This is a genomic window from Candidatus Limousia pullorum (assembly GCF_057405065.1).
Genome location: NZ_CM171614.1, coordinates 2,588,226 through 2,697,695, shown reverse-complemented (window position 1 = coordinate 2,697,695; position 109,470 = coordinate 2,588,226). Strand labels below are relative to the sequence as shown.

Here is a 109,470-nt window from a genome sequence, read left to right as displayed (position 1 = left end):
CTCTCTCGGTTGGGCTTGCTCTTATTTTTAATTTTTGACATGTAAAGGTTTATATTAGAATTTAACACCCACACAAGTATTGAGATACATTTTTCTTAGTCTTTGGAATGGCTCATCCTCAGTTGACTTTGTTTTATTTATTTCTGAAACCTGATTTTTAAATTTTAATCTTACAGCCATGGTTAATTTTTTACCACGGCTGATTTTTTTATACAAATAAAAATATATTGTAAAAAATAGTTGAAATTATGAGTTTATGATGTTAAAGTATATATGTAAATATTTGTACATATTGTGTATAATAAAAAGGAGGTCGTAAAAATGTTGTCGGCAGTTGATTTGTATTTATTTGGTGCTATTGGTATTGTTTTTGGGGGTGTTATCGCTTTTCTCCTCAAGGCTATACCGCTTAAAATCCTCTTTTGGAGTGTATTTTATGTTTACATAATAGTTGTTTTGGGATTGACGCTTTTTCCTATTCCTTATCAGGGCGCAGAGCTCTTTGATTCGGTTCCAAATAACTTTATCCCATTTAGAACGATTATATCCACGTTGCAGATGGGTTTGACAGTTACAGCTTTTATTCAGATTGCAGGAAACATTCTTATTGCTGCTCCTTATGGTGTTGTTCTCGATTTGAAAATGAGAAAAAGCAATAAAATCTGGCTTTTCCTGCTTCCTTTGCTTTTCCCGTTGGTTATAGAGTTATTGCAGCTCATAATCGGCTTGGTAATCGGTTATAATTACCGCTCAGTTGATATTGACGACTTTATACTGAATGCTTTGGGCGGTTATCTCGGTATTCTTTTTAGCAAACTTTTCTTTAAAAATTACGGTGATAAAATTTATAACAGATTATTTTCCAGATGATAAACATAAAACCACAGGCTTTGGAGCTTGTGGTTTTTTCTGCTGTAAAGATTAAGATTGTTCTATAAGATAATTATTTATTGTATCAAGAAAAATTTCGCCGTATTGGGCAAGCTTGGTTTTTCCTACTCCGGACACTGTGAGGAATTCTTCTGATGTCATAGGAAGTTTTTTACACATATCAGTAAGGGTGGCGTCGGAAAATATAATATAAGCCGGAACATTTTTTTCCATAGCCAATTTTCTGCGAAGCTGTTTAAGTTCGTCCAGCAAATCATTGTCAATAACTGCATTGATATCAGCAGCTTTAACCGCCGGTTTTGGCTCTTTCTTTTGTTCCTTAGGGATTTTCATTGACAGTGGTGATTTACCCTTTAAAACACCGTAACTTGTGGCAGAGACCTTTAAAACCGGATATTCGCCGCCTTCTGAGAATATAAAGCCTATTTGCTCTAAATGCTCTATAATGTCTCTTATTCGTTTTTCAGAAGAGTCCTTCATTATGCCGTAGGTGGATTGATTGTCAAGCTTGAATCTCAACAGTCTTTCGTTTTTACTGCCACGCAAAACATCACATATCATCTTTTTGCCGTAACGCTGTCCTGTTTTTATTATGCAGGACAGTATTTTTTGTGTATCAACCGTTATGTCGAGGGTTTCAAATTGAGTGAGGCAGTTGGAGCATTTTCCGCAGTAGTTCTCCGCTTTGTCACCGAAATATTTTAAAATAAACTTTCTTAAACAATCGTTTGTGGTGCAGTATAAGGTCATTTGTTTTAATCGTTCAAAGTCCTTTTCACGAACCATGTATTGTTCTTCTTCAGTAAGCTCGGGGTTATCCTCGGATTTCTCTATTAAAAATCGGTTGGTGAATACGTCTTGGGGACTGTACAATAAAATACAGTCGGCTTGAGAGCCGTCACGGCCAGCACGTCCGGCTTCCTGATAGTAGCTTTCAATATTTTTCGGCATGTTGTAGTGGATTACATAGGAAACATTTGATTTGTCAATGCCCATTCCAAAGGCGTTTGTGGCAACCATAATTTGTTTACGGTCAAAAACAAAATCCTCCTGATTTTCCTTTCTCTCATTTTCTGAAAGTCCGGCGTGATATCTTGTGGCGGAAAAACTGTTTTGATTTATCAGCTCACAAACCTCCTCAACAGCTTTTCTTGTTGAGCAATACACAATACCTGATTTTTCTGAGCGCTCTTTTATAAGGTCAATAAGTGTTGTGTCCTTATTTTTGGGTTTCATTACAGAGAAAAATAAATTGCTTCTGTTAAAACCTGTTGTAACAACAAGAGGCTTGTTGAGCTTTAGTATTTTTAAAATATCCTCTTTAACCTCTTTGGTAGCGGTTGCGGTAAAAGCGCCGATAACAGGGCGGCAAGGAAGTGATTCTATAAACTCCACTATCTTTAGATAGCTTGGTCTGAAATCCTGTCCCCATTGAGAAACGCAGTGGGCTTCGTCCACAGCAACCATGGAAATTTTTATCTTATCGCACAGCTCTGTAAACTCCGGAACCACAAGTCTTTCCGGTGCAACATATATTATTTTATATTTTCCGGATGCGGCATTTTCTAAAACACGGAAATACTGGGATTGATTTAAAGAGCTGTTTATGTATGCGGCAGAAATGCCGGATTGAACAAGTGATGTAACCTGGTCTTTCATCAGTGATATAAGGGGCGAAATAACCAAGGTGACGCCGTCAAAAACAAGAGCAGGTATCTGATAGCAGATTGACTTTCCCGCACCCGTGGGCATGATACACAAAGCGTCTTTGCCGGATAAAAGACAATCAACAATTTTTTCCTGCCCCTGACGAAATTCGCTGTGTCCAAAATATTCCTTTAAAACTGCCAGTTTTTCATTCATATAATTCACCTTGTTTATTTCTTTATCTTTGTTTCATAATAACATGGAGGAAAATATATTTCAATCATTTTAATACTTCAAATGGTGGATAAGGATTGACAGGAAAATATGTTGTAGTATAATTAAATTGACAGAATTTATAAAGGAGGTGTTTTTATGGAAACAGTAATTGATTGTATTAAATCAAGAAGAAGTATCAGATGTTTCAAACCTGACATGATTTCAAAGGATATTATTGAAAAGATTGTTGTTGCCGGTAAATTCGCCGCCACAGGAATGAACAGACAATCACCTATAATCATTGCTGTTACAAACAAAGAGGTACGTGACAAACTTTCAAAGCTTAATGCAGAGATTATGGGAAAAGATATCGACCCGTTCTATGGCGCACCTGTTGTTCTTATAGTTTTGGCGGATAAAAATGCTCCCACACATATTTATGACGGAAGTCTTGTAATGGGAAACCTTATGCTTGCCGCTCATGAGCTGGGAGTTGGAAGCTGCTGGATTCACAGAGCAAAGGAAGAATTTGAAAGACCTGAGGGTTTGGAAATACTTAAATCTCTCGGAATAGAGGGAGAGTATGAGGGCATAGGTCATTGCGTGCTGGGATATGTAGACGGAGAATACCCAAAGGCTGCTCCAAGAAAAAGTAATTGGATTTATTTTATTGATTGATAAAAAGACACCGGATTTCTATTGAAGTCCGGTGTTGAATTTTGTATTATAGAGATTATTTCAAACGTGTCAAATACTGGCAGTATACATAAATGTTTTGGATTTTTTTAGCTTCTGCGCCCTCTTCGGTTTTTATAATAGGCTGGGTTTCCGATGGTGTTATGTAGAGCTTAAACACAATGGCGTCCTGACCCGGTCTTATGTTTCTTATGCGCTTTTTGGTGAAATCTCTTTTGGAAACTTTGAGATAGTCGAATATTACCGTTTCAATAGCTGCATCTGTAAAACACTGTAAAATATCTTTTTCGTCGTGCATGTCGATAATTGCACGGGCTGCGTCAAATGTAAGATTTTCACATTTGTATTCACCGTCATTTAATGCTGTCATCATACTGCTGTTGTCCAAAAGCAGCAAAGGTTTGTCAAAAGTATTAGCCATTGTTTTGCCTCCTTAATGTTAATTTTTTATATTAAAAATATTTCCTGACTTTATAATATGAAATTATAATAACATAATAATTCAGAAAAAGCAACAATTGATAAAAAATTAACAGCTTTTTTAAATTTTGTGAATATTTTAACAGACTTACTTGCAAAAAAAGAAAAAGCGGGCTGCCAGTGGTGACAGCCCGCCGTTTAGATTTCCGGATTATTTAACTAATCCGTTATTTTTAGCAGCATCCGCAGGAATTACCGCAGCCGCCGTTGTCTTTGCCGGCGTTGCCGCCGCCGCAGCACATGAGGATGATGATGAGAAGAATTACCCATGAGCAGTTGTCGTTGCCAAAACAGTTACACATTGTTGTTTTCCTCCTTTCTGTTTACACTACATACTATTGCAGGAGAGGCATTTTGGTTACGGATTTTTTAAAAAATTTTATTTTTATTATTTATCTGCATTTATGCACTTGTTTTAAGATAAGATATTATAATAAATTATTTGATTTATTTCGGTCAAAATGATATAATTGGAAATATTTTTAAGAGGTATATTGATTGAAAGGAACGGAGTTTATTTTTTATATGCGTATAGAAATGCTTATGGGAGTTGCAACTTCTGCAACACAGATTGAGGGAGGAGACAAAAATAACACATGGTACAGATTTTCCAAAACGGGAAAATGTGTTGACGGAACAAACTGTCTGCGTGCGGCAGATCACTACAATCGTTATAGGGAAGATATAGACCTTATGGCTTCATTGGGCGTTGAGATTTATAGAATGAGCCTTGAATGGAGCAGAATAGAACCTCAAAAAGGCGTTTTTAATAAAGAGGCAATAGACCACTACCGTGACGAGCTTGAATATTTTATAGAGAAGGGAATAAAGCCCCTTGTAACACTTCATCATTTTTCAGACCCCATATGGTTTGCGGACATGGGAGGATTTGAAAAGAAAAAGAATGTAAAATATTTTTTGGAGTATGTGGAAAAGGTAATTGAATCTTTCGGAGATATAGTAAGCGAATTTGTGACCATAAACGAACCCAATGTATATATCCTAAACGGATATATGTTAGCCTACTGGCCGCCGTTAAGGGGAAACTATATAGCGGGATTCCGTGTGTGCAAGAATATGGCGAGATGTCATATAGAGGCTTATAAGCTTATTCATAAAATGAGAGAAGAAATGGGATATAAGGATACAAAGGTTTCCTTTGCAAATCATATGGTTTACTTTGTGCCTAAAAATGAGAAAAATCCTATTCATAGATTTTGCACAGCCTTTTATGAATATCTTTTCCATACAATGATAAACAACAGCTTTTATGAGGGAAAAACACCTCTTTTTATGGGAAAAAGGCTGGAAAGCGGAAAGTATTACGATTTTATCGGTATAAATTATTACACAAGGCGAGCAATAGGATATTTTACATCCAATGAATACAAGGGAGAAAGCAAAAGCGATTTAAACTGGGATATTTATCCGGAGGGTATAAGACTTATAACAGAGGACTTGTATAAAAAGTTTAAGAAAGAGGTTTATATAACCGAAAACGGAGTTTGTGATAAGAACGATATTTTGAGAGAAAAATATATAAAAGACCATATAAGGGAGTTGGTGTACGAGGGTTCTCCGGTCACAAGATATTACCACTGGTCTTTTTTGGATAATTTCGAGTGGAGAGAGGGAGAACACGCAAGGTTCGGAATTGTTCATGTGAACTATGAAACTCAAAAGAGAACCGTAAGAAAAAGCGCAGAGTTTTACAAAAGGCTCATAAAAGAAAAATCAACAGAACTTTTAGAATAAACAAAAATCAGAGTGACTATGAACAGGTCACTCTGATTTTTTTGGAATCTATAGGGATACTAAATATTAGGTATTAACAAATTAAATTTTATAAAGAAGTTCTGAGTAGGATGGGAACGGCCAGTATTTCTTCGGCATAAAGTGTTCCGCCTTGTCTGCGCTTTCTCTGAGAGCTTCCATGTGCTCGAGCACTGTGTTTGCAAAGAACTGTGAAAGCTTTTGGATGTCGCTTTCCTTTTTAGCAAGCTGTAAATCCTCTTCAAGCTGGTTTACAAGAGATGTCATGTTCTCAACACAGGCTGAAAGCTCCTTAACAGTTGAAATCTCTGTAGAAACAGGAATATCAGGGGAAAGGCTGCGCTTGTTTGCGGCTGTCTTTGAAAGAAAATCAACATATTCCAAAACAGCGGGAATAATTTCTTTCCTTGTCATTTCGTCCATTGTCAAAGCTTCGATGGTGATTTTCTTTTGATAGAGTTCGGAAAGAATCTCGTATCTGGAAATCATTTCGCCCTTGGTGAAAATCTTGTGCTTTGTGAAAAGGTCGATGTTCTTCTGAGAAATAAAGGTTGGGAGAGCGTCGGCTGTTGTTCTGAGATTCAGCAGACCTCTGCGCTGTGCTTCTTCAACCCATTCCTGAGAATAGTTGTTGCCGTTGAAGATAATTCTCTTGTGGTCCTTCAAAACTTCCTTGATAATGTCGTGAAGAACTGCGTTAAAGTCCTCAGCACCTTCAAGTTTGTCTGCAAAGCCTGCAAGCTCTTCTGCAACGATTGTGTTAAGCACAATGTTTGGTCCGGCGATTGAGTCGCCTGAACCCAGCATACGGAACTCAAACTTGTTACCGGTAAATGCAAAAGGTGAGGTTCTGTTTCTGTCTGTTGTGTCTTTTGGGAAACGTGGGAGAATATGAACTCCTACTTTCATTTCAACCTTGTCTTTTCCGTTGTATTCGCAATCGTTTTCAATGGACTTGAGAACGTCGGAAAGCTCGTCACCCAAAAACATTGATACAATAGCAGGAGGAGCTTCGTTTGCACCCAAACGGTGGTCGTTTCCGGCGCTTGCAACAGAAACTCTCAGCAAATCCTGATACTCGTCAACCGCCTTGATAACAGCTGCAAGGAAAAGGAGGAACTGTGCGTTTTCAGCAGGTGAATCGCCTGGCTCCAAAAGGTTTACGCCGGTGTTTGTGGACAAGGACCAGTTGTTGTGCTTACCGCTTCCGTTGATGCCCTCAAATGGCTTTTCGTGGAGGAGACATACAAGACCGTGTTTCTGTGCAACCTTTTTGATAATCTCCATGGTCAGCTGGTTTTGGTCGGTTGCCACGTTTGTATTGGTGAAGATTGGAGCAAGCTCGTGCTGTGCAGGTGCAACCTCGTTGTGCTCGGTTTTTGCAAATACGCCAAGCTTCCACAGCTCAATGTCCAAATCTTTCATAAATGCTTTTATTCTCGGCTTGATTGTTCCGAAATAGTGGTCCTCAAGCTCTTGTCCCTTTGGAGGACGCTCTCCGAAAAGAGTTCTGCCGCAGAGCATAAGATCTTCACGCTGTGCGTAATAATCCTTGTCGATGAGGAAATATTCCTGCTCAGGGCCGACAGTTGTGATAACACGTGTGGCTTCTGTGTTGCCGAAAAGTCTTAAAATTCTCAATGCCTGCTTATTGATAACTTCCATTGAACGGAGAAGAGGGGTCTTTTTGTCCAAAGCTTCGCCGCCGTAAGAACAGAATACAGTTGGGATACACAGTGTATTGTCTTTTATAAATGCATATGCAGATGGGTCCCATGCAGTGTAGCCTCTTGCTTCAAAGGTGGCACGAAGTCCGCCTGACGGGAAAGAGGAGGCGTCAGGTTCGCCTTTTACAAGCTCCTTGCCGCTGAACTCCATAATTACAGATGTGGGAGTTTCAGGTGTGATAAAGCTGTCGTGCTTTTCTGCGGTGTAGCCTGTCATCGGCTGGAACCAGTGGGTAAAATGTGTTGCACCCTTTTCCACTGCCCAGTCTTTCATTGCGTTGGCAACTACGTTTGCGATTGTTCTGTCAAGGCTCTTTCCAAGTTCCATAGTCTTTTTCAAAGCCTTGTATGTTTCTTTCGGAAGTCTTTCTTTCATCACTTTATCGTTGAAAACCATGCTTCCGAAAAGTTCCGGAATATAGTTGCTTTTATTTTCTGCGGGAACATTATTCATGGAAAATTCCTCCTGTTTGTATTGTTGTGGTTGATGAGAATAAATTTATATTAAAGCAATACTGCGCCTGCTTTTTCTGCCGCAGCCTTGGTATCGTCGTCCCAGATTGAAACCTGAACTTCGCCGATGTGGGCTTTTTCCAACAGTAGCATACACAATCTTGACTGTCCTATACCTCCGCCGATGGTGAGAGGCAATGTTTTATCCAAAACCATTTTCTGGAAAGGGAGTTCTCTTCTGTCGTCACAGCCGGCTTTTGCAAGCTGTTCGTCCATTGACTTGCTGTCAACTCTGATACCCATGCTGGAAACCTCAAAGGCGCAGTCCAAAACCTCGTTGTAGAAGAAAATATCTCCGTTTAACTTCCAGTCGTCATAGTCAGGAGCTCTTCCGTCGTGCTTTTCTCCTGATTTGAGCTTGTCGCCGATTTCCATAATGAAAGCGGTCTTGTGCTCTTTTACATAGAGGTTTTCTCTTTCTCTCGGTGTTTTGTCAGGGTACATGTCTTCAAGCTCCTGAGTGGTAACAAAGCTTATGTCACGTGAGAAAGAAGCTGTAAGAACCGGGAACATTTTGTGAAGCTCATCGGCTGTGTCGCAGATAGCACCTACAATTTTTTCAACTGTTGATTTCAAATATTCTCTGTCACGTCTGCCGTCCGGGATAATTGCTTCCCAGTCCCACTGGTCAACGTAAACTGAATGGAGGTTATCCATTTCCTCGTCACGTCTTATGGCGTTCATATCTGTGTACAAACCGGAGCCCTGTGCAAATCCATATTTATAAAGAGCGTATCTCTTCCATTTTGCCAGGGAATGAACAACTGCGGCGTCTTTTCCGGTTTCTTTAATATCGAATACTACAGGTCTTTCAACACCGTTTAAGTCATCGTTGAGTCCGGTTTCAGGTTCTACAAACAAAGGAGCGGAAACTCTTGTAAGATTCAAAGCGTTTTTTAGTTTGGATGAAAATATATCTTTTACCGCCTCTATAGCCTTTTGAGTTTCAAAAACGCTAAGATGCTCTTTTGTACTGTAACTTGTTGGGAATGTTGTTTTACTCATAAAAATCAGCCTTTCGGATTTTTTAGTAAACGGCGCTGTAAGTGATTATTGACGTTGCCTTACGCTTTAAAGCTTTAAAAAAGAAAAAGACGCCACAGAAATCCTGTGGCGCCTTTGCCGATTACGTGAGCAATTATAATACATCTTTTTCTCTTTGTCAATAGGGGAAATGCAAGTTTTTTATTTTACGTTTCAGTTTGTTTCAAAAAAACAAAAAAATATCCGAAATATAACCTATATAGGGGAAAAATAATGAATTGAATGAAAGTTATTGACAAGCTTCCTGCATGGTGGTATAATTTGAAAAACGGACAAAGGCGTCTGCGATATTGTTAATTTTCTGAAGCCACAGTTTTCAATTGTTTTCAGAGAATTGCATCGCAGACGCTTTTTTTACGGGTTTTTTTAGGAAAAAGGAATATCTATGGCTTTATAAAGCAAATAATTACAGCAGAGCTTTTAATTTTTTATGCTAAGTAAAGCCGGAAATCTATGGGGGAATTAGAAATGAAAAAAGAAAAAATCTATCTGGTACTTGAAAACGGAGAATATTTTGCAGGCGACAGCTTCGGCGGCGATTTTGAAACCGTTTACGGCGAGGTTGTTTTCAACACTTCAATAACCGGTTATCTGGAGAGCATAACAGACCCAAGCTACTGCGGTCAGATTCTTGTTCAGACATTTCCGCTTATAGGAAACTACGGTGTTATCCCGGAGGATTTTGAAAGCGAGAAACCTTGGCTTTCCGGCTATATCGTAAGAGATTGGTGTGAAACTCCGTCAAACTACAGAAGCACTCAGCGCCTTGATGAATACTTTAAAAAGGAAAACATCCCTGCAATGAGCGGAATAGATACAAGAAGACTTACAAGAATTATCAGAAACAACGGTGTTATGAACGGAATGCTCACAAAGAAAGCGCCTCCTTACAGCAATGAAGAGCTTGAAAAAATCAAGGAGTACACCTGCGCAGGAGTTGTAAACAGAGTTACACGCAAAGAGGCCAAGGTTTATGAAAGTGAAAATCCTAAATATAACGTGGTTCTCTGGGACTTCGGAACAAAGGAAAATATTATCAGATGTCTTACACAGCGTGGCTGTAATGTGACTGTTGTTCCGGCTGATACAAAGGCTGAGGAAATCAAGAGTCTTAATCCTGACGGCATAATGCTTTCAAACGGCCCGGGAGACCCACAGGAAAATAAGGGCGTAATTGAAGAGCTTAAAAAGGTTTGCGAATATAAAATCCCGATTTTCGGAATTTGTCTCGGTCATCAGCTTTTGGCTCTTTCACAGGGAGCAGAAACCGAGAAGCTCAAATACGGTCACAGAGGAGCAAACCAGCCGGTTAAGGATTTAAGCTGCGGAAGAGTTTATATTTCTGCTCAGAACCACGGCTACGCTGTTGTTGACAGCAGTTTGCCGGAGCACGGAAAGCTCAGCTTTATAAATATGAACGACGGCTCCTGTGAGGGTGTAAAATATACAAAGTTCCCTGCATTTTCCGTTCAGTTCCATCCTGAAGCATGTGCAGGTCCGCTTGATACAATGTGGCTTTTCGATGATTTTATCAAGCTTATTGAAGAAAATAAATAATTAGCTTCATCATAACATAAGGTTATAAAGGGGAGAAAAGAATGTCCGGAAAAATTATTGAGTTTACAAAAATGCACGGATGCGGCAATGATTACATCTATATAGATTGTTTTAAACAGGAAATAAATAATCCCGAGGAATTGAGCATAAATCTGTCCCGCCAGCATTTTTCCATAGGCGGCGATGGGGTAATACTTATATGTCCCTCCGATAAAGCCGACGCAAAGATGAGAATTTTCAACCTTGACGGAAGCGAGGGCAAAATGTGCGGCAACGGTATCCGCTGTGTAGGAAAATATCTCTATGATAATTCAATGACAAAGGGAGATACCGTAGAGGTTGACACATTAAGCGGAGTAAAAACATTGAAAATTTATCCGGATGATAAGGGCAAAGCTCAGTTTATCACAGTAGATATGGGAAAGGCCTCTTATCTCAATAAAGATATCCCTGTAAACCTTGAGGGAGAAACAACAATAAATAAACCTGTTGATATCTGCGGAAAAACCGAGAATATAACCTGCGTATCCATGGGAAATCCCCATTGTGTGGTTTTCTGTGACAATACGGATATTATAGATATTGAAAAAGAGGGAAAGAGATTTGAAAAAAATCCCATATTTCCGGAAGGCGTCAACACTGAGTTTATAACTGTTGAAGATGAAAAAACTCTGAGAATGAGAGTATGGGAGAGAGGAAGCGGAGAAACTCTCGCCTGCGGAACGGGAGCCTGCGCTTCTGTTGCGGCTGCTGTTGCCTGCGGCTATTGTCCGAAAAATGAGGACATCACCGTAAAGCTTAGGGGCGGAGAGCTTAAAATAAAATACACAGAGGACACAGTGTATATGACCGGTCCTGCTGTCACTGCATTCAAAGGAGAAGTTGAAATAGATGAGTAAGTATATTTTTGTAACCGGAGGAGTTGTATCCGGACTTGGAAAAGGAATAACAGCGGCGTCTTTAGGAAGACTCTTAAAGGCAAGAGGATTTAAGGTGGCGGCTCAGAAGCTTGACCCATATATAAACATAGACCCGGGCACAATGAGTCCTTACCAGCACGGAGAGGTTTATGTAACCGAGGACGGAGCGGAAACGGATTTGGACTTGGGACATTATGAAAGATTTATTGATGAAAACCTTAATAAATACTCAAACCTTACAACCGGCAAGGTATACTGGAATGTGCTTACAAAAGAGAGAAAAGGCGAGTATCTCGGCGAAACGGTACAGGTTATCCCCCATATAACCGATGAGATAAAAAGCTTTATCTATTCCGTAGGAGAAAAAACCGACGCAGATATTGTAATTACCGAAATAGGCGGTACAACCGGCGACATTGAATCCCAGCCATACCTTGAAGCCATAAGACAGGTATCAAACGAGCAGGGAAGAAGAAACTGCCTTTTCATTCATGTTACCCTTATCCCTTATCTTGAATTTTCCGGAGAACATAAGTCAAAGCCCACACAGCACTCTGTAAAGGAATTGCAGTCATTCGGAATTATGCCGGATATTATAGTTGCAAGATGCGACAGACCTTTGGAAAAATCTATTTTTGCAAAGATTGCTAAGTTCTGCAATGTTTCACCTGACTGCGTTATAGAGAACAGAACAGTCCCACTTCTTTATGAAGCACCTGTTATGCTCAAGGAACAGGGACTTGACAAAGTGGTATTGAGAGAGCTTTCTCTTGAGGATAAAAAGGATTTTGACTTTACCGAATGGGAAAACATGATTGCCTCAATCAAGCAGTGCGAAAAGTCTGTAAATATCGCTTTGGTTGGAAAATACGTAAAACTCCACGATTCCTACCTTTCAGTTTCCGAGGCTTTAAGCCACGCAGGCTGGGCAAACGGAACAAATGTAAATGTTATGTGGATTGACAGCGAAACCATAACAGATGAGAATGTGGGAAAGGTTCTTGAAGGATGCGACGGAATTATAATCCCAGGAGGCTTCGGAAGCCGTGGAATTGAGGGAATGATTTCGGCTGCAAAATATGCACTTAAAAATAATATTCCGTATTTCGGAATTTGCCTTGGTATGCAGATAGCGTCTATTGCCTTTGCAAGGGATATTTTAAAGCTTGAGGATGCAAACTCAAAGGAATTTGACGTAGAAAGCAAAAATAAGGTTATAGACCTTATGAACGACCAAAAATACCTTGAGGAAATGGGCGGCACAATGAGACTTGGAGCTTATCCATGCAAGGTTAAAAGAGAGTCAAAGCTCTATGAAATGTATCAGGAGCACAATGTTTCGGAGCGTCACCGTCACCGCTATGAGTTTAACAACGACTACAGAGAGGCTTTTGAGCAGAACGGAATTGTTTTCTCGGGAGTTTCACCTGATAACAGACTGGTGGAAGCTGTGGAATATTCAAAGAATAATTTTTTTGTGGGAGTTCAGTATCATCCTGAATTTAAGAGCCGCCCAAACAAGCCGCACCCGGTATTTAAAGGCTTTATAAAGGCTGCAATGATATACAACTATGAGAGCGGGAGGGAATGTAAGTGAGAATAAATGAAAACTATAAAAATCTGAAAGAGAGCTATCTATTTTCTGAAATAGCCGCAAGGGTGGAAAAGTTTAAAAGTGAAAATCCACATAAAAAAATAATCAGAATGGGTATAGGCGACGTTACATTGCCATTGCCTCAGGTTGTTGTGGAAGCAGGAAAGAAAGCCTTTGAAGAACAGGCGTTTTCCGAAACTTTCCACGGATACGGCCCGGAACAGGGTTACGACTTTTTAAGAGAAGCAATAAGAGATTATTATAAAACCTTCGGCGTTTCTCTCCATATGGACGAGATTTTTGTAAGCGACGGAGCCAAAAGCGACGTTGGAAATGTCCTTGACCTTTTTGATAAGGACAATACAGTGCTTATTCCAAATCCCGTTTATCCCGTTTATTTTGACACAAACGTAATGAACGGCAGAAAGATTATTTTTGCCGAGGGAAATAAAGAAAATAATTTCCTGCCAATGCCATCAGATGAGGTAAAGGCTGATATAATTTATCTTTGCTCACCCAATAACCCCACCGGCGCTGTATACACAAAGGAACAGCTTGAAGCTTGGGTAAAATATGCCCTTAAAAACGGAAGCATAATTCTTTTTGACAGCGCATACGAAGCATTTATTCAGGATGAAAAGCTTCCCAGAAGTATTTTCAGTATTGAGGGTGCTGAAAAATGTGCAATAGAGTTTTGCTCACTTTCAAAAACAGCGGGCTTTACCGGTGTAAGATGCGGATATACTGTTGTGCCGGAGGCTTTGGAGTTTGAGGATATGAGCATTAGAAAAATGTGGCTGAGACGACAAACCACAAAGTTTAACGGTGTTTCCTATCCAGTACAGAGAGCCGCACAGGCGGTGTTCTCAAAAGAGGGAATAGAGCAGTGCAGAAAGAACATCGCTTACTATATGGAAAATGCAAAAATTATCACAGCCACAATGGATAAATTGAATATCTCATATGTAGGAGGAGAAAACTCTCCATATGTGTGGCTTAAATGTCCCGGCGGCATGACCTCGTGGGAATTTTTTGATAAGCTTTTAAGTGAAGCCGCAGTTGTGGGAACACCTGGAAGCGGTTTCGGAACAGCGGGAGAAGGTTATTTCAGGCTTACAGCTTTTTCCTCAAAGGAAGCTGCAAAAGAGGCAATGGAAAGGCTTGAAAAAATATTTTAACTTTGAAAAAAACGTTTTCATAATCTTACATTTAAAGGTCAGCTAAAGCAAAAGAGTTGTCGATTTATAAAAAATTATGAAAAGTAAATGTAAAAAGGGTCTAAGTTGATAAATAAATAGTGAAGTATGCGAAAATATCAGAAATAGATCAAAAGGTAATTGCGCTTAAATTGAATTTGTGATATGATAAAGTAGCATGAAAAGCTGTATTTGCTTTCTTGATTTGTGAACTGGAGGATTGTATTATGGGAACAGCTGAATTGCGTAATATTGCAAAGCAGATTCGTTATTATACTACTGACGAAATTGCAACTCTCGGCGTAGGTCATATCGGCGGAAGTCTTTCTATTGCTGATGTGCTTGCGGTACTCTATTTTAAAGAAATGAATGTTGATCCTAAAAATCCGAATATGGAAAACCGTGACAGACTTGTTGTATCCAAGGGACACGCAGGTCCTGCAGTTTATGCTACTTTGGCATTGAAGGGTTATTTCCCAATGGAAGAGCTCAAGACACTTAACGTTGAGGGCACAAATCTTCCAAGCCATTGCGACAGAACTTTGACTCCTGGAGTTGACATGACAGCAGGTTCTTTGGGACAGGGCATCTCCGCTGCAGTTGGCATGGCTAAAGCATGTAAGATTTTTGAAAACGGAGCAAGGGTATTCTGTATTATCGGTGACGGCGAAAGCCAGGAAGGTCAGGTATGGGAGGCATGTATGTCTGCCGTACAGCTGAAGCTTGACAATCTCGTTGTATTCATGGACTACAACAAGATGCAGATTGACGGAACTACAGATGAGATTATGTCTGTAGAGAATCCTGCTGAGCGTTTCAGAGCTTTCGGATTTAATGTATATGATATTGACGGACATGACATAGATGCTATTATCGCTTCTATCGACGGTGCAAAGCAGGTTAAGGACAAGCCTACAATGATTGTTCTTAACACAGTAAAGGGCAAGGGAGTTTCCTTTGTTGAACAGGCTCTTGTTGACTGCCACAGCATGAACTTTACAGCAGAGCAAAAAGCAGCTGCTTTGGAAGAGTTGAAATAAGGAGGTAGTTAGTGATGGCAAGTAAAGAAATTCGTGGAATTTTCGCTGAAATTCTCGCAGAAGAGATGGCAAAAGATAAAAGAATTGCCGTTATAGACGCTGACCTTGCAAAGTGCAACGGCACAATGGGACTTCGTAAGTTGTATCCGGACAGAGCTTTTGATGTTGGTATTGCAGAGCAGAACATGGCAGGTATTGCAGCCGGTATGGCAACCTGCGGCATGATTCCTTTCATCAGCTCATTTACTCCTTTTGCAACAAGAAGAATTTGTGACCAGATTGCGGTTTCAATCGCTCTTGCAAAGTGCAATGTTAAAATTGTTGGTTCTGACCCGGGAATTACAGCACAGCTCAACGGTGCAACACACATGAGCGTTGAGGATGTGGGCGTTGTAAGAAGTATTCCAAGCTTGGTTATCTACGAGCCGGTGGATGCAGAACAGTTCAGACAGGCTATGCCTCAGATTATAAATTATGACGGTCCTGTATACATCAGAATGTTCAGAAAGGCAATCGACGATGTATTTACAGCTCCTGATTATAAATTCGACCTCTTTAAGGCTGATGCAATCAAAGAGGGTAAGGACGTTACAATTTTCGCAACAGGTATAATGGTTCAGGAGACAATGAAGGCTTTGAAAACTCTTGAAGAGCTTGGCATTGATGCTGAAGTTATAAACATTCATACCATTAAGCCTATCGACAGAGAGGCTGTAATTGCTTCTGCAAAGAAAACAAGAGCTGTTGTTGTTGCTGAAAACCACAACATCATCGGCGGCCTTGGCTCAGCAGTAGCAGAGGTACTTGGCGAAGAGTGTCCTACAATCATGAAGAGAATCGGTATTAAGGACAGATTCGGTCAGGTTGGTAAGCTTCCATTCCTCCAGGAGGAATACGAGATGACAGATAAGCACATTGTTGAGGCTGTCAAGGAAGTTATTGCCAAGAAATAATTTAATGACTATCAAAATATAGACAAAAATAGTATATGCGACTTGTGCTATTTCGACAAAATTTTATCAATTTGTGATTATTGCTTGAAGTTTACCTGTATATATGGTAACATAGTGTCGTTGTCGTGATTTAACAAGTTGAATTGCGTTGAAGTTTTCAGAAAAGTAGCCATGCGCTTGCCGAAGGAGTAATGCTCTCAGGAATTTCCTTTTGGGAAATAGGACTGAAAACCGAGTAAACTCTGGAGAAACTCTTTTAAAAGAGTGCCGAAGGTGCAAGGAATTTTCCGAATCTCTCAGGCAAAAGGACAGAGGATGACATTACGTCACTTTGCTATTTATTTTTGTTTTCCAGAGCTTAACTCTTTTGAGTTAGGCTCTTTTTATTTTCATATATATAAATTTATATGATTACATTTATTTTTAGGAGTGGTTTTTTTGGACGCAGTCATGAATTATGTGAATGATGTGGTTAAGGTAATCAACTCATATCTTTGGGATTACGCCCTTATCTACATCTTGTGCGGTGCAGGTATTTTCTTTACCTTCAGATTGAAATTTATCCAGGTAAGAAAATTTAAAACAGGTGTTAAGAAGCTTTTCGGCAGCTTTTCACTGAACGGTAAAAAAGCCGGCAAAGACGGAATGAGCTCTTTCCAGGCACTTACAACCGCTATTGCGGCTCAGGTTGGTACAGGTAATATCGCAGGTGCGGCAACAGCAATACATGCCGGCGGCCCTGGCGCAATCTTTTGGATGTGGCTCAGCGCATTTTTCGGAATGGCAACAATCTACAGCGAGGCAACACTTGCTCAGAAGTTTAAGACAACACATTCAGACGGAGAGGTAACAGGCGGCCCTGTTTATTATATAAGAGCTGCTTTCCGTGGAAAGTTCGGAAAGTTCCTTGCAGGTTTCTTCTCAGTAGCAATTATTCTTGCCCTTGGATTTATGGGTAACATGGTTCAGTCAAACTCTATCGGAGCTTCCTTCCAGAATGCTTTCAGTATTCCTCCGATAGCTGTAGGTATTGCAGTTGCAATTCTTGCCGCTTTGATCTTTATCGGCGGTGCAAAGAGAATTGCATGGATTACTGAAAAGCTTGTTCCTATTATGGCTCTTTTCTATGTTGTTGGATGCCTCATTATTTTGGGAATGAACTTTTCATACTTGGGAGAGGCTTTCAAACAGATTTTTGTAGGCGCATTCAGCCCTCAAGCTGTAGGCGGCGGTGCTCTCGGAATTACAATCCAGATGGCAATGAGCAAAGGTGTTGCAAGAGGTCTTTTCTCCAACGAAGCCGGTATGGGTTCTACTCCTCATGCTCATGCTCTTGCAAAGGTTGACCATCCTGGCGACCAGGGAATAATCGCTATGCTGGGCGTATTTATCGATACATTCATTGTTCTCACAATGACAGCTTTGGTAATCATTTCAACAAGCGTTGCAAGCGGCGCATGGATGGAATTTGACGGTGCAGAGCTTGCGCAGGTTGCATTTAACAGCGCATTCGGTAGCTTTGGAAATATATTCATAGCTATATGTATGCTGTTCTTTGCATTCTCCACCATTATAGGATGGTATTTCTTCGGAGAGCAGAACGTAAAATATCTTTTCGGAAAGAAAGCTGTAAAGATTTACGGCGCAATAGTTGTTCTCTTTATCGTTCTTGGTTCAACACTTAAGGTTGACTTGGTTTGGAACATGTCCGATATGTTCAACGGACTTATGGTTCTTCCTAACATTATCGGTCTTCTTGCTCTCAGCGGCATTGTTGTTAAAATGGCTAAGGACTATGACGCAAAGCACAGACTTCCAAACAACGCCAAAAAGTGATAAAGGTGAAAAATTATGTACATAAACACCCTTAATGCTTATTTGAAAAACAGGTTCGGCAGAAAGATTTATAAGCTTACCTTAGACGGCGGAATGACTTGCCCAAACCGTGACGGAAAAGTAGGTTTCGGCGGATGTATATTCTGCGGGGGAAACGGTTCGGGAAGCTTTTGTCCAAGTGTTGATTTGAGCATAACAGCTCAGATAGAAGAGGGCAAAAAACTGCTGAAAAATAAGATTAAAGAGGGCGGATACATAGCATATTTTCAGTCGCATACGAATACGTATGCGGCTGTGCCTTATTTAAGGAAGATTTTTTACGAAGCGGTGAATCATCCGGATATTGTGGGAATTTCCATTGGTACAAGACCTGATTGTCTGGAAGACGATGTTTTAAAGCTTCTGGAAGAACTGGCAAAAATTAAGCCTTTGTGGGTTGAACTGGGACTTCAGACAATAAATGAAAACACTGCAAAGCTTATAAACAGATGCTATCCTTTAAAGGTTTACGACCAAGCAGTAAAAAATCTAAAAAGCATAGGCGCAGAAGTGGTCACTCATGTTATACTGGGACTTCCGGGAGAAAGCGAGGAACAAATGCTGGAAACAGTAGCCTACAGCTCCAAGGTAAGCGACGGAATAAAATTACAGCTTCTGCATGTTTTGAAAGATACAAAGCTTTATGAGATGTATCAAAAAGAGCCCTTTAAGATTTTTTCAATGGAAGAATATACGGAGCTTTTGTGCCGTTGTATTGAAATAATACCGAAAAATGTTGTTATACACAGAATGACCGGTGACGGCGACAAAAGGCTTTTGGTAGAGCCCATGTGGAGCGGAAATAAAAAGGTGGTTTTAAATTACATTAACAAAGTTTTTTCGGAAAAAGACATTGTACAGGGGAGCAAGGCTGAAGAAAATAATATGTGATTTATTGACAATAGTATAAGCTGTTGATATAATTATTTTAGATATAAATATCATTTAACTTAAAAGATATTAAAGGAGAATACCGATATGAAAAAGTTATTGAGCAAAACAGCGGCTCTTGTTTCATTTTTAACCGCCGTAGTTTTTTCCGGATGTTTTTCAGCTTTTGCAGACACAAATAACACTGTGGATTACCAAACAGGTCAAAATAATTCACTGGTGGTTATTTGTTCAGTTGTAATAGTAGTTGCGCTGTTGGCTATAATCGTTACACTTATTTTAAAGCGCAGAAAAAATAAATAATCAACATTGGAATTATTTTGAATGTTAAAAAGCAAGTGCCGCTTCATAAAGAAACGGCACTTTTCTTGATTTATAGGGTATTGCTTAGGATTCCTGGCTTTCTTCTTCACAGTCTTCAGTGAAGAAACCGGCGTCACTAAGAGAGTTTATAAGCTCGTTGAGCTTTGCAATTACTTCGCATACACCGGCACATTCTTTTTTCAGCGGAGCAACACATTTTGCCTGATTGCTTCCGGGAATTGTGAAGTCAAAAACAGCGGCGTCAGGTGTTCCTGAGTTTGTCGCGGTTGCAAAGGTTCCGGGCTGTGTTGTGGTTGTGGTTCCGGCAGAAAGTGTGGTACCCGGTGCACCCTGAGGAATAACAAAATTCAAAATTGCATTTTGCGGAGTTCCTACATTGGTAACGGAAGCCTGAGTTCCGGGAGCACCTGTAGTGGTGGTTCCAACTGTTATTGTAGCAGCTTTACCGGCAACGCCTTCCGGAATTGAGAAATTCAAAATAGCGTTTTGATCTGTTCCGGTGTTGACTACGGAAGCAAAAGAACCCGGTTCTGTAGTTATGGTTGCACCGATTTTAACAGTTGCCGGAGCACCGTCAGTTCCTGGTTCTCCCTGAGGTATAACAAAGTCCAGTATAGCATCGGAAGCTGTTCCGGAGTTTGTAACAGAGGCCTGGGTACCCGGCTGACCTGTGGTAGTTGTTCCAACAGTTACAGTTGCAGCCTTACCATCAGCACCGGCAGGACCTGTAGCACCAGTTGCGCCTGTAGCTCCTGTAGCACCAGTAGCACCTGCTTCACCCTGAGGGATAACAAAATTCAAAACGGCATTCTGAGCAGTGCCTGTATTAGTAACAGAAGCCTGAGTGCCCGGTTCCCCTGTGGTGGTAGTGCCAACGGTTACAGTTGCGGCCTGACCAGCGGGACCCGCAGGACCCTGAGGACCGGCAGGACCAGTGGCACCTGTAGCTCCTGTAGCACCAGTAGCACCTGTTTCACCCTGAGGGATAACAAAATTCAAAACGGCATTCAGAGCAGTGCCTGTATTAGTAACAGAAGCCTGAGTACCCGGCTCTCCTGTGGTGGTAGTGCCAACGGTTACAGTTGCGGCCTGACCAGCGGGACCCACAGGACCCTGAGGACCGGCAGGACCAGTGGCACCTGTAGCTCCTGTAGCACCAGTAGCACCTGTTTCACCCTGAGGGATAACAAAATTCAAAACGGCATTTTGTGCCGAACCTGTATTTGTAACGGAAGCCTGTGTTCCGGGAGCTCCTGTGGTAGTCGTTCCCACTGTAACAGTAGCGGCTTGACCTGTAGGACCCTGAGGACCGGGAGGTCCCTGAATTCCTTGAGGACCCTGAGGTCCCTGGGGACCTGTACAGCAGCAGTTACAGCAGCAATTATGGCATTTGCAGCAGCAGTCTTTCTCACAGCAATCATATTCGTGGGTGGCAAAAATTCCGCCCTGACAATTATCGTTGCAAGACAATATAACTCCTCCGTTTTCTGAAAATTAAAATTTATAAAAGACCTCGCCGCTCTTCTGCGGCGTCTGACCATGGCCTTATTACATATTATGCGGCTTTAATCATTTCGTGATTTAAACTAATTAACGAGCAAAAAGCTAATTTTGACAAATTTTTCCTGCAAAAGTCACAAAAGTGTAATACTTGTAACAGCCTAAAGCCTTGTATTGAAAAAAGCGTCATGTTATAATTAAAGTACTAAGGTGCGCAATGTAAAAAATGTGTAAAATTATAAGGAGGTAAATATGGCGTTATGCATGGGTTGTATGGCTGAAATAGGCAGAAACACTACTTGTCCATATTGTGGTTTTAAGACTACAGAGAAGCAGCGTTCGCCATTTTTGCCGTATTCTACAATTATAGGCGGCCGGTATTTGGTGGGAAGAGTAACCGAGATAAACGGTGAAAGTACGTCATATATCGGATATGACCGTGTACAAAATAAAACAATAATGATAAAGGAGTTTTTGCCGGCAGGCTTTTTTGTTCGCAAAAAGGGCGAAATCAGATTAGAGCCTGTTGCGGAAAAACAGGATAAATTTTTTAAACTTCTCAATGAGTTTAAAGAATACTTTATACAGTTGTCGGAATTTGCCGATTTAACCTGTATGCCAAGAATACATAATATATTTGAAGAAAACAATTCCTGCTACGTTATAGAAAATTATGAACCTCTTATTCCTTTGGAGGATTATTTGGACGAATGCGGAGGATATTTGGAGTGGGACAGGGCAAGACTTCTGTTTATGCCGCTGGTTACTCTTTTGGAAGCCTTTCATAGAAGAGGAATAGGACACTACGGAGTAGCGCCAAAGAATATTTATGTTACAAAGCATAACAAGCTTAAAATATACGGATTTGCAACAGAAAACGAGAGAAAAAGAGGAACACCTCTGCGTTCTCAGCTGTACACGGGTTTTTCAGCTCCGGAACAATACATAACCGGAGAGAACCTTACAATAGAAACAGATATTTATGGAATTACAGCTACTTTGTTTTATGTGCTTACGGGAACAGTACCGGAAAGCGCAAGCAAACGACTTGTAGACGGCAAGCTTTTGCTGGGTACAAATATTGTTAAAAGAATTCCGCCTCATGTTGTGGTTGCTTTGGCAAACGGCCTGCAAATCGGCAGAAGCAAAAGAACCTCAGATTTTGATACACTTAGAAATCAGGTTTCCGCATCTTCCGCAGTCAAGGCTATACAGGAAGAAATTTCAAGGACAACCACATTAAATAAGATTGAATACGGCGTTTCGGAAGCAAAGAAGAAAAACGGCAACGGAGTTGCCACAGTGCTTATTTCTTCAATTCTCACCACAATAGCACTGAGCGTAATTTTGTTTGTATTCTTTTTTGACGATATGATTTTGGGTACTCACAATAACGAGATATCCGTGTCCACAAAAAACACCGCTCTTATGGAGCAGCTTACTGTCACAGATTCTGCTGCGTCAACAGAGGCGGGAGAGGTCGCTTTGAGCAATTTTGTAGGACTTGATTATGAAAGTGCGTCGGACGAAGCGGAAAACACCGGAGTAATCCTGTATAAGTCCGCAGAGCCGGTATATAACGATGAAGTTCCTATGGGAAAAATAATTTCTCAATATCCTGTACAGGGTACTTTGGTTGACAGTAAATCGGGAAATGTAGCGGTTTACGTAGAGGTTAGCAGCGGTTCTCTTATGAGGGAGCTTCCCGATATTGAAAACCTCACCTTAGAAGAAGCGGCTCAGAAAGTTGCAGATGCAGGATTGCTGGCAGCAGCCAAAAGAGTTGAAGACAGCGAATATGAGTCCGGTACGGTTTTAGGTTATGACGGATATAAGTCAAAAGATAAAATCGAGGTTGGCTCTACAGTTACCATAATTGTTGCCCAATGATATGTTTTTTTACATAAAAATTACTTTTTCGCAAAGTTGTATGCTGATTTATTTACTTTAATTAAGATATGTGATATTATAAACATCAGAACGACTGTCTTTAAATTTTTTAGGGGTGATAAGAAATGAAATATTCACAGAAGCTTTTGTTTACTCCCGGTCCTTTGTCCACCACAATGTCTGTAAAAGAGGCAATGCTCGTGGATTTGGGAACAAGAGATATTGAATATCAGAATGTTACAAAGAGTGTAAGGGAAAAGCTCCTTAAAATAGCATTGGCAAGCAAAGAAGAATTTTCTGTTGTTTTGCTTCAGGGAAGCGGTACATATGCGGTTGAGTCTGTACTTAATTCATTTGTTTCAGCAAATGATAAGCTTCTTATTTTGGCAAACGGTGCTTACGGCGACAGAATGGCTCAGATTGCCACAATGTCCGGTCTTAATTTTGAGAAAAAAGATTACAGCATGATAAAAAGCCTTGACCTTGCAGAGGTTGAAAAGGCTGTTTCCGAAAGCGACGCTACAATAGTTTCTTTTGTGCACGATGAAACTACAGCGGGCGTTTTAAACGATATAAAGGGAATCTGCGATATTTGCAGAAAGTACAATAAGAAGATAATCTGCGACGCAATGAGCAGCTTCGGCGGTATTGAGATAAATCTCGACGAAGTTAAGCCTGATTTCCTTGTTACAAGCTCAAATAAGTGCATACAGGGTGTTCCGGGATTCGGTATAATCTACGGAAGAAGAGAAGCTTTTGAAGCCTGCAAGGGCAACTCAAAGTCTTTGGCTCTTGATTTGTACGACCAGTGGAAATACATGGAGGATACAGACGGCGGTTTCCGCTTTACATCTCCTACTCATGTGCTTTTGGCTTTTGACCAGGCTCTTGATGAGCTTGAAGCAGAGGGCGGAATACCTGCAAGAGCAAAGAGATACAGAGAAAATCAGAAGCTTATAGCTGAGAAGATGACAGAGCTTGGCTTTGAACTTCTTGTAGACCCAAATGAGCAGGCTCCTATGATTACAACACTGCTTGTTCCGGAGGGCTTGGACTTTGCAGATATGTATGAAAAACTCAAGGCAAAGGGATTTTTGCTTTACTCAGGAAAGCTTCCTAAGTACAATGCTTTCAGAATAGGAAATATAGGCGACCTGCATGCTCAGGATTTCATCGATTTGGCTCAGGCTGTTAAGGAATATCTTGAGGAGGCAAAGAAATGAGAGCAAGCTATTTTTGTAAAAAGCTCAGCGAGCTTGGAATAGATACAGTTTCAGGCGTGCCTGATTCACTTTTGAAGAATTTTTGTGAATATCTTGATAAATCTCAGAATGGTGAAACCGACGACGGTATAAAGTTTAAGCATTTTACCGCTGAAAACGAGGGCGGAGCCGCCGGCATATGCGCAGGCGCTTACCTTGCTACAGGCAGACCTGCATGTCTTTATATGCAGAACAGCGGAATAGGAAATGTTGTAAACCCTATTTGCTCACTGTTTCACCGTGATGTTTATGATATACCTCTGCTTATGCTGGTAGGCTGGAGAGGCGAGCCGGGTGTTAAGGACGAGCCTCAGCACGTTTTCCAGGGAAAAGCCACAATTAAGCTTTTAGAGGATATGGATATAGAAACCTTTGTTGTATCAAAGGATACCACAGACGAAGAGGTAAACGAACTTTTTGAAACACTGGGAAAACTCTTTAAGGACAACAGACAGTGCGCTGTAGTTGTAAAGAAGGGAACCTTTGTTGACGAGAAGTCAAGAGCAAAAACCAACGGCAGAGATTATGTGAGAGAAGAAGCAATAGGCGATATTTTGAAGCTTATCGGAGAAAACGACCCTGTATTCTCCACAACAGGAAAAATCTCCCGTGAGGTTTACGAGCAGAGCGACAAAATTTACGGAAACCACAGCAGATGCTTCCTGACAGTTGGCTCAATGGGTCATACCTCAATGATTGCTTTCGGATACAAGGCAAATCATCCGGAAAAGAGAGTTTTCTGCATTGACGGCGACGGTGCAGTGCTTATGCATATGGGCTCAATGGCATTTATTGCAGAGCAGCAGCCGGAAAACTTTGTCCATATAGTTATCAATAACAACGCCCATGAATCCGTCGGCGGTATGGATACAGCCGCAAAGCACGCTGATTTTGCAGCTATTGCAAAGGACTGCGGATATAAAAACGTTTACATTGCAGAGAATAAGGAAGAGCTTGAAAAGGCTTTTGCAGCAATCGAAAATAATACAGAACTTACCTTGATAGAGGTTCGTGTGGCTTTGGGCGCAAGGGATGACCTTGGCAGACCGAAGGAGACACCGAGAGAGAATAAGGCTGTATTTATGGGAAAAGTAAACGGCTGATTTGAATATAAGAGATTTTATAATAAAATGTTGAAATAAATGGCTGATGTATGCAGAAAGGAGAGCGGTCATGAGCGAAAATAAAGTGGTTTATACATGCTTTTCCACCGATGTTATCCATAAAGGACACATTAACATTGTCAACAAGGCAAAGGAACTGGGAAAAGTTATTATAGGCGTAATGTCCGACGAAGCTGCTGTTAAGTATGACAGATTTCCAACTATAAGCTTTGAAGAAAGACTTAATATGATTAAAAATATAGATGGTGTCAGCGAGGCAGTTCCACAGGAAACTGTAAGCTATAAGGACAACCTTCTTAAATATAAACCTGACTATGTGGTTCACGGAGACGAGTGGAAGTATAACTACATGGCTCCAATCCGCCAGGAGGTTATAGATGTTATATCCCAGTGGGGCGGCCGGCTTGTGGAAGTTCCATACACAAGGGATGACGAGGTTAGAAAAATAGACAGACAGACAATGGAGAAGCTCTCCATGTCCGAGTTCCGCAGAGGCAGACTGAGAAAGCTTTTAAAGCTCAGACCGGTTGTAAAGGCTATTGAGGTACACAGCGGTCTTACAGGACTTATTGCGGAAAAGACAGTTGTGGAGAACAACGGCGAGGTTGACCAGTTTGATGCAATGTGGATATCAAGCCTTTGCGACAGTACAGCAAAGGGTAAGCCTGATATTGAATTGGTTGATATGTCCTCAAGAATAAGAACCATTGAGGATGTTCTCGACGTTACTACAAAGCCAATTATCTTCGACGGAGATACAGGCGGAAAGACAGAGCACTTTGTTTATAACGTGAGAACCCTTGAAAGAATAGGCGTTTCCGCAGTTATTATCGAGGATAAAGTCGGACTTAAAAAGAATTCTCTTTTCGGAACAGAGGTTGAACAGACTCAGGACACAATAGAGAATTTCTGCAATAAAATCAAAGCAGGAAAGAATGCTCTTCTCACAGATGATTTCATGATTATCGCCAGAATTGAGAGCCTTATCCTTGAAAAGGGAATGGAAGACGCCCTCGAGCGTGCAAAGGCTTTTGTGGGAGCCGGCGCAGACGGTATTATGATTCATTCAAGAAGAAAAGAGCCAGACGAAATCTTTGAATTTGTTGATAAGTTCAGAGAGTTTGACAAAGAAACTCCGATTGTTGTAGTTCCAACATCCTTCAATACAGTAACAGAAGAGGAATTTGCAAAGCACGGTGTAAATATCGTTATCTATGCAAACCAGCTTACAAGAACAGCTTTCCCGGCAATGAAAAATGCCGCAGAGCTTATTTTGAAGAACCACAGAGCAAAGGAAGCGGACGATATCTGTATGCCGTTTAAGGATATAATCACACTTATCGACAGCATTTGATTTTTCTCACAGTAATTAGTAAAGCTATTAGACTGCCTCAGGTTGTCTAATAGCTTTTATTTTGGTTTTTCCGAATATTATATAGACGGCAAAAAACTTGACTGTAGCAAAGTTTTTGTGGTATTATAAAATATATGTGTAGAAGGGAATTTTTACCCTATATATCTGAAAATATGTGTCACAGAATGAAAGTGGAGGCGCAGAGTATGTCTAATTCCGCAATCGGTATCTTTGATTCAGGCTTGGGCGGTCTTACTGCCGTAAAACAGCTCAAAAAAGTAATGCCCAAAGAGAACATAGTGTATTTTGGCGACACGGGAAGAGTTCCTTATGGAAACAGAAGCCGTGATACAATAATAAAATATGCCAGACAGGATGCATCTTTTCTTTTGACCCATAATGTAAAGATTGTAATAGCAGCCTGCGGAACAGTGAGTTCTGTGGCGGAGTGTTTGAAAGAGGAGCTTCCGGTGCTTTATACCGGCGTTGTAAGACCTACGGCATTTGCGGCGGTTGCAGCTACCAAATGTAAAAAAATAGGCGTAATAGGAACAACAGCCACAATAGGAAGCCACAGCTATAAAAAGGAGATTATGAGATTTAATCCTGATATTGAGGTTGTAGAACAGGATTGCCCGCTTTTTGTTTCTTTGGTGGAAAGCGGATTTATCTCAAAGGATGACCCAATTGTTTCCCTTACCGTCGAAAGATATTTAAAGCCGGTAAAGGAAGCCGGAGTGGATACACTTATTTTGGGATGTACTCACTATCCTATTTTAAGCGAGGCTATTTCAGAATATATGGGCGACCATGTAGCTTTGATAGATTCCGGAAAGGAAACCGCCATATACGCCGCAAAGATTTTAAAGGAACATTCACTTTTAAATACAGATGACGACGGGCACACCTGTGAGTTTTATGTAAGCGATACGCCTGACGGATTTTCAAAGGTTGCGGGACTTTTCCTGGGAGAAGACGTTGGCGACTGCGTAAAGCAGATAGATATAGGCTGTTACTAATTTTTTATGAAGGGAAAAAATATGGAAAGCAATTACCTGATTTCTATAGTGGGAAAACAGAAAATAGACGGTGAAACCGATACGGTGGAGGTAGTCACAGAGGGGAGCTATGTTTTTCGCAACGGTAAGTATTTTATAACCTATGAAGAATACGACAAGGAAAATCCCAGCGAACACTATACATCCGTTGTAAAGGCTGAGGGGGAGAAGATGGTAACCATTATGCGTGCCGGAGGAATTTCCTCAAGACTCACCCTTGAAAAAGACCGCAGACATTACTGTCATTACAGCGTTCCCGTAGGGGAAATGATGATAGGTATTTATACATCCCAGATAAATTCCACATTAAGTGAAGAGGGCGGGGAGCTTTTTGTAAAATATACAATAGATTTCAATGCGTCCCTTGCCAGTGAAAACGAGTTTCACATCACCGTTAAACATAAAAACGATAGTGCCGAATTGGTATTGTAATATAAAAGAAGAGAAAGAACAAAAGGGGAATAGATATGTCACAGACAGCAATAAACACAGAATTGCAGCTTAAAGAAATTATCGTAAAGGCAATAAAGCAGGCTCAGGAGAAAGGCGAACTTCCTGCGGCTGAGCTTTATGATTTTATAATAGAAACACCGGCAGACAGAACAAACGGCGACTTGGCAACAAACGCCGCAATGGCAGGCGCAAAGTCTTTCAGAATGCCGCCTTTCAAAATTGCAAAGGCAATTACCGACAACATCGACCTTACAGGTTCTGTTATAGAGAGATGTGAAACTGCCGGCCCCGGATTTATAAACTTTTTCTATTCTCCAATGTACTATGCAAATGTTTTGAAAGAGATAGAGGAAAAGGGCGCAGACTACGGTAAAAGCAATTATGGCCAGGGCAAAAAGTACATGGTTGAATTTGTTTCAGCCAACCCTACAGGCCCTATGCACATGGGAAACGCCAGAGGCGGAGCTTTGGGCGACTGCCTTGCTTCCGTGCTTGACGCCGCAGGCTTTGACGCATACAGAGAGTTCTATGTAAACGACGCAGGAAACCAGATTGAAAAGTTTGCCTGCTCTTTGGAGGCAAGATATCTCCAGATATATAAGGGCGACGAGATTGTTTTCCCTGAGGACGGATATCAGGGCGCAGATATTATCGACCTTGCAAAGGAATATGCTGACCTTAACGGCGACTGCCTTGTAAATCTCGATTCAAGAGAGAGAAAGGATAAGCTTGTAGAATATGCTCTTCCAAAAAACATAAAGAAAATGCAGAGCGATATCGGCAAATACGGTATTGTTTACGACAACTGGTTCTTTGAAAGCACACTCCACGAAAGCGGAGCGGTAAAGGCAGTTGTAGACCTGCTCACTGAAAAGGGTCTTACCTATGAAAGCGATGGCGCACTGTGGTATAAAAACGCCCAGGTTGTAACAGAAAGACTTTTGAAAAAGGGCAAGAAGCAGGCTGATATTGATAAGCTTGAGCTTAAAGACGACGTTATCATCCGTAAAAACGGAACACCAACCTATTTTGCGGCTGATATCGCATATCACAAGAATAAATTTGACAGAGGCTTCGACACATGTATCGACATTTGGGGAGCCGACCACCACGGCCACGTTATGCGTATGCAGGGAGCAATGGACGCTATAGGCTATGACGGCGACAAGCTTGACGTTGTTTTGATGCAGCTTGTAAAGCTTGTTAGAAACGGTGTTCCTGTAAGAATGAGTAAGAGAACAGGTAAGGCTATACAGCTTGCCGACCTTTTGGATGAAGTACCTCTCGACAGCGCAAGATTCCTTTTTAACACAAGAGAGGCAAACACTCAGATGGACTTTGACCTTGACCTTGCAGTTGCTCACGACAATCAGAACCCTGTATATTATGTTCAGTATGCCCATGCAAGAATTTGCAGTATTCTCAAAACCCTTGAAAACGAGGGAATAAAGCTGAGAAGCTGCACAGATGAAGAGCTTTGTCTCCTTTCATCACCGGAGGAAAAAGAGCTTATAAATCACCTTGCCGAGTACACAAGGGAAATTATCGAGTCAGCAAAGAGCTACGATCCAACAAGAATTACAAAGTATGTAACCACATTGGCTACACTGTTCCATAAGTTCTACAACGCATGCCGTGTTAAGGGCGACGACGAACACCTTACACAGGCTAGACTTAATCTTTGCATGGCTGTAAAGACCGTTATTGCAAATGTTTTGGGAATGTTTAAAATTTCATGCCCTGACCATATGTAATATTTTGTGAGTAAGCCGTGAAAATAATTGACAAGGTATGACCTTTAATATATAATTAAGTGGTATAATTTTGATATTATGGTTTTGGCTTATCCTGCCAAAGAAAAATATAAAATCTGCATGTCAGATTTGAGAGGATGTTAATTTGATGGTAAAGTTGGAAACAGCGTTTGAGTCAATATCTAATAAACTTCAGAAAGTTCTGGAAGGACAGGGCTTTAAAAAGCAGAAAATAGCTGCCTCCACATCGGAGGAAATGGCGTCTCTTTTCACCGGCGAAGGTGTTGCATATTCCGTGGTTTACTTCACCGATAAAAAGCACATGGTTTTGAGAAGCTGCGCAATGACAGACGAAGGCCCTGACAACAAGTGGAGAGTTTTGGCTACCTGGATGTTCGACCCTGAAAACGACTCTATGAAAGAGGCTGAAAGCATCGGAAACGACTTTGTTGAGATGGTAACAGCTTCCAAGGTTGTAAAGAGAGTTGCTCAGACAAAGAGAAAGAAAAGCGATGACGAGGGAAATGCAGACCCTAAGTTCTTTGCAAAAAGACTTGTAGGACTTTTCCCGGAGCTGAGAGAGGAAATTAAAGAGGAAGAGAACTCATACTATCCATTCAGAGGCGTTACATTTACAGAGGAAAAAATTCTTCCGAAAATCAACAGACTTCTGGAAACCGGAACAAAGCAGGAGATTACAAAGCTTGTTTCAATTCTCAGCGCTCAGTACGGAAACGGAAATGCAGATACACGTTCAATAATCACAATTGTTATTTTAAATGCTATTGACGACAAGTACAGAGAAACCCTTGAGGAAACAATGTCCGACAACCTGAAAAAATCCTGGGGCGGCGCAAGACATTACAAGGGCAAAAATGTTAAGCCTGAGAAGGTTAAGAAAAAGAAGAAAAATTCGGATGATGGGTATACACTCAACGACTGATAATTGTTTTAAGAATAAAGACGGAGCGAATATTCTCGTTCCGTCTTGAATTTTCTTGTCAATAAAAAGCACAAAAAAGTGTTGACTTGAAAAGATTATTATGATATACTTGAAATACCTCAGAAAAAGGGGTTTATTTTTTTGTGCCCTTTAGAGGGAGGCTAAATTATTCCGAAAAATACCGGGAGGTGCCGTCAATGAGAGTAAAAATCACACTAGCCTGCACAGAGTGCAAACAGCGTAACTACAACACAATGAAGAACAAGAAGAATGACCCTGACAGGCTCGAAATGAACAAGTACTGCAGATTCTGCAAAAAGCATACTCTGCACAAGGAAACAAAGTAATTGGTGGAGGATTAGGCTATGGCTGACAAGAATATCGACAAAAAAGTCGAAGGAAAAAAAGAGAAGAAGGACTCAAAAGGCAAAGTTGGCTTCTTTTCCAAAACAGCTAAGTTCTTCCGCGAATGCAAAGGCGAGTTGAAAAAAATCACATGGCCTACACCAAAGGCAACAACAAAGAACTTCTTGGTTGTTATTGCAGTAATTGCAATTATGGGCGTATTTATTTTCGCACTCGACCGAGGACTCTATGCTTTGTTGAACTTGGTTATGGAAACAGCAGCCACATAATTAACTTTAGGGTTCAGCTTTTACTTTTTAAGAGAGGATGAAAGTTTAAATGCCCGATGAAGCAAAGTGGTATGTTATTCATACCTATTCAGGTTACGAAAACAAAGTAGCGTCCAATTTAAGAACCACAGTTGAGAACAGAAATCTTCAGGACCTTATCCTTGAGGTAAAAGTTCCCACAGAAACAGTTACAGAGGTTAAAGACGACAAGACCAAAGAGGTTGAAAGAAAGCTTTACCCCGGTTATGTTTTTGTAAAGATGGTTTATACCGATGAAACATGGTACGTTGTAAGAAATATCAGAGGATGTACCGGATTTGTCGGCCCATCGTCAAAGCCTGTGCCTCTTTCAGACGCAGAGGTTGTACGTATGGGAGTAGAAACCCGCAGTGTTGAGGTTTCATATTCGGAAGGCGACACAGTGCGCATTACAGAAGGACCACTTGAGGACTTTGTAGGCGTAGTTGAAGAGCTTATAACCGATAAGAATTATGTCCGAGTAACAGTATCAATGTTCGGACGAGAAACACCGGTTGAACTTGAATTGCATCAGGTTGAACCTATTGAAGAATAAGGAATAATTAGCAAAAGCTATTATTTGAGGGATTAAAATTTTTTCAGTAATCCCTTGTGGGAGGGAACCCAATAGTTGTTTCCCGCAACTGACCACGAATTTTGGAGGTGCAAACACAATGGCTCAAAAGGTAACAGGTTTTATTAAACTGCAGATACCTGCCGGAAAAGCTACTCCGGCACCACCAGTTGGACCGGCTCTCGGTCAGCATGGTGTTAACATTGTTGCGTTCACAAAGGAATTCAATGAGCGCACAAAGAACGATGTAGGACTTATCATTCCGGTAGTTATTACAGTATACGCAGACCGTTCATTTACATTTGTAACAAAGACTCCACCAGCAGCTGTTCTTATTAAGAAGGCTTGCGGAATCGAAAGCGGCTCAGGCGTACCAAACAAGACAAAGGTTGCCAAAATTACCCGTGAGCAGGTTAAGGCTATCGCAGAGCAGAAGATGCCAGACCTCAATGCTTCATCAGTAGAGACAGCAATGAGCATGATCGCCGGTACTGCAAGAAGCATGGGTATTGAAGTTGTTGATTAAAATGTAATCCGGGTGGGAGGAAGTTTTGATTTCCGTATGACCACCTAAAATGGAGGAAAAGCGATGAAACATGGTAAGAAGTATGTTGACAGCGTAAAGCTTGTTGACAACACCAAATATTACGATTCTAACGAAGCACTCGATCTTTGCGTAAAAACTGCAAAAGCTAAGTTTGATGAAACAGTAGAGCTTCATGTTAAGCTGGGCGTTGACAGCCGTCACGCTGATCAGCAGGTTAGAGGCGCTATTGTTCTTCCTAACGGTACAGGTAAAAACGTAAGAATTCTCGCAATCTGCAAAGGCGAAAACGAGAATATTGCTAAAGAGGCAGGCGCAGACTATGTTGGCGCAGAGGACATGACACAGAAGATTCAGTCTGAAGGCTGGATGGACTTCGACGTTCTCATCACAACACCAGACTGCATGGGTCTTGTTGGACGTCTTGGTAAGATCCTCGGACCGAGAGGCCTTATGCCAAACCCAAAGGCCGGTACTGTTACTCCTGATATTGCTAAGGCTATCAAGGAAGCTAAGGCTGGTAAGATTGAGTATCGTCTTGATAAAACAAATATCATTCACTGCCCAATCGGCAAGGTAAGCTTCGGCGTAGAGAAGCTCGGCGAGAACCTGGATGCTCTTATGGGAGCAATCGTTAAGGCAAAGCCAGCTGCTGCAAAGGGTCAGTACATCAAGTCCTGCACAGTAACATCTACTATGGGACCTGGCGTGAAGATTAACCCAAACAAGTTTGGCGCTTAATTTTCTGATTACTTTATATTTGTATTTAAAGCCCGACATTTCGTCGGGCTTTTTAATTTATTTTTAAAATAAATTAAAAAAGTCTTGACATAGATATTAGTGTATGGTAAAATATAAAAGCTCGATAAATCGAGCTGTTTTTCTGTATGAAAAACAAATCGCTGTTCTAAAGACAGCAGGCGTTTTACGTAAAGGCCTTGTGCCTGCCTGCCGAGGAAGAAGCATGATACAATTTCAGTAATTATTTTATGATTGTATAATACCGCCTCTTCCGATTGGGAGAGGCTGCTTTTTTTGAACTGCGTTATGAAAAATTAACGGAGGTGAATATCTTGCCAAGTGAGAAGATTTTAGAGCAAAAAAAGGCTGTTGTTGCTGAACTTTCTGACAGACTTAAAAATTCAGTAGCAGGTGTTATCGTAAACTATAAGGGTATCACAGTTGCCGAGGATACAAAGCTCAGAAAAGAGCTTAGAGAAGCCGGCGTTAAGTACACTGTAGTTAAGAACACACTCCTTAAGAGAGCTTGCGAAGAGGTTGGTCTTGACGGACTTACTCCTGTTCTCGAGGATACAACAGCTATCGCTACAAGTGCAGAAGATTATGTAGCAGCTGCAAGAATTCTTTGCGGTTTTGCAGAGAAAAACAAGAAGTTCGAAGTTAAGAGCGGTTACCTTGACGGTGAAGTTATCGACATGGATAAGATTATTGGTCTTTCCAAGCTCCCATCAAGAGAAGTTCTTCTTGCAAACGTATTGGGCGCATTCCAGGCACCTATCGCAAGTTTTGCAAGAGCTGTACAGGCTATCGTGGACAAGCAGGAGGCTCCTGCAGAGGCAGCAGCAGAATAATTTTAATTTCTGTATGTGCGTTTAGTGTCATAGGACACACTTTAAAAGGTCAAGAGAAAATTAAGACCGAAGTTAAAATCTAAATTCAACAAAATATTGGAGGTTATTAAAATGGCATCTGAGAAGATTACTGCTATTATTGAAGAATTGAAGACTCTCACAGTTCTCGAGCTTTCTGAGCTTGTACACGCTGTTGAGGATGAGTTTGGTGTATCCGCAGCTGCTGCTGTTGCAGTTGCTGGTCCTGTTGCAGCTGCTGCAGCAGAGGAAGAGAAGACAGAGTTCGACGTTATCCTTAAGGCTGCTGGCGGCAACAAGATTGCTGTTATCAAGGCAGTTAGAGAGGCAACAGGTCTTGGTCTTAAAGAGGCTAAGGAAGTTGTTGACAACGCTCCTAAGGCTCTCAAAGAGGGTATCTCTAAGGACGATGCTGAGGCTCTCAAGTCCAAGCTCGAGGCTGCAGGCGCAGAAGTTGAGGTTAAATAATTTAGGCTTTAGCCCGATTATTTCATTTTCAATAATTAGAAACATAGAAGCTGCCTTTCCTGTAAAGGCAGCTTTTTTATGCTTAAATCGGTAAATAAAAAAGACATCCCTTTGGGGCACCCTCCGTAAGGAAGGTGCCCCAAGGTCGCTCTTGTAATTGAATTAAATATTGATTGTTTTGGACGGTGCAGCCATTGGTTACGCCGTCTTTGCTTTGTTTATCTTCCGTTTGGCAAGGTGTTCCTGAAAGGCTTCTTCCATTTCTTCAGGGGTAAGCCCTCGTATCACACCAACGCCGTTGTAATAGATGTCCATTAGCTGATAACGCTTTCCGTCAAGGTATCTCCGTTCGTGTATCACAATCTTTTCAATGAATTCGTGTACCAGTTCGGGAGTAAGCTTGGTTGGCTGCGTAATCTGTTTTACCTTGTCAATAAAACGCTGTAAGCCTTCAGACTTGTCCGTTTCGGTTTCAAGGTACGCCTGCATATCGGGTATTGCTTCTTTGAGATTTTTCTGTTCTTCCTCATACGCCATTGACATTGTGGCAAAGCGTTCATCGGAAAGTTTGCCCATTGCATTGTCCTCGTAAATCTTCTGAATCAGCAAATCAATATCCTTGATACGCTTCTCGGCTTTGGTAAGTTCTCTGCGTTTTTCGGAAAGTTCCTTTTGCTTTTCCTCTCCGTAGCATTTCATCTGCTGTTTGGCGAACTCTTTCTCATAAGCCTGAACATAACGAAATACTCGCCGCATATTCTCAAGAACATTTTCCTCAACCACTTTTTCTCGGATATAGTGTGCAGAACACACTTCGGAATTTTTACGGTAAGCGGAACAGAAGAAATAGGCTTGCTCTCGCTTGTAATTGTTTGTCACGCTGTAATACAGTTTCTCGCCACAATCGGCACAGTAAAGAAGTCCCGAAAACATACTGACAATTCCGCTTTTGGTAGGTCTGCGGCGGTGCTGTCTGAGTTCCTGCACAAGCTCAAAGGTTTCACGGTCGATAATGGCAGGGTGCGTATTCGGGAAGATCTGCCATTCCTCCTGCGGTCTTTCAATCTTCTTTTTATTCTTGAAAGACTTTGTTGTGCTTCGGAAGTTTACCGTATCGCCACAATACTCCTGTTTGGAAAGAATATTCGCAACCGTATCCGAACACCAGTTGAATTGTCTTGCAGGCGGATTACCGCAGTTTCTTCCGATACTGTTCCAATACTCCGTAGGCGTCATAACCTTGTCAGTTTTCAGCTTCTTGGCTATCTGCGTCGGTCCTAAGCCTGAAACGCACAGCTCAAAGATTTGCCTGACAATCTTTGCGGCAGGCTCGTCTATCAGCCATTCCTTTGGGTTTTCGGGATTTTTCATATACCCGAAAGGCGGATTGGTAGTAAGCGGTATGCCTGCCATTCCCTTGTTCTTGAAAACATTGCGTACCTTTTGGCTTGTGTTCTTTGCGTGCCATTCGTTGAATAAGTCTTGCATAGGAACAATGTCGCTTAGTCCTTTTGCGGTATCAATATTATCCATAATGGCAATATATCGAATACCCAATCGGTCAAATTCTTCTTCCAAAAGCTGACCGACAATCAAGCGGTTTCGTCCCAATCTCGAATGGTCTTTGACGATAAGATTAGCAATCAATCCTTGTTCCGCAAGCTCCATAATCTCCGTGAAAGCCGGTCTTGTGAAAGTTACACCCGACCAACCGTCGTCAATAAATACACGAGTATTTTTGAATCCGTTCTCCTTTGCGTACTTTTCAAGGATAGACTGCTGATTTTTAATACTGCCCGATAGTCCGTCCTGTTCATCGTCACGGGACAGACGACAGTAGAGAGCAGTAATTTTTACTGACTGTTTGCTCATATTTCTCCTTTCCACAGCCAGATATGATATGAATTGTAGGATATTGTTATCATACCATATCTTCCGCTAAACTTCAACACTTTAAAGTGATAGCCTGATTTTTTCTCATCTCTTTATCATAATTCTTCGCAGCTTTTCTTCAAAGCTTTCGCTTGCAGTTTCATCAAAAAACGCTCTGACGATATATACCGTACCGTCAATTTCATTCGTAAACTTTAAGGGTTCGGGATAGATGGACTGTTCAAACCAAGCAAGCCGTTCTTCCTTTGTCATTTGGGCGAGTTTATCGGTAATATTATCAATTGCCTCCTGCAATTCATCAGTTTCTTGAATTGGATTTCCATTTTCGTCAATATAGATCATCGTGCGTCACGCTCCTTTCGCTGTGATTTTTTATGCTGTTGTTCTTCTTTCGCTCTGTATTCATTGGCATAGAGAAGATCCGTTTTTTCTTGAATTTTTACCGACCGATCCTCTATGCCTTTGTTCAGTTTCAAGCGCTTTCGCAGAGAAGTAATCTGTTCCGTAACCTTTGCTTTTGCTTCTCTCAAAATCTTTTTTTCGGCTGGTAAGGCTCTGCGGATTTTGTTTTGCAGCTTGGTGCGGTAAGCGGTCAGCTTGTCCATTTCTCCTTGCAGCTTTTCTCTGTCGGCATATAGATCTTCAAGAGTTTCGATTCCGTATTTGCTCATATACCGTACCTGATTGGACAACTCGTCCAGCTTCCGAAGCTCCTCTTTGAGATAGGGGCTTGTGGGGCGGTAGGTGGTTTTCTTCGGCAGAACGCCCAACAGATAGCAGTAGTGCAGATAAAGACGGTAGATATGGCTTGTCTTTTGGAAAGGTTTAAACCAGCTTCGCAAGTCCTGCGGCATTTGAGGTGGATAGGTGATTTCTGCTCTGCGGTTTCCGTATCTTGCGTATGCTCCCATATTTCTTTTAAAGTGATCCGGCGTCCATTTCTCATCAAGGGTATCAAGCCTTGTGAAGTGTTCATACTGCGGCAGGCGTATCTTCCAATGCTTTCCCGTAAAGTCGGTGATATATCCTTTTCGTCTGAGATAGTCCTCCATATAGTAAGGGTTACGGCTGAAGTTTGCCGCTTCTCTCACATCTTCCCGATACACATTGTAGCGTGTAGGTTTACCGCTTTTTTCATCAAGCCATACCGGTCTGCACGGTGCTTTGCGGGGATTTTTGATGACGGACAATCCGTATTCTCTGCATATACGGTCGGATACATCACGAAGCCTTTGCCTTTCAGAATTAGAGTAGTTGTATTTTCCGCCGTCAAGGAAAGAAACGGAGTTAAAGGCGAAGTGATTATGAATATGGTCTTTGTCAAGGTGAGTGGTCACGATAATCTGAAACCGATCACCCCACATTTCTCTTGCCAGTTTCAATCCGATTTCGTGTGCCTGCTGTGGTGTAGTTTCATCAGGCTTAAAGCTCTGATACCCGTGCCAAGCGATATATCCGTCATCCTTTCCGTACTGCTTTTTGGTGAGTATCATCTGCCGTAAAGCGATCTCTTTTAAGCAGTTAATTGCTGAAACATACTCGCCGTTTTCTGTTGCTTCGGGTCGGCTGACATAGGAAAAGACATTGTAGAAGTCCTGTAAGCATTTATCTTTTGATACGGTCTTTTCGGGATTTTCTACATAGTCGATCAGGTCTTTTAGTCTGCCTTTGATATGCCAAAGTGAAGTTGTAGCCATTATCCCACCTCCTGCAAATCTAATATTAAGCACTCGATTTCTTTACAGATTGTAAGTGCAGAAGGCTCATATATTGCGCATTTCTTGAAACCGTTATGGACTGAGTAGAGGGCATTCAGCAGTTCCCAAAACTCCCGTGGCGGCTTTGCTTTCGGTGTTTTACCTGCACAAAGCTGCCTTATGAATTCGGACTGTGACAATCCGCAAAGGTTAGCACAACGCTCAAGCTTTTGTTTTTCTTCTTCGCTCAGTCTTACTGTTATGACCTTTTTATCACTTTGTTTCCTGCTCAAAATATATCATCTCCATTCTTGTGTTTTTGGCTTTGTAAGGGGGTATTCAGGGGTGCTTCCCCTGAGTTAGTCCACACGCCTTTAGGCTGTGGATTTGGATTTTGGGTATCAAAATCCGATGCTCGTTACTGTTGTGGACACACTATTTCTCTTTTTTTTGCTGGTCTGTCTGAACGTCGTTTTTCTATCCCTGCCCCGGACTCTCACCGCAGCGTCGTTTCGCTCTCTCTGCTCACGCAAAGGGTCTTGGCAAAATCATATTCCATCCAGCCGGTCATTCAGTTGTAACCGGCTTTCGGGCAACAAAAAAAGCCGGCACACAAATGCGTACCGACTTCCCGCAAAAGGATAGACTTATCCCTTGCGGTGTGGCTTCACATTTATGTAACCGGCTTTGAAATTCAAAGTCGAAACTGTCTTTTACGCTTTACCCTCTGCCGACAGTTCAGGGCAGCTTGGAAGCGACGGCATTTTCATTAGCATGCCGCAGGTGTTGTCCGGCTTATTGCCGTTCTCTCAATCAATTTGTGAAAATATATTCAGTTGCAGGACAGATAAACTGTCACTTTATATTATATGGAACAAATGTTTGCTTGTCAAGATGGTAACCCCTTTTCAATCGAACTGTCCTGTGAAATTCACAGGACAGTTCGATCATTGGTTACGGATTGTATCTTTTCTTTCTACTGTAGACAACTGCTCCGAGCAATCCGGCTCCCGACACAAATAACAGGGTTACCCATAACAGCATATTGCTGTTATCTCCGGTCTGCGGGCTGGATGTGGCTCCATCATTTTTGTTCGGGGCTTGCGTCGTGGTGTCATCGCCGCTGGTCGGGTTATCTCCGCCGGTTTGATTGCCTTCCGTCTGGTCGCCGCCGGTCTGCGCCGCCGTGATGGTAAACTCCGTCGTAGCTGTCCCATTTGCGGAGACGATGGAGAGGGTGTGCTTACCGACAGACAGGGTGTTGAGATAAGCGGCGTTCAAAGTCACAATGGTGCTACCTTCTTTTACTGTGTAGTTGGAAGCGTCCAGATCTTTGCCGTCTACCTGTACCTTGATGAAATCGGCAAAAGCTGCGTTGGAAGTAAAGGACAGGCCGTCTTTGCCGCCTTTCTGCCATGTGCCGTTGGCTCCCTTGATGATTACCGGGGCGTCAGGTACAACCGGCTCCTGCGCTTCCTTGTATTCGATCAGCAATTCCAACGCCTCAGCTGTTCCGTATGATACATCCAGCGTCACCGGGAAGCTGACGCTGGTCGCCGTATAGCTGCTGGCTGAAGCACCGCCCTTGATGCGCGCGGTCGCCCCGTCATACCCCTCCGGCAGGGGGATGGTCAGCGTTCCGCTGAGGGTTTCGCCCGCATAGCCCGTAAGAGGGATGGAGACGGTGTATTCCGCCTGGATGTCGTAGCCCTCGCTGGGCTGCGCATCGATCATCGGGTAATAGTAGTCGATGGCAAGACCCTGGAACTCGTTAAACTCGCCCGCGGTCACCGCAGTGTCCGGGGTAAAGGCTGCGGAAAGCTCGGGAGCCGGGGAATAGTCTGTATCGCCCTCTTCCAGCACCCGCACCGGCAGGTCGATGGGATCCGTGCTGCTGGGGATATCGCTCGCCTCTTTCACCGTCACATAGGCGGTATATGGATTCCATTCATCACCCTGAAATCCGTCCTCGGGCATGGCGGAGAAATCGTAGAGAACGGCAAGGTCATCTGACAGCGGATCCGGCACAAAGCGGAACTTAAATCCCGTTCTGTCGCCCAGCTCCCCTACGGAGGTGCTTTCGTCATCGATCCAGTAGAACGTACCCGGAATCTGCTTGCCATCCAGCGAGCTCACAAGATAGGCAGGCTTTTCAATATCCGCCAGGGTGTCGCCCGGATTTGCCGTCAGCTCCAGATCACTCCACTGAATGAGGTCGGTCTGCTTTGTGATAATCAAGTCATCTTTCAGAACGATATCCAGCGCGTTCCAATACTTGTCTTCTGCTCTGGTGACGTGAATGTCATAGGTGCCGGGGACAAGGTCGCTTTTATCGATGGTTTTTCCGTCCTTCTCGATGGAAATCTGGTAGTTCGATACGCCTGCCGTGTTCCTTGAAGGACCGTTTGATACTGTGAAATAGAGCGTAGCTTCAAAGGACGGATGATACTGCAAGGAATGCTCGCCCAGATACCCCGTTACCCAAGGATTAGCGGTGATTTCGATGTCCCTCGATCCGAAGGTCACTTCCACCGTGTGGGTGCCCGCACTCCATGCGCTCACGTCCTCGAGTGTATAGCTGTCGATGAATTCCATCTTCTCCCCGTCCACGACGACCTCTTTCACGTTGCTGTCGCCGCCGGGCGTGAAGGTCAATGAAAGATCGCTCCCCGGCGTAGCCTTCTGCCATCCGCTGACCACTTCGCCATCCATAGTGACAGTACCTTCGCCATTGACGACGAAATTGACATAGGCTGTCGTGTCAGCGTCGCTTGGGATCATCATGGCATTGAGCGACAGCCCCGAGCCGCCGATGGTGCCGCCGTACACGGCTATCGCTTTTCCGGTGGCGGTATTTACGGTATAAAGCTTTCCGGCATTGTTCTCTGCCCAGTAGAGGGTGCCGTCCGGCGCGAAGGTGCTGCTGGAGACGTAGTTGGTGGCCACGCCCGTGTCGCCCACCTTGTTCGCCGCAAAGGTGGTTGTGTCAATGGTATACAGAGAGGCTGCGCCGCCGTTCTCCCCGCCGTCTGCGACGATGGCGTACATCTGACCGCTTTCGTTGCAGGCGATGGTATAGATAATCTCACGCCCGGGCAGGCCGGTAACCTGATGTATCTGGGTCTTGTCCGCCATGCCGGTGGTCAGGTCTATTGGAATCAGGTATGACGTGCCGCTCTTGAAAATAGAAACGAGTTCACCGCCCTCCAAACTATACTCGTACTCGGCTGTGTTGTAGGTTCCCCACAGGGTATCGTTTTGCACCGTGGTGTCTATGATCTGCTCGATATCCAGGCTGCTGTTCAACCATCCGCCCACCGTTTCTTGGATGGTGAGGTCGGGGTTCAGGATCACCAGTTCGGAATCGTAACTACTGTTGTAATAGCTGCTGTACACGCCGTAGATGGTGTCGCCGATCATCTCTAATCCGTAGAACCAGTCAAATGAATCGTAGCTTGTCAGAGCGGTGTAATCGGACTGATCCTCGGCGCTGACGCTCGCCATGCTCCATGTTGTACCGCTGCCCTCGTACCCAAAGATGGTGGTGCCGGTATCCTGTGCAAACGCTGTCGTCGGCAGCAGCCCCATCATCAGGCAGAGGCTCAGCAGTATTGCCCCCAGTCTTGCGCCTATGTTTCTCTTCTTTGTGTTCATGTTATATTTTCTCCTTTCGTTTTTAATAAAGCTGATAATTTCAGCTCATTTTCCAGCAGCTGTTCCACACGGTCAGCCAGATAATCCGCCGCACGCCGCTGCCCCTGCACGGAAAGACCCTGGCAGGGCGCACTTATCTGCACCATCAGGACGGTCGCAGGCAGCTCCTCCGATAAGGAAAGTTCAAATCCGCTTCTGTTTCCGTAAACGGTCACTTTGGCGGCGATCCGTCCGTTTTCCGCTTTGTCGTATTCGCTTTCTTCCGAATCCAGAACATCATACAGCGCATACAGCACCAGCTGCTTGGTATATGGCAGAATACGCTGAACCGATATCATCCTATCGCCTCCTTTTTGCGTTTCTTACTCTACAATTTCAAACTTTTGATTGGGTTCTTCAAAGGGGGTCACGCTGATTGCCTGATCTTCTTCCCGTACCTTTGTAATGGCATCATACAGCACGCCGTCGTACACATACCGGACATCCAGCAGTTTTGTGCCTCCTCCGCTCAGCTGCCGTTCATTGGCAAACTGCTCGCCGTCGATGATCCAATAGGCGTACTCTGCGCCGCTGTCCGAGACCCTGTAGCCGAAGGAATCAAATGCACGGAATGGAGTAACGCCCCGTTCAAGGCCCAAAACATCATTGTTGGAAGGATCTTTTACAAGGCAGGTCCCGGTATCGGAACACGCCTGAATCTCCGGGATCAGTTTCTCATTGATAAAGTTCACCAGTGTTTCGCTGGTAGGAGCCGAAGACAGCTTGTAGATATACACGCCCCCATCGTACACCACTTCGGTGCAGCCCTCCGGCACAAGGTTGACCATATTGATTCCCTCATACACGGCGGGCGGATCGTTCTGGGTGGGAACAGAGAAGGACGGAACGCTTTCTTCTTCCTCTCCCTGAGGCGTCTCTATGTTTTCCTGTCCGCTGTCCGAACTTTGCGAAGTTCCCTCATTTGGTGCTGCCGGGGACTCCCCACCGCAGGCCGCAAGGGTGAAAAGCATCAAACACGCAAGTAACAGTGCCAATTGTTTTTTCATCATTCATCATCCCTCCACTTTTTGTTGTTGATTATATTTTGAACTTAAATTTACAGCCAATCTCTGACGATCGGCACCTTATTTCAGTCTGCCGGAAAGAAGGTGTCCGGCGAAAGAAAACGTGCTTCTATGGCGATTTTTCCGTCGGTCGTCATGTAGCCCCACAAGGTGCTTTCCGCATCCTGGTAAGCGATCAGACCGTTTCCGCAGGAGTAAAAGCCGCTGAACCCCGGATCGTCCACGACCACATTTCCCTGGGCATCAATGAGGATCCATTGATCTCCGTCCTGCACCTTGCCGACGCCGTCCCAGAAGGTGCAGCTGCCAACGTATGGGTCGGCGTTTATGGTGGCAACACTGGCTGTAAGGTAGACCGGCTCGATCACCACTTCGCCGTCCTCGTTGATAAAGCCCCATAACCCGTCGATCAAGACGGGAGCAAGCCCGCAGCTGAATTTTTCGGCATCCTCAAACTCGAAATCGATCATTACGTTTCCGCTTTTATCGATATAACCGTATCTGCCGTCCTGGTTCTGGGCTACATACCAGCCGTTTTCACAGTACTGGAGATAAGGATATTCACAGGGCACAACCACGTTTCCGTTTTCGTCGCACAGGCCGTAGAGATCCTCACCGTGGAACGGCCCGCCGGGCTTGATCTTTACCATCATGTTCGGGTCAAAGCCGCTTTCGTCCGCATAATACTCTTTCGATATCGTGGCAAGAATATTGCCGCTTTTATCGATAATGACCGGCGCGTCCTCGGTGTCCATCCGCGCATCCGTGCTCTCGTTGACTCTGCGGGCGGCCACCGCCTTCCCATTGGTAAAATTGGACCCAAACCCGAAGAAGTAGGTGCTGGCGTAGCCTGCGCCGTAAACCTTGGGCAAGCCCCTGGCGTTGAACAGAACATTGCCGTTCAGGTCGATGTAGATTTTATCGTAGGCGTTTCCGGTATCGATCTCCACGGCCGCGATGCCTTCCCGGAACTTCACGGAACTCTTCAGCGGATAGGTGCTTCCGTCGCTGTCACGGACTTCCGGAATAACAAGTGCACCCGTTCGGTCGATATAGGCCCAGCTGCCATCCTCCAGCTGCACCATCGCGCGTCCGTCCGAGAAGCCGTAGGCGCTCTTGAACTGCGGTTCGATGCGCCAGGCGCCTGTTTTATCAATGTATCCATATAAACCCGTATCCGCATCCTGAACGGAAGCAAGGGTACCGTCGTCGGACAGCTGCACGGTATCCGTTGCGCCGGATTGTCCCCGAGGCAGCTCGCCGGTATACTCCGGCAGAGGATTTTTAGGGTCGGAGTTGTACTCCTCAAGGGCTGTCATAAACTCGATCACAGCCTCGTCACCCTCCATTGCCGCAGCCGGATCCATGATGGGAAAATCAACCGCCCGGAACGCCGTTTCCTTCACATACTCATAGAAAAGCTTTGCCTCCGCGTTGTCGGAAGGCGAGAGGATGGTGACCGGAAGAGGGTCGCTTTCGGTTACATAACAGCGAAGGAAGATATCCTCAGCCGCACTTACCATCAGGACGGAATAATTGGCGGCGGACGCAGACTCGGCGTAGCAGTATAGAGTCCATGTGGACGGATATTCCATTGTGACGCCGTAACCATCGTAGACCGCCCATTCGGTGTCGGCAAAAGCCACATTTTGCCCGCTGCCGCCGTTAGAAGTCGGCTGCGTGTCAGGAAGCTCTTCCGTCTTTCCGCAGCCGGCAAGACCGAGAATACAGAGTATCAGTAAAAGCGAAAGTATTTTTTTCATGGCATTTCCTCCTTTGCCTGACTGTCAAGACTCGGCGCGAAGCCGGGGTATTTGCTGAAAACTCGCGCATTCCGCTCAGACAATTCCACGTTCCACCGCCTTTGCTTCCTCCGTATCAAAGCATTCCAGCAGCCATCCGCTTTCCTTAAGCTCGGCAATCATTTCGTTGATGGACTGGCAGAGTTTTTCGTTTTCCTTCATCAGAACCAGTCCGTAACCGCGGAAATCCGGTGTTACCACCTCATAGCCGCACTGGGCGACATTTCCATCCACAATTTCCTCCACGATTTCATCCGCAAATGCGCGATCTATCATGCTGAATACCCCGGCATCCACCTCTCCGGCGATCAGCGCTTCCAGAATCGACTTGTTATCGGGCAGCAGGTGCAGTTCCGCCTCTGGATACTGTTCCGCAGTATTCGTCGCCTGCACGGAGCCCTTGACAGCGGCAATACGGGCATGGGCAAGTTCCTCTTCACTCTGTATCATCTCTCTGGGTTCGGGCTCGACGGGTGCTTCATCCTCGGTCTCCGAGGAGCTCTCTTCCGTTTCCTCTTCCGACGGCAGCCACGGCTGAGGATTCGCACTTAAAAACACCTCGTCTCCTTCGATTTCCCTTACGTTAAAATCGTCGGTCATTTCGTAAAGGGCAAGGCGTTCCTCGGTAATAGTAAAGTTATCCGCGGCAAGATCCACATCCCCGTCCGTCACTGCCTGCAGTTGTGCTTCCAAGGTCGCATATTCCACAAATTCGACTTCTACGCCCAACTCTTCGGCAATTCGGCGGCATACCTCCGGCACGTTTCCGGCACGGGTGCCCACAAGCTCTCCGTATTTTTCCGGGTCATCCGGTATGACATAGCAGGTTTTCGAGTTTCCGCTTACTCCTACGGTCAGCACGCCACGCTCCTGTACAGCCTCGGTAAAATGATACTCCGGCATCGTCTTCGGGTCCGGTTCGGGTTCCGGCTTGGGTTCGAGCTCAGACTCGATGGACGGCATGCCTTCAGATGATCCGACTGCGCCGTTCTGGCTTGTGTCTGATTCATCAGAATCAGCCTTATTACCGCAGGCTGTAAAACAGAGAAGCATGGATAGAGTCAAAACAAGTGCCATTATTTTTTTAGACATCTTTGCATCCCTCCGCATTGAACGCTAAACCATTATCATGATACATACAAATTCCATCATTTTGTAGTTCACATACGCGCCATTCTTGCAAAATCGGGGGTTCACATGTGTGACATCTTGAAAAAATACATAAAAATAACGCTACTTTTCTCGCGAAAAGCAGCGTTATGCCCAAATAAAATTTACTCTGTAAAATTCATATAACTTTGGAACAGGCCGAGGCGTGTTTTGGTTTCGGTCTTTTCATAAATAGAAGAGATGTACCGCTGCACCATCCGCCGGGAGATATACAGGCTGTCGGCAATTTCCTGTACGCCGTCCTCGGTCGTCAATAACTTTTCCAATACTTCCGTCTCCCGGGGAGTCAGGGAACAGTGCTGTGCATACAGGTTAAGTCGTTCTTGCGGGGAGAGCGTGGGACTTTCGGAAGTCAGTTTCTCTGTCGGTTTGAGTGAAACGGTGGCATTACTCAGATACGGCAGCAATACCAGCAGGATCAGGATAGACAGCAGGCAACTCACTACAGCCAACACCGTAGTGCCAACTGCGCCATAGATGTTGAACGCCGGCAGGACAGTTGCTGCCACAGTAAAGCTGCGCACAATGCGCCCCATACCTGCCCACAGCTCCGGCCTGCTGCTTTTGGGTGCAAAATCCAGAAACATCACCGTTAAAAAGATCACATAAAAGCCGCTGTACAGATACATCAGCGCAGTACCGGCAAAATAACTGACTTCATTCGAGAGAAAGAACATACAGACAGAGGAGAGCAAAATCGTACATACGGTAGAAAGTGGAAGATATTTCCGCTCCCTGATATCGGCAAGGACCCCCGCCAAAATCAGCCCCAGTGCATAGAACAAACGAACACCGCCGTAAATGTCATAAGATTTTTCGGCATTAAAGGCCGTCAGTACGCTGTCGATCATTCCGGCTACAAGGCTCATAAGCACTACGGCAACGATCAGAAGCAGCGTTTTTTTGAAATCTTTTTTGGCGTCCGACGAATAGGGCAAAGGATTTTCCAGAATCCAGTCCTTCGGCACTGTTATGACAAAATACATGACAAACGCAACACTCAAAATAATGCTGATAATAAAGGTGACAGACTGCGGTATTAAATTCTGTACCACAAACTGTAACAGGATCGCCACTCCCATACCCGTGCCGATCAATCGTCCCATATACCGGCTTGCGGCAAAATACATGGCCGTATTGTAATACACGCATCCGCTGATATGGCCGGTCAGCAGCAGGGCTGCGGCAGAGCTTGTCAGAAAGAGTGCCGGATGATCTGCAAAAAGCAAAACCAGAGCCGCCCCAAGACACAGAACGCCAATGATAATCTGCGCCGTTTTCCTGGATTTTTCTTTTTTGCATAGGCGGCGCAGCAGGGAAAACGAAAGGAATCCCAATCCTGTGCAGACAAGCCCAACGGTATATACGGGATTTACGGCACCGCTTCCGAGAATCACGGCACAGCGCTCGTTGACAAACGCCTCTGTCAGCATAAAGGCGAAAAAGCATAACGCAAAACACAGTCCGCAAAGGAGTTCTGAGGATGTAAGTTTCTGCCGCTTCATGATTCTTCGGCCCCCCTCCTGAGTTCCACCACATCGCCGATTTCACAGTGAAGCGCCCGGCAGATCCGTTCTAAAATCTCAAGGCTCACATATTCGTCATGGCTGAGCTTTGCGATGGTGGAAGCCGAAACACCTGCCATTTCCGTTAAGGAAGATTTTTTGATTTTCATATCGATCAGCTGCTTCCACAGCTTGTTATATTGTACTGCCATACGGTTCACCTCATTGTCATGATAAGGGTAGTATAGCACAAAGTTTGCGAAATCTCAATGAATTTCCTGATTTCTCGTAAAATATGTTTAGATCGCATTTTCCATCATTATATCAAGGGTTTTGTCATCTTCCTTCGTTTCTGTGTTGTTTTGTGAAAATCCATCGAGATATGCTTTCGTATGCGAAAGCATATTTGTTCTGTTGGAAATCGAAAAATAGAGGCTGAAAAAGCTTGATTTCAAGCTGCTTTTAAGGCATAAACTTTGAGGGGCAAGGTGTTTGTACCTTACCCCTCGTTTTTGTGTTTCAAAGCGTTACAGGTTTGATGACACCGCTTTCCTATCGGCTTCGGTTTATGCGAAAATTACTTCTGCGTTTACGATTTCCACTGCCGATTCACGCAGTGCGTTCATCCTGCCTATCCATTCCATCGGATGTTCGGCTTTCAGTTCTTCGGTTATGCCCTCATGCTCTGCCATCTGTTCTACCAACTTAAGAAACATATTCTCTGCCTGTTCATTAATATCAGCAAGATAGCTGTTCAGCCTGCCGCTTGTGAGCAGATTGGTGTAAAGTATCCTGCGGTGCTGTTTGAGATAGCGCAAGTGCCGCTGTCCCCATACGCCAATGTGCTTTTCTTCTTCGGGTGGTAATGTGAGATCAGGAAGATAATAATTACCTTGTAATGTATAGCTGATACCTGTTTGTTCGTTATAAATATTCTTTTGCATAATCACGCCTCCTTGTAGATCACTTTGAACTTCTTTTTCTTTGCGTTTATAATTTTAAGCAAAAGCTCGTCAACTGCGTCTGTGTATCTTCCTTTGGCAATCAAACGATTTCTTAATTCGTTCAGGCTGTTAATAATAATTCTACGCTCGTATTCATTAAGCACTATGTAATATTTTCCTTTCAACGCTGTCACTCCCTCAATAAATCTTCAAAAGGGGTTTCAGAGGTGATAAAGGTATCAAGCATAAGTTAAGCTCCTAAACGAAATCCCATAATAAAACTGTCTAAATTAGGTTCTCCGTTCACAATGTCCCAAGCGTTTACATAATCAAGAAACCGCTTTTTGTTTTCATCAGATAGCACTGTTGTCAGGAAATCTTCATTTGTCATCAAGTTTTCCATTTGTTTCTGAACAGCCTTGTTTTGCTTTGTGCTTCCCGCTTGTGGTTCAATGTTTCCGTAGTAAAATTCTTCAATAAAGTTTTTCATTATGTAATCCTCCGTTATAAGTTGAATTATCCTTACAATTCAATCATTTTGGCTGACTACAAAAGCGAAAGGGAGACAACTTCCTTACGAAGTGTCTCCCTTTCGGATGTCTTTTTGTATTTCTATTTAAAATATAAGCTCTTTGACTATAGCAAACCATTCACGAACTATGTAGGTGGGAGCAAACAGGATGTTTGTATTTGCGTTTACAGCACCTATGTTGCCCTGATAATCATTTTTCTGTAATATAAGTCTTGCCCTTAACTGATGGAAAAAGTCGGTGACTATTGCTACATTTGGCTCAAGTCCGTAATTGTCAATTATTCCAATGGAGTTTTTAATGTTTTCTGAAGTATTGCTTGAGTTGTCTTCGAGGTACATTCTAAGTCTTTTTATATTGTCTTTCTCAAGCTCTGTAATGATACATTCGGCTTCGCTGATATCCTCGCCTTCGCCTTTTCCGCCTGAAGCTATAAGTCGGGCGGCGGGATTATCTATCATATAATCCGAGGCGGCGTTAATTCGTTCCTGAAGCATTAAACTTGGTTCTCTGCCTCTTACCTGACAACCCAGAACAATAGCCGTTGAATTTTGAGCAGGGGGGATGAAGCTGACTATCATCATAAAAGCAGTAATAACTATAGCATAAATCAGAAAAAAGGTTATTGCAATTTTGCCGCAGTGCCAGCATACGGAAAGAACTCCGTGTTGGCTGAAATAGTGCTTTATTCTCAAAAAGGTTCTGCGAAATCCATAGGTGAAGATAAAAAACAGACATAAAAATATTCCGAAAATATTTCCGAAATTTAAAATACCGAACCCGATTGGGATTATAAACCATATCAAAAATATAAAAGAAAGCATCAGTGTTATTATTCTGGCAATACGTGTGAATTTGCTGATATGTTCAATTTTATAAAGGGTATTGATATCTATAGGTTCAGGCAGCCTCATTGAATTCCTCCTTTTCTCATAAATTTATATATTCATTATACATATATATATGAGTTTTTTCAAGCTTTTTATTTTTTATGAATAGTATATTGACTTTTGTATATTGTATGCTATAATTAAATCGTAAGTAGTAAGTAGTAAGTAGTAAGTATATAAAATTCACATAAGGTTAAAAATTCATGACATGAGGTGATTTTATGAATGATTTGACAGTTACCGAAAAATACTTGATTGTTTCTTTGACTGATAGAGGAAAGCTTCCGTTATTGGGAGTAGAAGTTCCATCATGCCTTGTAGTAGCCGGACTTTTTGACATGGTTTTTGACGGCGTAGTGGAAATAGGAGTTAAGAAAAGACTGAAAGCTGTAAAGGAGCTTCCGGATAATCTTAGTTTTTTAAGATGTTTATATGATATGATAATGGAAAAGCAAAAGCTTACGCCTGATAAATTGGTTTCGGAGTTTGTTTTGACTTTTACGGGAAAGCGTCTTACAAACTATCTTAAAGCAGTTGCGAGAAGCCTTGCGGAAAAAGGCTTGGCAGATTTGGAGAAAGACGGAGAGGTTTGTTTTCCTAAAGAGGGAGAGAAAGATAAAATAATCCAGGAGATACGTGCGGAGCTTCTGGAGGACGGAGTGGTTTCAAAGGAAATAGTGCTTCTTACAGCCCTTATGTATAAGGGACAGCAGATAAAAAAATACTTTTCAAAATATGAGGCTGATTGTCTAAAAAAGCGAATTAAAGAAATAAAAAAGACGGAGGTAGGGGAGCTTGTTTCCGAAGCTGTCGATTATATAACCTGTCTGATAGTGGTTGCGGCGACTTAATATGTCAAGACAAAGAAGTATAGAAAAGATAATGGCCTCTGAATACGTGACTATAGGCGAGCTTGTGAGGATTACAGCTAGCCGTTACAGCACGTTAAAATTTTATACGGAAGAGGGAATGCTCCCCTTTGAGCAGGAGGAGGAAAACCTTACGAGAAGATACAAAAGGGAAGAAACCGTAAAACGCATAGAAGAAATTAAAAGATTGAAAAGTGAAGGGAAATCAATTCCACAGATAAAAGAGATATTATCGAAAAAACAACATGTTGAAGCAGTGGAAACTGAAAAGTAATAATACAAACAAAAAAGACTTGCACCTTAAAGTCAGGAGCAAGTCTTTTTTGTATTGATTGTAGATAGTTAGAGAGCCTATCGTTCAATGATACTGTGTGAATCGTGTTATTTTTTAAGTTGTGAATTAAAAAATCGAAAAATCATGTGTACTCAAAACTAATGTCATTCCTTGGAGTTGCTTTTATTTTCACCGAAAGACTGAGCTAAGAATAATTTTCCCTGAGCTAAATAAAAATCCTTTTGCTGATCGCTTAGGGCACGAAATATTCTCAGCAGTTCGTCTTCTCTATGATTTTCAGCTATGACTTCTTCACAGTGATAATCAAGGAGATAATCGGTAGATACGTTAAAATACGATGCTATTTGTTTTAATGTCTGGTAGTCTGGCTCTCTTAAATTACGTACATAGTTTCCGATTGTTGATGGTGCAATATTAAGCTGATTTCCAAGTTCTTTTTGGGTTATGCATTTTTCTTCAATAAGATTCCTTAAAATGTCACCAAAAACCATTTTGTTCATCCTTTTCTTACTAATGTGTGAATCTACAATTGTGTAAGTATTATTTTAGCAAAAATAGCCTTTTTTTTGATAAAAAACAACAAAATGAATTTACGATTTTTACTAAAAAATTTACAATAAACTATACGGACAAAATTTTATAAAATAATAAGGTTTATTTGTTGAAATATTTCTATTTAAACACTGTATGATCTGCCATGTTTTAGATAACATGTAACAATATAGATGTAAATGTTATATTTGTTAAACAAAACAATAAAAACGCTATTGACACATGGCAATAAATATTTTATAGTATCTATAATGCGAATAAAAGTAAGTACTATTTAATATGATAAGGTTTTATAAGCCCGTGTGTTGTTTGGGGGTTTTTTGAATGAAAAAGGGATTTGGAAGAATTATAACAATGCTTCGTAAAGAAAAAGGTATAAGTCAGTGCCAAGCAGCAAAAGACCTTGGTGTTTCCCAGGCTTTGATGTCACACTATGAAAACGGCATAAGAGAATGCAGCCTTGAATTTGTGGTTAAAATTGCCGACTATTATTCCGTTTCCTGCGATTATCTTTTGGGAAGAAGCGCCAACAGAAACGGAGGTGCGGTATATCAGGAAGAACCTGATGAAAAAGATTCTTTCCAGGATTCAAAACCGAAAATCTCTGTTATTCATGCGCTGAACCGAAAGATTATAACAGATTCAGTGAGCATTTTGTATGAGGCTTTACCTCAGTTAAATTCAAAAGCTGTGTCAGCAGATGTTACATCCTACTTTACCGCATCGGTCTACAAGATTTACAGAATGCTGTATGACCTTTATGTACCCGGAACTGGAAAGATATTTTCTATTCCTTCTGAGATATTTGAAGGATACTGCAACTCAATTATGGAGATGTCATGTGCAAAGATAAAATATGAATCGAAATTTTATCAGAAAAACAGCCAGGAAAACGGAGGAAAAAAGCATCAGAATTTACTTAATCCTGAGTCGATTTCTGAAGTTTATCCGGAACAATACACCTCACTTTCTAACTTAATACAGAATGCAGAGAGAAAAATGAATTATAAAATAAAATAAATTGTTTAGAGATCGGCTTTTTAAAGGAAAATGCCGGTCTTGTTTTTTCTGTTACATTTTATCTATAAATTAAATCTATATTATAATTATAACACATTTTAGATGTAATATAAATATGTTAATTGTTATTTTATATCTATATAAATAAAAAACGGTATAGCAAAATAGAACTGAATTGTGTATCATAGTTCGACAAAAAAGCCTTTTATTGACTATATGTTTTTGATATAGTATAATCAAATATAACTCTTAAGGTTAATGACTGTTTTTGCCTGAAAGGAGAGATTATACTATGGATATGAACGATAATGAAAATAAAACGTTCATGAAAGAGGAGGAGAACGCTAATAGTAAAGAAGGCAGAAGAATTTCATGTAATAGCACAGTTGAATTAAAACCTAATTCGATACAAAACCTGCTTTTAAGATTGTTATCGGCGTGGCTTTTTGCTTCCGGAATCATGGCTTTTACTGTCAGCGGTGAATCATTGCTGACTGTGAAGTATTCTTCACGTGTAAATGTGCTTGTCATGATTATGGTAATGGCACTGGTATTTTTTGTTGTCACAGCAGTGGTAATATATTTAAAAAGCAGATATTTTGACAGCGGATTTCTTTTGCTTTCTCTTCTTGTGTATACAATAATTGTTGTTGCAGGTTACAATAACAAAACCGAACTGCTTGCGGGAGTTTTGGTATTTTGGGCGTTTGTGCTTTATTTCACGGTGAAATATCGTGTAAAGATGTTTGAATTATTAAGCATAAGCGACAGTATGTTAAAAGTGTATATAGCATTAGGGGCAGCTGCCTTTGTGGCGTTTGTGGGAGGATTTGGAGTATTCAGATATCTCACATACAGCGCTCCCAACTATGACTTCGGTTTGTTTTCTCAGATGTTTTACTATATGAAGGAAACATTCATGCCTTTGACAACCTCAGAGAGAGGAACGCTTTTATCCCATTTCGCAATACATGTTTCACCGATTTTCTATCTGTTGCTTCCGGGATATTTGATTTTCCCGAATCCAATGTATCTGCAAATTATGCAGGCGGTGATTTTGGCAAGCGGAGTAATTCCCTTGTATTTGCTTTGCAGACATTATCAGCTTTCCAATAAATACACAATTTGCATTGCCACAGCGTTTTTGTTTTTCCCGGCAATTTCAGGCGGATGTTTTTATGATATACATGAAAACTGTTTTCTGCTGCCGTTGCTGCTTTGGTTTTTCTATGCGGCGGAAAAGAGGAAAGTTCCGCTTTTCTATCTGTTCGGAATTTTAGTTCTGATGGTAAAAGAGGACGCTTTTATTTACCTGTTCTTTGTCTGTGTATATTTTATAATAACAGGAAAGATGCGCTTTCACAGTTCGCTGATGATGGCAATATCAATATTCTACTTTGGTTTTGCTTTGATGCTTTTGTATTTTCAGGGATATGGAGCAATGACGAACCGTTTCAGTAATTTTATGACCAACAAAAACGGAAGTCTGCTGGAGGTTGTGAAAAACGTTCTTGTAAACCCGGCGCTTGTTATTTTCGAGTCTTTTGAGATTGAAAAACTGCTATATGCGATAATGATGCTTGCGCCCTTGGGATTTTTGCCTGTATTTTGTAAAAAGCCCCAGCAGCTGATTTTAATTATGCCCTTTGTGCTGATAAATTTAATGCCTGACTACAATTATCAACATTCCATTTACTTCCAGTACAATTTCGGCGTTATAGCTATTTTCTTCTATCTGGTTGTTATAAATCTCAAAAGGTTAAAAGGCAGATTTAAAAAGTTTATGGCGTTGTTTATTGTGGCGGGAACTGTTGCAGGATTTTTCTGTACAAGCGCAGGATTTGCATCCTACTTTGTAAAGTATTTTGACAATCAGGAAACTATAAATACAATAAACATGTACCTTGACGATATCCCGTCGGATGCTTCTGTGATTTCCGATACAATGTTTGTAGCCAGATTATCTCAGAGAGATGAAATATATGAGAGAAATTACACTGACGTTACAGATGTTGATTATTATATCTACGATATGAGAAATGCTTCTCAAAGAGATAAAAAGCAAGAGGAAATAGAGCAGCTGATAAATGAAGGATATGTAAAAGTGGTTGATGAGGAAAACATAATCGTTATTCTCTCGGCTAAATAGAATTTAAAATTTACAATAAAAATCCCCGATGACAACTTCCCATTGTCATCGGGGATTGATTTTTAATTTTGATTGTCTGTGGAATTGTTATTTGGATATCCTTCATTTGGTTCGGAGTTAGACTGTGTATAATTTGCATTGCTGTAATTATAATTCTGGTTTTCTCCGTTTCCATAATTTGGGTTTGGATTATAACCGCCGTTATATCCGTTGTTTTCGTATCCGTTAGGCGGATAGTAACCGTTGTTGTTATAGCCTTCGTTTGGGTTATAATATCCGTTGTAGTTGTTATATTGAGTATATCCGTAATTGGTGCTGGTGCTGATAGGTTTTCCCTGCTTCATTGTGTAAGCACCGATAAGGTGAAGAACAGGAGCTACCATTTGGAAAATAAACCATACAAACAAAAACGGAATAAGAGGCAAAACACCTACAGCCAAAAGAACAAAGCCGATTACTGTGATGATAATTGAGGAGATGGCAAAAATCATATTTTTACCTGCTTTTTCCTGAACCTTCCAATTTTTCAATCCGTAAGCACCGCCGCATATTCCCACAATAGCTGCTATAATATTTATAACCGAACCTAAAATAGCCGCTGCCAAATTAAACATTATAGACATAGATGAGGAAGAGTGGTAGGAATAGGATGAAAAATAGTAAGTGGCGTGGGAAGTAGCCAAAGAAGATACCATTGCAATGATAAAAAATACCAATGAAAAGAATATCATAATGGCGCTGAACACAATCATCAGAATAGAAGTGATTTGTAGAAATCTTGACTTTACCATATTAAATCCTCCTTAAAGACTATTAAATTTTTATTTTGCGGCACCTGATTTCTTGGCGGCTTCTGTTACTGCCTGAGCAACAGCCTTTCCGATTCTCTTATCAAGTGCGTTAGGGAGTATGTACTCGCTGGAAATATCCTCGTCGCTTACAAGTCCTGCTATTGCGTAGGAAGCGGCAATTTTCATTTCTTCGTTTATTTCCTTAGCACGGCAGTCCAGTGCTCCTCTGAAAATACCGGGGAAAGCTAAAACGTTGTTTATCTGATTTGGGAAATCGCTTCTGCCGGTTCCCACAACAGCGGCTCCTGCTTCCTTGGCAAGGTCAGGCATAATTTCAGGAGTTGGGTTTGCCATAGCAAATACGATTGGTTTTTCAGCCATGGAAGCTACCATCTCTTTTGTTACAATATTAGGAGCGGAAACGCCCAGGAACATGTCAGCGCCCTTCATAGCGTCCGCAAGAGTTCCTTTCATGTGCTCTTTATTTGTAATTGTTGCCATATAAGCCTGTTCTGAGTTGAGCTCTTCCATGCCCTCGCAGATAATGCCGAAACGGTCAACCATTGTTACATTCTTAACACCAAGGTTTAAAAGATGCTTTGTGATTGCAATTCCTGCGGAACCTGCGCCGTTTACAACAACCTTAATGCTGTCCATAGTTTTGCCAGCAACTTTAAGAGCGTTGATAAGAGCTGCGGCAACTACAACAGCTGTGCCGTGCTGGTCGTCGTGGAAAACAGGAATATCGCAGATTTCCTTGAGCTTTCTTTCAATCTCGAAGCATCTTGGAGCGGAAATATCCTCAAGGTTAATTCCTCCGAAGCTTCCGCTGATGAGATAAATAGTTCTTACAATCTCGTCAACGTCCTTGCTTCTTACGCAGATTGGGAAAGCGTCAACGTCTGCAAATTCCTTAAAGAGAGCGCATTTACCCTCCATAACAGGCATACCTGCTTCAGGGCCGATATCTCCAAGACCTAAAACAGCTGTACCGTCTGTTACAACAGCTACAAGGTTGTTTCTTCTTGTAAGCTCAAAGGATTTCTCGTAATCTTTGTTTATCTCAAGGCATGGTTCAGCAACGCCCGGAGTGTAGGCGAGGGACAGGTCCTCGGATGTGTTTACCTTAACACGGGAAATTACCTCGATTTTGCCGTTCCATTCATAGTGCTTTTTAAGTGATTCTTCTCTGATATTCATTTACAACACCTCAAAATTTGATTATTGTCTTTGAAAATTATAATACTTATTCCTCTTTGTGTCAAACAGATTATAATTATTTACAAAATAAAAACGGACACCAATGTGTCCGCAAATTTTAAAAATATAGTCCGATTATTCTCTGCCCAAAAGGTAATCTACAGAAACCTCAAGTATATCAGCTAAAGCGACCAGTTCAATATCTGTGACAAATCTGATTTGACCTTCAAGCTTTGAAAGACCGGAAGCGTTCATATCGACACCGTTAACCTGAAGCTGAGCTAAAAGTTCTTTTTGTTTCATACCCTTTTTCTTTCTGGCTGCTTCTACCCTTGCTCCCACAAGATTTCTGTCGCCTAAAGACTGTTTCCTTAATCTCATTTTTTGCACTCCCTGTAAGCGGATTTACCGCCTATTTTTTGGTATTGTAAAATAAAAACAGGAATCGTCAAGCCGATACCCCGAGAAAACTGCTATTAAGAAAGTATATAATCACGATAATTCTTTCTAAGAAAATAAATAGCGAGTAAATACATTATAATACTCTTAACGAAAAAAAACAAGTGTTTTTCGATAAAAAATTTAAAATTTTGATACAGTTTCCCTTTAATATTTACAATATTTTAATTTTTTTATGACATTTCGTTTTATTTAGGTTCATTTACAACTGAATATTGGAATATATTATTATTGCTATAAAGAAAGGGGCAATTTATATGTTTAAAGCTTTATCGGATGTTATGAAAGAAAACACAGCTTCCGTACTTACAGATATGTTTAAAGAGCTTGACTTACAAGCTTCAATACAGCTAAACTCTTTTGAAAATGAAAAAACCGCCTTGATAATAGTTGATATGGTCAACGGTTTTGTAAAGGAAGGAGCGTTGTCAAGCCCAAGAGTTCTGGCTATAAATGAAAGAACCGCCGAGCTTGTAAAAGCCTGCAAGGAAAATAAAATTGAAATGCTGGCTTTTTGCGACAGCCATAATAAAGACTGTCAGGAGTTTGCTTCCTATCCGCCACACTGTATCTGCGAGACCCAGGAGGAGAAGATCACCTCAGAAATCCGGAAATATTTTGTGGGTACAGAGATAAAGAAAAATTCCACCAACGGATTTATCGAGCCGGAGTTTCAAAAATGGCTTGAAAACCATAATAATATTGAAAACTTTATCATATGCGGATGCTGTACCGACCTTTGTGTTTTGCAGTTTGCTTTAAGCCTTAAAACAGATTTTAACAGAAGAAATGTAAATAAAAGAGTAATTGTAATTCAAAGCCTTTGCGAAACCTATGACGGCGGTTCACACGGCGGAGATATTTCAAACCTGTTTGCTTTTTATAATATGAAAACAAACGGAATAGAAGTTCCGAAGGATATAGTTTTTTAAAAGGAGACGAATTAAGTGTATAATCTTGATAAACAGAGAAATTTAACATTGCTTACAGACTTTTACGAGCTGACAATGGCAAACGGATATTTTAACAACGGAATAGGTGACAGAATAGCCTATTTTGACATGTTTTACAGAAAAAATCCAGACAAGGGCGGCTTTGCTATAATGGCAGGCGTTGAACAGGTGGTTGAGTATCTGAAAAACCTGAAATTTGACGATGAGGACATAGAATATCTGAGAAGCAAAAAGATGTTTTCAGAGGATTTTATTAAATATCTCCGTGACTTTGAGTTTAAATGCGACGTGTGGGCAGTTCCCGAGGGAACACCGATTTTCCCCGGTGAGCCTATTGTAACAGTGAGAGGACCTGTTATTCAGGCGCAGTTTGTTGAAACCATGATTTTGCTTTCAATAAACCACCAGACCCTTATCGCCACAAAGACAAACAGAATTGTGAGAGCCGCAGGGGAAAGAGCGGTAATGGAATTTGGTTCACGCCGTGCCCAAAGCTATGACGGCGCAATATACGGAGCAAGAGCCGCATATATCGGCGGAGCCATAGGAACAGCATGTACCTGCGCAGACAGAGATTTCGGTATCCCTGCACTGGGAACAATGGCACATAGCTGGATACAGATGTTCCCGTCAGAGCAGGAGGCTTTTGACGCATATGCAAGACAGTACCCAACAAACTGTACATTGCTTGTGGATACCTATAACACATTAAAATCAGGTGTGCCACATGCAATAAGCACCTTTGACAGAATATTAAAGCCTCAGGGGTTAAGACCATCGGGAATAAGAATAGACAGCGGCGATATAACCTACCTTTCAAAGAAAGCAAGAAAGATGCTGGATGAGGCAGGATATCCGGATTGTAAAATCTGCGCTTCCAACTCTCTTGATGAATATATAATAAGGGATATGCTTTTGCAGGGGGCAAAGGTTGACTTGTTCGGAGTAGGCGAAAGACTTATAACCTCATCATCAGAACCGGTGTTCGGCGGTGTTTATAAGCTTGCGGCTATTGAAAATCCAGACGGAACAGTAACTCCGAAAATTAAGATAAGCGAAAATGTTGAGAAGATAACAAACCCATGCCGTAAAAACCTTTGGAGACTTTATGACAGAGAAACAGGAAAAGCGCTGGGCGATGTGCTGACATTGTTTGATGAAAAAATTGACGACAGTAAGCCATATGAGATATTCGACCCTAACGCCACATGGAAGAGAAAGACAATAACAAACTTCTATGCAAGGGAACTGAGAGTTCAGTATTTCAAGGACGGAAAACTGTGCGTAAAGATGCCGGGTCTTGAACATATCAGAGAATACTGTAAACAACAGCTTGAAACCCTCTGGGACGAGGTTACAAGATTTGAAAACCCACATGAGTATTATGTGGACCTTTCTCAGAAGCTCTGGGATATCAAGCACGATTTGTTGAAATCATTGTCATATTAAGTTGTATTAGAATTTGATAGAGGAATTTAGTTATATAAAAAATAACCGTGGTTCAAAATTTAAAGAACCACGGTTGTTTTTATATTTATTGAAATAGTGTTTATTTCCAAACTAAAATTAGTAAAGCGGAAATAAAAAAGTTAAATGTAAGAGAACCATTCCAAAGATTAAGCAGAAGATCTCTCACGCCTTGAAATGAATTTTATTTCCAATCCAAACTCTTACAATCCGGAAATAAATAAGTCGGATGAGAGCGAACCATTCTAAAGACTAAGCAAAAGGTCTCGCCCGACCTGTACAGACGTTAATTTACTTGTAAGACTTTTCAGGTCGGAAATAAAAAAGTCAAATGTAAGCGAGCCATTCCCAAGACTAAGCAAAAGGTCTCGCCCGACGGAAAACGATAGTTTATTTTCAGATAGAAGCCTTGCCGTCGGAAATAAAATCTTCGCCTGTGCCGTATTTTTCGTAGACGTAGTCGATGTCCTTGTCGCCACGGCCGGAAAGGCATACGAGGATTGAACCTGTGTCGTGTTCCTTTGCGTATCTCATTGCGTAAGCGAGAGCATGAGAGCTTTCGATTGCAGGAATGATACCCTCGTAACGGCTGAGCATGAAGAATGCTTTCATTGCTTCTTCGTCGTCAACTGATACATAGTTTACTCTGCCGCAGTCGTGGAGATATGCGTGCTCAGGGCCTACTGACGGATAGTCAAGTCCGCTGGCAATAGAGTAAACAGGAAGAGGCTCGCCCTTTTCGTCCTGGAGAAGATAGCTTTCAAAGCCGTGAAGAATACCCTTTTTGCCGTAGGTGATGCTTGCGGCGTGGTCGCCGATTGCACTGCCACGTCCCAAAGGTTCAACACCGTAAATGTCAACAGGGTCGCTTAAAAATCCTGCGAACATGCCCATGGAGTTGGAGCCGCCGCCGACACAGGCGGTAACTGCGTCAGGAAGAATTCCTGTCATTTCAAGGAACTGCTCTCTTGCCTCAATACCAACAACAGACTGGAAATCTCTTACGATTTTCGGGAATGGGTGAGGGCCGACAACTGAACCGATGCAGTAGATAGCGTCCTTGTATTCTTTAAGATATGCATCAAAAGCGGCGTCAACAGCTTCTTTAAGGGTTTTAAGTCCGTGAGTAACAGGAATAACCCTTGCACCAAGCATTTTCATTCTGATAACATTTGGGTGCTGCTTTGCAATGTCAACTTCGCCCATGTAAATGTCGCACTCAAGGCCGAAATATGCGGCGGCAGTGGCAAGGGCAACGCCGTGCTGACCTGCGCCTGTTTCAGCGATGATTTTCTTTTTGCCCATGTACTTTGCAAGAAGTCCTTCGCCCATGCAGTGGTTGAGCTTGTGAGCGCCTGTGTGGTTCAAATCCTCACGCTTGAGGTAAATCTGAACCTTTCCAAGCATTCTGGAAAGTCTTTCGCAGTGGTAAACAGGAGTAGGTCTGCCCTGGAACTCTTTTCTTATTCTTCTCAGCTCGCTGATAAACTGGGAGCTGTGGCAGATTTCCTCGTATGCGTCGTCGATTTCCTTGAAAGCAGGGATAAGCTCAGGTGGCAGGAACTGTCCGCCGTACTCGCCGAAGTAACCGTTTTTGTCAGGATATCTTTTTAAATAGTTGTCGAAATCCTTGTAAGTTTTCTTTTCCAATTTTGTCACCTCTTGTTTTATTATTTATATAAAATCAATATCAAACTTTTTCAGGCTCGCCGTACTCTGCACCAAAGGTTTCAGCTGTAACAGTTTTCATAACCTGTGGGTCTAAAGGCTTGTCACGGAAGTCTGTGTCGCACTCTGCGATGGCGTTTACAACGTCCATACCCTCGATTACTTTACCGAAAGCGGCATAGCTTCCGTCAAGATGAGGAGCGTTTTTGTGCATGATAAAGAACTGAGAACCGGCTGAATCAGGGTTCATAGCTCTTGCCATAGAGATAACACCCTCTGTGTGGTTGAGGTCGTTTTTAAAGCCGTTGCCGGAAAATTCGCCCTTAATTGTGTAGCCGGGGCCGCCCATGCCTGTGCCTTCCGGACAGCCTCCCTGAATCATGAATCCGTAAATAACACGGTGGAAGCAAAGGCCGTTGTAGTAGCCCTTGTTTACAAGGCTTAAAAAGTTTTTAACTGTGTTTGGTGCGATTTCCGGATAAAGCTCCAAAACAATTTTGTCGTCGTTTTCCATGGTGATTGTAACCTGTGGGTTTGCGCTCATGGTATTCTCTCCTTTATAAAAAATTAAAATTTGCAAAAGTATAAAAATCTATCGGGTAAACAAAGTGACGTAAAGCCTCTTTGCCTACCCGATAAATATGCGAGTAAACCTGTAAGCCGGGTTTTGTCGTGAACAGCCATCTATCTTGGCAGTGCGTTGCCGACACTGCTCAACGCCACCTCCATTGGAACACGCCGAGCAGACGTATATGTTCCTTTCCACGGTGTTGCTCCGAATAGGGTTTACACGTCAGCTGCGTCTCCGCAGCCACGGTGAGCTCTTACCTCGCCTTTCCACCCTTACCCGACAATCAAAAGATGATCGGGCGGTTGCTTTCTGTTGCACTTTCCCTAGGGTCGCCCCCGGCGGCCGTTAGCCGTTATTCTTGCTCTGTGGAGCCCGGACTTTCCTCGGGCAAAGCCTTTCGGCGTTTGTCCGCAGCTGTTCAGCTTACTCGTATAATTGATTTTAATACATTTCTAAGCTCTTGTCAATTTATTTTAATTTTTTTAAGGAAATAGGGCATACTTATTGGGAAATAAAAGGAAAGCAGTGAATAAAAAATGAGATATTCTTTTGTTTACAGGATTAAAAACAGCTTTTTCTATGAGCGTTTTGCGCCTGCTGTTAAGTTTACAATCATTTATACAGTTTTGTTTTTGTTGTTCGTTTGGACTTTTCCCTGCACAGCGCCCTTTTTCATAGGCTTTGTTTTTGCGGCGATAATGCAGCCGGTGTACCGCTTTTTGAAAAATAAGCTGAAATTTCTTGGAGGATTTTCTGCGGCGGTGATAACTGCGATTATATTTTTGTCCGTTGTGGGTCTTTTGATTTGGGTGATAATTTCCCTTGTGCAGGAGATTTTCGACATAATAAATTTTTTGCAGAAAGAAAACTACATCGATCGCTTTATGGAATGGTATAACGGAATTTTCACTTCGGAGTTTCTTCAAAGAAACATGAACAATGTTATGGATTCCGCAGGCAGGGCGGTGGAAGCGGCGTCGGCGGCATACGGATATATAGCAAATCTTTTTACCGTTATACCAATAGTGTTTATGGGATTTTTAGCTTCAATTCTTTCCACCTATCATTTTACCCACGATTTTGAAAAGCTGAAAAAAGGCTCAAAAAATATCCTGCCTCCGAAGTCCGAAAAAATAATAGGAACTCTTTTCGGAGAGGGCGGCAGGATGATGAAATCGTTTTTTAAATCCTATATGATAATTTATCTTGTGACCTTCTTGGAAACTTTGTTTATATTTTTCGTTCTGGGGATAAAGTACGCCTTTTTATTTGCTGTTTTAAGCGGAGTTGCTGATATAATCCCCATACTGGGCCCGGGACTTATATATCTTCCTTTGGCGGCGGTAAATCTTCTTACGGGAAATTATTTTGTGGCGGGCGCACTGTTTGTAAGCTGGCTCTTGATTTCAATTATAAGAGAAATAGCAGAACCTAAAATAGTTTCCGTGTCGCTGAAAATTCATCCCCTTTTGGGAATGGCGGCGGTTTTTCTCTCTTTGCAGCTTAAAAGCTTCTGGGTGTTTTTGTTTTTCACCTTTTATTTTCTTCTGTATAAGCTTTTGGTTATGCTGAACCTTTTGAAAAGTCCCTTTACTGAAAATAATCACAAAGAGGCTAAAAGTGATGAATAAATGCAGTCAACGGCTTCTTCGATTTTTTCAAGGTCGATACCGGAAAAGCTCAATGTAAGATTGAAGTCGTCACGCTGTTTTACCGTGTTTATATCCTGATTTAAAAGCATGGTATAAATATCGGTTTCCGATAAACTTGTGTTTAAAAGAAAATCGGCAGTAAGAGAGGTTTCGTTGATTCTGTATTTTAAAAGCTTGTTTTTAAAACGGCTTTTCATACATTCGCAGAGCTTTTGGCTTTTCAGGCTGTACTGTTTTCTTGCCTTTCTGAGATGTGCCTCCAGCTTGCCCTCGTCAATATATCTGCTTAAAGCCAACTGTTCTGTTTTTGATGCGGTTTGATTGTAGTAGGCGGAAACAGTTCTGTACTTTTCCAAAAGAAAATGGGGGAGAACCATATAACCTATACGCACGCCGGGGAGAAGAATTTTTGAAAATGAACCCATGTATACAACCTGATTTGAGTCAAGACTCTGCATTGAGGGAATAGGTCTTGTGGTGTATCTCAGCTCTCCGTTGTAGTCGTCCTCAACTATTGTGCAGTGAACCTCCTTTGCGGCTTTAATAAGCTTTATTCTTCTTTCAATGGGCATGGCTTTTCTGTCTTTTCCGGTGGAATTTGGGTTTAAAACAAGAAAATCGGGCTTTTCGTTTTTAATAAAATCCGGAATAACGCCGTGTTTGTCCAAGGGACAGTAAACTATATTGTGCCTAAGGTCACGGAAAGCCTGTTCCGCCTGAATGTATGCCCCTTTTTCTATGGCGATTTTAAGCTCCTTTCCCATAAGACCGCAGAGAATATATAAGAGAAGCTGTGTGCCTGCGGCGATTACAATGTTGTTTTCAGAGCAGTTAACGCCCCTTACGCTGAAGCTGTATTTTTCAAGTGACTTTCTAAGGGACAGTTCTCCCTGAGGTTCTCCGTAGGTGTTCAAAAGGTATTCACGGTTTAAAATATCACGGACATATTTTTTCCATACTTTAAGGTTTGCGGTGCTGTTGTCTACCGCCTTTGTGCCGAAATCAAAACGGTAAATTCTGTGCTCTTGTTTCGGATTTGTGCTTTCGGACTGAAAGACATTTCCATCTGTTTTTGTTATTTCTGCGTTTACCCTGTAGCCGGAGCGTGGCACATTTCGTATATAGCCCTCGGCGCAAAGCTGGTGATATGCGCTTTCAACAGTTGTCTTTGAAACAAGCAGAGAGTCGGAAAGCTTTCGTATTGAGGGAAGCTTTGTATCCTTGCTTAATGCCCCCTGTTCAACAGCGGTTTTAATGGAATTATAAATCTGCTGATAAATAGGGACAGAGGAATTTTTATCTATCTGCAAACAATCGTAGAGCATAGTTTTTCTCCTTTAACCGTGACTTTAAAAGAATAATACTATTTTTCCCCTTTAAATACAAGTTTTTCTGAAAAAACATTGATATTTACCGAGAATAAAAGTATAATTTTATGATAGGGTTTTAACAATAAACTATTTTTATACGGAGGTTTTATTATGAACCGTCAGGCAGATAAATTTTTTAACGATATAAAGGGCAAGAGGGTGGCTTTCTGCGGAATAGGCACAAGCAATCTCCCTCTTATTAAAATGTTTGCAGACCGTGGCGCAATAGTTACCGCCTGCGACAAGAGAACAGAAGAACAGCTGGGCGAAAATGCACAGCTTGCAAGGGAATGCGGAGCACAGCTGAGCCTGGGTGAAAATTACCTTAAAGATATTCACGCAGACATAGTTTTCAGAACTCCGGGTATGCGTTTCTATATGGATGAGCTCAACGAAATGAGAAAAAGAGGTGTTGTTGTTACATCCGAAATGGAGGTTTTCTTTAAGCTCTGCCCATGCAAAATAATTGCAGTTACAGGCTCAGACGGAAAGACAACAACCACAACCATTATTTCCGAGATTTTAAAGGCCAGCGGTAAAAAGGTTCACTTGGGAGGAAATATAGGAAATCCACTTCTTCCTGAGATTTACGACATAGATGAAGAGGATTACGCTGTGGTAGAGCTTTCAAGCTTCCAGCTTATCTCAATGAGAAAATCACCGGATATTGCCGTTGTGACAAACTTAGCGCCTAACCACCTTGATGTACATAAGGATATGCAGGAGTACATCGACGCAAAGAAAAACATAATTCTCCACCAGGACGGCTTCTGTAAAGCTGTTTTAAATAAAGACAACGAGATTACAGAGGGTTTTTCAAAGGACGTAAGAGGAGCGCTTGTTAAGTTCTCAAGAAATAGCAAGGTTGAAAACGGTGCTTATCTTGAAAACGATATGATAAAATACAGCGACAACGGAATTATAACACCTGTTTTAGATATAAAGGATATAAGAATTCCGGGTATGCACAATGTAGAAAACTATATGACAGCAATCAGCGCAGTGTGGGGAATTGCCGATGTTGAAACAATAAACAAGGTTGCAAAGGAATTTAACGGAGTTGAACACAGAATGGAGTTTGTCCGTGAATTGGACGGCGTTAAGTACTACAACGATTCAATCGCTTCAAGCCCTACAAGAACAATTTCCGGAACACTTTCCCTCTATAAAGACAAAATTATCGTGATTGCCGGAGGATACGACAAGCATATACCTTATGCACCTCTTGGCCCTGTTATCTGCGACAAGGTAAAGTATCTCATACTTTTGGGTGCAACAGCGGACAAAATAGAAGAGGCTGTAAAAAATTCAGATAACTACAGCGAAAACAATCCGGTAATATTCAGAGTAAACACAATGGAAGAAGCAGTGCAGAAGGCAAAAGAGGTTGCAGTCAGCGGCGATATAGTTTCAATGTCACCGGCAAGCGCCAGCTTCGACCTTTACAAAAATTTTGACGAAAGGGGAAAGCACTTTAAGTCCATAGTTATGGGACTTTAATGTGATTTCATATGACGGTTAATAAAGAATTTATAAAAAAGCTTCTTTTTGAGCTTACCGCAGCAGGTGGAACAGCCGGCGAGGAAAAAGAAATTTTCAGTGTGATTTCGGAAAATCTTCCGGAAAATATCAGACCTGAAATCGAAACAAGAAACGGGAATATGAGAGCCTTTATAGGCGATAAAAATAAAGCTTCTGTGCTTCTTGACGCCCACACAGACAAAATAGGCTTTGCGGTGGTGTCGATAGATTCAAAAGGATTTTTAAAGCTTGCCAAGGTTGGCGGCTGTGACATGAGAGTTATGCAGGGTTCTCCCCTTATAATAAAAGGAGAGAGAAACATTATGGGCGTGGTGTGCAATACACCGCCTCACCTTTCCGACGGCAGAGAGGACAGAGCCATAAAAGAGGATAACCTCTGGGTGGACTGCGGACTTTCCAAAAAAGAGATAGAAAAAATAGTTTCAATAGGCGACAGAGCCACATTCTTTTCAAAGCCCTGCGAGCTTTTGGGAGATAAAATCGCTGCACCGGGACTTGACAACCGTGCGGGAGTTGCCGCTCTTATCTGCTGCGCCCATATTTTAAATGATATGGGTTATAACGGAAATGTAGAGTTTCTTTTCAGCTCAAGGGAGGAAACAAACGGGGCAGGAGCAATAACAGGGGGATTTGAAACAACAGCCTCAACAGCCGTTGCAGTAGACACAAGCTTTGCTGAACAGCCGGATAATTTAAAGGGCTGTAATCCGGGAACTTTGGGAAAAGGCACAATGATTTGCTATTCCTCAACCCTTGATAAAAAGGTCACAAATAAGCTTGTAAATATATGCGAAGATAAAAGTATACCTTATCAAAAGGAAGTATGGACAATGCGCACAGGCACAAACGCCGATAAGCTCAGTGTTTCAAAAGACGGAATAAAGTGCGGACTTGTTTCGGTTCCTTTGAGATATATGCACACAGCCTGCGAGGTTATCAAAATCAATGATGTAAAATACACAGCAGAGCTTTTGGCGGAGTTTGTAATTTCCGGAGGTGTTAAAGATGAATGAAAGATATGAGCTTTTAAAGAAGCTTTGCACCTGCTCGGGAATTTCCGGAGATGAAACCAAGGTAAGGGATATTATAATTTCAGAGATTAAGGACTATGCCGATGATATAAAAACCGACAATATGGGAAACCTTATAGTTTTTAAAAAGGGACTTAAAACACCCGATAAAAAGCTTATGATTTCCGCCCATATGGACGAGGTTGGTTTTATGGTCACATATATAACGGAAAGAGGTTTTCTGAAATTTGACCAGGTAGGCGGTATCGACAGACGTGTGGTTTTCGGAAAGCGTGTAACCGTTGGCGAAAACTCAATAGACGGAGTTATAGGAGTAAAGCCTATACATCTCTGCTCTGAGGATGAGAAGGAAGCAGTTCCGAAAATCTCCGACATGTATATAGATATAGGAGCCGAAAGCCGTGAAGAGGCTGAAAAGTATGTGAGTATCGGCGACAGCGTGTGCTTTTACTCACCTTTTGAGATAAACGAGGACGCAGTAAGCCTGGGCACAACATTAAAAGCCAAAGCCATAGACGACAGAGCAGGCTGTTTTATAATGATTGAGCTTATAAAATCACAGCTTGAATACGACTGCACATTTACCTTTGTGGTGCAGGAGGAAGTGGGACTGCGTGGGGCGAAAACCGCCGCATATACCGTTGACCCGGATTACGCCATAGTTTTGGAGTCCACAACAGCTTCCGATATACACGGCTGTGAGGACAGCAAAGCTGTGTGCCATGTAGGCGACGGCGTTGTGGTTTCATTTATGGACAGAAGCACAATTTATGACAAGGAAATGTTTAAGGAAGCCTTTAAAGCTGCAAAGGATATAGGCGTTAAAGCTCAGGTAAAGTCTGCGGTTGCAGGGGGAAACGACAGCGGAGCAATCCACACAAGCCGTGGCGGCGTGAGAACCTTGGCTTTGTCACTTCCATGCAGATATATACACTCGGGACTTTCCCTTGTGTCTTTAAGCGATATGGAAGATTCTTTGAAGCTCACAAAGAAGCTTATCTCAAGATTTTTAAGAGGAGCCCAAAGCGTATGATAAAAATACATGAGGGCGATTTTGATATAAAAAATTATCTTGATAAATTCCCCGGCGACGACCCTTTTGTTTGCAGAATAGCTTCCCTGTTTAATGCTTACAGGGAGCTTATTCCCTTTGCGGATTTTTGGGTTCAGCTTGATAAAAATAAAGAGGCTGTTGCCGCTTTGTCAAGGCTTGGGACCCAGTTTGTGCTGTATCTCACTGATAAAGCGGACCTTGAGGAAATAGCGTCTTTTATAAGGGTTGCCGGAGCCACAAGTTTGCTGATGGACGGAAAATACTCCCTTGATTTGGAATGTAAAAAGGAAACCACAGGAAAAATCATGAGATATATTTTCCCAAAACCTCAGCTTGCAGAAAACGACAGAGTGATAAGCCCGAAGCTTAAAGATGTTTACAATCTCCTTGCGGAAAACTTTTCCAACAACAGCAATCTTCCGGACTGTGAAAGCTTTTGCCTTGATATCTCATTTAAACAGAGGAGAAACACCTCAAGGGTCTGCGGCATAGAGGATAACGATGGGAACCTTGTGTCCTGCGCCATGACAGTTGCGGAAACTGAAAACTGCGCCATAATCGGTGCGGTGGCAACGGGAAAGAAATACAGAAACAAGGGCTTCGGAACATATATGACCAAATATATAACAAGTCAGCTTTTCCGTGAAAAGAAAAAGATTTATCTATACAGAGAAGAAAATAAAAACGAAAAGTTTTATAATACCGCCGGTTACATAAATTGCGGAACGTGGAAGGAAATATATTTTTAAATAGTTACCACAGGTGGGAATGTAACAGAATTATAGCTGGAAGCTTTGACCCACCGTTTAAGAATGTTAATTGAAAATAAAACCTTTCCAAAGGCGGAAATAAAAAATAAAGGATGAAATGAATGGCAGTACCGTTTTTTGATATTGATGAAAGAATTGTTGAAGCCTCAAAAAAGGCTATGGAATTGTGCAAAGATGAATTTGCAAGAATTGACGAAATACAGGAATTTAACCAGCTTAAAATGCTGAAAGCTTTTCAGGAGGCAGGAGTAAGCGAATCACACTTTGCCGCCTCTACAGGCTACGGAATAGGGGACAGAGGAAGAGATATTTTAGATAAGGTTTACGCTTATGCTTTTGACGCTGAGGACGCTTTGGTAAGACATAACTTTGTCTGCGGAACTCACACCTTGGCGGTTGCCCTTTTCGGTATGCTAAGACCGGGAGATACAATGCTCAGCGTTACCGGAACACCATACGACACCATAAGAAGCACAATAGGAATTGAGGGTAATTACCCAGGTTCTTTAAAGGATTTCGGAATTAAATACGACGAGGTTGAGCTTAAAGAGGACGGAACAGTGGACTTGGAAGCTATAGAAAACAGAGTTACCGAAGACTTGAAAATGGTCTATATCCAGCGTTCCCGTGGCTACAGCCTGCGCCCAACTCTCACCTGTGCCGACATAGAGAAAATCTGCCGTGCAGTAAGAAAAAAATCAAGAAAGACAATTATAATGCTTGATAACTGCTACGGCGAGTTTGTGGAGAAAAAAGAACCCCTTTCCTGCGGTGTTGACATAATGGCAGGCTCCCTTATTAAAAACGCCGGCGGCGGAATTGCCCCTACAGGCGGATATATTGCAGGAAAGAAAAAGCTTGTTGAGATGTGCTCTTACCGCCTTACAACTCCGGGAATAGGCAGAGAACAGGGCGCAACCCTTAACCAGAGCAGAGAGCTTTTCATGGGCGCATTCCACGCACCCCACGTGTCCGGAGAAGCACTGAAAACAGCGGTTTTTGCCTCCGCTCTCTTTGAAATTTTGGGATATGAAGTAACACCTAAGTACAACGAAAGAAGAGGGGACATAATTCAGGTATTGAAGCTTGGGGACAGCGAAAAGCTCTGCGCTTTCTGCCGTGGAATACAGAAGGGCGCACCGGTTGACAGCTTTGTATATCCGGAACCATCAGATATGCCCGGCTATGACAGCAAGGTTATAATGGCAGCAGGCGCATTTACTTTGGGTTCATCAATAGAGCTTTCCGCAGACGCACCTTTAAGAGAGCCGTATGCAGTATGGATGCAGGGAGGACTTAACTTCCACAGCGGAAAAATGGGAGTAATGCTTGCCGCAAACTCAATGCTTAATTCATAAACCTTGAATATACTTTTAAAAAATGTATATAAATAACATATAATGTATTTAATGCACAGAGGTGTGATATATGAAAAAAACAGTGATGAGAAGCTATGCAAATCTTATAGCTTCCGTAGGAGTAAATATTAAAAAGGGTCAGGAAGTAATTATAAGAGCCGACTTGGACCAGCCGGAATTTATTGCGATGCTTGTGGAGGAGTGCTACAAGCTTGGCGCAAAAAAGGTTGAGGTTGAATGGAATTTCCAGCCTCTCACAAAAATTCATGTGCGCTACAGAACACAGAAAACTCTGTCAACAGTGGAAAACTGGGAGCTTGAAAAGGTAAAACACCGCCTTGAAAGACTTCCTGCAATGATTTACATTCTTTCAGAAGACCCGGACGGCCTTGCAGGAATGAAGCAGGAGAAATACGCAAAATCCCAGCAGGCAAGATACAAGGTTTTAAAGCAGTATCTTGACGAGATGGACAACCATTATCAGTGGTGCATAGCCGCAGTTCCGGGCGTTAAATGGGCTAAGAAAGTGTTCCCGAACCTCAATAAAAGTCAGGCAATGGAGAAGCTCTGGGAGGCAATACTCTATACCTCAAGAGCAGACAAAGACCCAATTGAAGCATGGAAACAGCACAATGAAGAGCTTGAGCAGAGATGCAATTATCTCAACTCCTTGAACCTGAGAAAGCTTGTGTATAAATCCTCCAACGGCACAGACCTTACAGTGGGACTTATGGAGCAGGCTCTCTTTATGGGCGGCGGAGAGTATTCCCTTGAGGGCAATTTCTTCAACCCCAATATCCCCTCAGAGGAGGTTTTCACAACTCCAAAAGCCGGAGAAGCCGACGGCATTGTTTATTCCTCAAAGCCCCTTTCCTATCAGGGACAGCTTATTGAGAATTTCAGCGTGAGATTTGAAAATGGTAAGGTCGTTGAAGTAAAGGCGGAGAAAAATCAGGAGCTTTTACAGCAGATGGTTACAATGGACGAGGGAGCCGCAATGCTGGGTGAGTGCGCTTTGGTTCCTTACGATTCACCGATAAACAACAGCGGTTTGCTTTTCTACAACACTCTCTTTGACGAGAACGCCTCATGCCACCTTGCCTTGGGAAGAGGATTTACAAACTGCGTAAAGGATTACGACAAGTACACCCTGGAAGAGCTTAGAAATATGGGTGTAAACGACTCAATAATCCATGAGGACTTTATGATTGGCACAAAGGATTTGAATATTTACGGAATTACCGCCGACGGTCAGGAAATCCAGATTTTCAAAGACGGCAACTTCTGTATCTGATTTTACACAGCAAAATTTTATCATTAAAACCGGTTGAATTTATGTTTCAGCCGGTTTAATTTTTTGTTTTTGCAAATGTTGTTTTATAAAAGTATAAAAGATTTTAATCTGTCCCACGGTGTTTTTTAAGAGGAAAAAAGAGTTTTTCCTGTCGATAAAAAATTAAAAAAAATGAATGTAAAGTATTGCTATAATTACCAATTTATGGTAATATAGTTACATTAAATAAAACAGTACGGGGGATTTTCACAATGGACAATAAAATATCGGTAATAATTACGGAAGAAGCGTCGGAATTTTCAAAAGAAGAGCTTTTAACCCTTGAACAAATGAATATGCTTGTTGATTTCTGTCAAAAAGACGGGGATGAACTCATCAGAAGAATACTTTCCGACTCGCCAGATGTGGTTATTATGGACTCGCTTATGACACATACTGACTCTATGGGCGTTTTAAAAGCCATAACAAAAAATCAAAACATAAAACAGCCGCTTTTTGTAGTATTTTCAAGCTTTCACAGCTCACTTATCGAGCGTGAAATAATGTCCGCAGGTGCTTCATATTATGTACTTAAACCTTTCAAGCTTCAGGATTTGGCAGACAACATACAAAGACTTATAAAGCTCAACAAGGACAAAAGCGCAATGCTTCCAGGCGGTGACAACGGAATTGAAGTGAGAGTAACTGAAATTCTTCATCAGATAGGTGTACCTGCCCACATAAAAGGCTATCACTACCTGAGAGATTCAATAATCATATCCGTCGAAAAGCCTGACATAATAAATGCCGTTACAAAGCAGCTGTATCCCACAGTTGCCAAAAAATACGAAACCACCTCATCACGAGTTGAAAGAGCCATAAGGCACGCCATAGAGGTTGCCTGGGACAGAGGTGATGTGGACGTATTAAATTCTTATTTCGGATACACAATCCACAACGGAAGAGGAAAGCCCACAAACAGCGAATTTATCGCCATGATTTCCGACAAGCTCCGTCTCCAACTAAAACACGCCAGCTAATTTTAGTTCCGCCATGCAAAGGTTTGGCTATGAAATGAACTTTATTACATGGCGGGCGAGTTTTTTATATCCGCCATGCAAAAGTTTGGATAATAAATTAACTTTATTACATGGCGGGCGAGACCTTTTCCTTAGTCTTTGGAATGGCTCGCTCTCGGTTGACTTTGATTTTATTTTTTATTTTTACTATGCAAGGATTTATCTATGAAATAGACTTCATCACATAGCGGGCGAGTTTTTTATATCCGCCATGCAAAAGTTTGGATAATAAATTAACTTTATTACATGGCGGGCGAGACCTTTTCCTTAGTCTTTGGAATGGCTCGCTCTCGGTTGGCTTTGATTTTATTTTTTATTTTTACTATGCAAGGATTTAGCTATGAAATAACTTTATAGTATGGCGGGTGATACCTTTTTCTTAATTTATGGCTTGCTCTCGGTTGACTTTTGTTTATTTTACTTAGGGACGCTCTATTATAATCTTATAAAAATAAAAAACTCAGCAGATTTTAATGTCTGCTGAGTTTTATTTTAAGAATCAATGTGGGTTAACGTGAACCATACAATGTTTTACGTCAGGAAAATCCTTTTCCATAAGGTCGTGAACATCCTCGGCGATGTTGTGAGCTTCAAAAAGAGTCATATTTCCGTCGGCAGAAATTTCGATATCCACATATATCTTATTTCCGAAAAGTCTGGTTTTAATATCGTCTATGTGCATAACGCCTTTAACGGATAAAACCTTTTCTTTCATTTCATCTATAGTTTTTTGATCGCAGGATTTATCAACCATTTTGTCGATAGAGTCCTTGAGAATATCGAAAGCGGCTTTAAGAATAATTACACAGATAACGATACTCATAATCGGGTCAGCGGCAGGGAAACCAAGTCTTGCACCCAAAATACCGATAAGGCTTCCTACAGAGGAAATAGCGTCGCTTCTGTGATGCCATGCGTCGGCTTTTAAAGCCCCTGAATTGATTTTTTTAGCGCCGTGCATAGTGTAATGGTACATCCATTCCTTAACGGCTATAGAAACCACAGCGGCGATAAGAGCCAAAATACCGGGGACTTTGATTTCTGTTTCCTGAGAATTGAGTATCTGCATAAAACCGCTGTAGCCAATTCCAAAGCTTGTAACCATGAGAATAGCCGCCAGCACTACAGAGGCAACACATTCCATTCTTTCGTGACCGTAGCGGTGGGAATCGTCAGACTCTCTGCCGGAAATCTTTACACCTATTATAACGATGAAGGTGCTGAAAACGTCCGAAGCGGAGTGAATAGCGTCGGAAACCATAGCTCCGGAATTTGCAAATATACCTGCAAAGAATTTAAACAAAGATAAAATTACATTGACGATAATACTAACCACAGAGACCTTATAAGCGATATAGGTTTCTGACTCAGTGTTCTTTGTTTTAACAACAGCGGGCTTTGAGTTTTCGTTTTTCATAGTAAAGACCTCCTTATAAAAAAGGTTAAGCAATTAGTTTTCTGATGCTTTTGATTTATCAGGCAAAATAAGATTTAAAACTATGCCGGCAATAATGCTCAGACCGATTCCGGAAAGTGAAAAATCAGGGCCGCCCATTACTGCGCCGCCGATAGCAAGCACAAGCATTACTGCGGCAATTGAAAGATTTCTGTTGCTCTTGAAATCAACCTGGTTTTCAACAAGTGTTCTCAGACCAACGGAAGAAATCATACCGTAAAGGAGAATACATGCGCCGCCCAAAACACAGGTAGGAAGTGTTTCTATTGCGCCGATTCCTTTTCCGAAGAAGCTTACTGCGATTGCAATAACAGCGGCAATTCTAAGGTTTGCCGGGTTATAGTTGCCTGTTGCGGCAAGAACAGCGGTGTTTTCGGAATATGTTGTGTTGGATGGACCGCCCATAAATCCGGCAGCCATAGTTGCAAGACCGTCGCCCAGCATTGTTCTGTGAAGTCCGGGATCTTTTGTGAAATCTCTGCCTACAACAGCACCGTTTGCATAAACGTCGCCCAAATGTTCAACACAGGTTACTATTGCAACAGGGGCTACTATTATAATTGCGCCTAAATCAAATCTTGGCAGTACAAAGTTTGGAATTTCAAAAAGATTTCTGTAAATTCCTGTACCTGCCGCCGGGTCGCCGAAGCTCATAAGCTCTGACGGTGCAATTCCTGTGCCTACAGCGGTCATGGTTACAATATAACCGCCCAAAAGGGCAATTACAATTGAGGACTGTTTTAAAAGTCCTTTTCCGTAACAGGAGAGAAGAATAGCTGTGAGAAGTACGAAAATAGCGATACCCCATCTCCAGTAGTACAAAGCGTCAAAATAAGGCGCTCCGGTTTCAGGGTTGATTGACTGAATATTTGAAATAGCAGAGCCGGAAAGACCCAGACCTATAATTGCTATTCCAACGCCACGAACAACCGGAGGGATAAGCTTTTCAATAAAACCGCTTCCTATAAGCTTTATTATCAAAGCGATTACAACATAGATACCGCCTGCAACGATTATACCTCCGCAGGCTGCGGCTATTTGCTCTTCCTTGGTGTTTCCGAATGCGGAATTTCCGATAATGGATGAAAGAGCGGCGATAAAGGCAAAGGAGCTTCCCAAAAAGGTCGGCATCTTGCCCTTTGTACAGATATGGAAAATAAGTGTGCCGATACCTGCGGCAAACAGTGCAACGCCTACGTCAAGTCCAGTGGCAAGCGGTACAAGAATTGTAGCGCAGCTCATGGCAAAGGCGTGCTGTAGTCCCAGAATAAGAGCTTTACCCGCAGGAATCTGTGGATACTCCTTGTGACCCGGGAACAATACGTCGTTGATTTTTGAAAACATACCATCATTCCGTTTCTATAAAAATTCATGCGGTTCTCGGGAAACTCAAACACACATTCTTTAAATTTTATAATTTGAAAAAGCATTTGTCAATAGAAACCTAAAAGAAAAATACAATAAATTTTTTAGCATTTTTAAAGTAAAAAATATTAGCTACAATATAAAACTATTCCGTTACCTCTTTATTGTGAGTATTGTTTTGTGGTATAATTAAATATAAAAATATTACATGAAATTATACAAGAGGATGTTATGGAAAATAATATAAAAATCCATCTTCCGGTGGAGGTGGAATATATAATAGATACCCTTTATTCAAAGGGATACGACTGCTATGCAGTCGGCGGATGTGTAAGGGACAGCCTTATGGGGAAAAATCCTCAGGACTGGGACTTAACCACAAATGCGCCGCCCCAAAAAACCAAAGAGATTTTTTCAGATATGGAAACGGTGGATATAGGAATCCAGCACGGAACCGTGGGAATAGTTATAAATAAAAAAGTATACGAAACCACAACCTTCCGCAGTGAATCAGGCTATGAAGATATGCGCCACCCTGACCAGGTGGAGTTTGTTTCCGACTTAAAAGAGGATTTAAAACGCCGTGACTTTACCATAAATGCAATGGCGTATAATAGAAAAGACGGGCTTGTAGATTTTTTCCACGGACAGTGTGATTTGCAGTATAAAACAATAAGATGTGTCGGAAACAGCCGTGAGAGATTTTCCGAGGACGCTTTGAGAATTTTAAGATGTCTGCGCTTTTCTTCCACTCTTGGATTTTCAATAGAACCTGAAACCGCCGCAGGCATGAGAGAAAATGCAGCAGGGCTTAAAAAAATTTCAGCCGAGAGAATATCCTCAGAGTTTTTCAAGCTTATCTGTGGAAAAGATGCTAAATATGTATTGAGAAGATACAAGGATATCTTTCTGGTTATTCTTCCTGAGATAAAACCCCTTATCAATACAAAGATAAAATACCGTGATTACAAGGGAGAAATAAAGGAGAGAACATTGTGGCAGTACTGCGCCACCGCTCTTGGTTATGTTCAAAGCTATCAGGAGAAAAACCACGAATACGCTTTGAGAGGCGCAATACTTTTTCATTGCCTGGGAAGTCCGGTTGTTGAGATAAATAAGCTTACAGACTGCGGCTTTGAAACTCTCTGTGCAGCTGTTGCCGAAAGAATTTTTGAAAGGCTTCGCTGTTCAAACTCTGTGTCTGATATTGCGGTGTGCCTTATCAAAAACAGAAATCTTGAAGTGCCGGAAAGCAAACCGGCTGTAAAAAAGCTTTTGAATAAGCTGGGTTATGAAAAGACATTTTTGCTTTTTGATTTCTGGAAATGTATATACCGTGGAATAAATGTTTATGAAATAAAGAAAAGATATTTGGCGGCCCTTTCAGCCTCCGAGCTTTTGTATGAGGTTGTAAGAAACGGTGAATGTTACCGAGTAAGGGACTTAAACATAAACGGAAAAGACCTCATTTCCTCAGGCGTGACCGACGGAAAAAAGATAGGAGATATTTTAAATTACCTTTTAAATAAGGTTATTGAAGAAGAAATACCCAACGAAAAAGGTATACTTATCGAAACAGCACAGGAATATATTTTAAACAATTAAAAAAGACAAGCGTTGAGCATATCGCCGACGCTTGTCTTTTTTCGATAAGTATATAGAGAGTTTAAAGATTATTCTTGAATAATTTTTCACGCCTGTGGAAAAATTTCCTAAAATACCAAAATAGACAAAATAACAGAAATAAACATATAAAAAAGAAGTGGGGATAGGGGAGAAAAAAATTTTTGAAAAAAATTAAAAAAAGTTTTAAAAAAGGCTTGACATTTCCCTATAAATGAGTATAATAGGCTATGTTGTCAGTGCGGAATTGTGTAAGGGTAGCACGACAGACTCTGACTCTGTTTGTCTGGGTTCGAATCCTAGTTCCGCAGCCATCAGCCCCGAGCTTATTCGGGGCTGTTTTTAAATCGAGGTGTAGCGCAGTTTGGTAGCGCACATCGTTCGGGACGATGGAGTCGCAAGTTCGAATCTTGTCACCTCGACCAAATAACAATAATCCGAACATCTGACGTGATATACATTTTCACAGCAGGCATGTTCGGATTAGTAACGAAAATAAAGGCGGAGAATCGTTAATCGGTTCTCTGCCTTTTTATGTTAAGCGACAATTTTGCCGAGAAAGAAAAAAGTAGTTGACAAAAATTGAAAAAATAATAAAAAGAGTTTCGTGTTTAATATTACGTTTATAGAATATCGAAAACCCACCAGCTTTTCACAAGGCTGGTGGGTTGAGTTTTATAGTGTATAAATTTTTGCTGAAGCGGTTACGGTGTCGGGTGTTGCAGGCTCTATGTTGTCCAGCAGGATAATCTTTTGACCTTGGGTTTGTTCTATGAATCGGATTGCGCTTTTTGGAAGCTCGCCGACTTCTCTGAAGCTGTTTGTGTCGGTCAACACATATGTATTGTCGGCAGGATTTTTTTCATAAAGTAATTGGCTGCCGGTTTTGCATTTAATTAGATTTTCAGCTCTTTTTGTGTTTAGGTCATCTAATATATCTGTTTTGATGATGGGGAAGGTTTGAAAATCAAAATTTGCTAAAGTATCATAAAAGCCTGCTTGGAATATAACCACAGGTTTGTTAAACTCAAGTTCGGTTGCCTTAATAATTTTTCCAATAACTGGTTTACCTGATGAAATCCACTCGTTTATGTCGTTTTGAGTTTTGCCATTGTAAACATATCCTATTCTTTCGTCTGTTTCTGTGAGATTTACTCCAATTGAATTATTGTTAACTTTGCTTGAAACAGATTCAAAATATATTTCTTTATTGACCATTCCTGAAAGTCTGAAAAAGTTATCATCAAGAAAACAGAGATAATCTGAGCAGTATTTTTTAATTATATATCCGCTAAAAATTTGTGGCAAAGAATTTTCAAAATTCAAATCGATAAAATCCTGTTGTGAGGTAATTTCTTTTTGTTTCCTGTTTTGTTTAGAAACTGATATTTTATAAATGAGCATCAGAGAAACTCCGAATAATATAAAGAATATTCCTATGTAAAGAAAATATAAAAACTCATCACCACAAGCAGAAATGAAAGTACTGCAAACTCCGACTATAAGAATTAAAATTCCAATGGTAAAGTGGTTTTTGTTAGGTTTAAACATCGTATTTATACCTCAATCATATCATAGAAAACATTTTCAGTGATTATTTCAATATCACAGCCGGACAGTTTGTTCTGTTCGGCTTTCTTTTGTTTTGTGCTTTTACCGTCCTTGATTGACTTGCAATAGTCGTTATTGCCGAGAACTAAAAAGTTGGTTTTTTTGGTGACGTTATTATCAGCAATGCCGCCGAGGTCAACAACGTGCTGGGCGGCTTCTGCTCTTGTCATTTTTTCCAATGTTCCGGTAAAGACACATCTTTTACCATACAGCGGATGGGATGTATCAAATTCTGAAACGTTTGTTGATATGGCTTTCAGATCTATCTTTTTATTTTTGAACATTTTAATAAAATTAGATAAACCGAATTTTTCTTCAATAATAGCTTTCATTTTTTCATAACACTCAAACGTGGCTAAACAGTCGCTTTCAGCACGATGTTCTGTGTCTGATTTAACATTAAGGTATTCCTTTATATCGCATAACCTGTGATGATTATATTCCGGGAAAACTCTTCTTGCAATTCGCATTGTATCAATAAAGGAATTTGTAAAAGGTTTATGTAATAAACTCATGGTATTATCGTAAAGAAAATTTACATCAAAATTGACATTATGCCCAACGACAATGTCATTACCAATGAAATCAAGATATAGGGGGAGTGTATCATTGATTTTTGGGGCAGATGTAAGCATGTCATTGGTTATTCCGGTAAGATCAGTAATAAATTCGTCAATTTCATATCCTGGATTTACCAAGGAAGTATATTTGTCAATCACATTTCCGTCCTTTATCCTAATGCCGGATACTTCGATGATTTTATCCCAATATGGGTCAAGCCCTGTGGTTTCTAAGTCAATAACAACAAACTGTTCCGGAAAGTCAATAATATTTTTACCTTTTTCGGTTCGCTCAATTTTAGGAGAATCATCACCCAAAGACAAAGTAAATACAATACCTCCACTCATATGTAATACCTCACTTATAAATATTATTTGATAATCAACTACTTTATAAAAAATAGCAAAAATCATTATTTAATTATTACAATATCAATATATCATTTGTAAAGAGAAAAATCAATGTTTTTTGAAAAATATGTGAAAAAAATATGCGCACTGTGCCGTTTTTGGTACAGTGCGCATATTTTTTACGGTAATATATCTAATTTTAATTTAAATCCTATTGAAAAATTATATGGTATATATTATACTGGAAATAAACATATATTCGATACAAGACAGGAGAGAGGTATATGAAAAAAGATGATTTGATTAAGAAAATCATGGAAATCCTGAAAACTATCGACGATTCAAAATTGAAAATCGTATATGTTTTTATCCTTGGTCTTAAAGACAAAGGATGAGGGGAGAAACAAAAGGCTGAGTGTAAAAGCTCAGCCTTTTGTTATTTCTTCTGCAATTTTTTCGACTGTTGCCCATTCGCTTTCATCAAGCTTTAATAATGCGGCAATCAGTCTTTTTTTGAATGAGTCCTCTTCATCGGAAAGAAGTTTTCCTATAAGATATGATAATTCTTCATCTTTTGTACGTTCAATAAACATTGAGCCTTCGCCGGTTCTCAGCCATTCTTCGTTTACATCAAATTCATTGCATATATATGAGATGGTTCTATCACTGGGGATTCTTTTTCCGACAATAAGCTTAGAAATATATGATTGATTAACCTTGATAGCTTCTCCAAACTCAACTTGTCTCATATTTAGTGCCTTAATTAAGTCGGCTATTCTTTTTCCAATATTATTCTCCAAAACATATCACCTCCAATTTTATAATACATTATACAGTAAAAATATACCTAAGTCAAGATTTACACTTGACAAACAGTCCTAAGTACTATATAATTATGACAAAGGATTAAAAATTGAGGTGATAATATGACAGATAACGAAAGAAGAATAATAACAAACATTACAAAATTTGTTTCCCAGATGAATGACAGACAGAAAGAAAAATTTTTGATTTTCACGGAAGGTTTGGCGTGTAGAAAAACAATACTGGGAAATGACCCTAACGAAAAGAAAGCAAGCTGAGCCGGATTCTTGCCGGCACAGCGGAAAGTGAGGTAAAAGATATGGCAGAAATAAAAGAAGCAACAACGCTTGAGGCTGTTCCGAGCGATATTGTCGTTATGGACAAAGACACAGGTAAAAAGATGATATTGCTTAGTCTTACAAGCACGGATGATGACGACTATTTTATTGGAGTAGATAAAAACGGCGAAATTTGTGTAAGCGACATACAAGATGTGAGAGTTCTTCTGACCGCCGAACAAAAAGTACTACTGGAATAGGAGGAGAATAATGGAAACGACTGAGAAATATTTCAGGAATGTTACAGAAGGAGAAGAATTTCTCTGGTGCGGAACGCTCTACAAAAAGACAGCGGTAAAGCATGATGATTTAGGCTTTGAAGTAAACGCAGTAGGTGTTTCATCAAAGAGACCTGCTTGTTTTTCCGATATAGATATTGTTGAGGTTCTGTAAATGAATTTATCTGCTATAGGTTCTGATGAAGATGTTGAGAATATATTAAAAGAATTGGAAGAAATTTTTTTAAAGGTGGAGGAAGAAGCTGAGAAGTTATTAAAGGAATTAGAAGAAGTGTTTTCAAGTGTGGATATAGAAAAAGAAAAATTACCGAAACCCTGCAAGAGTATCGGTAAGCCGCACACGAAACCGCTTTGCAGACAATTTAAAGACCACAGAAATAGCAGGAAGTATTGGAGGCGATAAAGTGAAAACCAAGTCACAGATAATCGGCGGTAATTTCGAGGGTGAAATAACCCTTGTTTGTGACCATTATAAGCAGCTGGGTTTTGCAAGCATTGATAAGACGCCGGAACCGGTGAAGCAGATAGGAAAGATGGACGAGCGTGGCAGGTTTACCGCCTGTTATACGAAGAAAGCCCAGCCGGACTTTAAAGGTGTGATATGGAACGGCAGGGCAATCTGCTTTGAAGCCAAAGCCACAGCGGATAAGTCTTTTTCGCTGAAAAATATAAGCACAGAACAAAGTATGTATCTTGAAAGGTTCGCAAGATGCGGCGGTATTGCCTTTGTGCTTATATCCATATCCGGAAATGTTTACATACTTACAGCCAAAAGGCTTGTTGATATGCTTAATGACTGCAAAAGAAGCGTATCAAAAAAAGATTTTTCGGAAAACGAAACAGTATTAAGAAAAGGTGGTTTTGTTGACTTTTTAAATGTGTTGAAGTGAGGAGTAAGAACTATGAAAGCGATTAAAGCAGTATTTTTAACGGTTGTAATAACATTGATTGTTTTGCTTATTGAACCTATACGATTTTTTGCAGGGATGGCAGGTTTCGTTATTTTTGGAATGTTAGTTGTGGACACCATAAAGGAATACAGAAAAACTCAGAAAGAAAAAGTGAGGGTGAAAAGAAAATGAGCTATTACACAGAATTGACAGAAATAATATCCCAACAGCAAAAGGGAAAAGAGGGAACAGCGGTCTTTTATGTAGGTGAACAGCTTAAAGACATGGCGAAAAGAAGCGAAGTGACAGCGGAGCTGCTGCTTGCTGATTTGAAAAATCCGGACATGGATATAACAGCCGCAGAAAAACAGCTCAAGGCGTATGCCGATAAAAACCACGGGAAAAATAAATGCTTCTGTATTTCTCCTGATGTTGCCGAAAAAATATTCCGTGAGTTCTACGGTTTACCGCAGGATGAAGAGACAGCGGAGAAAAGCAAACCGAAACATGAAGAACAGATAATTGATTTGGGAGATTTCTTATAAGAAAGAAGTTGTAAACTGTGACAAAAGAGGAATTTGAAAAAGAGGTTGAAGCTACTATTGCAGAGCTTCCGCAAAAGCCGCCAGAGGATACTATAAGCCTTTTAAACAGCAGAGGTAAGCTTTTAACGGAATACCTTATTTATAAGCTTGCACCCAATAGGAGAGATGTAACAGCGAAATGTTCCGCCTGCGGCAATACATTTACCGGAACGAGAATGTATATGGGAGTTCCTTGGCAGGACCAACAGCAAAAAGAGTTTTATCTTAAAGATGAATTTAATCAAACCTTAGGAGAAAGAGGTACAGGCATTTGCCCTTACTGCGGAGAAGTTGTTAAATGCGTCCACACTTCAAGTTTTAATCCCCATGAGATTATAGACCAATGTTTTTGCACCGGATTTTTTAATATAAGAGGGCATTTATGTGTTTTGTCTTATGTGATTGATAAAAGGATAAATCACAGCGGAGAAAGCTATTATGTGCAATGGGGTTATGACGGTACTATCATTATTGACAAGAAATTTGTGCGTGTGTGCGGATTTAAAATGCATTTAGGTTGTATTCAGCTAAAGTTTGATTGGGAACGCAGAAAGAAATATATTGATAAAGTTTCAAGAGTACATGGCTATGAAATTTTATCAAACGGATTTAAAGAGATAGAAAACACCGACTGTGCAAATTCCGCCATAGATGTTTTTTATGAACAGTGCAAGGACGAATATGATTTTTACCCTTTAGGTTACTTAAAGCTCTGGACTAAATATCCCAATATAGAAAATCTTGTAAGGCAGGGCTTTGGAAAATATATTGCGGAGGTAATATCAAAGATTTCAAACATATTGTACGGATACGGGCAAAAAATAACATATAATACGAACCTTGCAAAGAATTACATCGATGTAAAAAAAGTGAAGCCCCATGAAATGCTTGGAGTGGAAAAACACGAGCTTTCTTTGATAAGAGAACTAAATCTTAAAGAGATTGATTTTTATAAATTCATCAGGGATACAAAAGGTATTAAATTGAATATTCAGCAGATGAAAGAAGTAAGGAAATTTGCCATATCAGATTTGAAAAAGCTATTAAGTGAGCCGATACACGGTTTTAGTCCGCCTGTAATAAAGACCATAAATTATTTGTATAAGCAAGTGGAAAATGGTGGTAAAGGATTGGTAAGCGTCAGTTATCTGAATGATTACTGGAAAATGGTGTTTAAAGTTCACAAGAGTCTGCCGGAGACAATGAGATACCCTAAAGACCTTGTAAAAGCGCATGACAGAATGGTACTTCTCATTAAAGAAAGGGAAAGTAAAAAGCTTAACGAGCTTATCTCAGGTAGATTTAAAGAATTAGACAGATTGTCTTTTGCTGATGAGGAACTCGGACTGATGATAAGACCTTGTGCGACGCATGGCGAGATTATCAAAGAGGGAAAAATTTTAATTCACTGTGTTGCTACATATGCAAAAAGCTATGCAGAGGGGAAAACCGCTATATTCTTTATAAGGAAAATATCTGAGCCGGATATACCTTATTACACACTGGAATTTAAAAACGGCAAGGTTGCACAGAACAGAGGTCTGAGAAATTGTGCAAGGACAGAAGATGTGAAAATCTTTGAAGAAAAGTGGCTGAACTATATCAGGACATTAAAGGAGAATGACAATGGAAAATCAAATAACACAGCCTGTGCGTGAAATTGAGGTTGTTACAGCGGAAATAAAGGAAATCAAGCGTCAGGCACAAAACATGGCATTGATGTACGCAATCGAGATTGGCAGAAGATTGGTAGAAGCCAAAAGTGTACTGCCTCACGGAAAATGGGGAGAATGGCTTAAATGTGAGGTGAATTTCTCCCAGGCTACAGCTAACAATTTTATGAAGCTTTTTGAAGAATACGGCTCGGCGCAAATATCCATATTCGGAGCGGTTTCAAATTCACAAACGATTGGGAATTTGCCGTATTCAAAGGCGCTGCAGCTGCTTTCCGTGCCGGCTGAGGAAAGGGAGGATTTCGCAAAAGAAGTTAAAGCCGACGAGATAAGTGTGAGAGAGCTTCAGGCGGCAATCAGGGAAAGAAATGAAGCAAAGAAAAAAGCCGAAGAAGCTGAAGCGGCGAGGGAAGAAATTGAAATGAAAGCCGCCTTAGCTGAGAAAGCAAAAGCGGAAGCGGAGGAAAGAGCGAGAAAGGCGGAAGAAGCTCAAGAAGAATATGAGAAATTAAAGCATAGCTATGCAGAAACAGAAAAGAAGCTTTCAGACACAAAGAAAAAATTAAAAGAAGCGAAGAATAATCCTAAATTATCTCCCGAAAAGCTTGAGGCAATAAAAAAAGAGCTTGAGGAGACAATCAAGAAAGAAAATGAAAAGGATACAGCGGCAAAAATAGAAAAAGCCAAAGAGGACGTAAGAGCGGCAAGGGAGAAAATGGCGGAAGCTGAGAAGCTGAAAGCGACCGCAGAGGAAAGGCTTGCGGAAGCTCAAAGAAAGCTAAAGACCGCTGATCCGGAAGTTACTTCCTTTAAGACCCTTTTTGATGAGCTTCAAAAGCTTTTATTAAATCTCAAAGGAAAGTTGAAAACAATAAAAGAAAGAGATCCGGACGTGGGAGAAAAGCTTGAAAAAGCTATGAAAGAGCTTGCTAAGCATTTTTGAGGTACAGTATGGAATGGATGTTGATTTTGATCGCTTTGTTTGCGCTCAAAAATATTGGAGCGTTAATAGTTATGGCTGTTGTATTTGTTATTGCGCTGGTCTTTTTTACGATAGGGGAGCTGATAGGTAATGAAAAAAGTAATAATGACGATGGAAAGAGCCAATAGGCTTGATATGTGGCATTGGGGTCTCTTTTATAAATATGAAATAAGAAACGGCAAAGCTGTTTTTTATTATGATGAGCGTATAAAGAAAAGGGAACCTAATTTGAAGAAGCCTGAATAAATGGGCCTTGAGAATATGAGCGAAAATACAATGGACTATTTTTGCGACGGACTTTTAGAAGGTGTCCAGAATTTTTATATGAATCCAAAGAACATGGAAGATTTCAAAAAATGGAAGAAAGGCAGAGCGAATGACATACACAGAAGCGAAAGAAGCAATGATGCAAGCCGAGAAAGTAATTTTTGACGGCTGTACATACACGATAAACGCAATTATCTTGAGAAAAAACAGAAGGACAAGCTTAGAGCTTCAAGACGGAAACAGGTTTAATTCCATAGTGATTGCGGCTATTGAAAAGGTAAAAAGAAAGGAGTTTTAATAATGCCGGAATTTGTGAAAGAGTTTTTGAAGATGGATGACACGGAAAAGACCATGTTTTTTAAAAGAGTTATCCAAAACAGCGGATATGACAGCGGTTCCTATGCGGATTTTTTAAAGAGCTGCATTGATGAGGCTGAAAGAGGTATTCAAGAGGAATGAAAGAACAGAAGAAATATGCGAAGTGCGTGTGCTGTGGTGCTGTATGGCATATAAGTATTTATCAAAAGAGTAAAGAATATTACTGCCCTTACTGTCAGCATAAGAGAAGAACCGCAGCGGAAAGGAAAAAGAGAAATGAGAAATAATTTTGATGATCCGGACATTGAAGAAATTGTATCATACATATTTGATTTTTAAGAATGAATAAACGGCAATCACAAAGCGTGGTTGCCGTAAGTGTTATACATTATATATAGTATAGAGAAAAAAATAAAAGGCACTGCGCCTTTGTCGGGCTTGTAATGAGTATTAACATAACGACTACTTTAGAACAGTGAAGATAATAAATTGCATTTTTACATCTTTGATATGAAATGACATGAGATGAATAATTGTTGGAATGTTTAAATGTTGGAAACTCGTTTTTCAATATTTAAACGTTTCAACGATAAAGGAGGGATTTAAGTGCGCTGCCTATACAGGGAGAAAAAATATTATTGCGGTGATTATCTGGAAGTAGAGGTCTATCCTGTGTTTGCTAAGCAGCGTGGACGAGTGAAAAAATACAGAGAATCAACTGAAACACAGAAACGACTAAACAAGAGAAACGCTGAAAGAAGATTAGTAAGACTTATACATACAAATTTTTCTGATACCGACATACGTTTTGATTTGACTTACGAGTCGGCGAAAAATCCGGAAACATTTGATGAGGCATTAAGACACCTGCAGAATTTCCTGCGCCGTCTGAAAAGATACCGTATAAAGCATGGATTGCCGGAATTAAAATATATAGCTTCCACAGAACGAGGAAGCAGAAAAGGACGTTTTCATCATCATTTAATTATACAAGGTGATATGAATTTAAATGAGCTTGCAAAAATCTGGGGTAAAGGCTACACTTCTGCTCTTCCGCTACAATTTACCGATACCGGAGTTTCCGGACTTGGCGTATATATGGCGAAAGAGGACGGCAAAACGAAAAGGTGGAGTTCATCAAAAAATTTGAAACAGCCTAAAGTGGTGGAAAGTACAGGAAGATTGTCACACAAGAAAGTCAATGAGATTTATCAGTTTGGAATTGACGGAAGAAATGAAGTTGAAAAGAATTTTAAGGGCTATTGCGCTAAGGAAATAAAGGCGCAAATTAATGATGTCAATGGCTATATTTATGCATTTTTATTTTTGAAAAAGTTAAAACCCGATAAAAGGAGGCGGTTGTAATGAACTATTTCAAAGAAGCCGAGGAAGTGTTGAGGCGTTTGCCGAAGCTTGAAAAAGCTCTGGAAATGCTTTACAAGCAGAAACAGCATATAGAGAAAAAGAATTCGCCTAAAGGTTTTAAAAGTAATTCTATGGGTGAGATGAGAGGTTCTTCAATAAAGAAAGAAACCTTTGAAGAGCTTTGTGAATACACTCAATGCCTTGAACGTATCTCAGATACAAAATTTGAAATTGACAGAATAAAATCTATTTTAACCCAGATTGACAGGGATGAAAGTGATTTACTGAAATTGTGGTACATCAAGAATGAGAACAAAGAGAATATAAAATATGAATTGAATATATCTTCACTCTCGACGCTTTATGACCTGCGAAATCGTTCTGTGCTGGATTTTGCATTATATTATTTCGGTGTTAAAGTAATAAGACAAATTTAGCTTTTCGGAAAAATGCCGAAAAAATGCCGAAATTTTTCCGTATGGAAATTTGGAAAATAAGGGTTTATAATATTATTGTACATAAGTGTACACATTAAATCTTTTTTTCAAATTTCTTAAAACGCCGAGACAGAAGCATTCCCTGTTTTCGGCGTTTGTATTTAATAACGGGAGGTGATAGCACGGCAGAAGCAAGACTATTGCAAGGCGACTGCTTAGAATTGATGGGGAAAATTCCTGAAAAATCCATAGACTTAATCCTTTGCGATTTGCCGTATGGAATGACCGACTGTAAGTGGGATGTTGTTATTCCGCTGGAATTACTTTGGAATAATTACCGAAGAATTATAAAAGACAACGGAGCTGTGGTATTGTTTGCGGCTCAGCCCTTTACTACAACGCTTATTAACAGCGCAAAGGATATTTTTAGATACTGTTGGTACTGGCACAAGAACGCACCGACAGGTTTTTGTTTTGCAAAATATCAGCCTATGAGGTGCATGGAAGATATCTGTGTGTTTTATAAAAAAGCACCCACATATAATCCGCAGGGTCTTATAAGACTTGATAAACCTAAGGTTCGCAAAGGTAAGAGACCTGACGGCGGTGTTTATAAATCTGAAACATTGCAGAAGGATACAGTATACACCGTAACCAATTACCCCAGAAATCTTTTGAGTTTTCCGGTGGAGCGTGGTTTTCATCCGACACAAAAGCCTGTTGCCTTGCTTGAGTATCTAATACGAACATACACAAACCCCGGAGATACTGTACTTGATAACTGCATGGGCAGCGGATCCACAGGAGTGGCAGCAATGCAAAGCGGCAGAAACTTTATCGGGATGGAAAAGGAAAATAAATATTTTATGACAGCACAAAAACGATTAAAAGATATACAAATGGAGATGAAGCAGTGCCAAAGAAACCAAAGAGACCGTGCCGCATGACGGGTTGTCCAAATTTTGCCGAGGACGGTGAGCTTTACTGTTCATCACATAAGGGAGCGGACGCACGAGAGTATAACCGTTACCGCCGTGCTCCGGAAGCAAATAAACGCTACGGCCGAGCATGGAAGAAAATCCGTGACAGATATATAAGCGCACATCCGTTGTGTGAGGATTGCATGAGCCGTGGCATCTATCGGCCGGCGGAGGAAGTTCATCACAAGTTGCCTCTTGCTGACGGCGGCACAAATGAGAACTGTAACCTTGTGTCTCTCTGTCATTCATGTCACATGAAAGCTCATGGAGTGTTAGGGAAGGAAAGTAAGTAATAATTCAAAATATTTCAAATGTTTGAATAATTTTTGATTTTAATTTGATTTTTGATTTGATATTTAATTTTTAGTTTTTTCTTCACCTTTTTCCGATTGTAATTTCTTTATTGAATTTATAATTCAATAAGTTTTTGACAGGTTAGGGGGAGATAAATCTCTACAGCCTTTTATACCGGACAGCGGTCTGGGCGCTTACGTACAAAAATTGTGAATTCAAAAGGGTAATTAAATAAAAATCAAAGGATGGTGATATTTTGCCTACAAAATCTAACAATATCGGCGGACGTGGAGGAGCAAGACCGGGGGCCGGACGTAAGAAAAAATCAGTGTCTGAAAAAACGCAAAAGGCGGATGCAGAAATAAAAGAATCAAAAGTCATAGATATTCAGGAAATAAGCGTTGAAATGCCTAAGCCACATGATTTCCTTTCTGCAAAGCAAAAAAGCAACGGAAAGTTTCAGGCGATGGAAATCTATGAAGAAACATGGAACTGGCTTAAAGCAGTTGGCTGTACAACATTAATTTCACCTCAGCTTCTGGAGCGTTACGCTATGTGCGCCGCCCGTTGGATTCAGTGTGAGGAAATGACATCGAAGTTAGGCTATCTTTCAAAACACCCGACAACAGGAAATCCGATTCCTTCGCCATATATAAACATCGGAATTAACTATATGAATCAAGCCAACAGACTATGGAGTGAGATTTATCAGATAGTCAAGGAAAACTGTTCCGCTGATCATAACGGGAAAAATCCTCAGGACGATTTAATGGAACGATTGCTACGTGCAAGGAAAGGATCGTGACGGGAAATACGAAAGCTTAAAAATTATAAACCAACAAAGTTTATGGCGAAGAGTTCTCACTATGATAAATCGGCGGCGGATTATGCTGTGAACTTTATTCAGTGTCTTTGTCATACAAAAGGCAAATGGTCAGGAAAGCCCTTTGAGCTTATCGACTGGCAGGAGAGGATTATCCGTGATATTTTTGGAGTTGTCAAGAAAAACGGATACCGGCAGTTCAACACGGCTTATATAGAAATTCCCAAAAAGCAGGGAAAATCGGAGCTTGCGGCGGCTGTGGCTTTGCTTCTCACCTGCGGAGACGGCGAGGAACGTGCCGAGGTTTACGGCTGTGCCGCCGACCGCCAACAGGCTTCCATTGTTTTTAACGTGGCGGCGGATATGGTGAGGATGTGTCCGGCTCTCTCCAAAAGAGTTAAAATTTTGGATTCTCAGAAAAAGCTTATCTATCAGCCCACCGGAAGCATATATCAGGTCTTATCCGCTGATGTGGGAAACAAACACGGCTTTAATACCCACGGGGTTATCTTTGACGAGCTTCACACACAGCCAAACAGAAAGCTATTTGACGTTATGACAAAAGGCTCAGGCGATGCACGAATGCAGCCGCTGTATTTTCTCATAACCACAGCCGGAACAGACACTCAATCCATATGCTATGAAACACATCAAAAGGCGCTTGACATTATTGAGGGCAGAAAGCATGACCAGACCTTTTACCCTGTAATCTACGGAGCCGCTGAGGATGACGACTGGACGGACCCAAAGGTGTGGAAAAAAGCCAATCCCTCCTTGGGTATTACGGTGGATATTGAGAAGGTAAAAGCCGCCTGTGAGTCAGCAAAGCAAAACCCCGGCGAGGAAAACTCATTCCGACAGTTAAGGCTTAATCAATGGGTAAAACAAGCGGTTCGCTGGATGCCTATGGATAAATGGGACGCCTGCAATTTTCCGGTTGATATGGACAGCTTAGAGGGACGTGTTTGTTACGGAGGTCTTGACCTTTCATCCACAACGGATATAACCGCCTTTGTTCTGGTTTTTCCTCCGGAATATGAGGGCGACAAGTACGTTATACTGCCCTTTTTCTGGATACCGGAGGATAACATAGACCTGCGTGTCCGGCGTGACCATGTTATGTATGACCTTTGGGAACGTCAGGGATTTTTGCAGACCACCGAGGGAAATGTGGTGCATTACGGATATATTGAAAAGTTCATTGAAGACCTGGGAAAGCGGTTTAACATCCGTGAAATAGCCTTTGACCGCTGGGGAGCTGTCCAGATGGTGCAGAACCTTGAGGGCGAGGGATTTACCGTTGTTCCTTTCGGTCAGGGCTTTAAGGATATGTCACCACCAACCAAAGAACTTATGAAGCTGGTATTGGAACAAAAAATAGCCCACAGCGGACACCCGGTTCTTCGTTGGATGATGGACAATATCTATATACGCACTGATCCAGCTGGCAATATCAAAGCTGACAAAGCGAAATCAACTGAAAAAATAGACGGCGCCATTGCCACAATCATGGCTTTAGACAGAGCAATCAGGTGCGGTAATACAAATACTGAAAGTGTTTATGATAACCGAGGTATTTTATTTATATAAGGACAAGGAGGATATTTTATGGGAATACTTTCAGGCTTATTTCATTCCCGTGATAAGCCAAAAAATCAGACTGCCGGAAGCAGATATACATTCTATATGGGCGGTTCTTCATCGGGTAAAGCTGTTACAGAGCGTTCTGCAATGCAGATGACAGCGGTTTATTCCTGCGTCAGAATTTTGTCGGAAGCCGTGGCAGGTCTTCCGCTTCACTTTTATCGATACACCGATGACGGCGGCAAAGAAAAAGCCATAGACCACCCGCTGTATAACCTGCTTCACGATGAGCCTAATCCGGAGATGACCTCTTTCATCTTTCGTGAAACCCTTATGACTCATCTTCTGCTCTGGGGAAACGCTTACGCGCAGATAATCAGAAACGGCAAGAATGAAATCATTGCATTGTATCCCCTTATGCCAAACAAAATGGAGGTGAGCAGGGATAAAAGCGGACAGCTTTATTATACATACGTCACTCAGGCGGAAGAAGCTCACACTACGAAAGGTAATATTGTTTACCTCAACCCCTCAGAAGTTCTCCATATTCCTGGACTTGGTTTTGATGGCCTTGTAGGATATTCACCTATAGCAATGGCAAAAAATGCCATAGGTATGGCTGTAGCCTGCGAGGAATACGGAGCTAAGTTTTTTGCAAACGGAGCCGCTCCTGGTGGTGTGTTGGAACATCCCGGCACTATCAAAGACCCACAGAGAGTACGTGAAAGCTGGCAGTCCACTTTTGGCGGAAGCGGCAACAGCAATAAGGTAGCTGTTCTGGAGGAAGGAATGAAATACACACCAATAGGTATATCACCGGAACAAGCTCAGTTTTTAGAAACAAGAAAGTTTCAGATAAATGAAATAGCTCGAATTTTCAGAGTTCCTCCCCATATGGTAGGCGACCTTGAAAAGTCGAGCTTTTCTAATATAGAACAGCAGTCCTTGGAGTTTGTGAAATATACGTTGGATCCGTGGATAGTTCGTTGGGAGCAATCAATAAGACGAGCTCTTTTGACACCTGAGGAAAAGAAAAAATATTTTGTAAAGTTTAATCTTGAAGGATTACTGCGAGGCGACTATCAAAGCCGAATGAATGGCTACGCCATAGGCAGGCAAAACGGCTGGATGAGCGCAAACGACATAAGGGAGCTTGAAAATCAGGACAGAATTCCTGCCGAAGAGGGCGGAGACTTGTATCTTGTTAACGGTAATATGATGCCGCTTAAAGATGCAGGTGCTGCATATATGAAATCAAATTGAAAGGAGGGAATATATGAAAAAATTTTGGAATTGGACTGATCAGACGGAGACAGCGGAAAGGACTTTGTATCTCAACGGTACAATAGCCGAGGAAAGCTGGTATGATGATGATGTAACGCCAAAGATTTTTAAGGAAGAATTGGTATCCGGAACAGGAGATATTACTGTTTGGATAAACTCCCCAGGCGGCGACTGTGTGGCGGCGGCTCAGATTTACAATATGCTGATGGATTACAAGGGTAATGTTACCGTAAAGATTGACGGAATTGCCGCCTCTGCTGCTTCGGTTATAGCTATGGCAGGCACAAAGGTGATAATGTCGCCGGTTTCAACAATGATGATACATAACCCGGCGACTATTGCCTTTGGAGATCATGCCGAAATGAAAAAGGCTATTGACATGCTTGCAAGCATTAAGGATTCCATCATCAATGCTTATGAGCTTAAAACAGGATTATCACGAGCAAAACTTTCCCACATGATGGATTCGGAAACTTGGATGGACGCAGGAAAAGCGGTAGAGCTGGGGTTCGCCGATGAGGTTATGAAACCGTCGAGTGTATCAGGAAACATAAATCCGCCTGCAGCCTCAATGTATTCAAAGGCGGCAGTGGTAAATTCATTGATGGATAAGATAGCTGAAAAATGTAAAACAAATCCTAAGCCAAAAGGTCGCTCTATAGACATTCTCTATGAGCGACTTAATCTTTTAAAATAACATTTAATTTTAAGGAGGTATTTATAATGACAACTTTTGAACTTCGTGAAAAGAGAGCAAAGGCGTGGGAAGAAGCAAAGAAGTTTCTTGATTCCCACAGAAATGAAAGCGGTGTGCTTTCTGCGGAAGATGACGCAACATATACACGTATGGAAGCTGATATCACAGCTTTAGGAAATGAAATAAAGAGACAGGAAAGGCGTGAAGCACTGGAAGCTGAGCTCAATGCTCCAACCAGCTCTCCTATTAAAAACAATCCGGAGAATAAAAAAGCTAAAGACGTACGAGCAACAGAGGAATATACCAGCAATTTTTGGAACGCCATGCGCCATAAAACTACACCATATGAGGTGAGAAATGCTCTGCAAATTGGCACAGACTCCGAGGGCGGCTATCTTGTGCCCGATGAATACGAGCATACTCTTGTACAGGCGCTGGAGGAGGAATGTGTATTCAGACAGATTGCAAGGATTATAACTACAGCAAGCGGAGATAGAAAAATCCCTATTGTCACTACACATGGCACAGCGGCTTGGACAGCTGAGGAAAAACTTATTACTGAGAGCGACGATGTTTTTGATAGTGCAGACATTGGAGCACATAAGGTGGCAACACTTATGAAGGTTTCAGAGGAGCTTCTCAACGACAGTATATTTGATATTCCTTCCTATATATCAAATGAATTCGCACGTCGTATGGGTGCTAAAGAGGAAGAAGCTTTTTGCACAGGTGATGGCAGCGGCAAGCCTACAGGTGTTTTTGCAGCTACAGGCGGCGCACAAACCGGAGTGACAGCGGCAAGCGCTACAGCTATAACCGCTGACGAACTTATCGACCTTTGTTATGCATTGAAATCACCTTACCGTCGAAAAGCTGTGTGGCTGATGAATGATGGCACAGTCAAAGCCATTCGTAAGCTTAAGGACAATCAGGGACAGTATTTGTGGCAGCCGTCTTTGGCGGCCGGTACTCCGGACACTATTTTGAATCGTCCGGTTTATACAACATCATATGCACCGACTATTGCCGCAGGGGCAAAGTCTGTTGCCTTTGGAGATTTTTCGTATTACTGGATTGCGGACAGAGAGGTTCGTTCATTTAAGAGATTGAATGAGCTTTTTGCGGCCAACGGTCAGGTCGGCTTTATAGGCTCACAGAGAGTTGACGGTAAACTTGTCTTGCCAGAGGCGATTAAAGTTTTGGCGCAGAAAGCTGGCTGATGAGAGGCAACGGCTATGATTGATGAACTTCTCCAAAAAGTAAAGCAGAACCTTATTCTAAACCATGAGGCGGATGATGAGCTTTTGAAAGGCTACATCACCGCCTCAATTTCATACGCTGAAAGCTATCAGCATTTAAAGGCAGGTTTTTACAGCGAAAATCAAATGCCGGCCACAACTGAACAGGCAGTCATTATGCTTTCGTCCCATTTCTATGAAAGCCGTGACGGCTCTACAGGCGGATTTTTTGCTGACAATGTTCAGGCAGGTCAGCAGGTTTGGAATACGGTGAATCTCCTGCTTAGATTGGACAGAGAATGGAAGGTTTGATATGTCTTTTGGAAAAATGACTGAGTTTATCGACGTAGTGGAAAAAGAGACCATAAAGGACGGCGAGGGTTTTAAGACCGAAAAGGATAAAATCATAGCCACTGTAAGGGCGTACCGAGAGGGACGCCACGGCAGTGAAAAATGGGCAAACAGAGCATCGTTTTCCGACGCCACCCATCTTTTTAGATTCAGGTGTATTCCCGGAGTAAAAATAACCACAGCCATGACCATTGTGTGCAATGACGGAAGGTTTGATATAACCTCCGTTGAGGACGTAAAGGGCAAAGGCATGTATGTGGAGGTTTTGGCTAAAGAGATTACACCGAGCAAATAAAGGAGTGAAAAAACATGGCAACAGCGAAAGTAAAAATGCCGGATAAGCATTTGAGCAAGCTTTCAAAGCTGGGAAAAAATACAGATATGATAGTTGAAAAAGTTCTTGAATCGGGCGGAGAAGTTATGGTTAAAAAGATAAGGGAAAACCTCTCAGCAGTTGTGGGTTCAGGAACAAAGTATGAGTCCCGCTCCACCGGAGAACTTGAGGACTCTTTGGGCGTTGCTCCGATGGATGTGGATGAAAAGGGAAATTACAACATAAAAATAGGCTTTAACGAACCAAGGCGCACACAGTATGAAGCGAAGGGCAAAAGAAGCTACAACACCGCAACCAATGCAATGGTTGCAAACGTCCTTGAATACGGAAAGCACGGTCAGCCGGCAAAACCATTTTTAAAGCCTGCAATATCCTCTTCACGTTCCCAGTGCAAAAAGGCTATGATTGACACCTTTAATGAGGAGATTAAAAAATTATGAGTCTGCTTGCTGAACTTAAAGGTATTGCAGAAAGCCTTGATATTCCTGTTGAAACAGGCGTGTTTTCTGATATTGCACCCGATGAATATATAGTCCTTACCCCTATGACGGACACTCTTTCCCTATTCGGCGATAACTCTCCAAGCGTTGATATTCAGGAAGTGAGAATCTCACTTTACACAAAGAATAACTATACAGAAAGAAAAAATCAGCTTACGGAAAAGCTTCTGAAAGCTGAAATAACCATAACTGACAGACGGTATATCGGTCACGAGGACGATACCGGCTATCATCATTACGCCATTGATACGGCAAATTATTATGAAACGGAGGAATGAATATGGCGACAATAGGTCTTGATAGGCTGGTTTATGCAAAAATAACAAATGGAGCTGACGGGGATGAAACCTACGACAAGCCGAAACCACTGTCAAAAGCCATGACTGTAGAGCTTTCTGTGGAGCTTGCAGAGGCGATACTCTATGCCGACGACGGAGCCGCCGAAATAGTAAAGGAATTTGTAAATGGAACGCTTTCCTTAGGTGTGGCGGATATAGGTTCTGAGGCAGCTTCCGACCTTACGGGAGCTGTGATTGACAAAAACGGGGTTGTGGTTTCCACCAGCGAGGATAGCGCCGACCCTGTGGCTATAGGCTTCAGAGCGAAGAAATCAAATGGAAAATACAGGTACTTCTGGCTTTACAGAGTGCAGTTTGGAATACCTTCAACGAACCTGACCACCAAGGGTGAAAGCATAGAGTTTTCCACACCTACCATTGAGGGAACCGTAACCAGAAGAAACAAGGTTGATGCCAAAGGCAGACACCCATGGAAAGCGGAAGTCACAGAGGGCGACACATCAGTTACCGCAGACACCATAAGCAAATGGTATGACGAGGTTTACGAACCTGCATATGCAGATTCAGAACCATAATATTAAAGGAGCGGATTTAAATGGAAAATGAAAGAGGCGCAAATATAATGCTGGGCGGTGAGGAGTACACCCTCATTCTTACCACAAAAGCCACAAAGGAGATAGCCGGCAAATACGGCGGCCTTGAAAATCTGGGAGATAAGCTGTTAAAATCGGAAAACTTTGAAATGGCATTAAATGAGGTTGTGTGGCTTATAACCCTTTTGGCAAATCAGTCTATTTTAATTCACAACATCAAAAACAAAGAAAATAAAAGAGAGCTGCTTACAGAGGAAATGGTGGAGCTTCTGACTTCACCTTTGGACTTGGCAGGCTTTAAATCGGCCTTGTCGGAAGCTCTCTACAAAGGCACAAAAAGAAATATTGTAAGCGAGGACAACACAAAAAACTCACAGGTCGGGTAACAGATGAAGAGCTGTTCACCCGACTTCTTTATTACGGTCTTGCCCACCTTAATTTAACTCAGGATGAAGTGTGGCTCATGCCCTTTGGTTTGCTTTTAGACCTATGGGAATGTCATAAACAGTGGAACGGTCAGGCAAAACCAAAGCGTGAAGTTTTCATCGATGATGTTATCCCTTGTGGAATTTAATTAAAAGGCAGGTGATAAAGTGGCGGATGATTTTGGATTAAAAATCGGACTTGAGGGCGAAAAGGAATTTAAAAGAGCATTAACTGAAATAAACCAATCCTTCAAGGTGCTGGGTTCGGAAATGAAGCTTGTTTCCTCCCAGTTTGACAAAAACGACAATTCGGTTGAGGCCCTGACCGCCAGAAATCAGGTTCTAAACCGTGAAATTGATGAACAGAAAAAGAAAATCGAAACACTTCGCTCTGCCTTGAACAATGCATCTAACTCTTTCGGTGAAAACGACAAGAGAACAAAGAACTGGCAGATCCAACTGAACAACGCTGAGGCCGCTCTCAACGATATGGAGCGTGAGCTTAAGCAAAATGAAAAAAGCCTTAAAAGTACAGGTGATGAGTTTTCAGACGCCGGCAAGGAAGCCGACGAGTTCGGAGATGAGGTTAAAAATGCTTCGGATGACGCTGAAAAATCCTCAAAAGCCATACAAAATATAGGCACAGCGGTAAAAGGAATGGCGGTAACCGTGGGAGCCGCCACTGTTGCCGCAGGTGCCGCCCTGGCAGGGCTTACAAAAAAGTTTTTAGACCTTGCTGAATCTACCCGAGAATACCGTGAAGACCAAGCAAAGCTTGATACTGCCTTTGCTACAGCAGGATTTACCGCAGAGCAGGCGGGAAATGCTTACACCGATTTTTATTCTATCTTAGGTGAAGAGGACAGAAGCGTCGAGGCGGTAAACCACTTAGCAAAGCTTTGTAAATCGGAGCAACAGCTTTCCCAATGGACAGATATTGCCGCCGGTGTTTGGGCAACTTTCGGGGACAGTCTGCCCATTGAGGGTTTGACGGAAGCTTCAAACGAAACCGCAAAAACCGGAAAGCTTACCGGAGTTTTGGCAGACGCTTTAAACTGGGCAGGAATAAGCGAGGATGATTTCCAATCCTCACTTGACGGCTGTAACTCGGAACAGGAGCGTGCGGCTCTTATCACAGACACACTCAACGGTCTTTATAAAGATGCGGCAAAGAATTATGAAACTTTAAACAGTGACGTTATAGAATCTCGAAAGGCTCAGGCAAGACTTACAGACACTTACGCCAAGCTGGGAGCAGTTGCAGAACCCATTATGACCTCCCTTAAAAACATGGCGGCGGACGTTTTGGAAGAAATGCTTCCTTTTGTAGAGCTTATGGGCGAGGGATTACAGGGAGTGTTAAAGGGAACAGCCGATGCCTCAAGCAAATTGGCTGAGGGCGTTGCCGGACTTACAAAAACACTGATGGATAAAATTTCTCAGATTCTCCCTGTGGTTATCCTTGCAATAACGGAAAGTCTTCCGGAGCTCTTAACATCCGGAACAGATATGATAATTACTATTGTAAACGGTATTGCCTTGGCTCTTCCTCAGCTTACCACTTCCGCTTTGAATGTGGTTTTAACACTTATCAATGGACTTATCACATCATTACCTTTGCTTTTAGAGTCAGCTTTACAAATAGTTACGACTTTAGCAACAGGTATTTCAGAGGCTCTCCCTACCTTGATACCGGCAATAGTACAGGTGTTAACTCAGATTGTCACAACGCTGATTGAAAATCTTCCCATGATTTTAGAAGCCGGACTACAGCTGGTAACAGGTTTGGCACAGGGTATTTTAAATGCTTTGCCAATCCTTATAGCGGCTCTGCCGGAGATAATCGGAGGAATAGTTACATATTTTCTTGAGTCAATTCCCATGATTATAGATACAGGCATAACCCTTTTAACCTCACTTGTTGCGGCGCTTCCCGATATAATCACAGCCATTGTTGCCGCTATACCGGAAATCATAAACAACATAGTTGATGCATTTATCAACTCCATACCTCAGATAATTGATGCAGGTTTCAGGCTTTTGGTTTCACTGATTCAAAACCTGCCCCAGATAATAGTGACTGTTGTTGGGGCAATACCTCAGATAATCTCAGGTCTTGTAAGTGCTATTTTGGGAAACGTGGGAAAAATCGCTTCTACCGGAGTGGAGCTGTTTGTGTCCATTATTAAAAATCTCCCTCAGATTATAGCAGGTATAGTAAAAGCCGTGCCGCAGATAATCACAGGCATTGTCAATGCTTTTAAGGACCAGATGTTCAGAATTGTGGATATCGGAGGAAATATAGTAAAAGGTCTATGGGACGGTATTACAGGACTTGGTGACTGGCTTTGGGATAAGGTTTCAGGCTGGGCGTCAAGCATTTGGGACGGAATATGCAGTTTCTTTGGAATACACTCCCCCTCAAAGCTTATGGCTTGGGTGGGCGAAATGCTGGTAAAAGGTCTTGCCGGCTCCATTGACAGCAAGGGCAATTTGGCAGTTAAAGCAACCGAGAACCTAAGCCGTGACATAAGCGGAGTTATGAACGGTCTTTCAAAGGATATGCAATTTTCTCTTTCTCCTGATTATAGAATAAGAGGAAATATATCTTCCTCATATAACATAGCTAATGATTTACCGGAAGACGCACAAGTTGTAGTTGTGCAAAATATTTACGCTAAAGACACATCATATTTCGGACAGCAGCAAGAGGCTGCACGACAAATGTCTTTAGTTACAAGGGGGCTTGCTTTTTGATTGATGAAAAATTAGTTTTAAAAAACGAAAGCGGAAAACAAGTAGTATTTTCCGTGGGCAGTGATTACCATGTAAATATTAAAAAAGACTGCAAGGGACTGTCTGACGCCACAAATGAAATCTATACACAAAAAGGCCTTGGACAGTACGGAGAAACTATTACCGGCTACAGAATAGGACCCAGAACTATTGAAATTCAGGGTTCTTTCCGAATAACCGATAAGATTTCTGTAGCGCAGTTAAGACAAAATTTAAATAACGCTTTATCTCCCGAGGAAACACTTGAGATTACATATGACCTCAACGGAATACAGAGAAAAATTTCAGGAATTGCTCAAAGCATAAAGTTTACTTGTACAAAAATTCTTTATGATTTCTATATTTCAATCCTCTGTCCGGATCCGCTTTGGTGTGACCCAATGGAAACCGCCACTTCTATTGTGTCATGGGAAGGAGCTTTTGAGTTTCCTGTTGAAATCACAAGCGATTGGGAAATTGGAAGGCTGAATAAACAGGCAGAAGTCAACGTGATAAATCGAGGCGATGTGACCTGCGGATGTAGAATTGTATTTTATGCCACTGCGAGTCTTACAAATCCCTCCTTGAAAAACACAGAAACAGAGGAATATATAAAACTCAAGGTCTCACTTTCCAAAGGCGACAAGCTGGAAGTTACAACCCATTACAGAAACAAAACCGCATATATAACCAGAGCTGACGGAGAAAAGGAAAACGCCATACAGTATTTGGACCCATCTTCAACCTTTTTACAGCTTGAAATCGGCGATAATCTTTTCAGCTATAACGCTGACAGCGGCAAGAGCAATCTTGAGATAACCATATATCACGATAACTTGTACAGGGGTGTGTAAAATGAATATCTTTATTTATGATACAAGTCTTACACTGCTGGGTGTAATAGATGACCCAATATCTCTCATATGGACACGCAGATACTGGGAGTGCGGAGAATTTAAACTCCTTATCGGCTATAGTGATTTCAATAGAGATATGCTGGCAATGGGAAATATCATAACAATTCAAGGCTATGATGAAGCCGGACAGATAAGCTATGTTGCCATTACAAAGGATGAAAAGGGCGAGCAAATCGAAGTACAAGGCAAATTCCTTTTATCATGGCTCGGTAAAAGGATTATCGAAAATCAGATAATAACCAAAAGCACCACTGAGCTTATCATGCTTAGAATTGTAAAAGAAAATGCAGTAAATCCCACAAACTCGAAAAGAAAAATCCCCAATTTGCTTTTGGGAGCTTCTCAGGGATTAGGCGGAACTATTGACTATTCATCGGACGCATATGTAAATGCTTTGACAGCTTTAGAAACAGCGGCAAAAGCCGGAAAGCTTGGTATAAAGATAATTACCGACTTTAAAAACAAAAATCACACCTTTACAGTGTATAAAGGTGTGGACAGAACACAGGGAAATGCTGAGGGTAATTTGCCATGTATCTTTTCCCCTGAGTATGACAATGTGTTAAGTCAGGATTATGAATACGACACAAGCAATAAGAAAACCACGGCTTACATAGGTGGAGAAACAAAGGAAGGTGAACAGCGTGTTGTGGTAAGTACACAGGACGGCTTCACGGGACTTGACCGCACGGAGGTTTTTGTAAATGCATCCGATATCAAACAATCATACATGGATGGCACGGAAGAAATATCAATTTCCTTGGATGAATACAAAAACTTACTTTTGGCTCGTGGCAATGAGGAGCTTGCTTCATATACGGAAGCGAGGACTTTTAATTCTGAACTTTACACTGCCGGAAATCTCGTATACAAAGTTGATTATGACGTTGGCGACAGAGTGACCTGTCTTAATAAGCAGTGGGGTATACAGATAAATTCAAGAATAACAGAAGTACAGGAAGTTTATCAGGACGGCGCACAAAGTATCCAGATTAAATTTGGAGAGAGTACGCCTAAACTTTTAAATAAAATAAGACAGATAAATTCACAGAAGGGAGTATGACACTATGGAAAAATCCTATTTTTTTGACAGTGATAACGGTGACCGCAAGTATGGTTCAACATACTGGGCTGAATATTTTTCTTCATTTATTGAAAATGGTATCTTTTTAAAAACGGGCAGTGAGCTTTCCATGAGCTTGAGTCCTTACGGCGACAGAGCCTTTATACTGCGTCCGGGAAAAGCTTTTATAAACGGATATGGTTATAGCAACGAAAGGGACAAAAGCATTGAAATCCCTGCATCACATGCCACTCTTAACCGTATTGACAGCATAGTGATACAGTGGAATTTGTCCGAAAGACAGATAAGGGCAAAGCTCAGATCCTCAACACCTGCGGAAAATCCAACACCTGTAACACCGGTGAGAAATGCCGAAATATGGGAACTTGTCATAGCTGAAATTTATGTAGGCAAAGGAAACAGTCAGCTTAATATAACCAGCTATAAAGACAAGAGGTATGATACCAACGTATGCGGCATAGTCACAAGCGTTGGCCAGCCAATAGATACAACAAAGCTTAATGAGCTTATTGATAAGCTTTTTACAAGGTATGATGAGCTGGTAGGCAGAATTGAAGGGGCTACTTTGATAAGAACCTTTTCGGCGACAGATTACTCTAACAAAATCGAAATTACGGCCGAGGGAGAAACAGTAAATACAGGTGACATTATCGCTGTAAAGCTGACTAATCCCGGCAATGACTCAGGCGTACAGCCGGGAGCAACACTCAAGTTTAACAGCGGTCAGGCTCAGAAAATCAGTGTTCTCAACGGGGCATGGAAAACAAATCCTATAGCACAGTATGCCACAGTGTTGGTTGAGAAGACCTCAACAGGCTGGAACCTGCTTACATTTGATGGCGGTTCTTCAGGCAATATTCCGGATTTTTCACCAAGCCTTAACAGAGTGGGACACACGCTTTATAAAGCCGGTACAGATAGCAACCAGTGGGGTATGGGTGCAACGTATTTTTGTAATGTTAATTCAGCAGGTAAAGATAATACCACCGATATAGGTGCAGTAATCCTTAGCATGGCAAAAATATCTCCTGTGATAAAGCTTAATCTCTCAGGTGACGTAAATGTAAATTATGGCCCGATTATCGTACCTGATTTATCGTCCTCACCATTTAATAATCTGACATTGATATTGGATTTCAGCGGATGTAACATCAAATGCCCGAACAGTATGAATTCAAACACTGAATTTGTAAAGATATCAGATAAAACAAACATTACAAGTATACATATCAGAGGTCTTAAAATAGACCACGCTGTAGCTCCTTTGAGCGTTATATCTGTAATACCACAATACACTCAGCAGTTGGTGGTTTACATAGAGGATTGTTTGTTTATGATGGGCAGACAAGCCACTCAGAAAATAAATCCTATATTGATAACCGAGGCAAGCAACGGAGTATATCCAACATATCATTTTATAGGCTGCGTCTTTAAGAGCAACTATTTAGAAGATTACGACGACTCTTTTGATATGGCAAAAATTATGATGGTATATCCGTCGTCAAGCTATAAGTCCTTTGTATTTTTTACAGAATGTCAATTTTTATTTATGGATGGAGAAGTAGGGGCAATGGCCAGTGCCTATGGTGCATATGGTCTTACAAACACATGGCTTGATAATCACTATTTTAGGTTTTCCGGCTGTGTAATGGCCAACGACATATTGACCGCACAGTCAAGCTTTTCATCCGTAAACACAACTACAAGGTTACAACAGATATTTAATAATAGTAATACATCGGGAACAAATATTCTATATAGTAATTAAAGAAGGTAGAAAATAAATGAAACAAATCTGGACTTTAATACAAATGGTCTTCTCCGCTTTTGGCGGTTTTATCGGCTGGTTCTTAGGTGGAAACGATGGCTTTATTTACGCCCTTTTGGCGTTTGTGGTAATCGACTACATAACTGGAATTATGTGCGCTATAGCCGATAAGGAGCTTTCAAGCGAAGTGGGATTTAAAGGCATATGCAAAAAGGTTCTCATCTTCGCTTTGGTTGGAATTGGAAATCTTTTGGATATATACATTCTGGGACAGGCAGGTATTTTGAGAAATGTGGTAATTTTCTTTTATCTTTCAAATGAAGGCGTTTCAATTCTGGAAAACGCTTCTCATCTCGGATTACCGGTTCCGGAAAAATTAAAGGAAATACTTAAACAGCTGCATAATGGAAAGGAAAGTGAAAACTAATGTCATATACAAATTCTTCTCTTATATCATATACAAAATTAAGCCCTAACCATTCAGGTGAGAGAACCCACTCCATTGACCGCATTACTCCCCACTGTGTGGTTGGTCAGTGTGCAATCGAGACACTGGGAAATCTTTTTGCATCTACTTCCTGCCAGGCATCCTCCAACTATGGAATAGGCTTTGACGGAAGAATGGGAATGTTTGTTGAAGAGAAAAACCGCTCCTGGTGTTCATCCTCCAACGATAATGACCAGAGAGCGGTAACAATAGAATGTGCTTCAGATACCACAGCGCCATATGCTTTCTACGACGTGGTTTACCAGTCACTTATCAATCTTTGTGTTGATATCTGCAAGCGCAACGGTAAAACAAAGCTTTTGTGGTTTGGTGATAAAGGTAAAACCCTCGCCTATGAACCGAAATCAAATGAAATGGTACTTACTGTACATAGATGGTTTGCAAACAAGAGTTGCCCCGGCGATTGGCTTTACAGCCGTTTGGGAGACCTTGCAAACAAGGTGACTTCCAAGCTGGTTGGCAGTTCTGATAATACTTACGACGGGATAATCTACAGAGTACAGACAGGAGCCTTTTCGCAGAAAGCCAATGCCGAAGCACAGCTCGAAAAGCTGAAAGAAGCCGGGTTTAACGGTTTTATCACAACAGGCACGGTTCAGAAGCCTAATAATACACCCGATAAACCTGCCCTCGCTATAGGCGACAAAGTAAAGCTTGACAGCAACGCCACAGTGTACGGCACATCAATGAAGTTTTCAGACTGGGTATACACCTCTACCCTGTACGTAAGAGAAATAAGCGGCGACCGTGTGGTTGTCTCCACTCAGAAAACCGGAGATATTACCGGAGCGGTTGACAAGAAATATTTGAGTAAGATTTAACATTATTCTTAGGGGAGCAGAAATGTTCCCCTTTATTTTTTTGAAAATTTTTCAGTTTTTTATAAAAAAGTGTTGACATACTAAGCGGAGTATGTTATAATATAGTTACAGTCAAGGAGGTGAGGAAAAGACGAGTAAGGCGGCAAGTGCCGGAAAGACCAACTATAAAAAGTCAATAGGAAAAATAAAAAAATAACGAATAAGGGATGAAAAAATATGCAAGACAAAAAGACCTGAACAAAAAGTCCAAGTCGATGGATAAGTGGGTATAAAAAGATTATTTAAATTGAGGGACGTAAGCGGTATTGTATTTCAAAACAGCAAAAATGGTGTTACAAAGCTTTCTGGCAACAGCACCAACAGCAGTAAGATGATGCTTGCCCTCGGATCGCTTTTTTTGATAAAAAGCCGAGAAAACCGGATCATGAAAGGCTGCAATCAAGGCAGCCTGAAACAGAGCTTTGCGCAAATAGGGAGAGCCACGCTTACTCATTTTGTTATTGGTGGATTGGTATTCACCGGATTGGCTGACAGAAGCGTCTATACCTGCATAAGCAGCAAGCTTGGAAGCGTTTGAAAAGCGAGAGATATCACCGATCTCTCCTAAAATAACAGCGGCGTTAATATTGCCTACACCCGGTACAGTCATAATAGGAGAATTAATTTTATCAAGGATAACTTTGATTTCTGCTTCCACATCACATACCTGAGCGTCAATAAATTTAATCTGCTCAATTAAAAGCCGAAGCTGTAAAGAGAAGCTATCCTGACAGAACTTCAGTCCGAAAGAACTTGCTGCGAGCTCTGAAATCTGAGTGATTTTGTTTTTGGCAAAACCCTTAAAAGAAACCTTTTTGAGCACGTTTTCAAGCTGTTCAGAAGAGATGTTTTCAAAATCATCCGCAGTTTGAAAGTGCGAAAGAAGTTCTTTAGAGGTTTCGCCGAAAACATCTGAAAAAGCAGTGTGATATTCTGGGAACACCCGGTCAAGAACACAGATTACCTTGCGCTTCAAGTCTGAAATGGACGAAACAAGATAAGTGCGAAAGCGTGACAGATTACGCAGTGACATTGTGTCTTCATCTGACAGTGAGGTTTCAACAAAATCACCGTAGCGTATCAAATCAGCAATGAGAACAGAATCGATGAAATCTGTTTTACGCTTTCTGATTTCAGTCCCTTTTCGCCGGCCGTCAGTTTGAATAGGATTAACGACATGAACAACAAATCCATTTTCAACAAGAAATGAGTAAATCGAAAGCCAATAATGACCGGTAGCCTCCATTCCTATTTCAACTTCTGATTGATTATTGATATGTACTGATAATTTTTCAATCAGGCTGTTTGCGCCTTCGGTTGTGTTTGAAAACGAGAATGCTTTGAATAATGGTTTTGCTGTTTCATCAATAAGAGAAGCAACATGAGTATTTTTGCCGATATCAATTCCGAGATAAAGCATAACATTCACCTAAATAAACAGATTTTAGATAGTTCCTCTTATCTGATAAACGTTACTGCCTTGTTCTATATTCGAAGTACGGCAATCAGCCGTCAACATCCAACTTATTCGTAATCTGTTTATCAGGAAGAGGTGTCAGTCTTTCCAGTACGGAGTAGCTTTTGGCTCCCCAAGGAGAATACGACATCCTCTATCTAATAACTACAATTATACAACATTATGTTGAATAATTATACAGTTGATTTTGGGAGATAGGCTCCCTTATCAACCTAAATTTATTATACAAGGAGATAACAATGGACGAAGAAATGAACATAAGCGAAATGCTTAGGGAACTTGCAGAAGAAAACCAAACAAGAAAAATTCTTGAAATCCTTAATGAGTGCAAAGACCTTGAAGAAGCAAAAGAAAAAATAAAATCCCTGCTTAATAAATAAGCAGGGAAACAACAAAAGACTATTAGGGGCGGTACTTGCCGCCGCCCTTAATATGGCAACTTCATTTTACCATATTATAAAATAAAAGGCAAGAGGAAAAGGTGTAATCAATGGACGGAAAAAGAAAAACGAAAACCTCCAGCGAAGTGAAACGCAGATATAACGAAAAAACTTACGGAACAGTAAGGGCAATGCTTCCTAAAGACTTAGTTGAAGCATTTAAATCTGAATGTAAAAACAGAAATGTTTCTCAGGCACAAGTTATAAGGGAAGCTATAGAAAAATTTTTAGGACAAGAAAACACATAATACTCAGCCGCTCGGTTCTCGCCGGGCGGTTTTTGCAAATTGTAATAACACATATGTAAATTTCAATAACATAAAATCAGATTTTACTAACAGAAAAGCCCGTTCCCAAAATATAAGGAACGGGCATAAATTATCTGTCTGTGATGTTCAATTCTTTTTTCAATGCAGCTTGCAAAACCTGAGAGAAGTTAATATTTGCTTTTTCGGCTTCATAGCAAAGCCAGCTGGGAAGGGTACAGTTTTTCTTAACAACTTTCATTTCGTTTTTTCTACGGTATTCGGAAAAATCAACATCCACAAGAGAAACAAGTTCATTTTCGTTTACTTTAAAATTGGCTGTAGAACTTGGCTCAGGAAGAGCTTTTTTATCATCTTCCATATCAATTCCCATAATACCTATGGCATCTCTTGCCATTTCAATAGCCTCAGCTAAGTCATTTCCTTGAGTGTTAGCGTTAAAATCCGGAATATAAACAGTATAACCGTCTGAGTCCGGTGTTAAAATGATTGGATAAGCTTTTTTCATTTTTGATAACCTCCAGTAAGATAATTCTATAAAAACAGAGGTGTCAAGGGCTCATTTGAGCCCTCTCCTCTTGATAATTGCCTGTGCAACTGGTTCCTTGATTTCGACTTGTCTTGAAACAGGTTCTATGTCTTTTCCGTTGGTGTATATGTCGTGGTTTCCACCTTTGCGTTTTAAGTACCAACCGTTCTTTTCAAGAAGTTTTATCAAGTCTTTTCTTTTCACTGTATTTCCTCCTCTCTATGTATATATTATACGCCTTTAATACGTATTTGTCAATAGATTTTTGAAAAAATCTCAAAAAATTTGATATTTTAAGTAAATTTTATTTTATATATTGATTAAACAGTATTAAAATGCTATTCTTATAATAGAAATTTGAAAAAGAGTGATAATAGATGAATACTGCGGTAATTTATGCGAGATATAGTACAGGACATGACCAAAAAGAAGAGTCAATAGAAGGGCAAATACGAGAATGTACGGCATTTGCTAAAGCAAATGATTTGCAAATAGTAGAGATTTATGCCGACCGTAGACAATCCGGAAGAACTGACAATAGAGAGGCTTTTCAGCAGATGTTAAGCGACAGTAAAAAGAAACTCTTTAGTTATGTGATTGTATGGAAGATTGACAGGTTCGGCAGAAACCGAGAAGATATAGCGAAGAATAAAGCACTTCTGCGGTTAAACGGTGTAAAGCTTTTGTCCGCAAAGGAAGCTATTCCCGAAGGTCCGGAAGGAATTATCCTTGAAGCTGTGCTTGAAGGTTTGGCAGAATACTACTCTGCCAATTTGTCACAAAATATAAAAAGAGGAATGAGTGAAGCAGTTATGAAAGGAAAATATGCCGGGTCTTCTCTTCCTTTAGGGTATTATGTAGATGAAAACAATTACTTACAGATAAATATAGCTGAAGCCAACGCTGTAAGAAAAGCGTTTGAAATGTTTAACAGCGGAAAGGGATATACTCAGATTGCCGAATATTTGAATGACAGCGGTTTTAAAACCTCAAGGGGAGCTGCTTTCAACTGCAATACAGTAAAGGCTATGCTTAAAAATCGAAAATATATAGGCGAATACATATGGGCCAACGTAAAAGCTGAAATCCCACAAATTATTGATACGGATTTATTTAATAAGGTTCAGAAAGGTATGGAAAATAAGACTATAAAAAGCAGGAGATGCGGAAACGTGGATTTTTTACTTACAGGCAAACTTTTCTGCGGTCACTGTAAATCGCCAATGTCCGGCGACAGCGGCACAAGTGTGAATGGGGAAAGATATTACTACTACTCATGCCGTGGAAAAAAGATAAAAAAGATTTGCAAGAAGAAATCTGTAAAAAAGGACTGGATAGAAAAGAAGGTAATCTATGCCACGGTGGACTATGTTTTGAAAGATGAAGCTATTGAACTTATTGCCGAAAAAGTTTTAGAAGCTTATCAGAAAAAGCTTTCTGAAAATATACAGGAGAAGAGGCTGAAAAAGCAGCTTGCAGAGGTCGAAAAATCTTTAAAAAACATCATGCGAGCAATAGAGTCCGGAATATTCAACGAAACGACAAAAAATCGCATGGACGAGCTTGAAGAAGAAAAAGACAGATTAAATATTGAGCTGGCCAAAGAAAAAATAAACACAGAAAACGAGCTGACCAAAGACCATATAATCTTTTATCTTCTTAACTTTAAAAAAGATGTGTCCATAAATACAGAATTTTTGAAAAAACTCATTGAAATGTTTATAGACAGTATTTATCTTTATGATGATAAGCTGCTTATAAATTATAAGATAGATGATAAAGCGG

At 41.3% G+C, this 109,470-nt stretch carries 115 protein-coding genes, 2 tRNA genes, 1 other RNA gene, 1 riboswitch and 1 other annotated feature (1 of these 120 cut by a window edge); of the genes, 81 read left to right on the top strand and 37 right to left on the bottom strand.

The window, feature by feature from the left end:
• Positions 1-321 precede the first annotated feature (321 nt).
• The gene (locus CGICJO_RS12690; RefSeq protein WP_486499183.1) at positions 322-870 is read left to right on the top strand and encodes a VanZ family protein; all 549 of its coding nucleotides are present in this window, start codon (positions 322-324) and stop codon (positions 868-870) included.
• A gap of 51 nt (positions 871-921) precedes the next feature.
• Here the strand turns inward: CGICJO_RS12690 and recQ are convergent, their stop codons facing one another.
• On the bottom strand, positions 922-2,754 hold the full coding sequence (gene recQ / locus CGICJO_RS12685; protein WP_486499182.1) for a DNA helicase RecQ: 1,833 nt from the start codon (positions 2,752-2,754) through the stop codon (positions 922-924).
• 156 nt (positions 2,755-2,910) lie between these two features.
• On the opposite strand from recQ, the gene CGICJO_RS12680 reads away from it, so the two are divergent.
• Entirely contained in the window at positions 2,911-3,432 is a 522-nt protein-coding gene (locus CGICJO_RS12680; RefSeq protein ID WP_486499181.1) for a nitroreductase, read from the top strand.
• Positions 3,433-3,487: 55 nt separating this feature from the next.
• On the opposite strand, the gene CGICJO_RS12675 is transcribed toward CGICJO_RS12680, so the two are convergent.
• Both CGICJO_RS12675 and CGICJO_RS12670 read right to left on the bottom strand, forming a co-directional pair.
• The gene (locus CGICJO_RS12675; RefSeq protein WP_087377757.1) at positions 3,488-3,871 is read right to left on the bottom strand and encodes a DUF1874 domain-containing protein; all 384 of its coding nucleotides are present in this window, start codon (positions 3,869-3,871) and stop codon (positions 3,488-3,490) included.
• A gap of 232 nt (positions 3,872-4,103) precedes the next feature.
• Positions 4,104-4,232, bottom strand: coding sequence for a hypothetical protein (locus CGICJO_RS12670; RefSeq protein ID WP_486499180.1), 129 nt, complete (start codon positions 4,230-4,232; stop codon positions 4,104-4,106).
• Positions 4,233-4,455: 223 nt separating this feature from the next.
• On the opposite strand from CGICJO_RS12670, the gene CGICJO_RS12665 reads away from it, so the two are divergent.
• Positions 4,456-5,685, top strand: a complete 1,230-nt coding sequence (locus CGICJO_RS12665) for a glycoside hydrolase family 1 protein (protein WP_486499179.1) — start codon at positions 4,456-4,458, stop codon at positions 5,683-5,685.
• An 81-nt stretch (positions 5,686-5,766) separates the two neighbouring features.
• On the opposite strand, the gene CGICJO_RS12660 is transcribed toward CGICJO_RS12665, so the two are convergent.
• Both CGICJO_RS12660 and asnA read right to left on the bottom strand, forming a co-directional pair.
• Positions 5,767-7,884: a glutamine synthetase III family protein gene (locus CGICJO_RS12660; RefSeq protein WP_486499178.1), complete on the bottom strand. Its 2,118-nt coding sequence runs from the start codon at positions 7,882-7,884 to the stop codon at positions 5,767-5,769.
• Between the two features lie 50 nt (positions 7,885-7,934).
• Positions 7,935-8,948 carry an aspartate--ammonia ligase gene (gene asnA, locus CGICJO_RS12655; RefSeq protein WP_486499177.1) on the bottom strand — a complete coding sequence of 338 codons (1,014 nt, stop codon included), beginning with the start codon at positions 8,946-8,948 and terminating at the stop codon, positions 7,935-7,937.
• 507 nt (positions 8,949-9,455) lie between these two features.
• Here asnA and CGICJO_RS12650 point away from each other — a divergent pair.
• The 9 genes from CGICJO_RS12650 (at position 9,456) to CGICJO_RS12610 (ending at position 19,316) form a co-directional block, all read left to right on the top strand.
• Positions 9,456-10,544 (top strand): carbamoyl phosphate synthase small subunit, encoded by a 1,089-nt coding sequence (locus CGICJO_RS12650; RefSeq protein ID WP_486499176.1) that lies wholly within the window; start codon positions 9,456-9,458, stop codon positions 10,542-10,544.
• Between the two features lie 41 nt (positions 10,545-10,585).
• The gene (dapF, locus tag CGICJO_RS12645; RefSeq protein WP_486499175.1) at positions 10,586-11,443 is read left to right on the top strand and encodes a diaminopimelate epimerase; all 858 of its coding nucleotides are present in this window, start codon (positions 10,586-10,588) and stop codon (positions 11,441-11,443) included.
• Positions 11,436-13,061 (top strand): CTP synthase, encoded by a 1,626-nt coding sequence (gene pyrG / locus CGICJO_RS12640; protein ID WP_486499174.1) that lies wholly within the window; start codon positions 11,436-11,438, stop codon positions 13,059-13,061. Before dapF ends, pyrG begins: the two co-directional genes overlap by 8 nt.
• Complete coding sequence (locus CGICJO_RS12635; protein ID WP_486499173.1) at positions 13,058-14,236, top strand: LL-diaminopimelate aminotransferase; 1,179 nt, start codon at positions 13,058-13,060, stop codon at positions 14,234-14,236. The genes pyrG and CGICJO_RS12635 overlap by 4 nt, the downstream gene beginning before the upstream one ends.
• 245 nt (positions 14,237-14,481) lie before the next feature.
• Positions 14,482-15,294 (top strand): transketolase, encoded by an 813-nt coding sequence (locus CGICJO_RS12630; protein ID WP_087377745.1) that lies wholly within the window; start codon positions 14,482-14,484, stop codon positions 15,292-15,294.
• Between the two features lie 14 nt (positions 15,295-15,308).
• Positions 15,309-16,247 carry a transketolase family protein gene (locus CGICJO_RS12625; RefSeq protein WP_486499172.1) on the top strand — a complete coding sequence of 313 codons (939 nt, stop codon included), beginning with the start codon at positions 15,309-15,311 and terminating at the stop codon, positions 16,245-16,247.
• Between the two features lie 232 nt (positions 16,248-16,479).
• Positions 16,480-16,569: riboswitch (glycine riboswitch) on the top strand.
• A 128-nt stretch (positions 16,570-16,697) separates the two neighbouring features.
• Positions 16,698-18,083, top strand: coding sequence for an alanine/glycine:cation symporter family protein (locus CGICJO_RS12620; RefSeq protein ID WP_486500032.1), 1,386 nt, complete (start codon positions 16,698-16,700; stop codon positions 18,081-18,083).
• Positions 18,084-18,098: 15 nt separating this feature from the next.
• Complete coding sequence (gene mnmL / locus CGICJO_RS12615) at positions 18,099-19,013, top strand: tRNA modification radical SAM protein MnmL/YtqA (RefSeq protein WP_486499171.1); 915 nt, start codon at positions 18,099-18,101, stop codon at positions 19,011-19,013.
• Positions 19,014-19,100: 87 nt separating this feature from the next.
• A complete protein-coding gene (locus CGICJO_RS12610; RefSeq protein ID WP_486499170.1) occupies positions 19,101-19,316 on the top strand; it encodes a hypothetical protein in 216 nt (71 codons plus the stop codon).
• An 84-nt stretch (positions 19,317-19,400) separates the two neighbouring features.
• Here the strand turns inward: CGICJO_RS12610 and CGICJO_RS12605 are convergent, their stop codons facing one another.
• Positions 19,401-20,807 (bottom strand): hypothetical protein, encoded by a 1,407-nt coding sequence (locus CGICJO_RS12605; RefSeq protein ID WP_486499169.1) that lies wholly within the window; start codon positions 20,805-20,807, stop codon positions 19,401-19,403.
• A 282-nt stretch (positions 20,808-21,089) separates the two neighbouring features.
• Between CGICJO_RS12605 and CGICJO_RS12600 the strand changes: the two genes are divergently transcribed.
• From CGICJO_RS12600 to rplL, 15 genes are all read left to right on the top strand, one after another.
• Positions 21,090-22,727: a PASTA domain-containing protein gene (locus tag CGICJO_RS12600; protein WP_486499168.1), complete on the top strand. Its 1,638-nt coding sequence runs from the start codon at positions 21,090-21,092 to the stop codon at positions 22,725-22,727.
• Positions 22,728-22,852: 125 nt separating this feature from the next.
• Positions 22,853-23,950 (top strand): 2-aminoethylphosphonate--pyruvate transaminase, encoded by a 1,098-nt coding sequence (locus CGICJO_RS12595; protein ID WP_486499167.1) that lies wholly within the window; start codon positions 22,853-22,855, stop codon positions 23,948-23,950.
• A complete protein-coding gene (aepY, locus tag CGICJO_RS12590) occupies positions 23,947-25,092 on the top strand; it encodes a phosphonopyruvate decarboxylase (protein WP_486499166.1) in 1,146 nt (381 codons plus the stop codon). Before CGICJO_RS12595 ends, aepY begins: the two co-directional genes overlap by 4 nt.
• 70 nt (positions 25,093-25,162) lie before the next feature.
• Positions 25,163-26,467 (top strand): phosphoenolpyruvate mutase, encoded by a 1,305-nt coding sequence (gene aepX / locus CGICJO_RS12585; protein ID WP_486499165.1) that lies wholly within the window; start codon positions 25,163-25,165, stop codon positions 26,465-26,467.
• 206 nt (positions 26,468-26,673) lie between these two features.
• Positions 26,674-27,486, top strand: a complete 813-nt coding sequence (murI, locus tag CGICJO_RS12580) for a glutamate racemase (protein ID WP_087377727.1) — start codon at positions 26,674-26,676, stop codon at positions 27,484-27,486.
• A gap of 21 nt (positions 27,487-27,507) precedes the next feature.
• Positions 27,508-27,957, top strand: coding sequence for a YwiB family protein (locus CGICJO_RS12575; RefSeq protein WP_158096243.1), 450 nt, complete (start codon positions 27,508-27,510; stop codon positions 27,955-27,957).
• Between the two features lie 35 nt (positions 27,958-27,992).
• Positions 27,993-29,732, top strand: coding sequence for an arginine--tRNA ligase (gene argS, locus CGICJO_RS12570; protein ID WP_486499164.1), 1,740 nt, complete (start codon positions 27,993-27,995; stop codon positions 29,730-29,732).
• A gap of 148 nt (positions 29,733-29,880) precedes the next feature.
• Positions 29,881-30,675, top strand: a complete 795-nt coding sequence (locus CGICJO_RS12565; protein WP_486499163.1) for a DUF7674 family protein — start codon at positions 29,881-29,883, stop codon at positions 30,673-30,675.
• A gap of 197 nt (positions 30,676-30,872) precedes the next feature.
• On the top strand, positions 30,873-31,022 hold the full coding sequence (gene rpmG / locus CGICJO_RS12560) for a 50S ribosomal protein L33 (protein ID WP_021912267.1): 150 nt from the start codon (positions 30,873-30,875) through the stop codon (positions 31,020-31,022).
• 18 nt (positions 31,023-31,040) lie between these two features.
• Positions 31,041-31,310 (top strand): preprotein translocase subunit SecE, encoded by a 270-nt coding sequence (secE, locus tag CGICJO_RS12555; protein WP_087377719.1) that lies wholly within the window; start codon positions 31,041-31,043, stop codon positions 31,308-31,310.
• 49 nt (positions 31,311-31,359) lie between these two features.
• Positions 31,360-31,884: a transcription termination/antitermination protein NusG gene (gene nusG, locus CGICJO_RS12550; protein ID WP_087377717.1), complete on the top strand. Its 525-nt coding sequence runs from the start codon at positions 31,360-31,362 to the stop codon at positions 31,882-31,884.
• Between the two features lie 118 nt (positions 31,885-32,002).
• Positions 32,003-32,428 carry a 50S ribosomal protein L11 gene (gene rplK / locus CGICJO_RS12545; protein WP_087377715.1) on the top strand — a complete coding sequence of 142 codons (426 nt, stop codon included), beginning with the start codon at positions 32,003-32,005 and terminating at the stop codon, positions 32,426-32,428.
• A gap of 63 nt (positions 32,429-32,491) precedes the next feature.
• Entirely contained in the window at positions 32,492-33,187 is a 696-nt protein-coding gene (gene rplA / locus CGICJO_RS12540) for a 50S ribosomal protein L1 (RefSeq protein ID WP_087377713.1), read from the top strand.
• Positions 33,188-33,335: 148 nt separating this feature from the next.
• Positions 33,336-33,488, top strand: a sequence feature (ribosomal protein L10 leader region).
• A gap of 31 nt (positions 33,489-33,519) precedes the next feature.
• Positions 33,520-34,038, top strand: a complete 519-nt coding sequence (rplJ, locus tag CGICJO_RS12535) for a 50S ribosomal protein L10 (protein ID WP_486499162.1) — start codon at positions 33,520-33,522, stop codon at positions 34,036-34,038.
• Positions 34,039-34,149: 111 nt separating this feature from the next.
• A complete protein-coding gene (gene rplL / locus CGICJO_RS12530) occupies positions 34,150-34,524 on the top strand; it encodes a 50S ribosomal protein L7/L12 (RefSeq protein WP_087377709.1) in 375 nt (124 codons plus the stop codon).
• A gap of 198 nt (positions 34,525-34,722) precedes the next feature.
• Here the strand turns inward: rplL and CGICJO_RS12525 are convergent, their stop codons facing one another.
• The 15 genes from CGICJO_RS12525 to CGICJO_RS12455 form a co-directional block, all read right to left on the bottom strand.
• Complete coding sequence (locus tag CGICJO_RS12525; RefSeq protein WP_486499161.1) at positions 34,723-36,396, bottom strand: recombinase family protein; 1,674 nt, start codon at positions 36,394-36,396, stop codon at positions 34,723-34,725.
• A 105-nt stretch (positions 36,397-36,501) separates the two neighbouring features.
• The gene (locus CGICJO_RS12520) at positions 36,502-36,759 is read right to left on the bottom strand and encodes a transposon-encoded TnpW family protein (protein ID WP_071442206.1); all 258 of its coding nucleotides are present in this window, start codon (positions 36,757-36,759) and stop codon (positions 36,502-36,504) included.
• Positions 36,756-38,114, bottom strand: a complete 1,359-nt coding sequence (locus CGICJO_RS12515; RefSeq protein ID WP_486499160.1) for a relaxase/mobilization nuclease domain-containing protein — start codon at positions 38,112-38,114, stop codon at positions 36,756-36,758. Before CGICJO_RS12515 ends, CGICJO_RS12520 begins: the two co-directional genes overlap by 4 nt.
• A complete protein-coding gene (locus tag CGICJO_RS12510; RefSeq protein WP_226385105.1) occupies positions 38,114-38,407 on the bottom strand; it encodes a DUF6290 family protein in 294 nt (97 codons plus the stop codon). Before CGICJO_RS12510 ends, CGICJO_RS12515 begins: the two co-directional genes overlap by 1 nt.
• Positions 38,408-39,068: 661 nt before the next feature.
• The gene (locus tag CGICJO_RS12505) at positions 39,069-41,768 is read right to left on the bottom strand and encodes an LPXTG cell wall anchor domain-containing protein (RefSeq protein WP_486499159.1); all 2,700 of its coding nucleotides are present in this window, start codon (positions 41,766-41,768) and stop codon (positions 39,069-39,071) included.
• Positions 41,765-42,106 (bottom strand): hypothetical protein, encoded by a 342-nt coding sequence (locus CGICJO_RS12500; RefSeq protein WP_486499158.1) that lies wholly within the window; start codon positions 42,104-42,106, stop codon positions 41,765-41,767. The genes CGICJO_RS12505 and CGICJO_RS12500 overlap by 4 nt, the downstream gene beginning before the upstream one ends.
• 24 nt (positions 42,107-42,130) lie before the next feature.
• Positions 42,131-42,817 carry a hypothetical protein gene (locus CGICJO_RS12495; RefSeq protein ID WP_486499157.1) on the bottom strand — a complete coding sequence of 229 codons (687 nt, stop codon included), beginning with the start codon at positions 42,815-42,817 and terminating at the stop codon, positions 42,131-42,133.
• Positions 42,818-42,897: 80 nt separating this feature from the next.
• Positions 42,898-44,595, bottom strand: coding sequence for a WG repeat-containing protein (locus CGICJO_RS12490; protein ID WP_486499156.1), 1,698 nt, complete (start codon positions 44,593-44,595; stop codon positions 42,898-42,900).
• A gap of 75 nt (positions 44,596-44,670) precedes the next feature.
• Entirely contained in the window at positions 44,671-45,726 is a 1,056-nt protein-coding gene (locus tag CGICJO_RS12485; RefSeq protein WP_486499155.1) for a substrate-binding periplasmic protein, read from the bottom strand.
• 182 nt (positions 45,727-45,908) lie between these two features.
• Positions 45,909-47,309, bottom strand: coding sequence for a LuxR C-terminal-related transcriptional regulator (locus CGICJO_RS12480; RefSeq protein ID WP_486499154.1), 1,401 nt, complete (start codon positions 47,307-47,309; stop codon positions 45,909-45,911).
• A complete protein-coding gene (locus CGICJO_RS12475) occupies positions 47,306-47,521 on the bottom strand; it encodes a helix-turn-helix domain-containing protein (RefSeq protein WP_486499153.1) in 216 nt (71 codons plus the stop codon). The genes CGICJO_RS12480 and CGICJO_RS12475 overlap by 4 nt, the downstream gene beginning before the upstream one ends.
• Positions 47,522-47,875: 354 nt before the next feature.
• A complete protein-coding gene (locus CGICJO_RS12470) occupies positions 47,876-48,253 on the bottom strand; it encodes a TnpV protein (protein ID WP_486499152.1) in 378 nt (125 codons plus the stop codon).
• 2 nt (positions 48,254-48,255) lie between these two features.
• Positions 48,256-48,438 carry a hypothetical protein gene (locus tag CGICJO_RS12465; protein ID WP_226385111.1) on the bottom strand — a complete coding sequence of 61 codons (183 nt, stop codon included), beginning with the start codon at positions 48,436-48,438 and terminating at the stop codon, positions 48,256-48,258.
• 65 nt (positions 48,439-48,503) lie between these two features.
• Positions 48,504-48,743, bottom strand: coding sequence for a DUF6809 family protein (locus CGICJO_RS12460; protein ID WP_226385112.1), 240 nt, complete (start codon positions 48,741-48,743; stop codon positions 48,504-48,506).
• Between the two features lie 126 nt (positions 48,744-48,869).
• Positions 48,870-49,697 (bottom strand): YdcF family protein, encoded by an 828-nt coding sequence (locus tag CGICJO_RS12455; RefSeq protein ID WP_486499151.1) that lies wholly within the window; start codon positions 49,695-49,697, stop codon positions 48,870-48,872.
• Positions 49,698-49,894: 197 nt separating this feature from the next.
• Here CGICJO_RS12455 and CGICJO_RS12450 point away from each other — a divergent pair, with 197 nt between their 5' ends.
• Complete coding sequence (locus CGICJO_RS12450) at positions 49,895-50,524, top strand: GPP34 family phosphoprotein (RefSeq protein WP_486499150.1); 630 nt, start codon at positions 49,895-49,897, stop codon at positions 50,522-50,524.
• 1 nt (position 50,525) lies between these two features.
• Positions 50,526-50,816, top strand: coding sequence for a helix-turn-helix domain-containing protein (locus CGICJO_RS12445; RefSeq protein ID WP_486499149.1), 291 nt, complete (start codon positions 50,526-50,528; stop codon positions 50,814-50,816).
• A gap of 164 nt (positions 50,817-50,980) precedes the next feature.
• Here the strand turns inward: CGICJO_RS12445 and CGICJO_RS12440 are convergent, their stop codons facing one another.
• Positions 50,981-51,328 carry a helix-turn-helix domain-containing protein gene (locus CGICJO_RS12440; RefSeq protein WP_087377699.1) on the bottom strand — a complete coding sequence of 116 codons (348 nt, stop codon included), beginning with the start codon at positions 51,326-51,328 and terminating at the stop codon, positions 50,981-50,983.
• A gap of 385 nt (positions 51,329-51,713) precedes the next feature.
• Here CGICJO_RS12440 and CGICJO_RS12435 point away from each other — a divergent pair, with 385 nt between their 5' ends.
• Both CGICJO_RS12435 and CGICJO_RS12430 read left to right on the top strand, forming a co-directional pair.
• Entirely contained in the window at positions 51,714-52,409 is a 696-nt protein-coding gene (locus CGICJO_RS12435) for a helix-turn-helix domain-containing protein (RefSeq protein WP_486499148.1), read from the top strand.
• Between the two features lie 292 nt (positions 52,410-52,701).
• Positions 52,702-54,558, top strand: coding sequence for a DUF2079 domain-containing protein (locus CGICJO_RS12430; protein WP_486499147.1), 1,857 nt, complete (start codon positions 52,702-52,704; stop codon positions 54,556-54,558).
• A 62-nt stretch (positions 54,559-54,620) separates the two neighbouring features.
• Here CGICJO_RS12430 and CGICJO_RS12425 read toward each other — a convergent pair whose 3' ends face one another.
• The 3 genes from CGICJO_RS12425 to CGICJO_RS12415 form a co-directional block, all read right to left on the bottom strand.
• Positions 54,621-55,349 (bottom strand): hypothetical protein, encoded by a 729-nt coding sequence (locus tag CGICJO_RS12425; RefSeq protein ID WP_486499146.1) that lies wholly within the window; start codon positions 55,347-55,349, stop codon positions 54,621-54,623.
• A 30-nt stretch (positions 55,350-55,379) separates the two neighbouring features.
• On the bottom strand, positions 55,380-56,549 hold the full coding sequence (locus CGICJO_RS12420) for an NAD(P)-dependent malic enzyme (protein WP_486499145.1): 1,170 nt from the start codon (positions 56,547-56,549) through the stop codon (positions 55,380-55,382).
• Positions 56,550-56,684: 135 nt separating this feature from the next.
• On the bottom strand, positions 56,685-56,930 hold the full coding sequence (locus CGICJO_RS12415; RefSeq protein WP_087377689.1) for a helix-turn-helix domain-containing protein: 246 nt from the start codon (positions 56,928-56,930) through the stop codon (positions 56,685-56,687).
• A 335-nt stretch (positions 56,931-57,265) separates the two neighbouring features.
• Here CGICJO_RS12415 and CGICJO_RS12410 point away from each other — a divergent pair, with 335 nt between their 5' ends.
• Both CGICJO_RS12410 and CGICJO_RS12405 read left to right on the top strand, forming a co-directional pair.
• A complete protein-coding gene (locus tag CGICJO_RS12410; protein ID WP_486499144.1) occupies positions 57,266-57,940 on the top strand; it encodes a cysteine hydrolase family protein in 675 nt (224 codons plus the stop codon).
• Positions 57,941-57,955: 15 nt separating this feature from the next.
• Positions 57,956-59,410, top strand: a complete 1,455-nt coding sequence (locus tag CGICJO_RS12405) for a nicotinate phosphoribosyltransferase (protein WP_087377684.1) — start codon at positions 57,956-57,958, stop codon at positions 59,408-59,410.
• A 414-nt stretch (positions 59,411-59,824) separates the two neighbouring features.
• On the opposite strand, the gene trpB is transcribed toward CGICJO_RS12405, so the two are convergent.
• The 3 genes from trpB to rnpB form a co-directional block, all read right to left on the bottom strand.
• Complete coding sequence (trpB, locus tag CGICJO_RS12400; protein WP_486499143.1) at positions 59,825-61,078, bottom strand: tryptophan synthase subunit beta; 1,254 nt, start codon at positions 61,076-61,078, stop codon at positions 59,825-59,827.
• Positions 61,079-61,118: 40 nt separating this feature from the next.
• Positions 61,119-61,640, bottom strand: coding sequence for a peptidylprolyl isomerase (locus CGICJO_RS12395; protein ID WP_486499142.1), 522 nt, complete (start codon positions 61,638-61,640; stop codon positions 61,119-61,121).
• Positions 61,641-61,736: 96 nt separating this feature from the next.
• Positions 61,737-62,097, bottom strand: an RNA gene (gene rnpB, locus CGICJO_RS12390) — RNase P RNA component class A.
• A 106-nt stretch (positions 62,098-62,203) separates the two neighbouring features.
• Here rnpB and CGICJO_RS12385 point away from each other — a divergent pair.
• Positions 62,204-63,298 (top strand): AI-2E family transporter, encoded by a 1,095-nt coding sequence (locus CGICJO_RS12385; protein ID WP_486499141.1) that lies wholly within the window; start codon positions 62,204-62,206, stop codon positions 63,296-63,298.
• On the opposite strand, the gene pdxR is transcribed toward CGICJO_RS12385, so the two are convergent.
• Entirely contained in the window at positions 63,271-64,644 is a 1,374-nt protein-coding gene (pdxR, locus tag CGICJO_RS12380; RefSeq protein WP_486499140.1) for a MocR-like pyridoxine biosynthesis transcription factor PdxR, read from the bottom strand. The genes CGICJO_RS12385 and pdxR overlap by 28 nt on opposite strands.
• 156 nt (positions 64,645-64,800) lie before the next feature.
• Here pdxR and murD point away from each other — a divergent pair, with 156 nt between their 5' ends.
• The 7 genes from murD to spo0A all read left to right on the top strand — a co-directional run bounded on the left by murD (position 64,801) and on the right by spo0A (position 72,757).
• Entirely contained in the window at positions 64,801-66,189 is a 1,389-nt protein-coding gene (murD, locus tag CGICJO_RS12375) for a UDP-N-acetylmuramoyl-L-alanine--D-glutamate ligase (RefSeq protein ID WP_486499139.1), read from the top strand.
• An 11-nt stretch (positions 66,190-66,200) separates the two neighbouring features.
• Positions 66,201-67,244 carry a M20/M25/M40 family metallo-hydrolase gene (locus CGICJO_RS12370; protein WP_486499138.1) on the top strand — a complete coding sequence of 348 codons (1,044 nt, stop codon included), beginning with the start codon at positions 66,201-66,203 and terminating at the stop codon, positions 67,242-67,244.
• A complete protein-coding gene (locus tag CGICJO_RS12365) occupies positions 67,237-68,295 on the top strand; it encodes a M42 family metallopeptidase (protein WP_486499137.1) in 1,059 nt (352 codons plus the stop codon). The genes CGICJO_RS12370 and CGICJO_RS12365 overlap by 8 nt, the downstream gene beginning before the upstream one ends.
• On the top strand, positions 68,292-69,065 hold the full coding sequence (locus tag CGICJO_RS12360; protein WP_158096241.1) for a GNAT family N-acetyltransferase: 774 nt from the start codon (positions 68,292-68,294) through the stop codon (positions 69,063-69,065). Before CGICJO_RS12365 ends, CGICJO_RS12360 begins: the two co-directional genes overlap by 4 nt.
• A 122-nt stretch (positions 69,066-69,187) precedes the next feature.
• Entirely contained in the window at positions 69,188-70,444 is a 1,257-nt protein-coding gene (locus tag CGICJO_RS12355; protein ID WP_486499136.1) for a methionine gamma-lyase family protein, read from the top strand.
• Positions 70,445-70,514: 70 nt separating this feature from the next.
• Positions 70,515-71,738, top strand: a complete 1,224-nt coding sequence (locus tag CGICJO_RS12350) for an aminopeptidase (protein WP_486499135.1) — start codon at positions 70,515-70,517, stop codon at positions 71,736-71,738.
• Positions 71,739-71,989: 251 nt separating this feature from the next.
• Positions 71,990-72,757 (top strand): sporulation transcription factor Spo0A, encoded by a 768-nt coding sequence (gene spo0A / locus CGICJO_RS12345; RefSeq protein ID WP_486499134.1) that lies wholly within the window; start codon positions 71,990-71,992, stop codon positions 72,755-72,757.
• A gap of 538 nt (positions 72,758-73,295) precedes the next feature.
• Here spo0A and CGICJO_RS12340 read toward each other — a convergent pair.
• Positions 73,296-74,213 carry a cation diffusion facilitator family transporter gene (locus tag CGICJO_RS12340; protein ID WP_486499133.1) on the bottom strand — a complete coding sequence of 306 codons (918 nt, stop codon included), beginning with the start codon at positions 74,211-74,213 and terminating at the stop codon, positions 73,296-73,298.
• 33 nt (positions 74,214-74,246) lie between these two features.
• On the bottom strand, positions 74,247-75,596 hold the full coding sequence (locus CGICJO_RS12335; protein WP_087377658.1) for a uracil-xanthine permease family protein: 1,350 nt from the start codon (positions 75,594-75,596) through the stop codon (positions 74,247-74,249).
• A gap of 252 nt (positions 75,597-75,848) precedes the next feature.
• Between CGICJO_RS12335 and CGICJO_RS12330 the strand changes: the two genes are divergently transcribed.
• From CGICJO_RS12330 to CGICJO_RS12320, 3 genes are all read left to right on the top strand, one after another.
• Positions 75,849-77,222, top strand: coding sequence for a CCA tRNA nucleotidyltransferase (locus CGICJO_RS12330; RefSeq protein ID WP_486499132.1), 1,374 nt, complete (start codon positions 75,849-75,851; stop codon positions 77,220-77,222).
• A gap of 258 nt (positions 77,223-77,480) precedes the next feature.
• A tRNA-Gln gene (locus tag CGICJO_RS12325) sits at positions 77,481-77,554 on the top strand.
• Positions 77,555-77,588: 34 nt separating this feature from the next.
• Positions 77,589-77,665, top strand: a tRNA-Pro gene (locus CGICJO_RS12320).
• Positions 77,666-77,915: 250 nt separating this feature from the next.
• Here the strand turns inward: CGICJO_RS12320 and CGICJO_RS12315 are convergent.
• The 3 genes from CGICJO_RS12315 to CGICJO_RS12305 all read right to left on the bottom strand — a co-directional run bounded on the left by CGICJO_RS12315 (position 77,916) and on the right by CGICJO_RS12305 (position 80,562).
• Complete coding sequence (locus CGICJO_RS12315; RefSeq protein ID WP_486499131.1) at positions 77,916-78,791, bottom strand: hypothetical protein; 876 nt, start codon at positions 78,789-78,791, stop codon at positions 77,916-77,918.
• A gap of 5 nt (positions 78,792-78,796) precedes the next feature.
• Positions 78,797-79,825: an exonuclease domain-containing protein gene (locus CGICJO_RS12310; RefSeq protein WP_486499130.1), complete on the bottom strand. Its 1,029-nt coding sequence runs from the start codon at positions 79,823-79,825 to the stop codon at positions 78,797-78,799.
• A gap of 362 nt (positions 79,826-80,187) precedes the next feature.
• Entirely contained in the window at positions 80,188-80,562 is a 375-nt protein-coding gene (locus tag CGICJO_RS12305; RefSeq protein ID WP_486499129.1) for a helix-turn-helix domain-containing protein, read from the bottom strand.
• Between the two features lie 126 nt (positions 80,563-80,688).
• Here CGICJO_RS12305 and CGICJO_RS12300 point away from each other — a divergent pair, with 126 nt between their 5' ends.
• From CGICJO_RS12300 to CGICJO_RS12135, 34 genes are all read left to right on the top strand, one after another.
• On the top strand, positions 80,689-80,844 hold the full coding sequence (locus CGICJO_RS12300; RefSeq protein ID WP_486499128.1) for a hypothetical protein: 156 nt from the start codon (positions 80,689-80,691) through the stop codon (positions 80,842-80,844).
• Positions 80,845-80,885: 41 nt separating this feature from the next.
• Entirely contained in the window at positions 80,886-81,104 is a 219-nt protein-coding gene (locus CGICJO_RS12295) for a hypothetical protein (protein ID WP_486499127.1), read from the top strand.
• 10 nt (positions 81,105-81,114) lie between these two features.
• Positions 81,115-81,297 carry a hypothetical protein gene (locus tag CGICJO_RS12290; RefSeq protein ID WP_486499126.1) on the top strand — a complete coding sequence of 61 codons (183 nt, stop codon included), beginning with the start codon at positions 81,115-81,117 and terminating at the stop codon, positions 81,295-81,297.
• A complete protein-coding gene (locus CGICJO_RS12285) occupies positions 81,298-81,546 on the top strand; it encodes a hypothetical protein (RefSeq protein ID WP_486499125.1) in 249 nt (82 codons plus the stop codon).
• A gap of 1 nt (position 81,547) precedes the next feature.
• The gene (locus tag CGICJO_RS12280) at positions 81,548-82,033 is read left to right on the top strand and encodes a Holliday junction resolvase RecU (protein ID WP_486499124.1); all 486 of its coding nucleotides are present in this window, start codon (positions 81,548-81,550) and stop codon (positions 82,031-82,033) included.
• Positions 82,034-82,045: 12 nt separating this feature from the next.
• Complete coding sequence (locus CGICJO_RS12275) at positions 82,046-82,225, top strand: hypothetical protein (protein WP_486499123.1); 180 nt, start codon at positions 82,046-82,048, stop codon at positions 82,223-82,225.
• On the top strand, positions 82,222-82,578 hold the full coding sequence (locus CGICJO_RS12270; RefSeq protein WP_486499122.1) for a hypothetical protein: 357 nt from the start codon (positions 82,222-82,224) through the stop codon (positions 82,576-82,578). Before CGICJO_RS12275 ends, CGICJO_RS12270 begins: the two co-directional genes overlap by 4 nt.
• A gap of 17 nt (positions 82,579-82,595) precedes the next feature.
• On the top strand, positions 82,596-84,275 hold the full coding sequence (locus CGICJO_RS12265) for a PcfJ domain-containing protein (protein WP_486499121.1): 1,680 nt from the start codon (positions 82,596-82,598) through the stop codon (positions 84,273-84,275).
• Positions 84,244-85,233, top strand: coding sequence for a DUF3102 domain-containing protein (locus tag CGICJO_RS12260; RefSeq protein ID WP_486499120.1), 990 nt, complete (start codon positions 84,244-84,246; stop codon positions 85,231-85,233). The genes CGICJO_RS12265 and CGICJO_RS12260 overlap by 32 nt, the downstream gene beginning before the upstream one ends.
• A 129-nt stretch (positions 85,234-85,362) precedes the next feature.
• Positions 85,363-85,518 (top strand): hypothetical protein, encoded by a 156-nt coding sequence (locus CGICJO_RS12255; RefSeq protein WP_486499119.1) that lies wholly within the window; start codon positions 85,363-85,365, stop codon positions 85,516-85,518.
• A gap of 130 nt (positions 85,519-85,648) precedes the next feature.
• The gene (locus tag CGICJO_RS12250) at positions 85,649-85,837 is read left to right on the top strand and encodes a hypothetical protein (RefSeq protein WP_486499118.1); all 189 of its coding nucleotides are present in this window, start codon (positions 85,649-85,651) and stop codon (positions 85,835-85,837) included.
• A 2-nt stretch (positions 85,838-85,839) separates the two neighbouring features.
• Complete coding sequence (locus tag CGICJO_RS12245; protein WP_486499117.1) at positions 85,840-85,998, top strand: hypothetical protein; 159 nt, start codon at positions 85,840-85,842, stop codon at positions 85,996-85,998.
• Positions 85,995-86,144: a hypothetical protein gene (locus CGICJO_RS12240; protein WP_486499116.1), complete on the top strand. Its 150-nt coding sequence runs from the start codon at positions 85,995-85,997 to the stop codon at positions 86,142-86,144. The genes CGICJO_RS12245 and CGICJO_RS12240 overlap by 4 nt, the downstream gene beginning before the upstream one ends.
• Before the next feature lie 319 nt (positions 86,145-86,463).
• Entirely contained in the window at positions 86,464-87,222 is a 759-nt protein-coding gene (locus CGICJO_RS12235; protein ID WP_486499115.1) for a rolling circle replication-associated protein, read from the top strand.
• On the top strand, positions 87,222-87,659 hold the full coding sequence (locus CGICJO_RS12230; protein ID WP_486499114.1) for a hypothetical protein: 438 nt from the start codon (positions 87,222-87,224) through the stop codon (positions 87,657-87,659). The genes CGICJO_RS12235 and CGICJO_RS12230 overlap by 1 nt, the downstream gene beginning before the upstream one ends.
• Before the next feature lie 224 nt (positions 87,660-87,883).
• Positions 87,884-88,606, top strand: coding sequence for a DNA-methyltransferase (locus CGICJO_RS12225; RefSeq protein ID WP_486500031.1), 723 nt, complete (start codon positions 87,884-87,886; stop codon positions 88,604-88,606).
• Positions 88,573-88,932 carry an HNH endonuclease gene (locus tag CGICJO_RS12220; protein ID WP_486499113.1) on the top strand — a complete coding sequence of 120 codons (360 nt, stop codon included), beginning with the start codon at positions 88,573-88,575 and terminating at the stop codon, positions 88,930-88,932. Before CGICJO_RS12225 ends, CGICJO_RS12220 begins: the two co-directional genes overlap by 34 nt.
• A gap of 257 nt (positions 88,933-89,189) precedes the next feature.
• Entirely contained in the window at positions 89,190-89,738 is a 549-nt protein-coding gene (locus CGICJO_RS12215; protein WP_486499112.1) for a P27 family phage terminase small subunit, read from the top strand.
• A 6-nt stretch (positions 89,739-89,744) separates the two neighbouring features.
• Positions 89,745-91,346 carry a terminase large subunit gene (locus tag CGICJO_RS12210; protein ID WP_486500030.1) on the top strand — a complete coding sequence of 534 codons (1,602 nt, stop codon included), beginning with the start codon at positions 89,745-89,747 and terminating at the stop codon, positions 91,344-91,346.
• Positions 91,347-91,364: 18 nt separating this feature from the next.
• Positions 91,365-92,603, top strand: coding sequence for a phage portal protein (locus tag CGICJO_RS12205; protein ID WP_486499111.1), 1,239 nt, complete (start codon positions 91,365-91,367; stop codon positions 92,601-92,603).
• A gap of 13 nt (positions 92,604-92,616) precedes the next feature.
• Positions 92,617-93,321 carry a head maturation protease, ClpP-related gene (locus CGICJO_RS12200; protein ID WP_486499110.1) on the top strand — a complete coding sequence of 235 codons (705 nt, stop codon included), beginning with the start codon at positions 92,617-92,619 and terminating at the stop codon, positions 93,319-93,321.
• A 23-nt stretch (positions 93,322-93,344) separates the two neighbouring features.
• A complete protein-coding gene (locus CGICJO_RS12195; protein WP_486500029.1) occupies positions 93,345-94,541 on the top strand; it encodes a phage major capsid protein in 1,197 nt (398 codons plus the stop codon).
• A 15-nt stretch (positions 94,542-94,556) separates the two neighbouring features.
• Positions 94,557-94,871 carry a head-tail connector protein gene (locus CGICJO_RS12190; RefSeq protein ID WP_486499109.1) on the top strand — a complete coding sequence of 105 codons (315 nt, stop codon included), beginning with the start codon at positions 94,557-94,559 and terminating at the stop codon, positions 94,869-94,871.
• Position 94,872: 1 nt separating this feature from the next.
• Positions 94,873-95,205, top strand: coding sequence for a phage head closure protein (locus tag CGICJO_RS12185; protein ID WP_486499108.1), 333 nt, complete (start codon positions 94,873-94,875; stop codon positions 95,203-95,205).
• 14 nt (positions 95,206-95,219) lie between these two features.
• Positions 95,220-95,684 carry an HK97-gp10 family putative phage morphogenesis protein gene (locus CGICJO_RS12180; RefSeq protein WP_486499107.1) on the top strand — a complete coding sequence of 155 codons (465 nt, stop codon included), beginning with the start codon at positions 95,220-95,222 and terminating at the stop codon, positions 95,682-95,684.
• Positions 95,681-96,022, top strand: a complete 342-nt coding sequence (locus CGICJO_RS12175) for a hypothetical protein (protein ID WP_486499106.1) — start codon at positions 95,681-95,683, stop codon at positions 96,020-96,022. Before CGICJO_RS12180 ends, CGICJO_RS12175 begins: the two co-directional genes overlap by 4 nt.
• 2 nt (positions 96,023-96,024) lie before the next feature.
• A complete protein-coding gene (locus CGICJO_RS12170) occupies positions 96,025-96,618 on the top strand; it encodes a major tail protein (RefSeq protein WP_486499105.1) in 594 nt (197 codons plus the stop codon).
• 20 nt (positions 96,619-96,638) lie between these two features.
• Positions 96,639-97,022, top strand: coding sequence for a hypothetical protein (locus CGICJO_RS12165; RefSeq protein ID WP_486499104.1), 384 nt, complete (start codon positions 96,639-96,641; stop codon positions 97,020-97,022).
• Positions 97,023-97,229: 207 nt separating this feature from the next.
• The gene (locus CGICJO_RS12160) at positions 97,230-99,818 is read left to right on the top strand and encodes a phage tail protein (RefSeq protein ID WP_486499103.1); all 2,589 of its coding nucleotides are present in this window, start codon (positions 97,230-97,232) and stop codon (positions 99,816-99,818) included.
• Entirely contained in the window at positions 99,815-100,690 is an 876-nt protein-coding gene (locus tag CGICJO_RS12155; protein ID WP_486499102.1) for a phage tail family protein, read from the top strand. Before CGICJO_RS12160 ends, CGICJO_RS12155 begins: the two co-directional genes overlap by 4 nt.
• A gap of 1 nt (position 100,691) precedes the next feature.
• Positions 100,692-101,816 carry a siphovirus ReqiPepy6 Gp37-like family protein gene (locus tag CGICJO_RS12150; protein ID WP_486499101.1) on the top strand — a complete coding sequence of 375 codons (1,125 nt, stop codon included), beginning with the start codon at positions 100,692-100,694 and terminating at the stop codon, positions 101,814-101,816.
• Positions 101,817-101,820: 4 nt separating this feature from the next.
• Complete coding sequence (locus CGICJO_RS12145) at positions 101,821-103,605, top strand: hypothetical protein (RefSeq protein WP_486499100.1); 1,785 nt, start codon at positions 101,821-101,823, stop codon at positions 103,603-103,605.
• Positions 103,606-103,621: 16 nt separating this feature from the next.
• Complete coding sequence (locus CGICJO_RS12140; protein ID WP_486499099.1) at positions 103,622-104,032, top strand: phage holin family protein; 411 nt, start codon at positions 103,622-103,624, stop codon at positions 104,030-104,032.
• Positions 104,032-104,934: an N-acetylmuramoyl-L-alanine amidase gene (locus CGICJO_RS12135; RefSeq protein WP_486499098.1), complete on the top strand. Its 903-nt coding sequence runs from the start codon at positions 104,032-104,034 to the stop codon at positions 104,932-104,934. Before CGICJO_RS12140 ends, CGICJO_RS12135 begins: the two co-directional genes overlap by 1 nt.
• A 277-nt stretch (positions 104,935-105,211) precedes the next feature.
• Here CGICJO_RS12135 and CGICJO_RS12130 read toward each other — a convergent pair whose 3' ends face one another.
• Entirely contained in the window at positions 105,212-106,393 is a 1,182-nt protein-coding gene (locus CGICJO_RS12130) for an IS110 family RNA-guided transposase (protein ID WP_486499097.1), read from the bottom strand.
• 296 nt (positions 106,394-106,689) lie between these two features.
• Between CGICJO_RS12130 and CGICJO_RS12125 the strand changes: the two genes are divergently transcribed.
• Positions 106,690-106,830 (top strand): hypothetical protein, encoded by a 141-nt coding sequence (locus tag CGICJO_RS12125; RefSeq protein ID WP_486499096.1) that lies wholly within the window; start codon positions 106,690-106,692, stop codon positions 106,828-106,830.
• A gap of 110 nt (positions 106,831-106,940) precedes the next feature.
• Positions 106,941-107,138, top strand: a complete 198-nt coding sequence (locus CGICJO_RS12120; protein ID WP_486499095.1) for a ribbon-helix-helix domain-containing protein — start codon at positions 106,941-106,943, stop codon at positions 107,136-107,138.
• 130 nt (positions 107,139-107,268) lie between these two features.
• Here CGICJO_RS12120 and CGICJO_RS12115 read toward each other — a convergent pair whose 3' ends face one another.
• Both CGICJO_RS12115 and CGICJO_RS12110 read right to left on the bottom strand, forming a co-directional pair.
• Positions 107,269-107,664, bottom strand: coding sequence for a type II toxin-antitoxin system HicB family antitoxin (locus CGICJO_RS12115; RefSeq protein ID WP_486499094.1), 396 nt, complete (start codon positions 107,662-107,664; stop codon positions 107,269-107,271).
• Positions 107,665-107,715: 51 nt separating this feature from the next.
• Positions 107,716-107,889 (bottom strand): type II toxin-antitoxin system HicA family toxin, encoded by a 174-nt coding sequence (locus CGICJO_RS12110; RefSeq protein WP_486499093.1) that lies wholly within the window; start codon positions 107,887-107,889, stop codon positions 107,716-107,718.
• A gap of 173 nt (positions 107,890-108,062) precedes the next feature.
• On the opposite strand from CGICJO_RS12110, the gene CGICJO_RS12105 reads away from it, so the two are divergent.
• On the top strand, positions 108,063-109,470 hold the 5' portion of the coding sequence (locus CGICJO_RS12105; RefSeq protein ID WP_486499092.1) for a recombinase family protein. Its footprint extends 95 nt past the window's final position; only the first 1,408 of its 1,503 coding nucleotides appear in the window; the start codon lies at positions 108,063-108,065; its stop codon lies beyond the right edge, outside the window.

What these genes read in the sequence shown, in the direction of transcription:
- CGICJO_RS12690 (WP_486499183.1), top strand. Translation starts at nt 322, where the DNA reads ATGTTGTCGGCAGTTGATTTGTATTTATTTGGTGCTATTGGTATTGTT.
- recQ (WP_486499182.1), bottom strand. Translation starts at nt 2,754, where the DNA reads ATGAATGAAAAACTGGCAGTTTTAAAGGAATATTTTGGACACAGCGAA.
- CGICJO_RS12680 (WP_486499181.1), top strand. Translation starts at nt 2,911, where the DNA reads ATGGAAACAGTAATTGATTGTATTAAATCAAGAAGAAGTATCAGATGT.
- CGICJO_RS12675 (WP_087377757.1), bottom strand. Translation starts at nt 3,871, where the DNA reads ATGGCTAATACTTTTGACAAACCTTTGCTGCTTTTGGACAACAGCAGT.
- CGICJO_RS12670 (WP_486499180.1), bottom strand. Translation starts at nt 4,232, where the DNA reads ATGTGTAACTGTTTTGGCAACGACAACTGCTCATGGGTAATTCTTCTC.
- CGICJO_RS12665 (WP_486499179.1), top strand. Translation starts at nt 4,456, where the DNA reads ATGCGTATAGAAATGCTTATGGGAGTTGCAACTTCTGCAACACAGATT.
- CGICJO_RS12660 (WP_486499178.1), bottom strand. Translation starts at nt 7,884, where the DNA reads ATGAATAATGTTCCCGCAGAAAATAAAAGCAACTATATTCCGGAACTT.
- asnA (WP_486499177.1), bottom strand. Translation starts at nt 8,948, where the DNA reads ATGAGTAAAACAACATTCCCAACAAGTTACAGTACAAAAGAGCATCTT.
- CGICJO_RS12650 (WP_486499176.1), top strand. Translation starts at nt 9,456, where the DNA reads ATGAAAAAAGAAAAAATCTATCTGGTACTTGAAAACGGAGAATATTTT.
- dapF (WP_486499175.1), top strand. Translation starts at nt 10,586, where the DNA reads ATGTCCGGAAAAATTATTGAGTTTACAAAAATGCACGGATGCGGCAAT.
- pyrG (WP_486499174.1), top strand. Translation starts at nt 11,436, where the DNA reads ATGAGTAAGTATATTTTTGTAACCGGAGGAGTTGTATCCGGACTTGGA.
- CGICJO_RS12630 (WP_087377745.1), top strand. Translation starts at nt 14,482, where the DNA reads ATGGGAACAGCTGAATTGCGTAATATTGCAAAGCAGATTCGTTATTAT.
- CGICJO_RS12625 (WP_486499172.1), top strand. Translation starts at nt 15,309, where the DNA reads ATGGCAAGTAAAGAAATTCGTGGAATTTTCGCTGAAATTCTCGCAGAA.
- CGICJO_RS12620 (WP_486500032.1), top strand. Translation starts at nt 16,698, where the DNA reads ATGAATTATGTGAATGATGTGGTTAAGGTAATCAACTCATATCTTTGG.
- mnmL (WP_486499171.1), top strand. Translation starts at nt 18,099, where the DNA reads ATGTACATAAACACCCTTAATGCTTATTTGAAAAACAGGTTCGGCAGA.
- CGICJO_RS12610 (WP_486499170.1), top strand. Translation starts at nt 19,101, where the DNA reads ATGAAAAAGTTATTGAGCAAAACAGCGGCTCTTGTTTCATTTTTAACC.
- CGICJO_RS12600 (WP_486499168.1), top strand. Translation starts at nt 21,090, where the DNA reads ATGGCGTTATGCATGGGTTGTATGGCTGAAATAGGCAGAAACACTACT.
- CGICJO_RS12595 (WP_486499167.1), top strand. Translation starts at nt 22,853, where the DNA reads ATGAAATATTCACAGAAGCTTTTGTTTACTCCCGGTCCTTTGTCCACC.
- aepY (WP_486499166.1), top strand. Translation starts at nt 23,947, where the DNA reads ATGAGAGCAAGCTATTTTTGTAAAAAGCTCAGCGAGCTTGGAATAGAT.
- aepX (WP_486499165.1), top strand. Translation starts at nt 25,163, where the DNA reads ATGAGCGAAAATAAAGTGGTTTATACATGCTTTTCCACCGATGTTATC.
- murI (WP_087377727.1), top strand. Translation starts at nt 26,674, where the DNA reads ATGTCTAATTCCGCAATCGGTATCTTTGATTCAGGCTTGGGCGGTCTT.
- CGICJO_RS12575 (WP_158096243.1), top strand. Translation starts at nt 27,508, where the DNA reads ATGGAAAGCAATTACCTGATTTCTATAGTGGGAAAACAGAAAATAGAC.
- argS (WP_486499164.1), top strand. Translation starts at nt 27,993, where the DNA reads ATGTCACAGACAGCAATAAACACAGAATTGCAGCTTAAAGAAATTATC.
- CGICJO_RS12565 (WP_486499163.1), top strand. Translation starts at nt 29,881, where the DNA reads ATGGTAAAGTTGGAAACAGCGTTTGAGTCAATATCTAATAAACTTCAG.
- rpmG (WP_021912267.1), top strand. Translation starts at nt 30,873, where the DNA reads ATGAGAGTAAAAATCACACTAGCCTGCACAGAGTGCAAACAGCGTAAC.
- secE (WP_087377719.1), top strand. Translation starts at nt 31,041, where the DNA reads ATGGCTGACAAGAATATCGACAAAAAAGTCGAAGGAAAAAAAGAGAAG.
- nusG (WP_087377717.1), top strand. Translation starts at nt 31,360, where the DNA reads ATGCCCGATGAAGCAAAGTGGTATGTTATTCATACCTATTCAGGTTAC.
- rplK (WP_087377715.1), top strand. Translation starts at nt 32,003, where the DNA reads ATGGCTCAAAAGGTAACAGGTTTTATTAAACTGCAGATACCTGCCGGA.
- rplA (WP_087377713.1), top strand. Translation starts at nt 32,492, where the DNA reads ATGAAACATGGTAAGAAGTATGTTGACAGCGTAAAGCTTGTTGACAAC.
- rplL (WP_087377709.1), top strand. Translation starts at nt 34,150, where the DNA reads ATGGCATCTGAGAAGATTACTGCTATTATTGAAGAATTGAAGACTCTC.
- CGICJO_RS12525 (WP_486499161.1), bottom strand. Translation starts at nt 36,396, where the DNA reads ATGAGCAAACAGTCAGTAAAAATTACTGCTCTCTACTGTCGTCTGTCC.
- CGICJO_RS12520 (WP_071442206.1), bottom strand. Translation starts at nt 36,759, where the DNA reads ATGATCTATATTGACGAAAATGGAAATCCAATTCAAGAAACTGATGAA.
- CGICJO_RS12515 (WP_486499160.1), bottom strand. Translation starts at nt 38,114, where the DNA reads ATGGCTACAACTTCACTTTGGCATATCAAAGGCAGACTAAAAGACCTG.
- CGICJO_RS12505 (WP_486499159.1), bottom strand. Translation starts at nt 41,768, where the DNA reads ATGAACACAAAGAAGAGAAACATAGGCGCAAGACTGGGGGCAATACTG.
- CGICJO_RS12500 (WP_486499158.1), bottom strand. Translation starts at nt 42,106, where the DNA reads ATGATATCGGTTCAGCGTATTCTGCCATATACCAAGCAGCTGGTGCTG.
- CGICJO_RS12495 (WP_486499157.1), bottom strand. Translation starts at nt 42,817, where the DNA reads ATGATGAAAAAACAATTGGCACTGTTACTTGCGTGTTTGATGCTTTTC.
- CGICJO_RS12490 (WP_486499156.1), bottom strand. Translation starts at nt 44,595, where the DNA reads ATGAAAAAAATACTTTCGCTTTTACTGATACTCTGTATTCTCGGTCTT.
- CGICJO_RS12485 (WP_486499155.1), bottom strand. Translation starts at nt 45,726, where the DNA reads ATGTCTAAAAAAATAATGGCACTTGTTTTGACTCTATCCATGCTTCTC.
- CGICJO_RS12480 (WP_486499154.1), bottom strand. Translation starts at nt 47,309, where the DNA reads ATGAAGCGGCAGAAACTTACATCCTCAGAACTCCTTTGCGGACTGTGT.
- CGICJO_RS12475 (WP_486499153.1), bottom strand. Translation starts at nt 47,521, where the DNA reads ATGGCAGTACAATATAACAAGCTGTGGAAGCAGCTGATCGATATGAAA.
- CGICJO_RS12470 (WP_486499152.1), bottom strand. Translation starts at nt 48,253, where the DNA reads ATGCAAAAGAATATTTATAACGAACAAACAGGTATCAGCTATACATTA.
- CGICJO_RS12460 (WP_226385112.1), bottom strand. Translation starts at nt 48,743, where the DNA reads ATGAAAAACTTTATTGAAGAATTTTACTACGGAAACATTGAACCACAA.
- CGICJO_RS12455 (WP_486499151.1), bottom strand. Translation starts at nt 49,697, where the DNA reads ATGAGGCTGCCTGAACCTATAGATATCAATACCCTTTATAAAATTGAA.
- CGICJO_RS12450 (WP_486499150.1), top strand. Translation starts at nt 49,895, where the DNA reads ATGAATGATTTGACAGTTACCGAAAAATACTTGATTGTTTCTTTGACT.
- CGICJO_RS12445 (WP_486499149.1), top strand. Translation starts at nt 50,526, where the DNA reads ATGTCAAGACAAAGAAGTATAGAAAAGATAATGGCCTCTGAATACGTG.
- CGICJO_RS12440 (WP_087377699.1), bottom strand. Translation starts at nt 51,328, where the DNA reads ATGGTTTTTGGTGACATTTTAAGGAATCTTATTGAAGAAAAATGCATA.
- CGICJO_RS12435 (WP_486499148.1), top strand. Translation starts at nt 51,714, where the DNA reads ATGAAAAAGGGATTTGGAAGAATTATAACAATGCTTCGTAAAGAAAAA.
- CGICJO_RS12430 (WP_486499147.1), top strand. Translation starts at nt 52,702, where the DNA reads ATGGATATGAACGATAATGAAAATAAAACGTTCATGAAAGAGGAGGAG.
- CGICJO_RS12425 (WP_486499146.1), bottom strand. Translation starts at nt 55,349, where the DNA reads ATGGTAAAGTCAAGATTTCTACAAATCACTTCTATTCTGATGATTGTG.
- CGICJO_RS12420 (WP_486499145.1), bottom strand. Translation starts at nt 56,549, where the DNA reads ATGAATATCAGAGAAGAATCACTTAAAAAGCACTATGAATGGAACGGC.
- CGICJO_RS12415 (WP_087377689.1), bottom strand. Translation starts at nt 56,930, where the DNA reads ATGAGATTAAGGAAACAGTCTTTAGGCGACAGAAATCTTGTGGGAGCA.
- CGICJO_RS12410 (WP_486499144.1), top strand. Translation starts at nt 57,266, where the DNA reads ATGTTTAAAGCTTTATCGGATGTTATGAAAGAAAACACAGCTTCCGTA.
- CGICJO_RS12395 (WP_486499142.1), bottom strand. Translation starts at nt 61,640, where the DNA reads ATGAGCGCAAACCCACAGGTTACAATCACCATGGAAAACGACGACAAA.
- CGICJO_RS12385 (WP_486499141.1), top strand. Translation starts at nt 62,204, where the DNA reads ATGAGATATTCTTTTGTTTACAGGATTAAAAACAGCTTTTTCTATGAG.
- pdxR (WP_486499140.1), bottom strand. Translation starts at nt 64,644, where the DNA reads ATGCTCTACGATTGTTTGCAGATAGATAAAAATTCCTCTGTCCCTATT.
- murD (WP_486499139.1), top strand. Translation starts at nt 64,801, where the DNA reads ATGAACCGTCAGGCAGATAAATTTTTTAACGATATAAAGGGCAAGAGG.
- CGICJO_RS12370 (WP_486499138.1), top strand. Translation starts at nt 66,201, where the DNA reads ATGACGGTTAATAAAGAATTTATAAAAAAGCTTCTTTTTGAGCTTACC.
- CGICJO_RS12365 (WP_486499137.1), top strand. Translation starts at nt 67,237, where the DNA reads ATGAATGAAAGATATGAGCTTTTAAAGAAGCTTTGCACCTGCTCGGGA.
- CGICJO_RS12360 (WP_158096241.1), top strand. Translation starts at nt 68,292, where the DNA reads ATGATAAAAATACATGAGGGCGATTTTGATATAAAAAATTATCTTGAT.
- CGICJO_RS12355 (WP_486499136.1), top strand. Translation starts at nt 69,188, where the DNA reads ATGGCAGTACCGTTTTTTGATATTGATGAAAGAATTGTTGAAGCCTCA.
- CGICJO_RS12350 (WP_486499135.1), top strand. Translation starts at nt 70,515, where the DNA reads ATGAAAAAAACAGTGATGAGAAGCTATGCAAATCTTATAGCTTCCGTA.
- spo0A (WP_486499134.1), top strand. Translation starts at nt 71,990, where the DNA reads ATGGACAATAAAATATCGGTAATAATTACGGAAGAAGCGTCGGAATTT.
- CGICJO_RS12340 (WP_486499133.1), bottom strand. Translation starts at nt 74,213, where the DNA reads ATGAAAAACGAAAACTCAAAGCCCGCTGTTGTTAAAACAAAGAACACT.
- CGICJO_RS12335 (WP_087377658.1), bottom strand. Translation starts at nt 75,596, where the DNA reads ATGTTTTCAAAAATCAACGACGTATTGTTCCCGGGTCACAAGGAGTAT.
- CGICJO_RS12330 (WP_486499132.1), top strand. Translation starts at nt 75,849, where the DNA reads ATGGAAAATAATATAAAAATCCATCTTCCGGTGGAGGTGGAATATATA.
- CGICJO_RS12315 (WP_486499131.1), bottom strand. Translation starts at nt 78,791, where the DNA reads ATGTTTAAACCTAACAAAAACCACTTTACCATTGGAATTTTAATTCTT.
- CGICJO_RS12310 (WP_486499130.1), bottom strand. Translation starts at nt 79,825, where the DNA reads ATGATTTTTGCTATTTTTTATAAAGTAGTTGATTATCAAATAATATTT.
- CGICJO_RS12300 (WP_486499128.1), top strand. Translation starts at nt 80,689, where the DNA reads ATGACAGATAACGAAAGAAGAATAATAACAAACATTACAAAATTTGTT.
- CGICJO_RS12295 (WP_486499127.1), top strand. Translation starts at nt 80,886, where the DNA reads ATGGCAGAAATAAAAGAAGCAACAACGCTTGAGGCTGTTCCGAGCGAT.
- CGICJO_RS12290 (WP_486499126.1), top strand. Translation starts at nt 81,115, where the DNA reads ATGGAAACGACTGAGAAATATTTCAGGAATGTTACAGAAGGAGAAGAA.
- CGICJO_RS12285 (WP_486499125.1), top strand. Translation starts at nt 81,298, where the DNA reads ATGAATTTATCTGCTATAGGTTCTGATGAAGATGTTGAGAATATATTA.
- CGICJO_RS12275 (WP_486499123.1), top strand. Translation starts at nt 82,046, where the DNA reads ATGAAAGCGATTAAAGCAGTATTTTTAACGGTTGTAATAACATTGATT.
- CGICJO_RS12270 (WP_486499122.1), top strand. Translation starts at nt 82,222, where the DNA reads ATGAGCTATTACACAGAATTGACAGAAATAATATCCCAACAGCAAAAG.
- CGICJO_RS12260 (WP_486499120.1), top strand. Translation starts at nt 84,244, where the DNA reads ATGGAAAATCAAATAACACAGCCTGTGCGTGAAATTGAGGTTGTTACA.
- CGICJO_RS12255 (WP_486499119.1), top strand. Translation starts at nt 85,363, where the DNA reads ATGAAAAAAGTAATAATGACGATGGAAAGAGCCAATAGGCTTGATATG.
- CGICJO_RS12250 (WP_486499118.1), top strand. Translation starts at nt 85,649, where the DNA reads ATGACATACACAGAAGCGAAAGAAGCAATGATGCAAGCCGAGAAAGTA.
- CGICJO_RS12245 (WP_486499117.1), top strand. Translation starts at nt 85,840, where the DNA reads ATGCCGGAATTTGTGAAAGAGTTTTTGAAGATGGATGACACGGAAAAG.
- CGICJO_RS12240 (WP_486499116.1), top strand. Translation starts at nt 85,995, where the DNA reads ATGAAAGAACAGAAGAAATATGCGAAGTGCGTGTGCTGTGGTGCTGTA.
- CGICJO_RS12230 (WP_486499114.1), top strand. Translation starts at nt 87,222, where the DNA reads ATGAACTATTTCAAAGAAGCCGAGGAAGTGTTGAGGCGTTTGCCGAAG.
- CGICJO_RS12225 (WP_486500031.1), top strand. Translation starts at nt 87,884, where the DNA reads ATGGGGAAAATTCCTGAAAAATCCATAGACTTAATCCTTTGCGATTTG.
- CGICJO_RS12205 (WP_486499111.1), top strand. Translation starts at nt 91,365, where the DNA reads ATGGGAATACTTTCAGGCTTATTTCATTCCCGTGATAAGCCAAAAAAT.
- CGICJO_RS12200 (WP_486499110.1), top strand. Translation starts at nt 92,617, where the DNA reads ATGAAAAAATTTTGGAATTGGACTGATCAGACGGAGACAGCGGAAAGG.
- CGICJO_RS12190 (WP_486499109.1), top strand. Translation starts at nt 94,557, where the DNA reads ATGATTGATGAACTTCTCCAAAAAGTAAAGCAGAACCTTATTCTAAAC.
- CGICJO_RS12185 (WP_486499108.1), top strand. Translation starts at nt 94,873, where the DNA reads ATGTCTTTTGGAAAAATGACTGAGTTTATCGACGTAGTGGAAAAAGAG.
- CGICJO_RS12180 (WP_486499107.1), top strand. Translation starts at nt 95,220, where the DNA reads ATGGCAACAGCGAAAGTAAAAATGCCGGATAAGCATTTGAGCAAGCTT.
- CGICJO_RS12175 (WP_486499106.1), top strand. Translation starts at nt 95,681, where the DNA reads ATGAGTCTGCTTGCTGAACTTAAAGGTATTGCAGAAAGCCTTGATATT.
- CGICJO_RS12170 (WP_486499105.1), top strand. Translation starts at nt 96,025, where the DNA reads ATGGCGACAATAGGTCTTGATAGGCTGGTTTATGCAAAAATAACAAAT.
- CGICJO_RS12165 (WP_486499104.1), top strand. Translation starts at nt 96,639, where the DNA reads ATGGAAAATGAAAGAGGCGCAAATATAATGCTGGGCGGTGAGGAGTAC.
- CGICJO_RS12150 (WP_486499101.1), top strand. Translation starts at nt 100,692, where the DNA reads ATGAATATCTTTATTTATGATACAAGTCTTACACTGCTGGGTGTAATA.
- CGICJO_RS12145 (WP_486499100.1), top strand. Translation starts at nt 101,821, where the DNA reads ATGGAAAAATCCTATTTTTTTGACAGTGATAACGGTGACCGCAAGTAT.
- CGICJO_RS12140 (WP_486499099.1), top strand. Translation starts at nt 103,622, where the DNA reads ATGAAACAAATCTGGACTTTAATACAAATGGTCTTCTCCGCTTTTGGC.
- CGICJO_RS12135 (WP_486499098.1), top strand. Translation starts at nt 104,032, where the DNA reads ATGTCATATACAAATTCTTCTCTTATATCATATACAAAATTAAGCCCT.
- CGICJO_RS12130 (WP_486499097.1), bottom strand. Translation starts at nt 106,393, where the DNA reads ATGCTTTATCTCGGAATTGATATCGGCAAAAATACTCATGTTGCTTCT.
- CGICJO_RS12125 (WP_486499096.1), top strand. Translation starts at nt 106,690, where the DNA reads ATGGACGAAGAAATGAACATAAGCGAAATGCTTAGGGAACTTGCAGAA.
- CGICJO_RS12120 (WP_486499095.1), top strand. Translation starts at nt 106,941, where the DNA reads ATGGACGGAAAAAGAAAAACGAAAACCTCCAGCGAAGTGAAACGCAGA.
- CGICJO_RS12115 (WP_486499094.1), bottom strand. Translation starts at nt 107,664, where the DNA reads ATGAAAAAAGCTTATCCAATCATTTTAACACCGGACTCAGACGGTTAT.